108 protein-coding genes and 1 tRNA gene (2 of these 109 only partly in view) are annotated in these 114311 nt (G+C 64.5%); 49 read left to right on the top strand and 60 right to left on the bottom strand.

Annotated elements, in window-relative coordinates; translation table 11 throughout:
• From ABZO33_RS18410 to ABZO33_RS18365, 10 genes are all read left to right on the top strand, one after another.
• On the top strand, positions 1 to 435 hold the 3' portion of the coding sequence (locus ABZO33_RS18410) for an OprD family porin (protein ID WP_414537173.1). 948 nt of this gene lie to the left of the window's left edge; only the last 435 of its 1383 coding nucleotides appear in the window; its start codon lies beyond the left edge, outside the window; it ends in the stop codon at positions 433 to 435.
• A 72-nt stretch (positions 436 to 507) separates the two neighbouring features.
• Positions 508 to 2103, top strand: coding sequence for an ABC transporter substrate-binding protein (locus ABZO33_RS18405; protein ID WP_414537172.1), 1596 nt, complete (start codon positions 508 to 510; stop codon positions 2101 to 2103).
• Between the two features lie 76 nt (positions 2104 to 2179).
• A complete protein-coding gene (locus ABZO33_RS18400; protein ID WP_011532379.1) occupies positions 2180 to 3190 on the top strand; it encodes an ABC transporter permease subunit in 1011 nt (336 codons plus the stop codon).
• Positions 3191 to 3200: 10 nt separating this feature from the next.
• On the top strand, positions 3201 to 4127 hold the full coding sequence (locus ABZO33_RS18395) for an ABC transporter permease subunit (RefSeq protein ID WP_046854276.1): 927 nt from the start codon (positions 3201 to 3203) through the stop codon (positions 4125 to 4127).
• Between the two features lie 10 nt (positions 4128 to 4137).
• A complete protein-coding gene (locus ABZO33_RS18390; protein WP_414537171.1) occupies positions 4138 to 5106 on the top strand; it encodes an ABC transporter ATP-binding protein in 969 nt (322 codons plus the stop codon).
• Positions 5106 to 6074, top strand: coding sequence for a peptide ABC transporter ATP-binding protein (locus tag ABZO33_RS18385; RefSeq protein WP_414537170.1), 969 nt, complete (start codon positions 5106 to 5108; stop codon positions 6072 to 6074). The genes ABZO33_RS18390 and ABZO33_RS18385 overlap by 1 nt, the downstream gene beginning before the upstream one ends.
• A gap of 333 nt (positions 6075 to 6407) precedes the next feature.
• Positions 6408 to 7217: a helix-turn-helix domain-containing protein gene (locus ABZO33_RS18380; protein ID WP_414537169.1), complete on the top strand. Its 810-nt coding sequence runs from the start codon at positions 6408 to 6410 to the stop codon at positions 7215 to 7217.
• Positions 7218 to 7282: 65 nt separating this feature from the next.
• On the top strand, positions 7283 to 8689 hold the full coding sequence (locus tag ABZO33_RS18375) for an NAD(P)/FAD-dependent oxidoreductase (RefSeq protein WP_414537168.1): 1407 nt from the start codon (positions 7283 to 7285) through the stop codon (positions 8687 to 8689).
• A 33-nt stretch (positions 8690 to 8722) separates the two neighbouring features.
• Positions 8723 to 9064 (top strand): cupin domain-containing protein, encoded by a 342-nt coding sequence (locus ABZO33_RS18370; protein WP_102684919.1) that lies wholly within the window; start codon positions 8723 to 8725, stop codon positions 9062 to 9064.
• Positions 9065 to 9116: 52 nt separating this feature from the next.
• Positions 9117 to 10196, top strand: a complete 1080-nt coding sequence (locus ABZO33_RS18365) for a polyamine ABC transporter substrate-binding protein (protein ID WP_414537167.1) — start codon at positions 9117 to 9119, stop codon at positions 10194 to 10196.
• A gap of 118 nt (positions 10197 to 10314) precedes the next feature.
• On the opposite strand, the gene ABZO33_RS18360 is transcribed toward ABZO33_RS18365, so the two are convergent.
• A complete protein-coding gene (locus ABZO33_RS18360; RefSeq protein ID WP_414537166.1) occupies positions 10315 to 11898 on the bottom strand; it encodes a peptide chain release factor 3 in 1584 nt (527 codons plus the stop codon).
• Positions 11899 to 12126: 228 nt separating this feature from the next.
• A complete protein-coding gene (locus ABZO33_RS18355) occupies positions 12127 to 12438 on the bottom strand; it encodes a hypothetical protein (protein WP_414537165.1) in 312 nt (103 codons plus the stop codon).
• Between the two features lie 314 nt (positions 12439 to 12752).
• Between ABZO33_RS18355 and ABZO33_RS18350 the strand changes: the two genes are divergently transcribed.
• From ABZO33_RS18350 to ABZO33_RS18335, 4 genes are read left to right on the top strand one after another with little or no spacing between them, the layout of a single operon-like run.
• Positions 12753 to 13466, top strand: a complete 714-nt coding sequence (locus ABZO33_RS18350) for an ABC transporter permease (RefSeq protein ID WP_414537164.1) — start codon at positions 12753 to 12755, stop codon at positions 13464 to 13466.
• Positions 13467 to 13479: 13 nt separating this feature from the next.
• Positions 13480 to 14391, top strand: coding sequence for a glycine betaine ABC transporter substrate-binding protein (locus ABZO33_RS18345; protein ID WP_414537163.1), 912 nt, complete (start codon positions 13480 to 13482; stop codon positions 14389 to 14391).
• On the top strand, positions 14388 to 15041 hold the full coding sequence (locus ABZO33_RS18340; protein ID WP_263160170.1) for an ABC transporter permease: 654 nt from the start codon (positions 14388 to 14390) through the stop codon (positions 15039 to 15041). The genes ABZO33_RS18345 and ABZO33_RS18340 overlap by 4 nt, the downstream gene beginning before the upstream one ends.
• Positions 15038 to 16195 carry a betaine/proline/choline family ABC transporter ATP-binding protein gene (locus ABZO33_RS18335; RefSeq protein ID WP_414537162.1) on the top strand — a complete coding sequence of 386 codons (1158 nt, stop codon included), beginning with the start codon at positions 15038 to 15040 and terminating at the stop codon, positions 16193 to 16195. Before ABZO33_RS18340 ends, ABZO33_RS18335 begins: the two co-directional genes overlap by 4 nt.
• A gap of 72 nt (positions 16196 to 16267) precedes the next feature.
• On the opposite strand, the gene ABZO33_RS18330 is transcribed toward ABZO33_RS18335, so the two are convergent.
• The 3 genes from ABZO33_RS18330 to ABZO33_RS18320 form a co-directional block, all read right to left on the bottom strand.
• Entirely contained in the window at positions 16268 to 18685 is a 2418-nt protein-coding gene (locus ABZO33_RS18330) for a TonB-dependent siderophore receptor (protein WP_414537161.1), read from the bottom strand.
• A 108-nt stretch (positions 18686 to 18793) separates the two neighbouring features.
• A complete protein-coding gene (locus tag ABZO33_RS18325) occupies positions 18794 to 19756 on the bottom strand; it encodes a FecR family protein (RefSeq protein ID WP_414537160.1) in 963 nt (320 codons plus the stop codon).
• A 17-nt stretch (positions 19757 to 19773) separates the two neighbouring features.
• The gene (locus ABZO33_RS18320; RefSeq protein ID WP_414537159.1) at positions 19774 to 20262 is read right to left on the bottom strand and encodes a sigma-70 family RNA polymerase sigma factor; all 489 of its coding nucleotides are present in this window, start codon (positions 20260 to 20262) and stop codon (positions 19774 to 19776) included.
• 656 nt (positions 20263 to 20918) lie between these two features.
• Here ABZO33_RS18320 and ABZO33_RS18315 point away from each other — a divergent pair.
• A complete protein-coding gene (locus ABZO33_RS18315) occupies positions 20919 to 22082 on the top strand; it encodes a type III PLP-dependent enzyme (protein ID WP_414537158.1) in 1164 nt (387 codons plus the stop codon).
• 78 nt (positions 22083 to 22160) lie between these two features.
• Here the strand turns inward: ABZO33_RS18315 and ABZO33_RS18310 are convergent, their stop codons facing one another.
• Together ABZO33_RS18310 and ABZO33_RS18305 are read right to left on the bottom strand one after the other, a co-directional pair.
• Positions 22161 to 22910 (bottom strand): tetratricopeptide repeat protein, encoded by a 750-nt coding sequence (locus ABZO33_RS18310; protein WP_414537157.1) that lies wholly within the window; start codon positions 22908 to 22910, stop codon positions 22161 to 22163.
• 3 nt (positions 22911 to 22913) lie between these two features.
• Positions 22914 to 23594 (bottom strand): Fe2+-dependent dioxygenase, encoded by a 681-nt coding sequence (locus ABZO33_RS18305; protein ID WP_414537156.1) that lies wholly within the window; start codon positions 23592 to 23594, stop codon positions 22914 to 22916.
• 223 nt (positions 23595 to 23817) lie between these two features.
• Between ABZO33_RS18305 and ABZO33_RS18300 the strand changes: the two genes are divergently transcribed.
• Both ABZO33_RS18300 and ABZO33_RS18295 read left to right on the top strand, forming a co-directional pair.
• Positions 23818 to 26121, top strand: coding sequence for a TonB-dependent receptor (locus tag ABZO33_RS18300; protein WP_414537155.1), 2304 nt, complete (start codon positions 23818 to 23820; stop codon positions 26119 to 26121).
• Positions 26122 to 26223: 102 nt separating this feature from the next.
• Positions 26224 to 28779, top strand: a complete 2556-nt coding sequence (locus tag ABZO33_RS18295; RefSeq protein WP_414537154.1) for a PepSY domain-containing protein — start codon at positions 26224 to 26226, stop codon at positions 28777 to 28779.
• Positions 28780 to 28861: 82 nt separating this feature from the next.
• Here ABZO33_RS18295 and ABZO33_RS18290 read toward each other — a convergent pair whose 3' ends face one another.
• The 21 genes from ABZO33_RS18290 to trmJ all read right to left on the bottom strand — a co-directional run bounded on the left by ABZO33_RS18290 (position 28862) and on the right by trmJ (position 47560).
• The gene (locus ABZO33_RS18290) at positions 28862 to 29653 is read right to left on the bottom strand and encodes an amidohydrolase (RefSeq protein WP_046854260.1); all 792 of its coding nucleotides are present in this window, start codon (positions 29651 to 29653) and stop codon (positions 28862 to 28864) included.
• Positions 29641 to 30789: a pyridoxal phosphate-dependent aminotransferase gene (locus ABZO33_RS18285; RefSeq protein ID WP_414537153.1), complete on the bottom strand. Its 1149-nt coding sequence runs from the start codon at positions 30787 to 30789 to the stop codon at positions 29641 to 29643. Before ABZO33_RS18285 ends, ABZO33_RS18290 begins: the two co-directional genes overlap by 13 nt.
• Positions 30790 to 30989: 200 nt before the next feature.
• Positions 30990 to 32453, bottom strand: a complete 1464-nt coding sequence (der, locus tag ABZO33_RS18280) for a ribosome biogenesis GTPase Der (protein WP_046854258.1) — start codon at positions 32451 to 32453, stop codon at positions 30990 to 30992.
• 117 nt (positions 32454 to 32570) lie between these two features.
• Positions 32571 to 33740: an outer membrane protein assembly factor BamB gene (bamB, locus tag ABZO33_RS18275; RefSeq protein ID WP_414537152.1), complete on the bottom strand. Its 1170-nt coding sequence runs from the start codon at positions 33738 to 33740 to the stop codon at positions 32571 to 32573.
• Positions 33715 to 34356 carry a tetratricopeptide repeat protein gene (locus ABZO33_RS18270; RefSeq protein WP_414537151.1) on the bottom strand — a complete coding sequence of 214 codons (642 nt, stop codon included), beginning with the start codon at positions 34354 to 34356 and terminating at the stop codon, positions 33715 to 33717. Before ABZO33_RS18270 ends, bamB begins: the two co-directional genes overlap by 26 nt.
• A gap of 39 nt (positions 34357 to 34395) precedes the next feature.
• On the bottom strand, positions 34396 to 35682 hold the full coding sequence (gene hisS, locus ABZO33_RS18265) for a histidine--tRNA ligase (RefSeq protein WP_414537150.1): 1287 nt from the start codon (positions 35680 to 35682) through the stop codon (positions 34396 to 34398).
• A gap of 25 nt (positions 35683 to 35707) precedes the next feature.
• Positions 35708 to 36817: a flavodoxin-dependent (E)-4-hydroxy-3-methylbut-2-enyl-diphosphate synthase gene (gene ispG, locus ABZO33_RS18260; protein WP_023630055.1), complete on the bottom strand. Its 1110-nt coding sequence runs from the start codon at positions 36815 to 36817 to the stop codon at positions 35708 to 35710.
• 3 nt (positions 36818 to 36820) lie between these two features.
• Positions 36821 to 37861, bottom strand: a complete 1041-nt coding sequence (locus tag ABZO33_RS18255) for a RodZ domain-containing protein (protein WP_414537149.1) — start codon at positions 37859 to 37861, stop codon at positions 36821 to 36823.
• Positions 37858 to 38619: a type IV pilus biogenesis/stability protein PilW gene (gene pilW, locus ABZO33_RS18250; RefSeq protein WP_414537148.1), complete on the bottom strand. Its 762-nt coding sequence runs from the start codon at positions 38617 to 38619 to the stop codon at positions 37858 to 37860. The genes ABZO33_RS18255 and pilW overlap by 4 nt, the downstream gene beginning before the upstream one ends.
• Before the next feature lie 14 nt (positions 38620 to 38633).
• On the bottom strand, positions 38634 to 39776 hold the full coding sequence (gene rlmN, locus ABZO33_RS18245; protein WP_028689594.1) for a 23S rRNA (adenine(2503)-C(2))-methyltransferase RlmN: 1143 nt from the start codon (positions 39774 to 39776) through the stop codon (positions 38634 to 38636).
• Positions 39777 to 39804: 28 nt separating this feature from the next.
• Positions 39805 to 40230, bottom strand: coding sequence for a nucleoside-diphosphate kinase (gene ndk, locus ABZO33_RS18240; RefSeq protein WP_008092560.1), 426 nt, complete (start codon positions 40228 to 40230; stop codon positions 39805 to 39807).
• 89 nt (positions 40231 to 40319) lie between these two features.
• Positions 40320 to 40520 carry a Fe-S cluster assembly protein IscX gene (iscX, locus tag ABZO33_RS18235; RefSeq protein WP_023630071.1) on the bottom strand — a complete coding sequence of 67 codons (201 nt, stop codon included), beginning with the start codon at positions 40518 to 40520 and terminating at the stop codon, positions 40320 to 40322.
• Between the two features lie 10 nt (positions 40521 to 40530).
• Positions 40531 to 40872 (bottom strand): ISC system 2Fe-2S type ferredoxin, encoded by a 342-nt coding sequence (gene fdx / locus ABZO33_RS18230; protein ID WP_279806983.1) that lies wholly within the window; start codon positions 40870 to 40872, stop codon positions 40531 to 40533.
• A gap of 3 nt (positions 40873 to 40875) precedes the next feature.
• A complete protein-coding gene (gene hscA, locus ABZO33_RS18225) occupies positions 40876 to 42738 on the bottom strand; it encodes a Fe-S protein assembly chaperone HscA (RefSeq protein ID WP_414537147.1) in 1863 nt (620 codons plus the stop codon).
• A gap of 43 nt (positions 42739 to 42781) precedes the next feature.
• A complete protein-coding gene (gene hscB, locus ABZO33_RS18220) occupies positions 42782 to 43303 on the bottom strand; it encodes a co-chaperone HscB (protein WP_414537146.1) in 522 nt (173 codons plus the stop codon).
• A gap of 8 nt (positions 43304 to 43311) precedes the next feature.
• Positions 43312 to 43635 (bottom strand): iron-sulfur cluster assembly protein IscA, encoded by a 324-nt coding sequence (iscA, locus tag ABZO33_RS18215; RefSeq protein WP_023630636.1) that lies wholly within the window; start codon positions 43633 to 43635, stop codon positions 43312 to 43314.
• 25 nt (positions 43636 to 43660) lie between these two features.
• Positions 43661 to 44047 (bottom strand): Fe-S cluster assembly scaffold IscU, encoded by a 387-nt coding sequence (gene iscU, locus ABZO33_RS18210; protein ID WP_023630637.1) that lies wholly within the window; start codon positions 44045 to 44047, stop codon positions 43661 to 43663.
• 46 nt (positions 44048 to 44093) lie between these two features.
• Positions 44094 to 45308 carry an IscS subfamily cysteine desulfurase gene (locus ABZO33_RS18205; RefSeq protein WP_046854251.1) on the bottom strand — a complete coding sequence of 405 codons (1215 nt, stop codon included), beginning with the start codon at positions 45306 to 45308 and terminating at the stop codon, positions 44094 to 44096.
• A 44-nt stretch (positions 45309 to 45352) separates the two neighbouring features.
• Positions 45353 to 45844 carry a Fe-S cluster assembly transcriptional regulator IscR gene (gene iscR / locus ABZO33_RS18200; protein WP_023630639.1) on the bottom strand — a complete coding sequence of 164 codons (492 nt, stop codon included), beginning with the start codon at positions 45842 to 45844 and terminating at the stop codon, positions 45353 to 45355.
• 168 nt (positions 45845 to 46012) lie between these two features.
• On the bottom strand, positions 46013 to 46801 hold the full coding sequence (gene cysE, locus ABZO33_RS18195) for a serine O-acetyltransferase (RefSeq protein ID WP_046854250.1): 789 nt from the start codon (positions 46799 to 46801) through the stop codon (positions 46013 to 46015).
• 3 nt (positions 46802 to 46804) lie between these two features.
• Positions 46805 to 47560 carry a tRNA (cytosine(32)/uridine(32)-2'-O)-methyltransferase TrmJ gene (trmJ, locus tag ABZO33_RS18190; RefSeq protein ID WP_414537145.1) on the bottom strand — a complete coding sequence of 252 codons (756 nt, stop codon included), beginning with the start codon at positions 47558 to 47560 and terminating at the stop codon, positions 46805 to 46807.
• Between the two features lie 151 nt (positions 47561 to 47711).
• Between trmJ and suhB the strand changes: the two genes are divergently transcribed.
• Positions 47712 to 48530: an inositol-phosphate phosphatase gene (gene suhB / locus ABZO33_RS18185; RefSeq protein ID WP_038706773.1), complete on the top strand. Its 819-nt coding sequence runs from the start codon at positions 47712 to 47714 to the stop codon at positions 48528 to 48530.
• A gap of 65 nt (positions 48531 to 48595) precedes the next feature.
• On the opposite strand, the gene ABZO33_RS18180 is transcribed toward suhB, so the two are convergent.
• The 6 genes from ABZO33_RS18180 to queA form a co-directional block, all read right to left on the bottom strand.
• Positions 48596 to 49144, bottom strand: coding sequence for a glycine zipper 2TM domain-containing protein (locus tag ABZO33_RS18180; RefSeq protein ID WP_102682081.1), 549 nt, complete (start codon positions 49142 to 49144; stop codon positions 48596 to 48598).
• A 120-nt stretch (positions 49145 to 49264) separates the two neighbouring features.
• On the bottom strand, positions 49265 to 50173 hold the full coding sequence (gene secF, locus ABZO33_RS18175) for a protein translocase subunit SecF (protein ID WP_414537144.1): 909 nt from the start codon (positions 50171 to 50173) through the stop codon (positions 49265 to 49267).
• A gap of 10 nt (positions 50174 to 50183) precedes the next feature.
• Positions 50184 to 52046, bottom strand: coding sequence for a protein translocase subunit SecD (gene secD / locus ABZO33_RS18170; protein ID WP_414537143.1), 1863 nt, complete (start codon positions 52044 to 52046; stop codon positions 50184 to 50186).
• Between the two features lie 64 nt (positions 52047 to 52110).
• Positions 52111 to 52446, bottom strand: coding sequence for a preprotein translocase subunit YajC (gene yajC / locus ABZO33_RS18165; RefSeq protein WP_102682084.1), 336 nt, complete (start codon positions 52444 to 52446; stop codon positions 52111 to 52113).
• 42 nt (positions 52447 to 52488) lie between these two features.
• A complete protein-coding gene (gene tgt / locus ABZO33_RS18160) occupies positions 52489 to 53604 on the bottom strand; it encodes a tRNA guanosine(34) transglycosylase Tgt (RefSeq protein ID WP_023629281.1) in 1116 nt (371 codons plus the stop codon).
• 14 nt (positions 53605 to 53618) lie between these two features.
• Complete coding sequence (gene queA, locus ABZO33_RS18155) at positions 53619 to 54668, bottom strand: tRNA preQ1(34) S-adenosylmethionine ribosyltransferase-isomerase QueA (RefSeq protein ID WP_414537142.1); 1050 nt, start codon at positions 54666 to 54668, stop codon at positions 53619 to 53621.
• Positions 54669 to 54777: 109 nt separating this feature from the next.
• Between queA and ABZO33_RS18150 the strand changes: the two genes are divergently transcribed.
• From ABZO33_RS18150 to ABZO33_RS18140, 3 genes are all read left to right on the top strand, one after another.
• Positions 54778 to 54862, top strand: a tRNA-Leu gene (locus tag ABZO33_RS18150).
• A gap of 190 nt (positions 54863 to 55052) precedes the next feature.
• Positions 55053 to 55811: a hypothetical protein gene (locus tag ABZO33_RS18145; protein WP_414537141.1), complete on the top strand. Its 759-nt coding sequence runs from the start codon at positions 55053 to 55055 to the stop codon at positions 55809 to 55811.
• 256 nt (positions 55812 to 56067) lie between these two features.
• A complete protein-coding gene (locus ABZO33_RS18140; protein ID WP_414537140.1) occupies positions 56068 to 56547 on the top strand; it encodes a GNAT family N-acetyltransferase in 480 nt (159 codons plus the stop codon).
• A 14-nt stretch (positions 56548 to 56561) separates the two neighbouring features.
• On the opposite strand, the gene ABZO33_RS18135 is transcribed toward ABZO33_RS18140, so the two are convergent.
• Together ABZO33_RS18135 and ABZO33_RS18130 are read right to left on the bottom strand one after the other, a co-directional pair.
• Positions 56562 to 56858 carry an addiction module antidote protein gene (locus tag ABZO33_RS18135; protein ID WP_414537139.1) on the bottom strand — a complete coding sequence of 99 codons (297 nt, stop codon included), beginning with the start codon at positions 56856 to 56858 and terminating at the stop codon, positions 56562 to 56564.
• Positions 56855 to 57151: a type II toxin-antitoxin system RelE/ParE family toxin gene (locus ABZO33_RS18130; RefSeq protein WP_414537138.1), complete on the bottom strand. Its 297-nt coding sequence runs from the start codon at positions 57149 to 57151 to the stop codon at positions 56855 to 56857. Before ABZO33_RS18130 ends, ABZO33_RS18135 begins: the two co-directional genes overlap by 4 nt.
• Positions 57152 to 57384: 233 nt before the next feature.
• On the opposite strand from ABZO33_RS18130, the gene ABZO33_RS18125 reads away from it, so the two are divergent.
• Positions 57385 to 58275: a bestrophin family protein gene (locus ABZO33_RS18125; RefSeq protein ID WP_414537137.1), complete on the top strand. Its 891-nt coding sequence runs from the start codon at positions 57385 to 57387 to the stop codon at positions 58273 to 58275.
• A gap of 15 nt (positions 58276 to 58290) precedes the next feature.
• Here ABZO33_RS18125 and ABZO33_RS18120 read toward each other — a convergent pair whose 3' ends face one another.
• Positions 58291 to 59409, bottom strand: coding sequence for a polysaccharide deacetylase family protein (locus ABZO33_RS18120; RefSeq protein ID WP_414537136.1), 1119 nt, complete (start codon positions 59407 to 59409; stop codon positions 58291 to 58293).
• Positions 59410 to 59558: 149 nt separating this feature from the next.
• On the opposite strand from ABZO33_RS18120, the gene yaaA reads away from it, so the two are divergent.
• The 15 genes from yaaA (at position 59559) to ABZO33_RS18045 (ending at position 78842) form a co-directional block, all read left to right on the top strand.
• Complete coding sequence (gene yaaA, locus ABZO33_RS18115; RefSeq protein WP_414537135.1) at positions 59559 to 60338, top strand: peroxide stress protein YaaA; 780 nt, start codon at positions 59559 to 59561, stop codon at positions 60336 to 60338.
• 791 nt (positions 60339 to 61129) lie between these two features.
• A complete protein-coding gene (locus ABZO33_RS18110; RefSeq protein ID WP_414537134.1) occupies positions 61130 to 62446 on the top strand; it encodes a nucleotide sugar dehydrogenase in 1317 nt (438 codons plus the stop codon).
• Between the two features lie 71 nt (positions 62447 to 62517).
• Positions 62518 to 63999 carry a glycosyltransferase family 2 protein gene (locus tag ABZO33_RS18105; RefSeq protein WP_414537133.1) on the top strand — a complete coding sequence of 494 codons (1482 nt, stop codon included), beginning with the start codon at positions 62518 to 62520 and terminating at the stop codon, positions 63997 to 63999.
• Between the two features lie 34 nt (positions 64000 to 64033).
• The gene (locus ABZO33_RS18100) at positions 64034 to 65200 is read left to right on the top strand and encodes a PilZ domain-containing protein (RefSeq protein WP_414537132.1); all 1167 of its coding nucleotides are present in this window, start codon (positions 64034 to 64036) and stop codon (positions 65198 to 65200) included.
• Between the two features lie 12 nt (positions 65201 to 65212).
• On the top strand, positions 65213 to 66709 hold the full coding sequence (gene algK / locus ABZO33_RS18095) for an alginate biosynthesis TPR repeat lipoprotein AlgK (protein WP_414537131.1): 1497 nt from the start codon (positions 65213 to 65215) through the stop codon (positions 66707 to 66709).
• A complete protein-coding gene (locus ABZO33_RS18090; RefSeq protein ID WP_414537130.1) occupies positions 66706 to 68184 on the top strand; it encodes an alginate export family protein in 1479 nt (492 codons plus the stop codon). Before algK ends, ABZO33_RS18090 begins: the two co-directional genes overlap by 4 nt.
• Before the next feature lie 18 nt (positions 68185 to 68202).
• Positions 68203 to 69759 carry a mannuronan 5-epimerase AlgG gene (gene algG, locus ABZO33_RS18085; protein ID WP_414537129.1) on the top strand — a complete coding sequence of 519 codons (1557 nt, stop codon included), beginning with the start codon at positions 68203 to 68205 and terminating at the stop codon, positions 69757 to 69759.
• Between the two features lie 13 nt (positions 69760 to 69772).
• Positions 69773 to 71215 (top strand): alginate O-acetyltransferase, encoded by a 1443-nt coding sequence (locus tag ABZO33_RS18080; protein WP_414537128.1) that lies wholly within the window; start codon positions 69773 to 69775, stop codon positions 71213 to 71215.
• A 7-nt stretch (positions 71216 to 71222) separates the two neighbouring features.
• A complete protein-coding gene (locus tag ABZO33_RS18075; RefSeq protein ID WP_414537127.1) occupies positions 71223 to 72326 on the top strand; it encodes a mannuronate-specific alginate lyase in 1104 nt (367 codons plus the stop codon).
• 177 nt (positions 72327 to 72503) lie between these two features.
• Positions 72504 to 73961: an MBOAT family O-acyltransferase gene (locus tag ABZO33_RS18070; protein ID WP_414537126.1), complete on the top strand. Its 1458-nt coding sequence runs from the start codon at positions 72504 to 72506 to the stop codon at positions 73959 to 73961.
• Between the two features lie 10 nt (positions 73962 to 73971).
• Positions 73972 to 75132, top strand: coding sequence for an alginate O-acetyltransferase (locus tag ABZO33_RS18065; RefSeq protein WP_414537125.1), 1161 nt, complete (start codon positions 73972 to 73974; stop codon positions 75130 to 75132).
• 20 nt (positions 75133 to 75152) lie between these two features.
• Positions 75153 to 75800, top strand: a complete 648-nt coding sequence (locus tag ABZO33_RS18060; RefSeq protein WP_414537124.1) for an alginate O-acetyltransferase AlgF — start codon at positions 75153 to 75155, stop codon at positions 75798 to 75800.
• A gap of 35 nt (positions 75801 to 75835) precedes the next feature.
• The gene (locus tag ABZO33_RS18055; protein WP_046854228.1) at positions 75836 to 77290 is read left to right on the top strand and encodes a mannose-1-phosphate guanylyltransferase/mannose-6-phosphate isomerase; all 1455 of its coding nucleotides are present in this window, start codon (positions 75836 to 75838) and stop codon (positions 77288 to 77290) included.
• A 141-nt stretch (positions 77291 to 77431) separates the two neighbouring features.
• Complete coding sequence (locus ABZO33_RS18050) at positions 77432 to 77896, top strand: multidrug transporter (protein WP_102682166.1); 465 nt, start codon at positions 77432 to 77434, stop codon at positions 77894 to 77896.
• Positions 77897 to 78017: 121 nt separating this feature from the next.
• Entirely contained in the window at positions 78018 to 78842 is an 825-nt protein-coding gene (locus ABZO33_RS18045; RefSeq protein WP_414537123.1) for an SDR family oxidoreductase, read from the top strand.
• A gap of 43 nt (positions 78843 to 78885) precedes the next feature.
• Here the strand turns inward: ABZO33_RS18045 and ABZO33_RS18040 are convergent, their stop codons facing one another.
• The 4 genes from ABZO33_RS18040 to ABZO33_RS18025 all read right to left on the bottom strand — a co-directional run bounded on the left by ABZO33_RS18040 (position 78886) and on the right by ABZO33_RS18025 (position 83992).
• On the bottom strand, positions 78886 to 80313 hold the full coding sequence (locus ABZO33_RS18040) for an efflux transporter outer membrane subunit (protein WP_414537122.1): 1428 nt from the start codon (positions 80311 to 80313) through the stop codon (positions 78886 to 78888).
• The gene (locus ABZO33_RS18035; protein WP_414537121.1) at positions 80310 to 81371 is read right to left on the bottom strand and encodes an HlyD family secretion protein; all 1062 of its coding nucleotides are present in this window, start codon (positions 81369 to 81371) and stop codon (positions 80310 to 80312) included. The genes ABZO33_RS18040 and ABZO33_RS18035 overlap by 4 nt, the downstream gene beginning before the upstream one ends.
• A gap of 27 nt (positions 81372 to 81398) precedes the next feature.
• Entirely contained in the window at positions 81399 to 82940 is a 1542-nt protein-coding gene (locus tag ABZO33_RS18030; protein WP_414537120.1) for an MFS transporter, read from the bottom strand.
• Positions 82941 to 83086: 146 nt separating this feature from the next.
• Positions 83087 to 83992, bottom strand: coding sequence for a LysR family transcriptional regulator (locus tag ABZO33_RS18025; RefSeq protein ID WP_110735830.1), 906 nt, complete (start codon positions 83990 to 83992; stop codon positions 83087 to 83089).
• Positions 83993 to 84147: 155 nt separating this feature from the next.
• Here ABZO33_RS18025 and ABZO33_RS18020 point away from each other — a divergent pair, with 155 nt between their 5' ends.
• The 3 genes from ABZO33_RS18020 (at position 84148) to ABZO33_RS18010 (ending at position 85522) form a co-directional block, all read left to right on the top strand.
• Positions 84148 to 84594 carry a universal stress protein gene (locus tag ABZO33_RS18020; RefSeq protein WP_414537119.1) on the top strand — a complete coding sequence of 149 codons (447 nt, stop codon included), beginning with the start codon at positions 84148 to 84150 and terminating at the stop codon, positions 84592 to 84594.
• A gap of 107 nt (positions 84595 to 84701) precedes the next feature.
• Positions 84702 to 85028: a type II toxin-antitoxin system PrlF family antitoxin gene (locus tag ABZO33_RS18015; protein WP_102682108.1), complete on the top strand. Its 327-nt coding sequence runs from the start codon at positions 84702 to 84704 to the stop codon at positions 85026 to 85028.
• Positions 85025 to 85522, top strand: coding sequence for a type II toxin-antitoxin system YhaV family toxin (locus ABZO33_RS18010; protein WP_414537118.1), 498 nt, complete (start codon positions 85025 to 85027; stop codon positions 85520 to 85522). Before ABZO33_RS18015 ends, ABZO33_RS18010 begins: the two co-directional genes overlap by 4 nt.
• 44 nt (positions 85523 to 85566) lie before the next feature.
• Here ABZO33_RS18010 and ABZO33_RS18005 read toward each other — a convergent pair whose 3' ends face one another.
• From ABZO33_RS18005 to ABZO33_RS17990, 4 genes are read right to left on the bottom strand one after another with little or no spacing between them, the layout of a single operon-like run.
• The gene (locus tag ABZO33_RS18005; RefSeq protein ID WP_414537117.1) at positions 85567 to 86427 is read right to left on the bottom strand and encodes an efflux RND transporter periplasmic adaptor subunit; all 861 of its coding nucleotides are present in this window, start codon (positions 86425 to 86427) and stop codon (positions 85567 to 85569) included.
• A gap of 10 nt (positions 86428 to 86437) precedes the next feature.
• Positions 86438 to 86638: a DUF1656 domain-containing protein gene (locus ABZO33_RS18000; protein ID WP_008097766.1), complete on the bottom strand. Its 201-nt coding sequence runs from the start codon at positions 86636 to 86638 to the stop codon at positions 86438 to 86440.
• Positions 86639 to 86642: 4 nt separating this feature from the next.
• Entirely contained in the window at positions 86643 to 88820 is a 2178-nt protein-coding gene (locus tag ABZO33_RS17995; RefSeq protein WP_414537116.1) for an FUSC family protein, read from the bottom strand.
• Positions 88817 to 90343 (bottom strand): efflux transporter outer membrane subunit, encoded by a 1527-nt coding sequence (locus tag ABZO33_RS17990; protein WP_414537115.1) that lies wholly within the window; start codon positions 90341 to 90343, stop codon positions 88817 to 88819. The genes ABZO33_RS17995 and ABZO33_RS17990 overlap by 4 nt, the downstream gene beginning before the upstream one ends.
• Positions 90344 to 90523: 180 nt before the next feature.
• On the opposite strand from ABZO33_RS17990, the gene ABZO33_RS17985 reads away from it, so the two are divergent.
• Both ABZO33_RS17985 and ABZO33_RS17980 read left to right on the top strand, forming a co-directional pair.
• Positions 90524 to 91471, top strand: coding sequence for a LysR family transcriptional regulator (locus tag ABZO33_RS17985; protein WP_414537114.1), 948 nt, complete (start codon positions 90524 to 90526; stop codon positions 91469 to 91471).
• Positions 91472 to 91585: 114 nt separating this feature from the next.
• Positions 91586 to 92560: a 2-hydroxyacid dehydrogenase gene (locus tag ABZO33_RS17980; RefSeq protein ID WP_414537113.1), complete on the top strand. Its 975-nt coding sequence runs from the start codon at positions 91586 to 91588 to the stop codon at positions 92558 to 92560.
• Positions 92561 to 92608: 48 nt separating this feature from the next.
• Here ABZO33_RS17980 and ABZO33_RS17975 read toward each other — a convergent pair whose 3' ends face one another.
• From ABZO33_RS17975 to ABZO33_RS17960, 4 genes are all read right to left on the bottom strand, one after another.
• A complete protein-coding gene (locus ABZO33_RS17975; protein ID WP_414537112.1) occupies positions 92609 to 93547 on the bottom strand; it encodes a glycosyltransferase family 2 protein in 939 nt (312 codons plus the stop codon).
• Positions 93544 to 93912 (bottom strand): GtrA family protein, encoded by a 369-nt coding sequence (locus ABZO33_RS17970; RefSeq protein ID WP_414537111.1) that lies wholly within the window; start codon positions 93910 to 93912, stop codon positions 93544 to 93546. Before ABZO33_RS17970 ends, ABZO33_RS17975 begins: the two co-directional genes overlap by 4 nt.
• The gene (locus tag ABZO33_RS17965; protein WP_414537110.1) at positions 93909 to 95423 is read right to left on the bottom strand and encodes a glucosyltransferase domain-containing protein; all 1515 of its coding nucleotides are present in this window, start codon (positions 95421 to 95423) and stop codon (positions 93909 to 93911) included. Before ABZO33_RS17965 ends, ABZO33_RS17970 begins: the two co-directional genes overlap by 4 nt.
• Positions 95424 to 95509: 86 nt before the next feature.
• Positions 95510 to 96406: a DMT family transporter gene (locus ABZO33_RS17960; protein WP_414537109.1), complete on the bottom strand. Its 897-nt coding sequence runs from the start codon at positions 96404 to 96406 to the stop codon at positions 95510 to 95512.
• A gap of 227 nt (positions 96407 to 96633) precedes the next feature.
• On the opposite strand from ABZO33_RS17960, the gene ABZO33_RS17955 reads away from it, so the two are divergent.
• The gene (locus ABZO33_RS17955) at positions 96634 to 97509 is read left to right on the top strand and encodes a helix-turn-helix domain-containing protein (protein ID WP_414537108.1); all 876 of its coding nucleotides are present in this window, start codon (positions 96634 to 96636) and stop codon (positions 97507 to 97509) included.
• Between the two features lie 55 nt (positions 97510 to 97564).
• On the opposite strand, the gene ABZO33_RS17950 is transcribed toward ABZO33_RS17955, so the two are convergent.
• From ABZO33_RS17950 to ABZO33_RS17925, 6 genes are all read right to left on the bottom strand, one after another.
• Complete coding sequence (locus tag ABZO33_RS17950; RefSeq protein ID WP_414537107.1) at positions 97565 to 99967, bottom strand: TonB-dependent siderophore receptor; 2403 nt, start codon at positions 99965 to 99967, stop codon at positions 97565 to 97567.
• Positions 99968 to 100171: 204 nt separating this feature from the next.
• Entirely contained in the window at positions 100172 to 101143 is a 972-nt protein-coding gene (locus ABZO33_RS17945; protein ID WP_414537106.1) for a FecR family protein, read from the bottom strand.
• On the bottom strand, positions 101140 to 101691 hold the full coding sequence (locus tag ABZO33_RS17940; protein WP_414537105.1) for an RNA polymerase sigma factor: 552 nt from the start codon (positions 101689 to 101691) through the stop codon (positions 101140 to 101142). The genes ABZO33_RS17945 and ABZO33_RS17940 overlap by 4 nt, the downstream gene beginning before the upstream one ends.
• Before the next feature lie 4 nt (positions 101692 to 101695).
• Positions 101696 to 102022, bottom strand: a complete 327-nt coding sequence (locus ABZO33_RS17935) for a DUF3325 domain-containing protein (protein ID WP_414537104.1) — start codon at positions 102020 to 102022, stop codon at positions 101696 to 101698.
• On the bottom strand, positions 102022 to 103584 hold the full coding sequence (locus ABZO33_RS17930) for a PepSY-associated TM helix domain-containing protein (protein WP_414537103.1): 1563 nt from the start codon (positions 103582 to 103584) through the stop codon (positions 102022 to 102024). Before ABZO33_RS17930 ends, ABZO33_RS17935 begins: the two co-directional genes overlap by 1 nt.
• Complete coding sequence (locus tag ABZO33_RS17925) at positions 103581 to 103886, bottom strand: DUF3649 domain-containing protein (protein WP_094011745.1); 306 nt, start codon at positions 103884 to 103886, stop codon at positions 103581 to 103583. Before ABZO33_RS17925 ends, ABZO33_RS17930 begins: the two co-directional genes overlap by 4 nt.
• 178 nt (positions 103887 to 104064) lie before the next feature.
• Here ABZO33_RS17925 and ABZO33_RS17920 point away from each other — a divergent pair, with 178 nt between their 5' ends.
• The 3 genes from ABZO33_RS17920 to fecA all read left to right on the top strand — a co-directional run bounded on the left by ABZO33_RS17920 (position 104065) and on the right by fecA (position 107911).
• The gene (locus tag ABZO33_RS17920) at positions 104065 to 104559 is read left to right on the top strand and encodes a sigma-70 family RNA polymerase sigma factor (RefSeq protein WP_414537102.1); all 495 of its coding nucleotides are present in this window, start codon (positions 104065 to 104067) and stop codon (positions 104557 to 104559) included.
• Positions 104556 to 105482, top strand: coding sequence for a FecR domain-containing protein (locus ABZO33_RS17915; protein ID WP_414537101.1), 927 nt, complete (start codon positions 104556 to 104558; stop codon positions 105480 to 105482). The genes ABZO33_RS17920 and ABZO33_RS17915 overlap by 4 nt, the downstream gene beginning before the upstream one ends.
• A 119-nt stretch (positions 105483 to 105601) precedes the next feature.
• Positions 105602 to 107911: a TonB-dependent Fe(3+) dicitrate receptor FecA gene (gene fecA, locus ABZO33_RS17910; protein ID WP_414537100.1), complete on the top strand. Its 2310-nt coding sequence runs from the start codon at positions 105602 to 105604 to the stop codon at positions 107909 to 107911.
• Positions 107912 to 107969: 58 nt separating this feature from the next.
• Here fecA and ABZO33_RS17905 read toward each other — a convergent pair whose 3' ends face one another.
• Complete coding sequence (locus ABZO33_RS17905; protein WP_102682126.1) at positions 107970 to 108452, bottom strand: glutathione peroxidase; 483 nt, start codon at positions 108450 to 108452, stop codon at positions 107970 to 107972.
• A gap of 145 nt (positions 108453 to 108597) precedes the next feature.
• Entirely contained in the window at positions 108598 to 109083 is a 486-nt protein-coding gene (locus tag ABZO33_RS17900) for an FKBP-type peptidyl-prolyl cis-trans isomerase (protein WP_046854201.1), read from the bottom strand.
• Between ABZO33_RS17900 and ABZO33_RS17895 the strand changes: the two genes are divergently transcribed.
• The gene (locus ABZO33_RS17895; protein ID WP_094011780.1) at positions 109082 to 109384 is read left to right on the top strand and encodes a DUF3565 domain-containing protein; all 303 of its coding nucleotides are present in this window, start codon (positions 109082 to 109084) and stop codon (positions 109382 to 109384) included. The genes ABZO33_RS17900 and ABZO33_RS17895 overlap by 2 nt on opposite strands.
• Before the next feature lie 32 nt (positions 109385 to 109416).
• The gene (gene pta / locus ABZO33_RS17890) at positions 109417 to 111507 is read left to right on the top strand and encodes a phosphate acetyltransferase (RefSeq protein WP_414537099.1); all 2091 of its coding nucleotides are present in this window, start codon (positions 109417 to 109419) and stop codon (positions 111505 to 111507) included.
• 33 nt (positions 111508 to 111540) lie between these two features.
• Here the strand turns inward: pta and ABZO33_RS17885 are convergent, their stop codons facing one another.
• Together ABZO33_RS17885 and ABZO33_RS17880 are read right to left on the bottom strand one after the other, a co-directional pair.
• Positions 111541 to 112071 carry a cytochrome b/b6 domain-containing protein gene (locus ABZO33_RS17885; protein ID WP_414537098.1) on the bottom strand — a complete coding sequence of 177 codons (531 nt, stop codon included), beginning with the start codon at positions 112069 to 112071 and terminating at the stop codon, positions 111541 to 111543.
• A complete protein-coding gene (locus ABZO33_RS17880) occupies positions 112068 to 112337 on the bottom strand; it encodes a PepSY domain-containing protein (protein ID WP_414537097.1) in 270 nt (89 codons plus the stop codon). Before ABZO33_RS17880 ends, ABZO33_RS17885 begins: the two co-directional genes overlap by 4 nt.
• Positions 112338 to 112530: 193 nt before the next feature.
• Here ABZO33_RS17880 and ABZO33_RS17875 point away from each other — a divergent pair, with 193 nt between their 5' ends.
• Positions 112531 to 113709, top strand: coding sequence for an acetyl-CoA C-acetyltransferase (locus ABZO33_RS17875; RefSeq protein WP_414537096.1), 1179 nt, complete (start codon positions 112531 to 112533; stop codon positions 113707 to 113709).
• A gap of 47 nt (positions 113710 to 113756) precedes the next feature.
• Here the strand turns inward: ABZO33_RS17875 and ABZO33_RS17870 are convergent, their stop codons facing one another.
• On the bottom strand, positions 113757 to 114311 hold the 3' portion of the coding sequence (locus tag ABZO33_RS17870; RefSeq protein ID WP_414537095.1) for an SDR family oxidoreductase. Its footprint extends 153 nt past the window's final position; the window shows 555 of its 708 coding nt (coding positions 154-708); the start codon falls outside the window, past its right edge; its stop codon occupies positions 113757 to 113759.

Below are 114311 nucleotides of genomic sequence, written 5' to 3'. Positions count from 1 at the left end.
CACACCCTCACCGCCTCCTGGCAGCAGGTCAACGGCAACGAGTACTTCGACTACCTGCACGAAACCAACGGCATCTACCTGGCCAACTCCCTACTGTCGGACTTCAACGGCCCGAACGAGAAATCCCTGCAGATCAGCTATGTGCTGAACATGGCGCCCTATGGCGTGCCAGGCCTGAAGTTCAACGTCTACAACGCCCGCGGCTGGGATATCGACGGTACCCACTACAAGGGCACCGCCTATGACGTCCGCGGCCAGAACGGCGAGAACCACTACGAGTGGGGCATCGGCACCAGCTATGCAGTGCAGAGCGGCATGCTGAAGGACACCACCATCCGCGCCACCTATACCGCCCACCGTGCCAGCAAGGCACAGAGCGACGGCAGCCTGGACGAGTTCCGCGTGGTCACCACCATTCCGTTCAACATCCTCTGACCGTTGGCGCCACGGCCCGACTCCCCACGGGCCGTGGCGGCTACGCTGGAACTAGCATTGCAGGGAGGTTCCATGAAAAAGCTACCGCTACGCGCTGCCCTGGCAGCCGTCATCCTGGGCGCCGCATCGAATCTGGCGGCCAAACCGCTGGTGGTGTGCACCGAAGCCAGCCCGGAAGGCTTCGACATCGTCCAGTACACCACCGCCGTCACCGCCGACGCCACGGCCGAGGCCATCTTCAACCGCCTGGTCGACTTCAAGCCCGGCACCACCGAGATCCAGCCGGCCCTGGCCACCAGCTGGGACGTCAGCCCCGACGGCCTGGTCTACACCTTCCACCTGCGCGAAGGCGTCAAGTTCCACACTACCGACTACTTCAAGCCCACCCGCGACTTCAACGCCGATGACGTGCTGTGGAGCCTGAACCGCCAGCTGAAGAAAGACCACCCGTGGCACGACAAGACCAGCGTCGGCTACCCCTATTTCGAGAGCATGGCCTTCAAGGACCTGCTCAAGTCGGTCGAGAAGACCGACGATCACACCGTGGTGATCACCCTGACCCGCCCGGAAGCGCCGTTCCTGCGCGACCTGGCCATGGCCTTCACCTCGATCTACTCCGCCGAGTACGGCGACCAGCTGCTCAAGGCCGGCAAGACTGGCGAGCTCAACAGCAAGCCGGTCGGTACCGGCCCGTTCGTGTTCCAGCGCTACAACAAGGACGCCAACGTCCGCTACAAGGCCAACTCGGACTACTTCCGTGGCAAGCCTCCCGCCGACGCGCTGATCTTCGCCATCGCCACCGACAGCAACGTGCGCCTGCAGAAGCTGCGCGCCAACGAATGCCAGATCGCCCTGTACCCCAAGCCTGACGACGTGCCGGGGATCAAGACCGACCCGAAACTCAAGGTTGCCGAGATCGAGGCGCTGGTCACCGGCTACATCTCGATGAACACCCAGCACAAGTACCTGAGCGACGTGCGCGTGCGCAAGGCGATCGACATGGCCTTCGACCGCCAGACCCACGTCGACCAGCTGTTCGGCAAGGGCAACGCGCTGGTTGGCGTCAACCCGTACCCGCCGACCATGATCGGCTACAACACCGAGAACAAGAACCCGCCCCACGACCTCGACAAGGCCCGCGCCCTGCTCAAGGAAGCCGGCGTGCCGGAAGGCACGGTGATCACCCTGTTCACCCGCAATGGCGGCGGCCCGACCAACCCGAATCCGCGTCTGTCGGCCGAAATGCTGCAGTCGGACCTGGCCAAGATCGGCATCAAGCTCGACATCCGCGTGATGGAATGGGCCGAGATGCTGCGCCGCGCCAAGAAGGGCGAGGCCGACCTGGTGTCGGCGGGCTGGGCCGGCGACAACGGCGACCCGGACAACTTCCTCACGCCGATGCTTAGCTGTGACGCGGTGAAAAGCGGCGAGAACTATGCGCGCTGGTGCAACCAGAAATTCCAGGACCTGATCACCCGCGCCCGCGAAGTGATCGACAACGACGAACGCGCCAAGCTCTATAACGAGGCCTTGGCGGTGTACGATGAAGACCAGCCGTGGATCAGCATGGCCCACCCGAAAATGTTCACCGCCATGCGCGAGAACGTCGAAGGCTATGTGATCAACCCACTGACCAACAACAACTTCGCCACCACCCAGGTGAAGTAGAACAACAACAGCCGCCGGACCTTGTGCAAGAGGCCCCGGCGGCACGCCGTTTCCGGCTGATGAGGTACCCCTGACAATGTTGAGTTTTATTGCCCGACGCCTGGGCCTGCTGATTCCGACCTTCTTCGGTATCACCCTGCTGACCTTCGCGCTCATACGCCTGATCCCCGGCGACCCGGTCGAAGTGATGATGGGCGAGCGCCGTGTCGACCCCGAAATGCACGCCCAGGCCATGGAGCGCCTGGGCCTGAACAAACCGCTGCCGGCCCAGTACCTGGACTATGTCGGCAAGCTCGCCCAGGGCGACCTGGGCGAATCCCTGCGCACCCGTGAAAGCGTATGGAACGAGTTCCTCACCCTGTTCCCGGCCACCCTGGAGCTGGCCATGGCCGCCCTGCTGTTCGCCGGGGTCATCGGCCTGCTGGCCGGGGTGATCGCCGCGCTCAAGCGCGGCTCGCTGTTCGACCACGGGGTGATGGGCATCTCCCTGGCCGGCTACTCGATGCCGATCTTCTGGTGGGGCCTGATCCTGATCATGTTCTTCTCCGTGAGCCTGGGCTGGACGCCCGTCTCCGGGCGCATCGACCTGCTCTACGACATCGAGCCGAAAACCGGCTTCATGCTCATCGACACCCTGCTCAGCGACGAGGAAGGCGCGTTCAAGGACGCGGTGATGCACCTGATCCTGCCGGCCATCGTGCTGGGCACCATCCCGCTGGCGGTGATCGCCCGCATGACCCGTTCGTCGATGCTCGAGGTGCTGCGCGAGGACTACATCCGTACCGCCCGCGCCAAGGGCCTGTCGCCGTCGCGCGTGGTGTTCATCCACGGCCTGCGCAACGCGCTGATCCCGGTACTCACCGTGTTCGGCCTGCAGGTCGGCACGCTGCTGGCCGGCGCCGTGCTCACCGAAACCATCTTCTCCTGGCCGGGCATCGGCAAATGGCTGATCGAAGCCATCGGCGCCCGTGACTACCCCGTGGTCCAGAATGGCATCCTGTTGATCGCCTGCCTGGTGATCCTGGTCAACTTCGTCGTGGACATCCTCTACGGCCTGGTCAACCCACGCATCCGTCATCAGCGCTGAGGAGTTCGCCATGACCAGCCCGATTCCAAAATCCGTCACCCCGCCCAGCGTGGTCGACCAAAGCTTGCTCTATCCCTCGCCGTACAAAGAGTTCTGGCAGGCCTTCTCGCGCAACAAAGGCGCGGTGGCCGGCCTGGCCTTCATGTGCCTGGTGGTGTTCTGCGCCCTGTTCGCCCCCTGGGTGGCGCCGCACAACCCCAGCGAGCAATACCGCGACTTCCTGCTCACGCCGCCGGTATGGCTCGAAGGCGGCACCTGGCAGTTCATCCTCGGTACCGACGAACTGGGCCGCGACCTGCTCTCGCGGCTGATCCAGGGCGCGCGCCTGTCGCTGCTGATCGGCCTGTCGTCGGTGGTGATGTCGCTGATCCCGGGTATCCTGCTGGGCCTGCTGGCCGGCTTCTTCCCGCAGATCCTCGGCCCCTCGATCATGCGCCTGATGGACGTGATGCTGGCCCTGCCGTCGCTGCTGCTGGCCGTGGCCATCGTCGCCATCCTCGGCCCAGGCCTGATCAACACCGTGATCGCCATCGCCATCGTCTCGCTGCCCTCCTATGTGCGCCTGACCCGCGCCGCGGTAATGGGCGAGCTGAACCGCGACTATGTCACCGCCGCGCGCCTGGCCGGTGCCGGCCTGCCACGACTGATGTTCGTCACCGTGCTGCCCAACTGCATGGCGCCGCTGATCGTCCAGGCGACGCTGAGCTTCTCCTCGGCGATCCTCGACGCCGCCGCCCTGGGCTTCCTCGGCCTCGGCGTCCAGCCGCCAACCCCCGAGTGGGGCACCATGCTGGCCTCGGCCCGCGACTACATCGAACGCGCCTGGTGGGTGGTGAGCCTGCCCGGCCTGACCATTTTGCTCAGTGTGCTGGCAATCAACCTGATGGGCGACGGCCTGCGCGACGCGCTGGACCCGAAACTCAAGAACGCCGCCTGAGGAGATCGCCATGTCACTGTTGCAGATCAACAACCTGAACGTGCGCTTCGGCGACGCCAATGCCGTGCCCGTGGTGGACGGCCTCGACCTGAGCGTGGATGCCGGCGAGATCCTCGCCATCGTCGGCGAGTCGGGCTCGGGCAAGTCGGTGACCATGATGGCCCTGATGGGCCTGATCGACGCCCCGGGGCGCATCACCGCGGACGTGCTCGACTTCGCCGGCACCAACATGCTCAAGCTCAGCGCACGCCAGCGCCGCAAGGTGGTGGGCAAGGACATCGCCATGGTCTTCCAGGACCCGATGACCGCGCTCAACCCCAGCTACACCGTGGGCTACCAGATCGAGGAAGTGCTGCGCCAGCACCTCGGCCTGAAAGGCAAGGCGGCGCGCCAGCGCGCCCTGGAGCTGCTGAAGAAAGTCGAGATCCCGGCCGCCGAAAGCCGCCTCGACGCCTACCCCCACCAGCTGTCCGGCGGCATGAGCCAGCGCGTGGCCATCGCCATGGCCATCGCCGGCGAGCCGAAACTGCTGATCGCCGACGAGCCGACCACCGCACTGGACGTGACCATCCAGGCGCAGATCATGGAGCTGCTGGTCAACCTGCAGAAAGAGCGCAACATGGCGCTCATCCTGATCACCCACGACCTGGCCGTGGTCGCCGAAACCGCCAAGCGCGTGTGCGTGATGTACGCAGGGCAAGCGGTCGAAGTCGGTCAGGTGCCGGAACTGTTCGACATCCCCGCCCACCCGTACAGCGAAGCGCTGCTGGCGGCCATCCCCGAGCACAGCATCGGCGCCGAGCGCCTGGCCACCCTGCCCGGCATCGTCCCCGGCCGCTATGACCGCCCGCAAGGCTGCCTGCTGTCGCCGCGCTGCCCCTATGTGCAGGAAAACTGCCGCCGGCAGCGCCCGGCCCTCGATCCCCAGGCCCACAGCCTGGTGCGTTGCTTCTATCCGCTGAACCAGGAGGTGGCGTGATGGCCGTCGTACTTTCCGCTCGTGAGCTGACCCGCCACTACGAAGTCTCCCGCGGCCTGTTCAAGGGCCATGCGCTGGTCCGCGCGCTCAATGGCGTGTCGTTCGAACTGGAGGCCGGCAAGACCCTGGCCGTGGTCGGTGAATCCGGCTGTGGCAAGTCGACCCTGGCCCGCGCCCTGACCTTGATCGAGGAGCCCTCGTCCGGCTCGCTGCAGATCGCCGGTCACGAGGTCAAGGGCGCCGGCAAGGAGCAGCGCAAGCAACTGCGCCGCGACGTGCAGATGGTGTTCCAGAGCCCCTATGCCTCGCTCAACCCACGGCAGAAGATCGGCGACCAGCTAGCCGAACCGCTGCTGATCAACACCTCGCTGAGCAAGGCCGAACGCCGCGAGAAAGTGCAGAAGATGATGGAGCAGGTGGGCCTGCGCCCCGAGCACTACCAGCGCTATCCGCACATGTTCTCCGGCGGCCAGCGCCAGCGCATCGCCCTGGCCCGGGCGATGATGCTGCAACCCAAGGTGCTGGTGGCCGACGAGCCGACTTCGGCACTGGACGTGTCGATCCAGGCCCAGGTGCTGAACCTGTTCATGGACCTGCAGAAGGAATTCAACACCGCCTACGTGTTCATCTCCCACAACCTGGCGGTGGTGCGCCATGTAGCGGACCAGGTGCTGGTGATGTACCTCGGCCGGCCAGCGGAGATGGGGCCCAAGCAGGACATCTACGACAAGCCGCTGCACCCGTATACCCAGGCGCTGCTGTCGGCCACCCCGGCGATCCACCCGGACCCGCTGAAGCCGAAGATCCGCATTGCCGGTGAACTGCCCAACCCGTTGAATCCGCCGGATGGCTGTGCCTTCCACAAGCGTTGCCCGTACGCCACCGAGCGCTGCGCCAAGGAAGTACCGGCGTTGCGCCAGGTGAGCACGCGGCAGGTGGCCTGCCACTATGCCGAGCAATTCCTCTAGTTCGGTGTAGCCTTCATCGCGGGGCAGCCCGCTCCCACGTGGCCAATACGGTTTACGTGGGAGCGGGCTCGCCCCGCGATTGCTTCAATGCATGAAGAACCAGATCAGGATGATCACCGGAATCGGCACTCCAATCATCCACAGCAATATCGAGCGCATGGCCGTTCTCCTCGTTCAGTGTTGAACAAAAGAGGTGCAGCCTCCATGCCAGCTGTATCAAAAAATTACATCCATACGAATCAAGCCCTTAGCCGGTAACTGCTCGGGAAAACCGTGCAAAATGCCGGATCCGCGGCCTTGCGCCTGGGTTTTCTGCAATGCACTATCGAGCCCATGACCGCCACTCCCCTCCCCGACGGCCCTGGGCAAACCCCGCTCACCGCCGCCACCGTCATGCGCTACCACCTGTGCTGGAAGCATCGCGACCTGGACGGGGTGATGGCCCTGTACCACCCGGATATCCAGTACCACGACTTCTTCCAGAACCGCGTGCTCGGTTTCGGCCAACTGCGCGACTACGTGCGCGCCAGCCTGCCCCATGAGGCCGGCGAGGATATCGTCCACAGCGACCGTATCCGCGTCGATGGCTGCACTGCGTTCATCCAGTACCAGGTTACGGTGCAGGGTGGCGACGGGCTGGTGGCGTTCCAGTCCAGCGAGGCGATCACCGTGCTCGACGGGCTGATCTGGCGGGTCAACGAGTACGCCACGCTAGTGCGCGGCGATGCCAAGGGCAGCTCCGCCGGTGGTCCGCGCCCGGCCACCAGCCGGCTCGGCCTGTCCCCCCGCCAGCTGTCGACCATGGCCCAGGACCTGGAACATTACTTCCAGGCCCAACGCCCCTACCTCGACCCGGAACTCGACCTGCAGCAGGTCGCCGACGAAAGCGGCTACAGCCGCAACCAGATTTCCTACCTGCTCAACCAGGTGCTTGGCCAGAGCTTCTACCGCTACGTCAACCAGGCCCGCCTGCAGCACCTGATAAGCCGGTTGGACAATAGCTGCGCTGCGGCGCCCGTTGATGAACTGGCGTTCAACGCTGGCTTCAATTCGCTGTCAGCCTTCTACAAGTGCTTTCGCGAGCACACCGGCCTGTCGCCCAAGGCCTACCTCAAGCAAATTTCCCTGCGTGCACGCACGTAAGACAGCCCTCCCCGCGCTTCACTAGGATCGTCCACAGACCTTGACCGGATGTGGAGCCCGACCCGATGCAACCCCTGCGCACGATCAGCCTGTGGATGGACCAGCTCGACGAGCCGCTGTGCGCGCGCCCGGCCCTGCGCCAGGACCTGGACCTCGACGTGTGCATCATCGGCGCCGGCTACACCGGCCTGTGGACCGCCTACTACCTCAAGCGCCAGGCGCCGCAGCTGAACATCGCGGTGATCGAGGCCAATATCGCCGGCTTCGGCGCCTCCGGGCGCAACGGCGGCTGGCTGATGGGCAACCTGCTGGGCGAGGATCGCCTGCTCGCCACGCTCTCGCCGCAACAGCGTCGCGATAGCATCGACCTGCTGCACGGCATCCCCGACGAAGTCCACGAGGTGCTCCTGCGCGAAGGCATCGCCTGCGACTACCGCAAGGGCGGGGTGCTCTACTGCGCCGCCCGCTACCCGGAACAGGAACGCAGCCTGCGCGCCTGGCTCGATGACCTCTATCGTCAGGGCATGAATGAAGACGACTACCGCTGGCTGCGCCCGGAACAGCTGGATGCCCAACTGAAGGTAAGCAACCCCTACGGCGCCCTCTACAGCCCGCACGTCGCCACGATTCAACCGGCCAGGCTGGTACGTGGCCTGGCTCGGACGGTCGAGGCCATGGGTGTGCCGATCTACGAGAACACCCCGGCTATCGACTGGCAGACCGGCGAAGTACGCACGCCGCTGGCACGCATCCGCAGCCATTGGGTGGTGCCGGCCGTGGAAGGCTACGCCGCCAGCCTGCCACCGCTCGGGCGGCACCAGTTGCCGGTACAGAGCCTGCTGGTGGCCACCGAGCCGCTGCCGGAATCGACCTGGGAACAGATCGGCCTGAGCCAGGGCCAGGCCTTCAGCGAAAACAGCCGCCAGGTCACCTACGGCCAACGCAGCGCCGACAACCGCCTGGTATTCGGCGCCCGCGGTGGTTACCGCTTCGGTGGACGCTTGCGCGAGGACTTCACCCTCACCGACAACGAGGTCGAACTACGCCGCTACCTGTTCGGCGAACTGTTCCCACAGCTCAAGCATGTACGCATCACTCACTCCTGGGGCGGCAATCTCGGCATGGCCCGGCGTTTCCGCCCGCACATGCTCTGCGACCGCCAGCGCGGCATCGCCCTGGCCGGCGGTTATGGCGGCGAAGGTGTCGGCGCCACCAACCTCGGTGGACGCACCCTGGCCGCGCTGATACTCGGCCAGCACAACGAACTGACCGCGCAGCCCTGGGTGCACGACAACCGCCCGCTGTCGAGCCTGGCCAGCTGGCCACCCGAACCATGCCGCTGGCTGGGCTACAACGCGATCATCCAGAGTTTCGTCCACGAGGACCGGACCCTCGCCAACCCCGCCAGCGCGCCCTGGCGGCGACGCCTGGCCAGTGGGCTGGCCGATTTCATGGAAGGCTTCATGCACTGACTTCCCTTCACCTCCACACAGGATCCACCGGTCATGAGCATCACCCAGTTCAAGCACACCGACAGCGTCATCCTGGACAGCAGCACCCCGGTCGCCGTGCCCCTCGGCGAACCGGTTGCGGTCACTTCGGTCACCTGCGTCGAACGCAGCGACGGCGTCGAGACCGGTATCTGGGAATGCACCCCGGGGCGCTGGCGGCGGCAGATCGTGCAGCAGGAGTTCTGCCACTTCATCAAAGGCCGCTGCACCTTCACCCCCGACGGTGGCGAGCCCCTGGTCATAGAAGCCGGAGACGCCCTGATGCTACCGGCCAACAGCCTCGGCACCTGGGATATCCAGGAGACCGTGCGCAAGACCTATGTACTGATTTTCTGATCCGCTGATCGCCTGCCTTCGATAACAACAGACAAAGCAAGGTAACCCCGACATGCGCACGCTCCTTCTCGCTCCCCTGATGCTGGCCGCCAGCGTGGCCAGTGCCGCCGACTCGGTGAAGATCTACAACTGGTCGAGCTACATCGCCCCGGACACCCTGAAGCACTTCCAGCAAACCACCGGCATCAATCCCACCTACGACGTGTTCGACAGCAACGAAACCCTCGACGGCAAGCTGATGACCGGCAACTCCGGCTACGATGTGGTGTTCCCCTCCAACCACTTCATGGCCCGGCAGATCCAGGGCAAGGCCCTGAAAAAACTGGACAAGTCGCAACTGCCCAACTGGAAGAACCTCAACCCGGTGCTGCTCAAGGCCCTGGAGGTCAACGACCCGGGCAACCAGTACGGCTTCCCCTACCTGTGGGGCAGCACCGGCATCGGCTACAACATCGACAAGGTCAAGGCGGTGCTCGGCGACCATGCGCCCATCGATTCGTGGGATCTGTTCTTCAAGCCCGAATACCTCGCCAAGCTCAAGAGTTGCGGCGTGGCGGTGCTGGACAACGGCCCCGAGCTGCTGCCGATCGCCCTGCACTACCTGGGCCTGCCGCACCACAGCCAGGACCCGGCGGACTACGACAAGGCCAAGGCGTTGCTGATGCAGGTGCGCCCGTATATCAGCTACTTCCACTCCTCGAAGTACACCGGCGACCTGGCCAATGGCGACGTGTGCCTGGTGGTGGGTTTCTCGGGCGACGTGCTACAGGCGAAGAACCGTGCCGAGGAGGCGAAGAACGGGGTAAAGGTGGGCTATTCGATCCCGAAGGAAGGCGCGCCGATGTGGTTCGACATGGTGGCCATGCCGGCCGATGCACCTGACGAGAAGGCCGGGTATGCGTACATGAACTATCTGTTGCAGCCGGAGGTGATGGCCAACATCAGCAACTTCGTGCAGTACGCCAACGGCAACCAGCAAGCTGACGCGCTGGTGGATCCGGCGCTGAAGGACAACACGATGATCTACCCGAGCGCGGATGTGATGGGCAAGCTGTATGCCCTGGAGGCAATGCCGGCGAAGATCGACCGCATCAGGACGCGGATCTGGACCAGCATTAAAGCTGGGAATTAGAAACACTTGTGAGAGCGGGCTTGCCCCGCGATAGAGCCAATCCAGGCAGAGGCTAGCCGTGATTGGACACTATCGCGGGGCAAGCCCGCTCCCACAGAGTCAGGCTTGGGCCTTCGAATCAGTGGTGCTCGCGGGTCGCGCGGAATTTCACATCCGGCCAGCGCTCTTCCATCAGCGCCAGGTTGACCCGGGTCGGGGCCAGGTAGGTCAGGTGACCACCGCCGTCGATGGCCAGGTTCTCCACGGCCTTGTTCTGGAATTCCTCGAGCTTCTTCTTGTCGTCGCAGCTGATCCAGCGCGCCGACCAGACGGTGATCGGCTCATAGGCGCACTCGACCTTGTACTCTTCCTTCAGGCGGCTGGCGACCACGTCGAACTGCAGCACACCGACGGCGCCGAGGATGATGTCGTTGCTGCGCTCGGGGAAGAACACCTGGGTCGCGCCCTCTTCGGCCAGCTGCTGCAGGCCCTGGCGCAGCTGCTTGGACTTGAGCGGGTCCTTCAGGCGCACGCGGCGGAACAGCTCCGGGGCGAAGTGCGGAATACCGGTGAAGCCCAGCGCCTCGCCTTCAGTGAAGGTGTCGCCGATCTGGATGGTGCCGTGGTTGTGCAGGCCGATGATATCGCCGGCGTAGGCCTCTTCCAGCTGCTCGCGCTCGGAGGAGAAGAAGGTCAGGGCATCGCCGATGCGCACGTCCTTGCCGGTGCGCACGTGGCGCATCTTCATGCCCTTCTCGTACTTGCCCGAGCAGATGCGCATGAAGGCGATACGGTCACGGTGTTTCGGGTCCATGTTCGCCTGGATCTTGAACACGAAGCCGCTGAACTTCTCTTCCACCGGCTCCACGGTGCGCTCGTGGGCGACACGGGCCAGCGGGCGCGGCGCCCAGTCGACAACCGCGTCGAGCACATGGTCGACACCGAAGTTGCCCAATGCGGTACCGAAGAACACCGGGGTCATTTGGCCATTGATGAACGCGTCCTGATCGAACTCGTGGCAGGCACCCTGTACCAGCTCGAGTTGCTCGAGGAAGCGATCGTATTCGTCACCCAGGTGGGCGCGGGCTTCATCGGAGTCGAGCTTCTCGATGATCTTCACCTCGGTACGCTCATGGCCGTGGCCCGGGGTGTAGACGATGATGTAGTCACCTTGCAGGTGGTACACACCCTTGAAGTCACGGTAGCAACCGATCGGCCAGGTGATCGGCGCGGCCTTGATCTTCAGCACCGCCTCGATTTCGTCGAGCAGTTCGATCGGGTCGCGGATGTCACGGTCGAGTTTGTTGATGAAGCTGACGATTGGCGTGTCGCGCAGGCGGCACACTTCCATCAGGGCGATGGTACGCGGCTCGACGCCTTTACCGCCGTCGAGCACCATCAGCGCCGAGTCCACCGCGGTCAGGGTGCGGTAGGTGTCTTCCGAGAAGTCCTCGTGGCCGGGGGTGTCGAGCAGGTTGATCATGTGCTCGCGGTAGGGGAACTGCATCACCGAGGTGGTGATGGAGATGCCGCGCTGCTTCTCCATTTCCATCCAGTCGGAGGTGGCGTGGCGGTCGGACTTGCGCGACTTCACGGTACCGGCGACGGCAATGGCCTTGCCCATCAGCAGGAGCTTCTCGGTGATGGTGGTCTTACCGGCGTCGGGATGGGAAATGATTGCGAAAGTGCGGCGCTTCGCGACTTCGGCGGCCTGGTTGGTCATGGGAAATCGCCTGACTGGGGATTTAAAAAGGGGCGATATCATACCTGAAGTCGGGGCGCGGGCCAAAACCGAAGATACGAAAGGCGCCCCCAGACGGGCACTCGTGGGAGCGGGCTTGCCCCGCGATCACCGGCCAGGCCGGTGCCAGCCAACGCGCGCCTGCATCGCGGGGCAAGCCCACGACGAAGAACGCTCACCAACCTTACCGACACCGACGGGTCCACACACTCACTCGAACCCCGTCAGCAGCACGCGTCGCCCTTCTGGCAAACAGGCCACAACGTCAAGTGTTCCACCGAGCGACTCGATCTGCCTGCGCAGCGCACCAATCGTCATGTCCGGATGCCGCTCAAAGGCTGTCTCGGCCTGATTGTCTCCCATCAATTGCCTACGAAGTGTTTCCTCGACCGCTCCACTGTCATGCGCTGGCGCGTCTGCTTCAGGCTGAGGCAATGAATCGCCATTGATAATCTCGGATTTCGTCATAAGCTTCGCTCCAGTGGATGAATTTCCAAGCGAAATAATGATCGTCTCGGTCATCGCCTCGATAGCAGGTACTTCAACGCCTCCACGTAATATCCGCGCTTTTTTTTCGCGTGAAAATTCCTACCACCCAGTGATTAACACTGGCCAAATGCCGCCCCAGATGGGAACCTTTACGCCCACGGAGACGTCCACTCCCCTGCAAGCCGCTTCGCTTCAGGGCTGGTTTTACCTGCTTCACGAGCCCGACGGGGTTCGGCTCATGGCCTGATGCCACGCATCGGGCTGCTACTCGCGACCACGCTGCCCGCCGCCAGGAATGGCCGGCCGCACGGGGGTGTGATCGCCGACTATAAAAAAGGAGTCCGCCTGTGGCTGCACGCTACGGAAAAGGGCTGTTGGGATGGGCCGCCGTGCTCGTCATCCTGGCCCTGCTGGTCCACTGGATCGGCATCGACACGATCGCCCGCTACCGCGACGATCTTGGGTTCTACCTGCAAGCGCACCTGGTCCTGGTGCTGGCTTCGATGGCGGCGGCGCTGGCCGTGGGCATCCCCGCCGGCATTGCCTTGAGTCGACCGCACAGGGTCGACAAGGCCGAGCGCTTCATGCAGCTGTTCAACGTTGGCAATACCATTCCTCCCCTGGCCGTTCTGGCCATTGCCCTGAGTATCCTGGGCATCGGCGCAGGTCCTGCGATCTTCGCGCTGTTCCTCGCCTCCCTCCTGCCCATCGTGCGCAACACCTACGAGGGCCTGAAAAACGTCCCCGCCTCGCTCAAGGAAGCCGCCACCGGTATCGGCATGACTCCGCGCCAGCAGTTGTGGCAGGTAGAGCTGCCCAACGCCGTGCCGATCATCGTCGGCGGTGTGCGCGTGGCCCTGGCCTTGAACGTCGGCACCGCGCCCCTGGCGTTCCTGATCGGCGCCAACAGCCTGGGCAGCCTGATCTTCCCCGGCATCGCCCTGAACAACCAGCCGCAGCTGCTGCTCGGCGCCGCCTGCACGGCGTTGCTGGCCCTGGCGCTCGATGCGTTGGTGAGTTTCTCCAGCAAGCGCTGGCTGGAACGTGGCCTGGCCCAATAACAAGAGGCAAAGCATGAAGAAAACAATCGCCTTGTTCCTGGGCGCGGCCCTGCTTTGCGCAGGCGTTTCCCAGGCAGCGGAAAAACCACAGATCCGCATCGGCGCCCGGGTGTTCACCGAACAGACCGTGCTCGCCGAGATCACTGCCCAGTACCTGCGCGCCAACGGCTTCGATGTGCGGGTGACCAGCGGCCTGGGCAGCAATATCGCTCGCCAGGCCCAGGAAACCGGCCAGCTCGACCTGATGTGGGAATACACCGGCGTATCGCTGGTGTCGTACAACCATATCGACGAGCGTATGCCCGACGCCGCAGCCACCTATGCGCGAGTGAAAGAACTCGACGCGAAGAAGGGCCTGGTCTGGCTGACGCCGTCGAAGTTCAGCAATACCTACGCCCTGGGCCTGCCAAAGGCCGTCGCCGAGGCCTACCCGCAGATCAATTCGATCAGCGACCTCAACCAGGTGCTGCGTGACGAACCCGACCGCAGCCACCTGGTGGCGCTGGACACCGAGTTCGCCAACCGTCCGGATGGCCTGGTCGGCCTGCGCGAGCTGTACGAACTGCCGCTGGACCGGCGCAACATCCGCCAGATGGACGGTGGCCTGGTGTACACCGCCATGCGCAACAACCAGGTGTTCGCCGGCCTGGTCTACACCACCGACGGGCGCCTGAGCGCGTTCGACCTCAAGCTGCTGGAAGACGACAAGCACTACTTCCCCGACTACACCGCCGCCCCGGTACTGCGCCAGGCCGTGCTCGACGCCCACCCTCGCCTGGCCACCCTGCTCAAGCCGCTGGCCGAGCAGCTGGACGACGAGACCATGCGCCAGCTCAATGCCAAGGTCGATGTCGAGCACCAGAGCCCGACGGTGGTGGCCGCCGCGTTCCTGCGTGAGCACCCACTCAGCGAGGTACAACCATGAGCCTGCTCGACACCTTCGCCCACCTCGACTGGGCACAGGTCCTGCAACTAACCTGGCAGCACATCATGCTGGTCGGCATCGCGGTAAGCCTGGCGATCCTCGTCGGTGTGCCACTGGGCATCCTGATGACCCGCTTCCCGGTGTTCGCCGGCCCCCTGCAGGCCAGCGCCACGGTGCTGCTGACCATCCCCTCCATCGCCCTGTTCGGCCTGCTGCTGCCGTTCTACTCGAAATTCGGCCAGGGCCTGGGGCCGCTGCCGGCGATCACTGCGGTGTTTCTTTATTCACTGCTGCCGATCCTGCGCAACACCTACCTGGCCCTGACCAACGTCGAACCCGGTATCCGTGAAGCCGCACGCGGCATCGGCATGACCTTCGGCCAGCGCCTGCGCATGGTCGAGCTGCCCATCGCGGTGCCGGTGATCCTCGCCGGGGTGCGCACCGCCGTGGTGATGAACATCGGCGTGATGACCATCGCCGCGACCATCGGCGCCGGCGGCCTGGGCGTACTCATTCTTACCTCCATCAGCCGCAGCGACATGTCGATGCTGCTGGTCGGCGCGGTACTGGTCAGCCTGCTGGCGATCATCGCCGACCTGCTCCTGCAAGCCCTGCAACGTGCCCTGACTCCAGAAGGACTGCGCTCATGATCGAACTGAAGAACCTCAGCAAGACCTTCAACGTCAACGGCAAGGACGTCAAAGCCGTCGACTCGGTAAGCCTCACTGTCAACGAAGGCGAGATCTGCGTATTCCTCGGCCCCTCGGGCTGCGGCAAGAGCACCACGCTGAAGATGATCAACCGCCTGATCACGCCTACCTCCGGCCAGGTGTTCATCAACGGCGAGGACACCACCGGCCTGGACGAAGTGACGCTACGCCGGCACATCGGCTACGTGATCCAGCAGATCGGCCTGTTCCCCAACATGACCATCGAGGAGAACATCACCGTGGTGCCGCGCCTGCTCGGCTGGGACAAGCAACGCTGCCACGACCGCGCCCGCGAGCTGATGCACATGATCAAGCTTGAGCCCAAGCAGTACCTGCAGCGCTACCCTCGCGAACTGTCCGGTGGCCAGCAGCAGCGCATCGGCGTGATCCGCGCCCTGGCCGCCGAGGCCCCGGTGCTGCTGATGGACGAACCGTTCGGCGCGGTCGACCCGATCAACCGCGAGATGATCCAGAACGAGTTCTTCGAGATGCAGCGGGCGTTGAACAAGACGGTGATCATGGTCAGCCACGACATCGACGAGGCCATCAAGCTGGGCGACAAGATCGCCATCTTCCGCGCCGGCAAGCTTTTGCAGCTGGATCACCCGGACACCTTGCTCGCCCATCCGGTGGATGATTTCGTCAGCAACTTCGTCGGCCAGGACAGCACCCTGAAACGCCTGCTGCTGGTGCGCGCCGAGGATGCGGCGGACAACGCGCCAGCGTTGAGCCCGGAAACGCCGGTGAGCGAGGCGCTGGAACTGCTGGATGAGCACGATCGCCGTTATGCAGTTGTGACAGATGCCGCGAACAAGGCGCTGGGCTATGTGCGCCGGCGCGACATGCACCGCCAGCAGGGGACGTGCGGGGATTTCCTGCGGCCGTTCAATGCCACGGCGGCACATGACGAGCACCTGCGCATCCTGCTGTCGCGGATGTACGAGTTCAATCGGGCGTGGTTGCCGGTGCTGGATGCCGAACAGGTGTTCCTGGGGGAGGTGACGCAGGAGTCGATTGCGGCATACCTGAGTTCTGGGCGCTCGCGCGGGGCGAAGACCTCGATCGTGTCGCCGGCGGAGGCAGTGGTTTCCTGAGCCGGCCTCATCGCGGATAAATCCGCTCCTACAGGTAGGAGCGGATTTATCCGCGATAAAGGCGACGCGCTATCAGAACCCTACACTGGCCTGCACATAGAACGTGCGCGGCTCACCCACATAGATCCCTGAGTTGTTGTCGCTGGAGCGGGTGAAATACTGCTTGTCGAAGAGGTTCTTCACCCCCGCCGCCAGCTTCAGGTTCGACAGCTGCGGCCCGAACGCATAGCCACCCCGGGCATGCCAGGTAACGTAGCCCGGAATATCGCCATACTGCCCGTCGGCGCTCGGCTCGGTGATGTAGTTGCCATTGAAGCTGCCATCGGCGTTCATCCCGGTACCCGGCGCGCGCTGCTTCGACTGGGCGTAGGCATCCAGGTTCCAGGTCCAGCGGTTGACCTCGTAGCGCACGCCGGCGGTGGCCACCTGGCGCGAATAGAACGGCAGGTCACGGCCCTTGAAACCAGGGATCTCACCCTCGTAGGTGGCACGGGTATAGGTGTAGCCGGCATTCACCGACAGCCCCTGCAGGCGTGGGTCCAGCCCGGCCAGGTCGTAGCGCGCCGAGGCCTCGATACCCTGGTGCTTGGTCGCCCCCAGGTTGGTCCAGCCGACATCGTTGCTGATGTACTGCAGCTCATCGTCGAAGTCGATGTAGAAGGCCGTCAGCTCACCGGCCCAGTTGCCGTTGTCATAGCGCGTGCCAATTTCGTAGGTCTTGGCCTTCTCCGGCTCCAGGCCGTTGGCGGTGCTGTCGCCGACGCCGCCCTGGCCGAGCTGGAAGTACTGCAGGCTGCCGAACGAGGTCTCGTAGTTGGCGAACAGCTTCCAGGCATCGGACATGTGGTACATCACGCTCAGCGCCGGCAGCGGTTCGTTGCTGGTGATGCTGCGGTTCTTCTCCGGCACCGGACGGTAGTTGGCGTCCATCACCGGTCGGTCGCGCCAGTCGGTGTTGATGTGCTCGAAGCGGATACCCGGGGTGATGGTCCAGTTGCCGACGTCGATCTTGTCGTCGATGTAGTAGGCACTGGCCTCGGTGCCACCGCTGCGGTCCTGGAACACATGGCCGTCAGAGGTCGGGGTCACGGTCGGCACGTTGTCGACCAGCGCCAGGCGGGTGGACTGCTCGCGCATCGCTTCCTTCAGGTAGCGATAACCGACGCTGACTTCCTGGGTGGTCGGGCCGACGAAGAAGATCCGCGACAGGCGTGGCTCGATGGCGAAGGTGTGGTAGTTGCGCGGGTACGACGACAGGGTCTTCTGGTCGCGGGCGGCGATGGCGCTGCCACGGAAGCTGTCGGTGTAATACGTCAGCACCTCGAACTGGGTGGCGTCGTCGATCTGCCGTTGCCACTTGAACGACACGTCCTTGCGCCGGCCGCTGAAGTAGTCGTAGTCGCGCACCGACTGGTAGGGGTTGTGATCGTACTGGGCCTGGGTCAGGCCGCCGGGCATGTCGGCACGGCCGTCGTAGTAGTGGAAATTGAGCCAGAACTCGTCGACATCGGTCGGTGCCCAGTGGGTCTTGAGCATCACGTCATCGATATCGTTGTCGTTGTTGCTTTCGCGATAGCCATCGCCATTCACGCCGGTATACAGCAACGCCACGCCCATGCCGTTGTCGGCGGTGCCGCCGACGAAGGCCGACTCGGTGTGCTTCCAGCCGCCATCGCGCGAAGTCTCGAGGGTGGTGGACAGCTCGCCGCTGGCCTTCTCCGGGATCGCCCGGGTGACGAAGTTGATCACCCCACCGACGTTCTGCGGGCCATAGCGCACCGAGCCTGCACCGCGGACCACGTCGATGCTGTCGAGGTTGCCCGAGGAAATCGGCGCCATCGACAGCTGTGGCTGACCGTAGGGGGCGAAGGCCGCCGGGATGCCATCGATCAGCACGGTCGAACGCGGCGACAGGCGCGACGTCAGGCCACGCACGCCAACGTTCAGCGACAGGTCGCTGCCACCGGTGCCGTTGGAATCCTGCACCTGCACGCCCGGGATACCGCGCAGGGCGTCACGCACGTTCATCGTGCCCTTCTCCACCATCGCTTCGCGGCGCACCACGGTACGCGCGCCCGGGTGGTTCTGCACCACGCTCTGGTCGGCGTCGCCCAGCCAGTCCCCGACCACCTTGATATCGGTGGGCGCCAGCTCCAGGCTGCCGGTGGTCAGGGTGCCGGCAGCCGCTACCGGCTTGACCACCACGGTGTCCGCAGACTGTTCGAAGGTCAGCCCGCTGCCTTGCAGCAGTTGCTGCAGGGCCTGCTCCGGCGCCAGGTTGCCGGACACCGCCGGGGCCTGCTTGCCGTCCACCAGCTCAGGGCTGAAGAACAGTTGCAGGTTGGTCTGCTGGCCCAACTGCTTGAGCGCGCCCGCCAATGGCTGGGCCTGGATCTGGATACTGTCGGCGTAGCTGTTGCCGGCGGCGGCGCTGACCGCCAGGGCCAGCGCCAGGCGGCGCAGCTGGAGAAGGGGATTATTGTTGTTCACGTCTTCGATGGGTCCTGAGAGTCGGGATAAACGCCAACCGCATGCAAATGGAAATGCTTGGCAGTTGCAGCTGGCGGGGAAGACGAACGAACGGAAAAAAACCTGAATCTATTTCAGAACAATTTCGCTGGAGCCGTCCGGACGGGTCTTCACCTGCACCGGCAGGATGCTCGGCAAGGCCCGCAACAGGGCGTCCGGGTCGTCGGTGCTGAAGGTACTCGACAGGCGCAGCGCGGCGGCCTTGCCGGGCGCCACATGCAGTGGCCGGGCACGGTAGCGCGAGACTTCCGCCACGACGTCGATCAGCGGCGCGTCGTCGAACACCAGCTTGCCGTGGCGCCAGGCGGTCACGGCGTTGGCATCGATGGCATAGGGCGCGGCGACCTTGCCCTGGGCGTCGATGTGCGAGCCCTGCCCCGCACCGAGCAGCGCCAGCGACTCGGCCGCGCCCTGTACCTTCACCGAACCCTGCTCCACCGCCACGCGGGTGCTGTTCGGATCCTGGCGTACATCAAAACGGGTGCCGGTGACGGTGACATCGCCCTGGGCAGTGCTCACCACGAAGGGGCGGTCACTGTCGTGGGCGACGATGAACATCGCCTCGCCCGCGCCCAGGCGCACATGGCGCTGCCCCGGGGAAAACATCACCTGCACCTGGGTGGCACTGTTGAGCTCCAGCCGTGACCCGTCCGGCAACTCGACCTGACGCCGTTCGCCCAGGGCCGTGCTCAACGTGTCCTGATGGTTGAGCTGCTGATACTGCCAACCTGTCCAGCCCAGCCCCAGCGCGGCCACCGCCACGCCGGCCGCCAATGCCTGGCGCAGCAGGCGGCGGCGCGGCAACTGGCGTACCGGCTCGGGCTGGCACAGCGCCTCGAGGCGTTGCCGAGGGATGAAATCGGCGGCGCGCCACAGCTGTACCAGGCGCTCGTACTCCTGCCGATGCGCGGGATGCTGTGCCAGCCACGCCTGCAATGCCGCCTGCGCGGCGTCATCGTGCGGCGCGTCCTGGGTGCGGGCAAACCACGCGGCCGCCTGCTCGCCCACGGGGTCGGGCACGTGCTGTTTCATCGAAGGGGTCTCCTGACTCATCTGGCCGACACATCCAGGTGCTCACGCAGATGTCGGAGCGTGCGGATCATATACTTTTCGACCATGTTCTTGGTCAAACCCATGCGCTCGGCGATCTCGGCCTGGGTCAGGCCCTCGAGCTTCTGCCAGATGAACACCCTGCGGCAGTTGAGCGGCAGCTCGGCCAGCGCCCGCTCGACACTGTCGGCCAGTTCCAGGGCGTGCACATACGCTTCCGGATCGTCCCCTGCGGCCATGTCCCCCGCGAAGGCCTCAAGCTCCAGGGCCTGGCGACGGTCCTCGCGGCGGAAGCCGTCGACGGCGATGTTGCGGGCGGTCTGGTGCAGGTAGGCGCGTGGCTGTTCGACCTGCTCGCGCGGGTTTTCCAGCACCCGTACAAAGGCATCGTGGGTGAGGTCCTCGGCCTGCTGGCGACTGCGCAACTTGCGCGTCCAGGTGCCGATCAGCTCATGGTAGTGGTCGAGGAAGCCTTTGTGTCCGGACACGTTCGGGGTCGTCAGGGAGGCAGATGAGGTCGCGAATAGTAATGCTTCTCATCAATGGCGGCAATCGACCCGCCCCTGAGCCGACCAAGGGTGTTTCCGGCGTCGGTAACAAAAAAATTTATGGCGATTCGAAAAAAAATGACGGGCGTCGCACCGTGGCCATAAATATGAACACTCTGCGCAAAACCGCCGTTCACTGCACTGCCCCGACAGACGGTCTTCTGCCAATTCTTCGGCTCTTTCGCGGCGAAAGCCAGCCAACATGCAAAGAACCCAGCTGCCAGCTGTTCGCGACCAGATCGCCACCTATTCCACAATTTTTTACGCTTGTGGTCTTTTCCGGAACATCCATGCCACGCATCGGTCGGTTATTGCGACGGTGGGGCGTCGATACACGACGAACACCCCGGCCCTGCCTGTTGATCTTGCGGTTTTCACGCCCTAAAGTGCGCGCCGAACGTCCATGCTGGAAACGATCCATCCGGCTCAAGTACTGACGACGAGACAGCAAGGTCACCCGCCGCCCTTCCCTGGCACGGTTGACCTTTTTGCTTTCGGCGACATGCCTTGGGAAGTAGGCGAACCAAAGTGGGGATACGGAGGACGTTCAGTTTGCTGCCACTTATCTTTTCAGTTTGCCCATGGAGCCCCTGAGCATGTCGATCCAGGTCGAAGACTACTTTGCGCGTGACACCTTCCAGAAAATGAAGGCGTTCGCCGACAAGCAGGAAACCCCGTTCGTACTCATCGATACCCAGATGATCAGCCAGGCCTATGACGACCTGCGTGCTGGTTTCGAGTTCGCCAAGGTCTACTACGCGGTCAAGGCCAACCCGGCGGTCGAGATCATCGACCTGCTCAAGGAAAAGGGCTCGAGCTTCGACATCGCCTCGATCTACGAGCTGGACAAGGTCATGGACCGCGGTGTCAGCGCCGATCGCATCAGCTACGGCAACACCATCAAGAAGTCCAAGGACATCCGCTACTTCTACGAGAAAGGCGTGCGCCTGTTCGCCACCGACTCGGAAGCCGACCTGCGCAACATCGCCAAGGCCGCGCCGGGCTCGAAAGTCTATGTGCGTATTCTCACCGAAGGCTCCACCACCGCCGACTGGCCACTGTCGCGCAAGTTCGGCTGCCAGACCGACATGGCCATGGACCTGTTGATCCTCGCCCGCGACCTGGGCCTGGTGCCCTACGGCATCTCCTTCCACGTAGGCTCCCAGCAGCGCGACATCAGCGTATGGGACGCGGCCATCGCCAAGGTCAAGGTGATCTTCGAGCGCCTCAAGGAAGAAGACGGCATCGAGCTGAAGCTGATCAACATGGGCGGCGGCTTCCCGGCCAACTACATCACCCGCACCAACAGCCTCGAGACCTACGCCGAGGAAATCATCCGCTTCCTCAAGGAAGACTTCGGCGACGACCTGCCGGAAATCATCCTCGAGCCCGGCCGCTCGCTGATCGCCAACGCCGGCATCCTGGTCAGTGAAGTGGTGCTGGTGGCGCGCAAGTCGCGCACTGCCGTCGAGCGCTGGATCTACACCGACGTGGGCAAGTTCTCCGGCCTGATCGAAACCATGGACGAGGCGATCAAGTTCCCGATCTGGACCGAGAAGAAAGGCGAGACCGAAGAAGTAGTGATCGCCGGCCCGACCTGCGACAGCGCCGACATCATGTACGAGAACTACAAATACGGCCTGCCGCTGAACCTGGCCATCGGCGACCGCCTGTACTGGCTGTCCACCGGCGCCTACACCACCAGCTACAGCGCGGTGGAGTTCAACGGCTTCCCGCCGCTGAAGGCTTACTACCTGTAATGCACAACGGGGCCGCAAGGCCCCGTTTTCATCTCGTGGGAGCGGGCTTGCCCCGCGATGAGGCCGGCACAGGCACCATCAGCCACCGTGCCGTTCGATCTCCTCGGCATAACCCGCCGCAAAGGCCATCAACGCCGGCCCAGCCCCCTGCAACGTCACCTGCGCGCTGCGCAGGAAATTCAGGTTGCCCTCGACCTTGGCCCGCTCCAGCCAAGGCCCCGCCTCGGCTATCTGCCCCCGCTCGACCAGCACCAGCGCCAGGCTGAACATCCCGCGGAAATCCCCCGCCTCGGCCGAACGCCGGTACCAGCGCATGGCCCGCACCGGACTCGCGGCGGTGGCAATGCCTTGCTCCAGATACCGCCCGTACAGGTTCATCGACTTGGCATGCCCCAGCTGCGCGGCTTTCTCGTAGCACATCAACGCCTGGGACTGGTTGGCCGGCACCCCACGACCAGTGGCCAGCAGATTGGCCAGGTTGTACATCCCCCAGTCCAGACCGTCGTCGGCCGCCCGGGCATAGTGAATGGCCGCCTGCGCGAGATCCACCTCGCCACCCCAACCATGCTCCAGGCAACGACCTAACATGTTGTGGGCCATGGCGCTGCCGCCTTGGGCAGCGATGGCGAACCAACGGCGAGCAACGTGGGCATCTTCTTCGATACCGCGTCCATCGAGCAGGATCTGGCCGAGCAACAGCTGCGCCTCGACCGCCCCCTGCCCCGCCGCCGCGAGGATCGCCTGCGCGGCCTGCCCAGGACTGTGCTCGAGCATCGCCTTCAGCCCGGCCACATCCACCACTTCCTCACGACGCAATTGATAAGACACGGCTCAGACCTCGGCCCAGCGGCGCAGCAGGTTGTGGTAGGTGCCGGTCAGTTGCAGCAACGAGGAGTGCTCCGGCACATCGGCGCCGAGCTGACGGATGGCGTTGTCCATCTCGAACAGCAAGGTGCGCTGGCTGTCCTCGCGCACCAGGCTCTGGGTCCAGAAGAACGCCGCATAGCGCGCCCCGCGGGTGACCGGGTTGACCTTGTGCAGGCTGGTGCCGGGGTACAGCACCAGGTCGCCGGCGGCCAGCTTGACCTCGCGCACGCCATAGGTGTCCTGGATCACCAGTTCACCGCCGTCGTAGCTGTCCGGGTCGCTGAGGAACAGGGTCGAGGACAGATCAGTGCGCACCCGCTCCGGGCTGCCCTTGGGCTGGCGCAGGGCGTTGTCGATGTGGAAGTCGAAATTGCCCCCTTCGCGATAGCAGTTGATCAGCGGCGGGAACACCTTGTGCGGCAGCGCCGCCGACATGAACAACGGGTTGCGCCACAGCCGCTCGATCAGCGCGTTGCCGATCTCCTTGGCCAGCGCATCGCCCTCGGGCAACTGCAGGTTGTGCTTGGCCTTGGCCGACTGGTAACCGGCGGTCACCTTGCCGTCGGCCCAGTCGGCCCGTTCCAGGGCGTCGCGAATACGCGTGATCTCGTCGGCGTCGAACAGGCCGGGAATGTGGAGCAGCATGGCGGCAGCACCTGGTACGGGTGAAAGGGCGTCAATGATATTGATTCCCTTTTAGCTACGACAAGCCCCCTGCGTCAACGCACGACGCATGAGGCCATAAAAACCGTAAGGCAAAATTGTAAAGAATGTAAATTCCCGTCGAATGGTAACGCTTCTCAATTGTTCCTTACATTCGCTTACATTAACATCCGCGGCCTTCATACCTTGGGGAAGGTTCATAACAATGCGCCACGTACCATCTGCTGTGAGTTCACCACGTCTGCTCGCCTCCGCCATCGGCATGGCGATCACCGCTACCTCGGCCTATGCCGCCGACCCGGCCGCCGGCAATGCCGTCACCCTCGACGCCACCAGCGTCAACGGCAAGGCCGAACAGGCGAGCACCGAGTACAAGGTCGAGAAGGCCTCATCGCAGAAGTACACCGCGCCGTTGGTGGACACCCCGCGCTCGGTCACCGTGATCCCGCAGCAGGTGATCAAGGACACCAACGCCCTGAACCTGCAGGACGCCCTGCGCACCGTGCCCGGCATCACCTTCGGTGCCGGCGAAGGCGGCAACCCGCAAGGCGATCGTCCGTTCATCCGTGGCTTCGACGCCCAGGGCGACACCTACCTGGACGGCGTGCGCGACACCGGCGCGCAGACCCGCGAAATCTTCGCCATCGAGTCTGTCGAAGTGGCCAAGGGGCCGAACTCGGCCATTGGTGGTCGCGGTGCGGCCGGCGGCACCATCAACCTGGTGAGCAAGCGCGCGCACCTGGGCAACTCGCTGGACGGCGCCTGGACCTGGGGCAGCGACCAGACCCAGCGTTACACCTTCGACGGCAACTACCAGTTCAGCGACAGCGTCGCCGGGCGTCTGAACCTGATGACCCACGAGAGCAACGTCGCCGGCCGCGACAAGGTCAACTACGACCGCTGGGGCATCGCTCCGTCGCTGGCGTTCGGCCTGGGCACGCCGACCCGCGTCAACCTCGACTACTACCACCTGGAAAGCGACGACCTGCCGGACTCGGGCATTCCCTATACCGTCCCGGCTGGCGGCACCGGCAACCGCACCTCGGCGCACCCGAGCAAACCCTATGCAGGCGGTGACAGCGACAACTTCTACGGCCTCACCGGCCGAGACTTCCGCAAATCGCGCGTGGACATCGCCACCTTCGCCATCGAACACGACCTGACCGACGCGCTGACCATCAAGAACACCCTGCGCCACGGCAACAGCATGCAGGACTACATCCTGACCCAGCCCGACGACAGCAAGGGCAACGTCAACAACGGCAGTGTCTGGCGCCGTGCCAACACCCGCGTCGGCAACACGTCCACCACCACCAACCAGACCGACCTGTTCGGCGAGTTCTATGTTGGCGGCATGAAGAACAGCTTCTCCACCGGTATCGAACTGAGCCGTGAAGAGAGCAACCGCGAAAGCTACGACGTCAACACCAATACCGGCGGTGCGACGTCCAGTACCTGCACCCCCGGCATGATCGGCCCCGGCAGCGGCTACAACTGCACCTCGCTGGGCAACCCGAACCCGGATGATCCGTGGAGTGGCTCCATCGCACGCAACTACGGCGGTACCAACACCAAGAGCAACACCCGCGCCCTCTACGTGTTCGACACCCTCGAGCTGACCCCGCAGTGGCTGCTGAACATGGGCCTGCGCTACGACCACTTCGACACCCAGTACCGCGGCTACAATGCCGACGGCAGCACCACGGTGAACAGCAAGGGCGTTGCCGCCAAGGGCAAGGACACCAGCGAGTTCATCACCGGCCAGCTGGGCCTGGTGTGGAAACCGGCCGACAACGGCAGCATCTATGTCTCCTACGCCACTTCGGCGACCCCGCCGGGCGCGCTGCTCAACGAAGGCCAGGAAGGCAACCCGCTGGGCAACACCACCGACCGCTCCGGCAACCTGCTGAGCAGCGACATGGAGCCGGAAGAGACCACCAACTACGAGATCGGCACCAAGTGGGACCTGCTCGACGAGCGCCTGGCCCTGACCGCCGCGCTGTTCCGCACCGAGAAAGAAAACGCACGGGTGCAGGTAGGCACCACCTCCTACGAGAACGTGGGTGAAACCCGCGTGCAGGGCATCGAGCTGTCGGCCAGCGGCAAGATCACCGAGAAATGGCAGGTGTTCGCCGGCTATACCTACATGCAGGCCCGCCAGATCGACGGTGGCGCCCTGGGCAAGGCCAGCGACGGCAACCAGCTGCCGAACACCCCGAACAACAGCGCCAGCCTGTGGACCACCTACCAGGTCACGCCGAAGTTCACCGTGGGCGGCGGCGCCTTCTACGTCGACGACGTGTACGGCAACGTGGCCAACACCACCATGGTCGACAGCTACGTACGCTACGACGCCATGGCCGCCTACAAGCTGACCAAGAACATCGACCTGCAGCTGAACGTGCAGAACCTCACCAACGAGGTCTACTACGACAAGGCGTTCTCCACCCACTTCGCCAACCAGGCGGCGGGGCGCACCGCGCTGCTGACCACCAGCGTCCACTTCTAAAGGCGCTTGCCCAAGCCCCGTTCATTGGTTTGAACGGGGCTTTTGCGTATCAAGGCATAATGCACGCCGCGCAGTTGCTGGCGGCAAGACAAGGTGATCGATGTGGTGAAGAAGACGCTGTTCCAATTGCACTGGTTCTTTGGCATCACTGCCGGCCTGGTGCTGGCGCTGATGGGCATCACCGGCGCGATCTGGTCGTTCCAGGAAGAACTGCTGCGCGCGTTCAACGCCGAGGTGCTCAAGGTCGAGGTACGCCAGGAAGGCGTGCTGCCGCCGGCCGAGCTGGTGCGTCGGGTCGAGGCCGCGCAAGGCGACCAGGTCTCCATGCTCTGGGTCGATACCCGCGACGGCAACGCGGCGCGGATCTTCTTCACCCCGGCACCCGGCGAGCGGCGCGGTGCGCTGCGCTACGCCGACCCGTACACCGGCGAGCTCAAGGGCGACGTCGCAGGCCTTGGCTTCTTCAACCTCATGCTCAACCTGCACCGGTTCCTGGCCATGGGCGACACCGGCCGGCAGATCACCGGCGCCTGCACCCTGATGCTGATCTTCTTCTGCCTCTCCGGGCTGTACCTGCGCTGGCCGCGCAAGGCCCTGAACTGGCGCACCTGGCTGACGCTGGACTGGGCGAAGAAAGGCCGCGCCTTCAACTGGGACCTGCACGCGGTGTTCGGCACCTGGTGCCTGCTGTTCTACCTGCTGTTCGCCCTGACCGGGCTGTTCTGGTCCTACGAGTGGTACCGCGAGGGCCTCAACCGGCTGCTGGCCGACCCGCCCGCAGCGGGCGAGCAGAAACGCGGCGAAGGCCGTGGCGGTCGTCATGGTCCGCCCAAAGTGGACAAGAACGCCCCGCCACGGGTGGTGGACTATGACGCCATCTGGGCCAACCTCAAGGCAGCCGCAGGCCCGGACCTGGCCACCTACAACCTGCGCCTGCCGCCGGCCGGCGGCCAGCCCGCGACGCTGTTCTACCTGCTGCGGGGCGCCGAGCACGAGCGGGCCTTCAACACCCTCACCCTCGATCCGGCCAGCGGCCAGGTCAAGCGCCACGAACGCTATGCCGACAAGTCGTTCAAGGCGCAACTGCTGCAAAGCGTCTATGCCCTGCACGTCGGCGAGTACTTCGGCCTGCCGGGGCGCATCATCGTCACCCTCGCCAGCCTGACCATGCCGCTGTTCTTCGTCACCGGCTGGCTGCTGTACCTCGACCGCCGCCGCAAGAAACGCCAGGTGCGCGCCGCCCGTGGCGCGGTGGGTGATCAGGGCAACGCCGGCGACAGCTGGCTGATCGGCTTCGCCAGCCAGAGCGGTTTCGCCGAACAGCTGGCCTGGCAGAGCGCCGGCCAGCTGCAAGCCGCCGGCCTGCCGGTGCAGGTCCGCCCGCTGGCCGAGCTGGGCGAAGCCCAACTACGCAGTGCCGACCGCGCACTGTTCGTGGTCAGCACCTTCGGTGACGGCGAAGCCCCGGACAGCGCACGCGGCTTCGAACGCAAGGTGCTCGGCCAACCTTGGGCACTGGAACACCTGGACTACGCCCTGCTGGCCCTGGGTGACCGCCAGTACCCGCACTTCTGCGGCTTCGCCCGCCGCCTCCAGGCCTGGCTCGGCGAACGCGGCGCCACCTGCGCCTTCAGCCCGGTGGAAGTGGACAATGCCGACCCCGCCGCGCTGCAACTGTGGCAACAGGAACTGACGCAACTGGCCGGCGCCCGCCCCGTCGCCGCCTGGCAGCCGCCGACCTTCGGCAACTGGTGCCTGCTGCGCCGTGAACTGCTCAACCCGGGTAGCCAGGGCGCGCCGGTGTATCTGCTGGGCCTGCAGGCGCAAATGCCCGCGACCTGGGAAGCCGGTGACCTGATCGAGATCCTGCCGCGCAACGGCCAGTCCCGTGTCGATGCCTTTCTGGCAGGCCTGGGCCTTGACCCACGCAGCCCGGTCCAGCTCGACGGCTTGCAGGAAAGCCTGGCGCAGGCCCTGGCCAGCCGCCAACTGCCGGCTGGCCGCGAACACCTGGTGGGCCTGCATGCACAGGCACTGGTCGACGCACTGATCCCGTTGGCCGCTCGCGAGTACTCGATTGCATCCATCGCCAGCGACGGCGTGCTGGAACTGATCGTGCGCCAGGAGCGCCACGCCGATGGCAGCCTGGGCCTGGGTTCCGGCTGGCTGACCGAGTATCTGCCACTCGATGGCAACGTCAGCGCACGCCTGCGTCGCAACAGCGGCTTCCATCTGCCCAGCGGATCGGTCCCTCTGGTGCTGATCGGCAACGGCACCGGCCTGGCCGGCCTGCGCAGCCTGCTCAAGGCGCGTATTGCGGCGGGTGAGCAGCGCAACTGGCTGCTGTTCGGTGAGCGTAACCGGGCGCACGATCTGCTGTGCGGTGAGGAACTGCAAGGCTGGGTGGCAAGCGGCGACCTGCAACGGCTGGACCTGGCTTTCTCCCGAGACCAGGCCGAGAAAATCTATGTGCAGGACGTGTTGTTGCAGCAGGCCGCCGAGTTCAAGCGCTGGGTCGATGACGGCGCTTGCGTGTATGTCTGCGGCAGCCTGCACGGCATGGCGGCCGGGGTGGATGCTGCGTTGCAGGGGATGCTGGGTGAAGCGGCAGTGCAGCAACTGATCGAGGATGGGCGCTATCGCCGGGATGTGTACTGAAGCCTGAAAGCATCGCGGGGCAAGTCGCATCGGCGCACCGCCGCTCCCACGAGTGGGAGCGGGCTTGCCCCGCGATTGGCCCTCAATGCAGTTCGAAGGTATCGGCATCCATGTTGGCCGGGAACCGCGCCCGATACGCCGCCAGCTCCGCCGCCCGCAGCACCACGGTGAACACCCCGTCCGCCTCCCCCGCGCTGAGCAGGCTCTCACCCTGGAAGTCCAGCACCTGGCTGTCGCCGGAGTAGGCGAAGCCCTTGCCATCGGTGCCAACCCGGTTCACCGCCGCCACGAAGCACAGGTTTTCGATACCCCGTGCCGGCAGCAGCCGGTTCCAGTGCAGGCGCCGCGCCGCCGGCCAGTTAGCGGTGTACAGCAGCAGGTCGGTGTCCTGGGCATCGCGGCTCCACACCGGGAAGCGCAGGTCGTAGCAGATCAGCGGGCGAATCCGCCAGCCCTTGAGCTCGAACTGCACCTGGCGCTCGCCCGGGGTGTAGTGTTTGTGCTCACCGGCCATGCGGAACAGGTGGCGCTTGTCGTAGTGCAGGATCTCGCCATCGGGCCGCGCCCACAGCAGCCGGTTGCGATGGCTGCCGTCGGCAGCCTGGATGATCACGCTGCCGGTGATCACGGCGTTGGCTTTCTTCGCCTGGGCCTTGAGCCATTTGTAGGTCGGGCCGTTTTCCGGCTCGGCCAGGCTTTCGGACTCCATCGAAAACCCGGTGGTGAACATTTCCGGCAGGACCACCAGGTCCACCTCGCCGGCCTGGGTGATCAGTTCCTCGAAGTGCGCGTAGTTGGCCTCGCGGTCGTGCCAGGCCAGGGTGGTCTGCACCAGGGCGATTTTCAGGTTCGGCAGTTGGCTCAGATCGCGCATAGTTTCTCCGCTGCCTGGCGCAGCGTCTCCTCGCGTTTGGCAAAGCACAGGCGTACCAGGCGTTGCTCGGGGATGGGTTGCTGGTAGAACACCGACACCGGGATGCTGGCCACGCCATGCTCGCGGGTCAGCCACAGGGCCATGTCGACATCGTTCAGGTCGGGGCGGATCTGCGAATAGTCCACCAGCTGGAAGTAAGTGCCCGGGGTTCGGGTAAAGGTGAAGCGCGAGGCCTGCAGCAAATCGCAGAACAGGTCGCGCTTGGCCTGGTAGAAGGCCGGCAGTTCGTCGATGTGCTCAGGGTGCTCGGCCATGAAGTCGGCCAGGGCGCACTGCAACGGCGTGACACCGCAGAAGTTGACGTACTGATGCACCTTGCGCAGCTCGGCGCTGAGCGCCGGTGGCGCGACCACGTAGCCGGTCTTCCAGCCGGTGACGTGGTAGGTCTTGCCGAACGAGCTGATGACGAAGGCTTTGCTGTACAGCTGTTCGTGGGCCAGCACGCTGGCGTGGCGCACGCCGTCGTAGATCAGGTGCTCGTAGACTTCGTCACTGATCAGGTAGATATCGCGGTTGCCTATCAACGCGGCCAGTTGGTCCAGGTCGTCACGGCTGATCAACGCGCCGCTGGGGTTGTGCGGCGAGTTGAGGATGACCATGCGCGTGCGTGGGCTCAGGGCATCGCTGAACTTCTGCCAGTCGATGCTGAAGCTGCCGTCGCGCAGCGGCACATGCACGCAACGCCCGCCAGCCAGCTCCACCGACGGCTCGTAGCTGTCGTAACTGGGGTCGAAGACGATTACCTCGTCGCCGGGGTGGATCACCGCCTGGATCGCGCAGAAGATCGCCTCGGTGGCGCCCGGGGTGATGGTCACCTCCTGATCGGCATCCACCGCCACGCCATACAGCCGGGCGATCTTGGCTGCAACCTGCTGGCGCAGGGCTGGCAGGCCGGTCATCGGCGAATACTGGTTATGCCCGGCGGCCACATGGCGACCAACGGCATCGAGCAGGGCCTGGGGGCCGTTGAAGTCAGGGAAGCCCTGGGACAGGTTGAGCGCACCGGTCTGCATGGCCAGTTGCGACATGGTGGTAAAGATGGTCGTGCCGACGTTCGGCAGTTTGCTGCGGATCATGGAGCCCTCTTTCCTGGGGTTTGTCCGGCACGGGAATGGATCCGAGCATAGCGGAACGAGCGGTCAGGAAAAAGGTTGAAACAATAGGGGGATTGCGGTGGATCAAAGGGCCCTATCGCCGGCACGCCGGCTCCCACAGGTATTGTCGCTTGCGCAGACGCTGTGGGAGCCGGCTTGCCGGCGATGAAGCCAGCACGGAATCAGCGCTTGTCGCGGCGCTTCTTCTCGGCCTTCTTGTGGTGCGACATCAGGCGGCGCTTCTTGTTGACCTGGCGATCGGTGAGGGTGTTCTTGTTGCCCTCGTACGGGTTCTCACCGCCCTTGTACTCGATGCGGATCGGCGTGCCGACCAGCTTGAGCACGCGGCGGTAGGTGTTCTCCAGGTAACGCGAGTAGGACTTGGGCACCTTCTCGGTCTGGTTGCCGTGGATCACGATCAGCGGCGGGTTGGCGCCACCGAGGTGGGCATAGCGCAGTTTGATGCGACGGCCGTTGACCAGCGGCGGTTGGTGCTCGCTGATGGCGTCTTCGAGGATCTGCGTCAGGCGGCTGGTCGGCCAGCGGGTGACCGCCGACTTGAACGCGGCCTGCACCGACTTGTACAGGTGGCCAACACCGGTACCGTGCAAGGCGGAGATGAAGTGGATGTCGCAGAAGTCGACGAAGAACAGCCGGCGCTCGAGCTCGGTCTTCACATAGTCGCGCTCGCCCGGCTCCATGCCGTCCCACTTGTTCAGTGCGATGACGATCGCCCGGCCGGCGTCGAGGGCGAAGCCCAGCAGGTTGAGGTCGTGGTCGACCACACCTTCGCGGGCGTCCATGACGAAGATCACCACGTTGGCGTCCTTGATCGCCTGCAGGGTCTTCACCACCGAGAACTTTTCGACTTCCTCGTGGATCTTGCCGCGCTTGCGCACACCGGCGGTGTCGATGAAGGTGTACTTCTCGCCATCACGCTCGAACGGGATGTAGATACTGTCGCGGGTAGTGCCCGGCTCGTCGTACACCACCACACGCTCTTCACCGAGCATGCGGTTGACCAGCGTCGACTTGCCCACGTTCGGGCGGCCGATGATGGCGATCTTGATGCCGTCCTTCTCGCTTGGGCCGGGAATGCGCACGGCCTCTTCGCCTTCGGCGACTTCCAGGTCGAGGGCTTCTTCTTCGGCGTCACGCGGAATGTGGCCGAGCACCGACTCCATCAGGGCGTTGATGCCGCGGCCCTGGGAACCGGCCACCGGGATGGCGTTGCCCATGCCCAGCGGCGAGAACTCGGCGCGGGCGATGTCGGGGTCGATGTTGTCGATCTTGTTGGCCACCAGGATGGCCGACTTGTTCCGCTTGCGCAGGTGGTCGGCGATCATCTGGTCGGCGGCGGTCATGCCGGCACGGGCATCGACCAGGAACAATACGTAGTCGGCTTCCTCGATGGCCATCAGCGACTGCTCGGCCATCTTCTCGTCCATGCCCACTTCGTCGCCGGTGATACCACCGGTGTCGATCAGGATGAACGAGCGACCCTGCCAGCTGGCATCACCATACTGGCGGTCACGGGTCAGGCCCGACAGGTCACCGACGATGGCATCGCGGGTCTTGGTCAGGCGGTTGAACATGGTGGATTTGCCGACATTGGGGCGGCCCACCAGGGCGATTACGGGAACCATGCGGCTCTCCACTCTTGAATTCTTGAAAATGCAAAGGCCGCTGCAAGGCAGCGGCCGGAGTTCGGGCGGCGTTTCCTACGCCGCAACCTGAGCCCGCGAACGGGCTCAAGCATAGCTTCAGCGGATGGTCAGTGCCTCGAGCTTGCCGCTGTTGCCGAAGACGTAGATGGTGTCGCCGACCACAAGTGGGCGGGCGCGCAGGCCATCGCTGTCGATACGCTCACGGCCGACGAAGCGGCCATCGACCTGGCTGAGCAGGTGCAGGTAACCCTCGAAGTCACCGACAGCCACATAGCTGGAGAACACTTCCGGTGCCGACAACTGACGGCGGGCCATGGAGTCGTTGCTCCACAGCGAGCTGGAAGAACGCTCGTCGACGCTCTGCACGGTGCCCGACGCTTCGCTGACATAGACGTTGCCGAAGCCCTGGGCGACACCCACGTAGCTGGAGGCATCGCGCTGCCACAGCACGCGGCCGCTGTCCAGGTCCAGGCCGGCGACGCGGCCCTGGTAGGTGCCGACGTACAGGGTGCCACCGGACAGCAGCAGGCCGCCGTCGATGTCCACCACGCGGTCCAGCTCGGAACGGCCCTGCGGAACGGCCACGCGGCTTTCCCACACCGGCACGCCGTTGCTGATGTCGACCGCCACCACCTTGCCGGTGGACAGGCCGGCCACGGCCAGGCGGTTGGTCACCACCGGCGCGCCGGTGCCACGCAGGGTCAGTACAGCGGGGCTGTTCTCGTAGATCCAGCGACGGTCACCAGTGGCGGCGTCGAAGCCGACCAGACGGTCGTCCTGGGTCTGCACCACCACCACGTCGCCATTGTTGGCGGGCGGTGCCAGCACTTCACTGGAGACGCGCGAGCGCCAGCGCTCCTCGCCAGTGCTGGAGTCCAGGGCGATGACCTCGCCCTTGAGGGTACCCAGCATGACCAGGCCGTAGCCCACGCCCACGGCGCCGGATACCGGCAGCTCAAGGTCTTTTTTCCACACCACGTCACCGGTGATGCGGTTCAGCGCGAAGACCTCGCCGTTGACGTCGGAGGCGTAGATGCGGTCGTTCTCGATAGCCGGCACCAGGGTGTTGTAGGTCTCACCCTGGCCGTCACCGATCGAACGGCTCCACTGCTTCTTCAGTACCACTTCCTCGGTGAACTTGGTCAGCTCGGCCGGGGGCAGTTCCTTCTTGCTGTTGCTGCTGCAACCCGCCGCCAGAACGGCGAGGGTGAGCACTGCTGCTTGTTTCCAACCCTTCACTTCAGGCGTCCCCTTTGGCCAGGTCATCCAGCTTCAGTTGCAGGCCACCGATCGCGGCGTCGTCGGACAGCGCGGCCTTGGCTTTTTCGTAGGCGCCGTGCGCGTCGTCGGCGCGGCCCAGCTGCACCAGCAGGTCGCCCTTGAGTTCTTCACGGCTGGCCAGGAAGGCCTTGTCGGTGTCGCCGTCGAGCAGCTTGAGGGCGTCCTCGGCCTTGTCCTGGGCCGCGAGCACACGGGCCAGGCGCTGGCGCGAAATCTCGCTCAGGGTGGCGTCGGCCGGCTTGTCCATCACGCTTTTGAGTTCGCTCGCCGCGTCGTCCAGCTTGCCGCTCTCGACCGCTACCTTGGCGACGAACAGGCTGCCGTACTGGGCATAGGCAGTGCCGCCGAACTCGCTCTTGAGCTTGCCGGACAGCTCGGCCACCTTGCCGGCGTCAGGCTTGCCATCTGGCGTCAGCGAGGTTTCCAGCAGGGCCTGGTACAGCGCCGAGGCACCTTGCGACTGGTTGGCCTGGTACTTGTGCCAGGTCTGCCAGCCCATCACCACCACGCCGGCCAGCAAGGCACCGGTCAGCAGCGGCTTGCCGTTGCGGTTCCACCAGTCCTTGACCCCTGCCAGATCATCATCATCGGTACTCGACACCCCAATACTCCTTTTCGCCTATTCGCTTGTTGAACCGCGTTACGCTTGCGCGATCGCGGTTTCCAGGTGCTCAGCCAGAGCATCCCAGGCAATATTCTGTTGCTCGCCCTGGCCACGCAGGGGCTTCACGCCAATCTCTTGCTTGGCCAGTTCGTCGTCGCCGAGGATCAGGGCGAACAGCGCGCCGCTCTTGTCGGCTTTCTTGAACTGGTTCTTGAAGTTGCCGCCACCGGCGTTGACCGCCAGGCGCAGGTTCGGCAGACGATCACGCAGTTGCTCGCTGATCTTCAGGCCAGCCAGCTCGGCCTGCTCACCAAAGGTGCACAGGTAGACGTCGATGGTACGGCTGATCGACTCAGGCACCTGGCCCAGGGTTTCGATCAGCAGCAGCAGACGCTCGATACCCATGGCAAAGCCAACGCCGGTGGTCGGTTTGCCACCCATCTGCTCGACCAGGCCATCGTAGCGGCCACCAGCGCAGACCGTGCCCTGGGCACCGAGCTTGTCGGTGACCCACTCGAACACGGTCTTGCTGTAATAGTCCAGGCCGCGTACCAGCTTGGTGTTGATCACGAACGGGATGCCAGCAGCATCAAGACGCGCCTTCACGCCCTCGAAGTGCACGCGGGACTCTTCGTCTAGGTACTCTTCGAGCTTCGGCGCGCCCACCAGGGCAGCCTGGGTGCCTGCGTTCTTGCTGTCGAGAATACGCAGCGGATTGCTCTTCAGGCGGCGCTGGCTGTCTTCGTCCAGCTGATCGATGCGCTGGGACAGGAATTCCACCAATGCATCGCGATAGCGCGCGCGGGCTTCGCTGGTGCCGAGGCTGTTGAGTTCCAGGGTCACTGCGTCCTGAATACCCAGCAACGCCCAGAGACGCCAGGTGAGCATGATCAGTTCGGCGTCGATATCCGGGCCGGCCAGGTTGAACACCTCGACACCGATCTGGTGGAACTGCCGGTAGCGCCCCAGCTGCGGGCGCTCGTGGCGGAACATCGGGCCCACGTACCAGAGTTTCTGCACCTGGCCATTACCGATGATGCCGTGCTCGAGCACTGCGCGCACGCAAGCGGCGGTGCCTTCCGGGCGCAAGGTCAGTGAGTCCTTGTTGTCCTGGAAGGTGTACATCTCTTTTTCGACGATATCGGTGACTTCACCAATGGAGCGTTTGAACAGCTCGGTGAACTCGACGATCGGCGTGCGGATCTGGCTGTAGCCGTAGCTGTCCAGCAAGCCGGCCACGGTGCCCTCGAAGTAGCGCCACAGCGGCGACTGGTCGGGCAGGATGTCGTTCATGCCACGGATGGCTTGCAGCGATTTGCTCACGAATAGTCCTTACGAATTCTGTGTCTCAGCCACGGGCGATCAGCGCCGCGTCGGCCTCGGCCTTCTCGGCCGCTTTCTGGCGGATGAGCTTTTCCAGCTCGTCGACCAGGTTGTCGTTGTTCAGCTTCTGCGATGGCTTGCCGTCGATATACACCAGGTTCGGCGTGCCGCCGGTCAGGCCCACGTGCGATTCCTTGGCTTCGCCCGGGCCGTTGACCACGCAACCGATCACCGCCACGTCCAGCGGCACCAGCAGGTCCTCCAGGCGCCCTTCCAGTTCGTTCATGGTCTTGACCACATCGAAGTTCTGCCGCGAGCAGCTCGGGCAGGCGATGAAGTTGATGCCACGGGAACGCAGGTGCAGCGATTTGAGGATGTCGTAGCCGACCTTCACTTCCTCGACCGGGTCGGCGGCCAGGGAAATGCGGATGGTGTCACCGATGCCTTCGGCCAGCAGCATACCTAGGCCGACGGCGGATTTCACCGTCCCCGAACGCAGGCCACCGGCTTCGGTGATGCCTAAGTGCAGCGGCTGGATGATCTGCCTGGCCAGCAGGCGGTAGGCTTCGACGGCCATGAACACGTCGGAGGCCTTGACGCTGACCTTGAAGTCCTGGAAATCCAGACGGTCGAGGTGCTCGACGTGACGCAGCGCCGATTCGACCAGCGCCGCCGGGGTCGGCTCGCCGTACTTCTTCTGCAGGTCCTTTTCCAGGGAGCCTGCGTTGACGCCGATGCGGATCGGGATACCGCGGTCGCGGGCGGCATCGACCACGGCGCGCACACGGTCTTCGCGGCCGATGTTGCCCGGGTTGATGCGCAGGCAGTCGACACCCAGCTCGGCCACGCGCAGGGCGATCTTGTAGTCGAAGTGGATGTCGGCGACCAGCGGCACGCTGACCAGTTTCTTGATTTTGCCGAACGCCTCGGCGGCGTCCATGTCCGGTACCGAGACCCGCACGATGTCCACGCCGGCATCGACCAGGCGCTGGATCTGCGCCACGGTGGCGGCGACATCGTTGGTGTCGGTGTTGGTCATGCTCTGCACCGCGATGGGCGCATCACCACCCACCGGCACATTGCCGACCCAGATCTTGCGGGATTCGCGACGTTTGATCGGAGATTCGCCGTGCATGACTTACTGTCCCAACTTCAGGCGAGCGGTTTCGCCACTGGTGAACGGGGCGACATCGACCGCCTGGCCGTTGTAGCTCACCTGGGCGCCACGGGCGAAGCCCAGGCGCACCGCGAACGGTGGCTTGCCGGTCAGTTCCAGGCTGTCGCCCTTGCGCTTGATGGCGCTGAACAGCACCTTGCCGTTGCCGTCGGAGACCTGGGTCCAGCAATCGGCGGTGAATTGGATATGAACCTTGGCGCTGCCGGCCGGAGCCGGTGCGGCTTCAGCGGGCGCAGCCGGTGCGACCGGTGTGGTGGCCGCGACGGGTGCGGCTGGCGCGGCGGCGACAGGCGCGGCCACGGCCGGAGCGGCTGGCGCGACAACCGGTGCCACAGGCGCGGCGGCAGTCGGCGCGGTGCTGCTGGCTGGCGTGGCAGGCGCAACGGAGGCGACTGGCGCCTGGGCCTCGGCGACCGTTGCCTGCTCGGCACTGCTCGGCTCCAGCGGCAGGGCCTGGCCTTCGGCCTGCTGGCCCGCGCTCACGGCCTGGTCTTCCGGCTCGTCCAGCGGGTGAATCTGCGTGGTGCCGTCGGCGCTCTCGACCTCGACGTGCTCCAGGGCGATCTTGGCCAGGTCCTTGCCACGCAGGCTGCTCTGGTCCTGCCACCAGAAGAAGCCGCCGCCGACCACCGCGACCAGCAGCAACAGACTGACCACGCGCAGGATGTTGTGCGACAGGCGCACCGGCTCTTCGATGCGGCCGAGGGCGTGCACTTCGCTACCCTGGGCGTGGGTGCCGGTGATCTGGTCGAAGGCCTCGACCAGGGGCGCCTGGTCCATGTCCATCAGCTTGGCGTAGGCGCGGATGTAGCCACGGGCGAAGGTATGCCCGGGCAGCTTGTCGAAGGCGCCGTTTTCCAGGTTGTTCAGCGAAGATACCGTGAGGTTGAGCTTGCGAGCGACCTCGGCCTGGCTCCATTCGCGTTTTTCGCGGGCCTGGCGCAAGACGTCACCGGGGTTCTGGCGAGTCGCTGCTGCTACTTCAGTGTGCGCGGCTTTCATCGTTGCTCCGACAGGTATTGCTGATATTCCGGCGTACCGGGATAAAGTCGTTGTAATTGCTGGCCCAAGCGGGCCGCGGTGCCCTGCTCGTCAAGGGCAAGTGCCAGGCGATGGCCCAGCAGCAGGCTGCGGGCATTCTGTTCGCTCAGCTGGCTGAATCGATCGTAATAATCCCGGGCCGGCACATAATGCCTGTTTTCGTAGGACAACTCAGCCATTTCGAGCAAAGCCTTCGGTTGCCGCTGATTGAGCCGAAGGGCCTTTTCCAGGTATTCGCGGGCCTGAGCGCCCTGCCCGCGCTTCAAGGCGGTGAGCCCGAGGTTCTCGTAGACGCGCGAACGCTCAGGATACAGGGTATCGGCGGCAGCCTGGAGGAACATTGCGTGGGCTTCGTCGAAACGGCCCTGAGCATATAGGAAACCGCCGTAGTTGTTACGGATTCGCGTGTCATCCGGGCGGATGGCCAGGGCTTTGTCGAAATGCTCGCCGGCCAGCGCGGGCTCATCCTCGGCCTGGAATACCAGGGCGAGCGCCGCGTGGGCATCGGCGTCGCGGGCGTCGAGGGCCAGGGCTTTGCCCAGAGGGGCCTTGGCGCGTTCGGTCAAACCTTGTTGCAAATACCCCAGGCCCAACTGCACATAGGCCTGCCCTGCCGCCTCGCGACCCTGGCGGTTAGCCAGGGGGTCACCCGCGCCGCCGGACACGCAGCCGGCCAGCAGCGAAAGCGTCAGGATCGACAGCGCGGTGCGCAGGCTCATGGGGCAGGTGCTCGTCAGGGGCGCGCAGCGCTGTCTTGCGGCTCGTCGGCGGCCAGCTGACGTACGGCGATGTAGCGCTCGCTGCGGCGGGTACGGTCGTTGACCTGGCCCACCAGCTGGCCACATGCGGCGTCGATGTCGTCACCGCGGGTGGTGCGCGTGGTCACGTTGAAGCCGCCGTGGTGCAGCAGGTCCTGGAAGCGGCGGATGGCATTGTTGCTCGGCCGCTCGTAGCCGGAGTGCGGGAACGGGTTGAACGGGATCAGGTTGATCTTGCACGGTACGTCGCGCAGCAGCTCGATCATCTGCGCAGCGTGCTCGGGCTGGTCGTTGACGTCCTTGAGCAGGGTGTACTCGATGGTCAGCACGCGCTTGCCGCCGAGGGTGGACATATAGCCCATGCACGACTCCAGCAGCATCTTCAGCGGGTACTTCTTGTTGATCGGCACCAGCTTGTTGCGCAGCTCATCGTTCGGCGCGTGCAGCGACAGGGCCAGGGACACGTCGATGTGCTTGGCCAGCTCGTCGATCATCGGTACCACGCCCGAGGTGGACAGGGTGACGCGACGCTTGGAAATGCCATAGCCCAGATCTTCCATCATGATCTTCATGGCGGCGATGACATTGTCGAAATTCAGCAAGGGCTCGCCCATGCCCATCATGACCACGTTGGTAATCGCGCGGTCGATCTTGGCCGGGACGGTCCCGAAGGATTTGTTCGCAAGCCACACCTGGCCGATCACTTCGGCGGCGGTGAGGTTGCTGTTGAAGCCTTGCTTGCCGGTGGAGCAGAAACTGCAGTCCAGGGCACAGCCGGCTTGCGACGACACGCACAGGGTGCCGCGATCGTCGGTGGGGATGTAGACGGTCTCGACGCAGCTGCCGGAGGCAACGCGGACCACCCACTTGCGGGTGCCGTCAGCGGAAATGTCTTCGCTGACCACTTCCGGGCCCCGAATCTCGGCAACGGCCTCGAGCTTTTCGCGCAAGACCTTGCCGACGTTCGTCATGGCGGCGAAATCATCGACGCCAAAGTGGTGAATCCATTTCATCACCTGACCGGCACGGAAGCGCTTCTCCCCGATTGAGTCGAAGAACTGTTCCATTTCCGCCAGGGTAAGCCCCAGCAGGTTGATCTTGTCAGTCGATGTCGTCATGGATTCACCCTCACTCGTAAGCTTTCGCTTAGCGAGTGGTTACCTCGGTAGCAGCGAAGAAGTAAGCGATTTCGCGAGCAGCAGCGGCTTCGGAGTCCGAACCGTGAACGGCGTTGGCGTCGATCGACTCGGCGAAGTCGGCGCGGATGGTGCCGGCAGCAGCTTCTTTAGGGTTGGTGGCGCCCATCAGCTCACGGTTCAGAGCGATGGCGTTCTCGCCTTCCAGAACCTGAACGACAACCGGACCGGAAGTCATGAAGGCAACCAGGTCACCGAAGAAGCCACGAGCGCTGTGCTCGGCGTAGAAGCCTTCAGCTTCGGCCTTGGACAGTTGCTTGATTTTCGAAGCGACGATTTTCAGGCCGGCTTCTTCGAAGCGAGTGGTGATCTTGCCGATGACGTTCTTGGCAACGGCGTCAGGCTTGATGATGGAGAAAGTACGTTGAACAGCCATGGAAAACTCCAGAATATTGAGTGTTGCGAAAAATTAAACCCGCGAATTATACGCGGGTTCCAGGGGATTGCCTAACCTGCAGCGTGCGTTCAGTCGGCTTCGTCGATCCAGGCCGCCTGGATGGCCTCGAGAACCTTCTCACCGCAACGCGACGGATCGTCATCGAATTCAGGCAGCGCCATGACCCAGGCGCGCAGATCGACGAAATTCACGTAATGAGGATCGACCTCAGGCTTGCTTTCCGCAAGCTGGATGGCGATCTCAAGTACATCAACCCATTTCAGACTCATGTACAGACCCTCAGTGCGGCGCTTCGGCGGCGTGGTTGAGCGAATACTTGGGGATCTCGATGGTGAGGTCTTCATCACCGACAACCACCTGGCAGCCCAGGCGCGACTGCGCCTCCAGGCCCCACGCCTTGTCCAGCATGTCTTCTTCGAGCTCGTCGGCTTCTTCAAGCGAGTCGAAGCCCTTGCGCACGATGCAGTGGCAAGTGGTGCAGGCCTTGACGCCGCCGCAGGCGCTTTCCATCTCGATGTGATGGTCGTGGGCCAGCTCCAGGATGTTGGTCCCGGACGGCACTTCCACGGTCAGGCCCTCGGGGCAGAACTTCTCATGCGGCAGGAATGTCACCAGCGGCATCGATTACTCCTCGATCTCATTCAGGTTGCGCCCGGCCAGTGCGGCTTTGACCGTCGAATCAAGGCGACGGGCGGCAAATGCATCGGTCACCTGCGACAGACGCTTGGTCTGTTGCTCGATGGCGGCGCCATCGGTGCCGGTCAGCAAATCACGTAGTTCCTGCATCTGGAATTCGATCGCGTCGCGCTCGTCACTGCTGAGCAGGCGCTCGCCATCGGCGTCCAGGGCGCCCTGTACCGCCTCGAGCAGGCGCTCGGCATCGACCTGGTGCTCGCGCAACTGGCGCGCGTGCTTGTCGGAGCCGGCATGCTCGAACGAATCCTTGAGCATGCGGGCGATCTCGCCGTCGGTCAGGCCGTACGACGGCTTGACCTGGATGCTCGATTCCACGCCCGAACCCAGTTCGCGGGCCGCGACGCTGAGCAGGCCGTCGGCGTCGACCTGGAAGGTCACGCGGATCTTCGCCGCACCGGCCACCATCGCCGGGATGCCACGCAACTCGAAGCGTGCCAGCGAGCGGCAATCGCTGATCAGCTCGCGCTCGCCCTGCAGCACGTGGATCATCATGGCCGACTGGCCATCTTTGTAGGTGGTGAATTCCTGGGCGCGGGCCACCGGAATGGTGGTGTTGCGCGGGATCACCTTCTCCATCAGCCCGCCCATGGTCTCGAGGCCCAGGGACAGCGGGATGACATCAAGCAGCAGCAGTTCGCCGCCTTCGCGGCGGTTGCCGGCCAGGGTGTCGGCCTGGATGGCGGCACCGATGGCCACCACCTGATCCGGGTCGATCGAGGTCAGGGGAGTGCGGCCGAACAGCGCGCCGACCGCCTCGCGCACGCGTGGCACCCGGGTCGAACCACCGACCATGACCACCGCGCCGACTTCTTCGAGCTCGACGCCGCTGTCACGCACGGCGCGGCGGCACGCCTTGAGGCTGCGGGCGACCAATGGCTCGATCATGGCGTCGAAAGCCGCCCGGCTCAGCTCGCCCTGCCAGGCGCCGTGGCTGACACCGACCACGTCGGCGTCGGTCAGGGCTTCCTTGGCCGCGCAGGCAGCCTGCAGCAGCTGACGCTGGGTGGCCGGGTCGAGGTCGGAGGACAGCCCGGCCTGCTCGATGATCCAGCCGGCGATGGCGTGGTCGAAATCATCGCCGCCCAGGGCAGTATCGCCACCGGTGGCCAGCACTTCGAAGACACCGCCGGTCAGGCGCAGGATGGAAATATCGAAGGTACCGCCGCCCAGGTCGTAGATCGCCACCAGGCCTTCGGCATTCTGGTCCAGGCCATAGGCCACAGCGGCCGCAGTGGGCTCGTTGAGCAGGCGCAGGACGTTGAGGCCGGCCAGTTTGGCGGCATCCTTGGTGGCCTGGCGCTGGGCATCGTCGAAGTATGCCGGCACGGTGATCACCGCACCCACCAGCTCGCCGCCGAGGGTTTGCTCAGCGCGATGACGCAATAGCTTGAGGATATCGGCCGACACTTCCACCGGGCTCTTCGGGCCCTGGACGGTGTCGATGAACGGCATGTGCGACTCGCCACCGACAAAGCGGTAAGGCAGTTGCTCGCCCAGCTGCTTGACGTCGGCCAGGCCGCGCCCCATCAGGCGCTTGACCGACAGGATGGTGTTCAGCGGGTCGCTGGAAGCGGCAGCGCGGGCAGCCTGGCCCACTTCGCTGCGGCCTTCGAGATAACGCACGGCCGAGGGCAGGATCACCTGGCCCTGGTCATCGGGCAGCGGCTCGCTGCGCCCGCTGCGCACGGCGGCGACGAGAGAGTTGGTGGTGCCCAGGTCGATACCCACCGCCAGGCGGCGCTGGTGCGGTTGAGGGCTCTGACCGGGTTCGGCGATCTGCAGTAGGGCCATGCTTATCTGAGTACCTTAGGCGTCATCACGGGCGACGCCGGGGTTAATCGTCGAGGCGCTCTTCGAGTTGGCGCACTTCTTGGGCGAGCTTGTCGAGGAACTGCATGCGGCGCATCAGGCGCTCGGCCTGCTCACGCTCTGCAGCCACATCCCAGCAGGCGGCGAAATCCTCGTTGAGCTTGTCCTGAGCGGCCTTGAGGCGCTTCTTGAACACTCCAACGCCGTCAAGGTCGGCTTCGTCCTGCAACTCTTCGAGCTCTTCGCGCCACTGCATCTGCTGCAGCAGGAAATCCGGGTCATGCACCGTGACTTCCTGAGGCACTTCGTGGCCACCGATGGCCAGCAGGTAACGGGCGCGACGCGGCGCGCTGCGCAGGGTCTGGTAGGCGTCGTTGAGTGCCGCGGACTTTTCCAGGGCGACACGCTGCTCACGCTCGGAAGCGTCGGCGAAGCGGTCGGGGTGGACCTCACGGGCCAACTCGCGATAGCGAACGGCCAGTTTGTCGAGGTCCAGGCGGAAAGCCGGTTGCAGGTCGAACAGGGCGAAATGGCAAAGAGTACCCACAGCCAGCCTCAAACGTTGAAGCTTTCGCCGCAGCCACACTCACCGCGCACGTTGGGGTTGTTGAACTTGAAACCTTCGTTCAACCCTTCCTTGACGAAGTCCAGCTCGGTGCCGTCGAGGTACACCAGGCTTTTCGGGTCGATGATGACCTTCACGCCGTGGTTCTCGAACACCTGGTCTTCGGCGGCGAGCTCGTCGACGAACTCCAGCACGTAGGCCAGGCCCGAGCAGCCGGTGGTGCGCACGCCCAGGCGAATGCCCTCACCCTTGCCGCGCCCGTCGAGGGAGCGGCGAATGTGGTTGGCGGCGGCTTCTGTCATGCTGATAGCCATCGGAACTCCTTACCTCGCAGTCGACTTAGACCAAGCCTTTCTTCTGCTTGTAATCGCGAACAGCGGCCTTGATGGCATCTTCGGCGAGCACGGAGCAGTGGATCTTGACCGGCGGCAATGCCAGCTCTTCAGCCAGCTGGGTGTTCTTGATGGTCTCGGCCTCGTCCAGGGTCTTGCCCTTCATCCACTCGGTGGCGAGGGAGCTGGAGGCGATGGCCGAACCGCAGCCGTAGGTCTTGAACTTGGCGTCTTCGATGACGCCCTGCTCGTTGACCTTGATCTGCAGGCGCATCACGTCACCGCAGGCCGGGGCGCCGACCATGCCGGTGCCGACATCCGGATCGTCGGCGTTCATCTTGCCGACGTTGCGCGGGTTTTCGTAGTGGTCGATGACCTTTTCACTGTATGCCATGGTGCAATTCCTTCCTCATCAGGGAGCCGCTCTTGCCGGCGACTGCTTAGTGGGCGGCCCACTCGATCTTGGAGATGTCGACGCCGTCTTTGTACATGTCCCAAAGCGGCGACAATTCGCGCAGCTTGTTCACGGCCTCGCAGACTTTCTGCGCGGCGTAGTCGACTTCTTCCTCGGTGGTGAAGCGGCCGAAGGAGAAGCGGATCGAGCTGTGCGCCAGCTCGTCGTTGCGGCCCAGGGCGCGCAGGACGTAGGACGGCTCGAGCGAAGCGGAGGTGCAGGCCGAACCGGACGAAACGGCGATGTCCTTCAGCGACATCAGCAGCGACTCGCCTTCGACGTAGTTGAAGCTCAGGTTCAGGTTGTGCGGCACGCGCTGAGTCTGGCTGCCGTTGACGTACAGCTCTTCGAGGTCCGAGACCTGCTTGAAGAAGCGGTCGCTCAGGGCCTTGATGCGCACGTTTTCAGCGGCCATTTCCTGCTTGGCAATGGCGAAGGCTTCGCCCATGCCGACGATCTGGTGGGTCGGCAGGGTGCCCGAACGCATGCCGCGCTCGTGGCCACCGCCGTGGATGATGGCTTCCAGGCGCACACGCGGCTTGCGGCTGACGTACAGTGCGCCGATGCCTTTGGGGCCGTAGACCTTGTGCGCGGAGAACGACATCAGGTCGACTTTCAGCTTTTGCAGGTCGATCTCGACCCGGCCGGCCGACTGTGCAGCGTCGACGTGGAACAGTACGCCGCGCGAACGGGTCAGTTCACCGATGGCGGCGATGTCGTTGATCGAGCCGACTTCGTTGTTCACGTGCATCAGCGAGACCAGGATGGTGTCGTCGCGCAGGACGGCTTCGACCATGGCCGGGGTGACGATGCCGTCTTCACCCGGCTCCAGGTAGGTGACCTCGAAACCTTCACGCTCGAGCTGGCGAGCGGTGTCCAGGACCGCCTTGTGCTCGATCTTGGAGGTAATGATGTGCTTGCCCTTGGTCTGATAGAAGTGCGCCACGCCTTTGAGGGCGAGGTTGTCGGACTCGGTGGCACCGCTGGTCCAGACGATCTCGCGCGGGTCGGCGTTGATCAGCTCGGCGACCTGGCGGCGGCCGTTCTCGACTGCTTCCTCGGCCTTCCAGCCGAACACGTGGGAGCGCGAGGCCGGGTTACCGAAGTTCCCGTCAACCAGCAGGCACTCGGCCATCTTCTGGGCGACACGGGGATCGACCGGCGTGGTCGCGGAGTAATCGAGGTAGATCGGCAACTTCATTGAGTATCTCCTATCAGGCGGTGGCGTCGCTCGTCGCTGCAGTTTCAGTCGACGGCGGACGTCTCAATCTTGTCCAGCTGGGCAGTTCGGCCTGCGACACGGCGCAGGTCCTGGCGCTGGGCGACTTCCTGCACCTCGCGGCGCATGACGAGGTCGGCCAGGCTGATGCCACTGAGGAATTCATGGATCTGCTGGCTCAGGTCACACCACAGGTGGTGAGTCAGGCAGGTATCACCGGCGTGGCAATCCCCCAGGCCCTGGCAACGGGTAGCATCGACCGATTCGTTGACCGCGTCGATGACCTGGGCCACCTGGATGGTTTCCATGCCTCGCGACAGCTGGTAGCCGCCGCCTGGGCCGCGAACGCTGGATACCAGGCTGCTGCGGCGCAGCTTGGCGAACAGCTGTTCCAGATAAGAGAGGGAAATGCCCTGGCGCTCGGAAATATCGGCCAAAGACACCGGCCCCTGCTGCGCGTGCAACGCCAGGTCAAGCATGGCGGTCACGGCGTATCGGCCTTTGGTAGTCAGTCGCATGGCGTATGGGTACCACGGGAGTTACAGGATGTGTGCGAGTATGCGATTCCCGAGCATTTAAGTCAACTATAAGACCTAGTGCTTTAGTCGGGTATGCATGTGGGAGGCGGCCGCGAGTGTAGCAGACAAGGGGCGCGAGCACACGCCCCTTGTATCGGGCCGGCGCAATCAATGCGACCGAGTGTCGCCCTGCTTCAGCTCGACGCAGGCTTCGGCGAAGTCGTCGTCGGGCAGCGCCGGCAGCTCCTTGGCGCAGTAGTCACTGCCCATCCGGGTCAGCGCGCCACACATGCCCTCCAGGCGCTCGTCGACGGCCTGCAGATGGTCGAGCATCTGGCCGATGGCGCGCGCCACCGGGTCGGGCATATCGCCACTGACGCCATAGGCGTCGAAGCCGATCTTCTCGGCCATGGCCTTGCGCTTGGCCTCGACGGCGTCATCTTCGGTCTTGACGATGATCCGCCCCGGGATGCCCACCGCCGTGGCGCCGGCCGGCACCGCCTTGGTGACCACGGCGTTGGAGCCGATCTTGGCCCCGGCACCGACGGTGAACGGGCCCAGCACCTTGGCCCCGGCGCCGACCACGACGCCGTTTTCCAGGGTCGGGTGACGCTTGCCCTTGTTCCAGCTGGTGCCACCAAGGGTGACCCCCTGGTAGAGGGTCACGTCGTCGCCGATCTCGGCGGTTTCGCCAATGACGATGCCCATGCCGTGGTCGATGAAGAAACGCCGGCCGATGGTCGCGCCCGGGTGGATTTCGATACCGGTCATCCAGCGACCGAAGTTCGACACCAGCCGCGCCAGCCATTTGAAATCGCGCTTCCACAGGGCATTGCCCAGGCGGTGCAGCCAGATGGCGTGCATGCCCGGGTAGCAAGTCAGCACCTCGAAGGCATTGCGCGCCGCCGGGTCACGATGGAAAACACTTTGAATATCTTCACGCAGACGCTCGAACATCGTTCAGTCCTTCCGTTTATGCGGCTCGCCCCGAACGACTTTCTGGGTCTCGGTGAGGATGCCGCGCAAAATGCTCATTTCCGTACGCTCGACCGAGCTGCGCCCATACAGCCGGCGCATGCGCGGCATCAGGTGCTTGGGCTTGGCTGGGTCGAGGAAGCCGATGTCCACCAGGGTCTTTTCCAGGTGGTCATAGAACAGCTCCATTTCGTCCATGGTCGCCAGCTCATTGGCGTCCGCCTTCTCGACCTTTGGCGCCGTGTCCTGCACCGCCAATGAGGCCATGCGCACCTCGTAGGCGAGCACCTGGACCGCGGCGGCCAGATTCAGCGAGCTGAAGTCGGGATTGGAGGGAATGTGCACGTGGAAGTGACATCGCTGCAGTTCTTCGTTGGTCAAGCCAGCGTGTTCGCGACCAAACACCAGGGCGATTTCCTCGCCGGCCAGGGCGTGCTCCACCGCCTTGGTGCCGCACTCACGGGGGCCGATCAGCGGCCAGGGAATGCTGCGCTCGCGGGCACTGGTGCCCATGACCAGGCTGCAGCTGACCAGCGCCTGCTCGAGGCTGTCGACCACCTGGGCGCCGGCCAGTACATCGTCGGCGCCCGAGGCGCGCGCCGAGGCATCGGCGGCCGGGAATTCTTTCGGCTGCACCAGCACCAGGCGCGACAAGCCCATGTTCTTCATGGCACGCGCAGCGCCGCCGATGTTGCCGGGGTGGCTGGTATTGACCAGGACAACACGAATATTTTGCAGCAAGGTGTCGTGCTCTCGGATGCAGAAAAAGGAGGGTTCGATCTTACAGAACCGACCAGCGTAACGCCATGAAAGCAAATGTGACACTTCTGTCGTCAAAGATTTCTGCTAGAATGGCCGGCTTTCCTCTTTAACATCTCCAGGTGACCTTCCCATGCAGCCTATGCTGAATATCGCCCTGCGCGCCGCTCGCAGCGCCAGTGAACTGATTTTCCGCTCCATCGAACGCCTGGACAGCATCAAAGTCGACGAAAAGCAGGCCAAGGACTACGTGTCCGAGGTTGATCGCGCCGCCGAGAAGGTCATCGTCGAGGCCCTGCGCAAGGCCTACCCGAACCACTCCATCCAGGGCGAAGAAACTGGCCTGCACGCCGGCACCGGCGAAGAAGGCAAGGACTACCTGTGGATCATCGATCCACTGGACGGCACCACCAACTTCCTGCGTGGCGTGCCGCACTTCGCTGTCAGCATCGCCTGCAAATACCGTGGCCGCCTTGAGCACGCCGTGATCGTCGACCCGGTTCGCCAGGAAGAATTCACCGCCAGCCGTGGCCGTGGCGCCCAGATCAACGGCCGTCGCCTGCGCGTCAGCTCGCGCACCAGCCTGGAAGGCGCCCTGCTGGGTACTGGCTTCCCGTTCCGTGACAACCAGATGGCCGACCTGGACAACTACCTGGGCATGTTCCGCGCCCTGACCGGCCAGACCGCCGGCATCCGCCGCGCCGGCTCCGCCAGCCTGGACCTGGCCTATGTCGCCGCCGGCCGCTTCGACGCCTTCTGGGAGTCGGGCCTGTCCGAGTGGGACATGGCTGCGGGCGTGCTGCTGATCCAGGAAGCGGGCGGCCTGGTCAGCGACTTCAACGGTGGCCACGAATTCCTCGAGAAAGGCCACATCGTCGCGGGCAACATCAAGTGCTTCAAGGCCGTGCTGACTGCCATCCAGCCGCACCTGCCGGAACACATGAAGCGCTAAGCGCCGATTGCGAGCACAAAAAAAGCACCTCTCGGGGTGCTTTTTTCGTTTTTAGGGAAGCAGCTTCACTGCCCCGGCTGATTCTGGCTCAGGATCAGCTTGCCGTTCTTGTCCAGCGGGATGGTCGAGCCCGGCTCGTGATCCATCTTCACCTTGCCCACCTGATCACCGATGGAATAGGTCACGTTGTAGCCCACGACCTTGTCGCTGATGTCATTGACCGTGTTGCACCGGGTTTGCGTGGTGGTGTAGGTGTCACGCTCCTGCATGCCTTCCTGCACCTTGTTGCCGGCATAGCCACCACCGACCGCACCGGCCACGGTGGCAATCTTCTTGCCGGTACCGCCGCCGATCTGGTTACCCAGCAAACCACCGGCGATGGCACCGACCACCGTACCGGCGATCTGGTGCTGGTCCTTGACCGGCGCCTGGCGCGTCACGGTGACATCCTTGCAGACCTCGCGCGGCGTCTTCACCTGCTGCTTGATCGGCTGCACGTCGGTGACCTGGGCGTACTCAGGCCCCTTGTTCACCAAGCTGTAGGTCGCCACAGCACCTCCGGCAGTCACACCGACAGCACCCAGAACCGCACCCACCAGCATTGATTTGTTCACGTGAACCTCCTGATCGTACTTACGGGCTCCGGCCCGCCTTCTCCCTGCCTTGGAGCAAAAAAAAAGGCGCGAGTTCAACACTCGCGCCTTTCTTTACGCCAGACGGCGTAGGACGAAGCCTTACGGGCGCTCGTCCACACCCTCGGTCTTGACCGGCGGGATCAAGTCTTCGCTGTTCAGGTTCAGCCAGATCAGCACCACGTTAGCGATGTAGATCGACGAGTAGGTACCCGCCATGACGCCGATGAACAGCGCCAGGGAGAAGCCGAACAGGTTGTCGCCGCCGAAGAACAGCAACGCGGCGATGGCCAGCAAGGTCGACACCGAAGTGGCGATGGTGCGCAGCAGGGTCTGGGTGGTCGAGACGTTGATGTTCTCGATCAGCGAGGCCTTGCGCATCACCCGGAAGTTCTCGCGCACCCGGTCGAACACGACGATGGTGTCGTTGAGCGAGTAGCCGATGATCGCCAGCACCGCCGCCAGCACCGTCAGGTCGAAGGTGATCTGGAAGAACGACAGGATACCCAGGGTGACCACCACGTCGTGGATCAGCGAGATGATCGCGCCCACGGCGAACTTCCACTGGAAGCGGAAGGCCAGGTAGATGAGGATGCCGCCCAGGGCCAGGAGCATGCCCATGCCGCCCTGGTCGCGCAGTTCTTCACCGACCTGCGGGCCGACGAACTCGACACGCTTGACCGTGGCCGGGTTGTCGCCACCGGCCTTCTGCAGCGCCGCGGCCACCTTGTTGCCCAGCTGTGGGTCATCGCCCGGCATGCGCACCAGCAGGTCGGTGGTGGCGCCGAAGCTCTGCACCACGGCTTCGTGGAAGCCGGAATCGACCAGCTCGGCACGCACGGCCTTCAGATCCGCCGGGCGCTCGTAGGTCAGCTCGATCAGCGTGCCACCGGTGAAGTCCAGGCCGAAGTTCAGGCCCTTCTGCCACCAGCTGAACAACGCCAGCACGGTGAGGAGCACGGTAATGGCGAACGCGACATTGCGCACGCCCATGAAGTTGATGGTTTTCATCGCAGCTCCCTCAAACCCACAGCTTCTTGATGTCACGCCCGCCGCAGGTCAGGTTGACCATGGCGCGGGTCACCATGACGGCGGTGAACATCGAGGTGAAAATCCCGAGGGACATGGTGACCGCGAAGCCTTTGACCGGGCCGGTACCCATGGCGAACAGGATGCCGCCGACCAGCAGGCTGGTCAGGTTGGCGTCGATGATCGCGGTGTACGCACGGTTGAAGCCTTCGTGGATGGCGCGTTGCACCGACATGCCGGCTTTGAGCTCCTCGCGGATACGCGAGAAGATCAGCACGTTGGCGTCCACCGCCATACCCATGGTCAGCACGATACCGGCGATACCCGGCAGGGTCAGCGTCGCACCCAGCAGCGACATCAGCGCCAGCAGCAGGACCATGTTGCCCGCCAGGGCAACGGTGGCGATCACGCCGAAGCCGCGGTAGATGGCGATGATGAACAGCGAGACGAACAGCATGCCCCACAGCGACGCGTCGATACCCTTGGTGATGTTGTCGGCACCCAGGCTTGGGCCAATGGTACGTTCTTCGGCGAAGTACATTGGCGCGGCCAGACCACCGGCACGCAGCAGCAGGGCCAGCTCGGACGACTCGCCCTGGCCGTTCAGGCCGGTGATGCGGAACTGGCTGCCCAGCGGCGACTGGATGGTCGCCAGGCTGATGATCTTCTTCTCTTCCTGGAAGGTCTGCACCGCGACTTCTTTCTCGACGCCGTCGACCACCTGCTTCTGGTAGCGGGTGACCGGCTTCTGCTCGATGAAGATCACCGCCATGCTGCGCCCGACGTTGGTGCGGGTAGCGCGGCTCATCAGCTCGCCACCATGGCCGTCGAGGCGAATGTTCACCTGCGGGCGGCCGTGCTCGTCGAAGCTGGCCTGGGCGTCGGTGACCTGGTCACCGGTGATGATCAGGCCGCGCTCGACCGGGGCGGAGCGGCCGCCTTCGCGGAACTCGAACACCTCGGTGGTAGCCTTGGACGCACCCGGCTCGGCGCCGAAGCGGAACTCCAGGTTGGCGGTCTTGCCGAGGATACGCTTGGCTTCGGCGGTGTCCTGCACACCCGGCAGTTCGACCACGATGCGGTTGGCGCCCTGGCGCTGGACCAGTGGCTCGGCCACGCCCAGCTCGTTCACACGGTTGCGAACGGTGGTCAGGTTCTGCTTGATCGAGTATTCGCGGATCTCGGCGACCTTGGCCTGAGTCAGTGCCAGGCGCAGCACGGCGAGCTCGTTGCGCTCGGTGGTGGTCAGGTCGAAATCACTGAAATTCTTGCGGATCAGGCTGCGCGCCTGTTCGCGGGTAGCATCGTCGGCGAAGCCCAGCATGATGCCGCCGTCCTGCTGGGGCAGGCTGCGGTAGCGGACGCGCTCTTTGCGCAGCAAGGTCTTGACCTCGCCTTCGTAGACTTTCATGCGAGCGGTCATGGCCTTGTCCATGTCCACTTCCAGCAGGAAGTGCACACCACCGGACAGGTCCAGGCCCAGCTTCATCGGGCTGGCACCCAGGTTGCGCAGCCACTGCGGGGTGGTCTGGGCCAGGTTCAGGGCCACGACGTAGTCGTCGCCGAGGGCCTTGCGCGCCACATCCTTGGCCGGCAGCTGTGCTTCCTGGTTGGTCAGGCGCACCAGCGCACTGCCCTTCTCGCCCAGGTTGCTGCCTTTGACGGCAATACCGGCATCGGTCAGCGCCTTGGTGACGCGATCGAGATCGGCCTGGCTGACATGCAGGGCGGAACTGGCGCCGCTGATCTGCACCGCCGGATCATCCGGATAGAGGTTGGGTGCGGAATAAATGAAGCCGACCGCCAGTACCACCACGATCAGCAGGTATTTCCACAGAGGGTATTTGTTCAGCATCACGCCGCCCGTTCAAGACGCGGGGCGCTTTGCGCGCCCCGACTGGAAAAATGAAACCGGTAACTCAGATAGCCTTGAGCGTACCTTTTGGCAGGGTCGCGGCAATGGCGCCCTTCTGGAACTTCAGCTCGACGGTGTCGGACACTTCCAGGACCACGAAGTCATCGGCAACCTTGACGATCTTGCCGGCGATACCGCCGTTGGTGACAACTTCGTCACCTTTTTGCAGGTTGCTCAGCAGGTTCTTCTGCTCTTTGGCACGCTTGGCCTGTGGGCGCCAGATCATCAGGTAGAAGATGACCAGGAAGCCGACCAGGAAGATCCACTCGAAGCCGGTACCGGCTGGGCCGGCGGCGGGGGCTGCTGCGTCCGCATAAGCGGCGGGGATAAAGAAGCTCATTGGGCTCTCCTAATGGAATTTTCTAATAATGATTGCGAACAGTCAGTCCAAAGGCGGAACGGGAAGCCCGCGCTTGGCGTAGAAGGCGTCGACAAAGGCGGCCAATTTACCCTGTTGAATAGCCTCGCGTAAACCGGCCATCAAGCGCTGGTAATGGCGCAAGTTGTGGATGGTATTCAGCATGCTGCTCAACATTTCGCCGCATTTATCCAGGTGATGCAGATAAGCGCGGGAGAAGTTGGTGCAGGTATAGCAATCGCAGGTCGGATCCAGCGGCGATTCATCGTGGCGATGGAACGCGTTGCGGATCTTGATCACCCCGGTATCGACGAACAGATGGCCGTTGCGCGCGTTGCGCGTAGGCATCACGCAGTCGAACATGTCGACGCCGCGGCGCACACCCTCTACAAGATCCTCCGGCTTGCCTACCCCCATAAGGTAACGAGGTTTGTCAGCCGGCATCTGCGCGGGCAGGTAGTCCAGCACCTTGATCATCTCGTGCTTGGGCTCGCCCACCGACAGGCCGCCGATGGCCAGGCCATCGAAGTCGATGTTGACCAGCGCTTCCAGCGAGCGCATGCGCAGGTCCTGGTACATGCCGCCCTGGACGATGCCGAACAGCGCCGCGGTATTGTCGCCGTGGGCGTTCTTCGAGCGCTGAGCCCAGCGCAGCGACAGCTCCATCGAGGTGCGCGCCACGTCGTGCTCGGCCGGGTACGGGGTGCATTCGTCGAAGATCATCACGATGTCCGAGCCCAGGTCGCGCTGGACCTGCATGGACTCTTCCGGCCCCATGAACACCTTGGAACCGTCCACTGGCGATGCGAAAGTCACGCCTTCCTCCTTGATCTTGCGCATGGCGCCCAGGCTGAACACCTGGAAACCACCGGAATCAGTGAGGATAGGGCCTTTCCATTGCATGAAATCGTGCAGGCCGTTGTGTTTCTTGATGACCTCGGTACCCGGGCGCAGCCACAGGTGGAAGGTGTTGCCGAGGATGATCTCGGCGCCGATGGCCTCGATGTCACGCGGCAGCATGCCCTTGACCGTGCCGTAGGTGCCCACTGGCATGAAGGCCGGGGTCTCGACCGTGCCACGGGGGAAGGTCAGCCGGCCGCGACGGGCCTTGCCGTCGGTGGCCAGCAGTTCGAACGACATTCGACAGGTGCGACTCATGCTTGATCCTCTGGGCCGCGTGGCGCCGGATTGCGGGTGATGAACATGGCATCACCGTAACTGAAGAAGCGGTAACCGTTCGCGACCGCCGCCGCATAGGCGGCCATGGTTTCGGGGTAACCGGCGAAGGCCGAGACCAGCATCAGCAGCGTGGACTCCGGCAGGTGGAAGTTGGTCACCAGGCAATCGACCACATGGAACGGCCGGCCCGGGAAGATGAAGATGTCGGTGTCGCCGCTGAACGCCTTGAGCTCGCCATCGCGCGCCGCGCTCTCCAGCGAACGCACGCTGGTGGTGCCCACGGCGACCACCCGCCCGCCACGGGCGCGGCAGGCCTGCACGGCATCGACCACATCCTGGCTCACTTCGAGCCACTCTTTATGCATGGTGTGGTCTTCGATCTTGTCGACCCGCACCGGCTGGAAGGTGCCCGCCCCTACGTGCAGGGTGACAAAGGCGCGCTCGACGCCCTTGGCGGCGATCTTTTCCAGCAGCGCCTCGTCGAAGTGCAGGCCGGCGGTGGGCGCGGCCACGGCGCCGGCGCGCTGTGCGTAGACGGTCTGGTAGCGCTCGCGGTCGGCGCCCTCGTCGGGGCGGTCGATGTACGGCGGCAGCGGCATGTGGCCGACGCGCTCGAGCAGCGGCAGCACCTCTTCGCTGAAGCGCAGCTCGAACAGCGTGTCGTGGCGCGCGACCATCTCGGCCTCGCCACCGCCGTCGATGAGGATCTGCGCGCCTTCTTTAGGCGCCTTGCTGGCGCGCACGTGGGCCAGCACGCGGTGGCTGTCGAGCACGCGCTCGACCAGCACTTCCAGCTTGCCGCCGGAGGCTTTCTGGCCGAACAGCCGCGCCGGGATCACCCGGGTGTTGTTGAACACCATCAGGTCGCCGGGGCGCAGGTAGTCGAGCAGGTCGGTGAACTGCTTGTGGGCCAGTTCGCCGCTGGGGCCATCGAGCACCAGCAGGCGGCTGCCATGACGCTCGGCCAGTGGATGGCGGGCAATCAGGGAATCGGGGAGTTCGAAGGAAAAATCGGTGACGCGCATGATGATGTTCGGGTTCGACAGGGCCGGGAAGTTTAGCCCAATGCGTGAAAATTGACCATGAAAGCCGATTGACCGCCTTGGGCGACCTCTCTATACTGCGGCGCCACAAGCCCTGATGGCGGAATTGGTAGACGCGGCGGATTCAAAATCCGTTTTCGAAAGGAGTGGGAGTTCGAGTCTCCCTCGGGGCACCAAGATCCAGAAAAAACCGACCTTATGGTCGGTTTTTTTGTGTCTGCTGATTGGGGTCTTCGACTTGCGCGGTCCCTCGCCTTTTTCATGCCCGTTCTCGGTCATGCGCTTTACCAAAACCGTTTCAGATGCGGATAATGGCAGTTTGAAATCAGCCAGCCGCTTTATCACCAGCCTCGAAACGGAGTTCGCATGATCCAGGCAGAACAGACCTTGCCTACCACACGTAGCAGCCGCATCACCTCTCTCGTGGCAAAAGTAATGACAGGGATGGGTGTACTGCTCGGCGGCATGTGGGCGGTCATCACTTATCTGGTGCCTGACCCCAGCGTCTTTGGCTTCGGCTTCATCAACTGGCGCAACATCGTTCTACTGGTGAGCGCCTTCACGCTGCTTAGCAGCCTGTCGATCTGCTGGCAGATGCGCAACCTGCCCAAAGTACTGCACGGAACACTGCTGACCTCTTTGATCGCTGCGGTTTCCTTCATCTTCTTCATTCTTGGCATGGAGTATGCAAAGCCTTCCTTCGAGTTCGCCAAGGTGCAATCGACCGTGGTCGAGAACGAAGGCAACAACCTGCTTGGCAAACGCCTGGAAGTGGTCGATGACGTACGGATCGAATTGATCGGCTGCGAAAACATTGGCCGCTTCCCCAACTGCACCTTCGAGCTGATCAACCAGGGCATGGACCGTGACTTCCGCTTCGATAGCGCATCGCGTTTGTTCGACGAAGCGGGAGCTCCGCTACGTGTCGGTGAAATGCGTGTAGGCCAGCAACGCAACAACCCCTGGAACGACTTCCCGTTGATTCGCACCGTGCCAACCCGCGTCACGCTGGTTTTCCAGGAAGCTGATCGCAAGATTGAACGCTCACCGTCGATCAAGCTCATCTTCCGCACCCGCTCCAATGAAGAGCAGGCACTCAAGTTCAATGAAGTTTCACTGAAGTGAATCAAACGCTTGCTTCCCAAGCGATCCGGAAAGAACTGACCTAACGGTCGGTTCCTTTCGCCTGCAATCGGTAACTCGACAGCACTTCACCTCCAGACGGTCGAGCAACGATGCACAGTCTCTCGCCAAACCTTTGCGATACTCCTGACTGCACAGAAAATCACACTTAGTGCAATTTTCCGTGCAGCCACAGCATTGACTTCACGTTACCGGCCGCACAGGGTAAGTGGCTTCTAGCCTCTTCGGAACATTCCCCGTGCCACTAAGCCATCGCCCCGTCCTGTCTGCCGACATCGCCACGCTCTGTAGCTTCCCTCAAAGCGCGGACGAACTCTTCTATATGTTCCCCAAAGCCACTCACCCGCTCACTCCCGCACAACTAAGCGAAGCCATCGCCCAGCGCAGCGGTTCGACGGTGGTCGAAATTGACGGGGTGATCGTTGGCTTCGCCAATTTCTACAAAGCCGAACACGGCGCCGTCTGCGCGCTGGGTAATGTGGTGGTGGCGCCTGCTGCGCGGGGTCAAGGGGTGGCACGTTACCTGGTGCAGTGCATGATCGACTTGGCTCGCCAAGAGTTCGCCGCACGAGAGGTCTGGGTGTCATGTTTCAATCACAACACCGCAGGGTTGCTGCTTTATCCACAATTGGGTTTTGTGCCATTCGGGATCGAGGAGCGGCGGGCGCCGGATGGATCCCGGGTGGCTCTGCTGCAGATGAAATTGCCATCAGCCTGACCGCCGCTCTCGACTCAACGTGGTAGGACGTGGGGTTGAGCCTGCAAGTCGATTCCCAATGCTCGAATAACCTTGAGTACCGTATCGAATCTCGGTTTGGCCCCAGGACCGAACGCCTTGTAAAGGCTCTCGCGACCCAGGCCCGTCTCCTTGGCGATCTGTGACATACCACGTGCCCTGGCAATATGACCCAACGCACGAAGAATTTCGTCAGTATCACCATCCGCGAGCACTTGGCTCAGGTACTCACTGATCGCAGCATCGCTGTCCAACAGATCAGCCATGTCAAAGGGTACGAGTTCTTCGTTCATTTCAGCTCCTTCGCCAGTGCCTTTGCCTTGAGGATGTCACCGGCCTGTGAAGACTTGTCTCCACCCACCAGAAGCAAAATCAACCTGCCCCGCCTTCTGGTGAAATAGACCCGGTATCCACCCGATACATCAATGCGCAGTTCACCGATACCGCCACCAACGGATTTGAAGTCGCCAGGATTACCCAGTGACAGCCGCTCAAGCCTGCGAGCGATAGCGATTCGCGCACGCAAATCGCGCAAATTGGCCAACCAGACGGCAAAGCTTTTCGTTTGTTCGACTTCGTAGCTCAACAGGCCCTCCGAACTGTATCCGAATAGATACGAACGATCAATACTGAAGGCAACCACGTGTCGGGCACCTTGCGTACCTCCACAATGCGGGAGTGTCACTAGATCCAATACAGGGGGACTTCCCAAGTCCGCGTCGTCCATGTCCCTAAAATTTTTTGCAACATCCCACTCGGGAACCTTGCTCCGCGATCCTGCGTCGGAACCTGCATCCCCCGTCTCGAGGTTCCCCCACCGTGAAAGCCCTCCTCGCCCGCAAGTACCGCCTGGTGGTCAAGACCTTCGGCTACATCGGCTGGTCGCTGTTCTGGCTGCTGATCTGGGACGTGCTGGTCACCATCGACTTCATGCTGTTCTTCAACAGCAAGTTCAGCCTGCCGCTGATCCCGCTGACCCTGCTGGGCTCGGCGCTGGTGGTGCTGGTGAGCTTTCGCAACAGCAGTGCCTACAACCGCTGGTGGGAGGCGCGCACCTTGTGGGGGGCGCTGGTGAACAGTTCACGCAGTTTCGCCCGGCAGGTGCTGACGCTGGTCGACGACGCGGCTGACGGACCGAACCCGGTGAAGGCGACCTTGCTGCGCCGGCATATCGCCTATGTGAACTGCCTGGCCGCCCACCTCAAGAACGAGAAATGCCCGGACGAGCTGATGGCGTTCATACCGCCTGCGGAATTCGAACGGCGCAATCGCTCCAACAACTTCGCCAACGACATCCTCAGTGGTTCGGCGGCACTGCTGGCCCAGGAATACCAGGCCGGGCGGCTGGACAGCATTCGCCTGGCGCGCCTGGAGTCGACGCTGGTGGACCTGTCCAACGCCCAGGGCGGGATGGAGCGGATCGCCAATACGCCGCTGCCCTACCCTTATGTGTACTTTCCTCGGCTGTTCATCACGCTGTTCTGCCTGATTGTGCCGGTGGGGCTGGTGGAGTCGCTGGGCTGGTTCACGCCGCTGGCCTCGACGGTAGTCGGCTTCATGCTGCTGGCGATCGAACGGATCGGCACGGACCTGCAGAGCCCATTCCGCATCAGCGAACATCAGATCCCGATGGACACGATCTGCGAGACCATCGAACGCAATCTGGAGTCGATGCAGCGCGAGGCACAGTGTACGGCCAGCGTGTCTTGAGCCGCCGGCCCCTGCCTACCCCCGCCGTGCATACTCCCGACACCCTTCCCAACCGATCCCGCTCTGGGCCGTGTGCTGCAACAACCACTCCAGCGCCGGCTGGGCCTTGGGCATGCCGTCACGGAACTGGATAACCCCCTTGCGCCACAACAGCATCAGCGTCAGCACCCGCTGGGCCGAGGCCTCGGCGCTCAGCGGCCCGTCATCCTGGGCATCGATGTCCCACAGTGAAACCCGCAACTGCTGGCTGTCCAGGAACGCTTCGCCATCGGCGCGGCGCTGGCCATAGGGCGGACGGAACAGCCCTACATACTGCTCGGCCAGGTCGGCCTGCACCCGCGCCTGGCTGCGCCGCAGCGAGTCCTGCCAATCCTGCCACTGGGCATGGGAGCGGTACTCCCAGCCCTGGATGCCCACGCACTGGCCGGCATACAACTCGCCCAACGGGCCGGCATCGCGCCGTTGCTGCAGGCGATTGCCGAGCACGAAGAAAATCCCGTCGAGCTTCTGCCGGCGCAGGTAGTCAGCCAGCGCATCGGTGCTACCGCCCTGGGGGGCGGGGCCGCTGACGAAGGTCAGCAGGAACATCCGGTCATTGAGTTCCTCGCCATTGCGTTCACGATCGGAGAGCTTGGCCACCTCGCTGGTGGTCTGCGGAAACAGCGCAGCCTTGCGCAGCTGCTCATCCAGGTAACGGGTATGGAACTGATGACTGGGCTCGACCCACTCGGTATAGAACGAGCCGACATTTTCGGCGAATACGGCGGCCTGTGTACGCAAATCGGACATGGATTCCACCGGGTAGCAGAATGAGGCATCCTGCTCGCAACTGCGCTGCGCCTGTTGATAACTGGTCCACAGACGCTGCCACAGGCGTGCCCGCACGGCTCGCACCACGCTCAGATTGATCTGGCGCAAGCCCAGCCGGGCCTTCAGCGCCGGCTCGTCGAGCATCTCGCTTTCGTGCAGCACCCGGGCAAACGACAGGATCTCCGCCCGTGACGCCACATCGAACAGCACCGGGCTGTTCAGTTGCTCGGGCCACAGGCCACGGTCGAAACTGACGAAGTTCGTCGGGGCGGCCTGCGCGCCCAGGCTCAGCAGCCCTGCGAACAGGGCAAACGCGATACGCACGATGTGCATTCTCCTTGAAGGCATGCCGCGCACTATAACGCGACGCCCGCCGCTTGCCTGTGGCGATGTTCGCTGACTATCGTCGCCATAGTTTGGCGTTGCGCCGGCAGCCCCGTAGAATTCGCCCGACGATTCCAGGAGCCGACCCGATGCTGACGGTGATTTCCCCCGCCAAGACCCTCGACTACGACACCCCGCCGGTAACCCAGCGCCACACCCTGCCCCAGTACCTGGACGATTCCCAGGAACTGATCGTGCAACTGCGCGAACTGGCGCCGGCGCAGATCGCCGAGCTGATGCACCTCTCCGACAAGCTCGCCGGCCTCAACGCCGCGCGTTTCGGCAGCTGGACCCCAGACTTCACCCCAGCCAACGCCAAGCAGGCGCTGCTGGCGTTCAAGGGTGACGTGTACACCGGGCTCGACGCCCAGAGCCTGGGCGAGGACGACTTCAGCTACGCCCAGGACCACCTGCGCATGCTCTCGGGCCTCTATGGCCTGCTGCGCCCGCTGGACCTGATGCAGCCTTATCGGCTGGAAATGGGCACCAAGCTGGCCAACGCCCGCGGCAAGGACCTGTATGCCTTCTGGGGCACGCGCATCAGCGAGTGGCTGAACCAGGCCCTGGCCGACCAGGGCGATGACGTGCTGCTGAACCTGGCCAGCAACGAGTACTTCAGCGCGGTGAAGAAGAGCGCGCTGAAGGCGCGGGTGATCGATGTCGACTTCAAGGACCTGAAGAACGGCCAGTACAAGATCATCAGTTTCTACGCCAAGAAGGCCCGCGGGATGATGAGCCGTTTCGTGATCCAGGAGCGGGTCAACGACCCGGAGCAGCTCAAGCGCTTCGATGCGCAGGGTTACTACTACAGTGCCGAGCAGTCCAAGCCGGACCACCTGGTATTCCTGCGCGATCACGCTGAGGGCTGATTTATCAGCGCTGCTTTGCAGCTCATCGCGGGGCAAGCCCGCGATGAGCCCATCAGCCCTGCAACGGGGCACGCTGCAAAACGCCATCAGCCAAATTTCCAGCGCCAATAAATCATCAGCTACATCCTTATCGCAAAATGCCATAAGACCGTTCGTAGTTTTTTGACGATTTTTGAAAAATATTTTCGCATGCTGGCATATAACCATCCCGCTCCGTTTTCGCCCTTTATATACGGGGACGAAACTGCGCCGTGCTATCAGATTGAAAGTATTTCCCTCTGAAAAAATATTTAGAAATCTTTCACCGTGGCGAAACCGCCCCAGGAACTTCTGCTACGCCCAATGGCTCATAGCACCCGTAACGAGTTTCAAGCGCTGAGCGTGAGAAATGACTTACAGATGACAAAGGGCCGCCATTCACGATCGGCCCCACAAACGTCAACGGCGGTACAGGAAGTGCCCGAAGCCATAGTCCATGCAGGAGACAAGCGCCCCTAAAATTCGTCCTAGTGGTTGATTTCAAAGGATTTATCCACTTGAAAAAACAAGCACAGTAATTCGCCAACAGCGAATTGCAATAAAGACGGCTGCATTTCAGGGCACGCCTTTTAAATACTGGCCTTTAACTGCCAACTTTGAGTGCATAACTTTTTGCGCTCCGGATTTATTCATGCCTGCGTTCGGTGAAGTGCCAATTCGCCATAGATCCGTGCGCCCGAATACTGCTGGTCAATCAACCCGGCCGGCTCTTCGCTGAAGGGCTGGCGTGATAAACACACGAGGTGAATGCGATGCGTATCAGCATCTTTGGTTTGGGTTATGTGGGTGCAGTCTGTGCAGGTTGCCTGTCGGCACGAGGCCATGAGGTGATCGGTGTGGACGTGTCCAGCACCAAGATCGACCTGATCAACCAGGGCAAGTCGCCCATCGTCGAACCGGGCCTGGAAGAGTTGCTGCAGCAAGGCATCGCCAACGGCCGCCTGCGCGGCACCACGGACTTTGCCGAAGCCATCCGCGCCAGCGACGTGTCGATGATCTGCGTCGGCACGCCAAGCAAGAAGAACGGCGACCTGGGCCTGGAGTACATCGAGTCGGTATGCCGCGAGATCGGCTACGTACTGCGCGACACCACCCGCCGCCACACCATCGTGGTACGCAGCACCGTGCTGCCGGGCACCGTCAAGAACGTGGTGATCCCGATCCTCGAAGACTGCTCGGGCAAGAAGGCCGGTGCCGATTTCGGCGTGGCGGTCAACCCCGAGTTCCTGCGCGAAAGCACGGCGATCAAGGACTACGACCACCCACCGATGACTGTCATCGGCGAACTGGACAGCGCCAGCGGCGACGTCCTGCAAGCGCTGTACGAAGAACTCGATGCGCCGGTGATCCGCAAGCCGATCGAAGTGGCCGAGATGATCAAGTACACCTGCAACGTCTGGCACGCGACCAAGGTCACCTTCGCCAACGAGATCGGCAACATCGCCAAGGCGGTCGGCGTCGATGGTCGCGACGTGATGGACGTAGTCTGCCAGGACAAGGTGCTCAACCTGTCGCAGTACTACATGCGCCCCGGCTTCGCCTTCGGTGGCTCGTGCCTGCCCAAGGACGTGCGTGCCCTCACCTATCGCGCCTCGAGCCTGGATGTGAAGGCGCCGCTGCTCGACTCGCTGATGCGCAGCAACGAATCCCAGGTGCAGAACGCCTTCGACATCATCGAGAGCCACGACAAGCGCAAGGTCGCCCTGCTCGGTCTTTCGTTCAAGGCCGGTACCGACGACCTGCGCGAAAGCCCGCTGGTGGAGCTGGCCGAGCGCCTGATCGGCAAGGGCTACCAGCTGGACATCTACGACCAGAACGTCGAATACGCCCGGGTGCACGGCGCCAACAAGGAATACATCGAATCGAAGATTCCGCATGTGTCCTCCTTGCTCAACGCCAACTTCGAGCAGGTGGTGAACGACGCCGACATCATCGTGCTCGGCAACCGTGACGAGAAATTCCGTGCCCTGGCCCAACAGGCGCCGGCCGGCAAGCAAGTGATCGACCTGGTCGGCTTCATGAGCAAGCCGACCTGCACCACCAGCCGCACCGAAGGCATCTGCTGGTAAACCCGGTCGGGCGGCGCGTCCCTCCCCAGCGCGCCGCCCCTCCCACCCCGAATTCTCGACGGATGCCGAACATGCAAAGGTTCCAGACAGTGCTGTTGCAGTGCGCCGGCTGGCTGCTCTACATGAGCCTGCTCATGCTGATCGCCCTGGCCCTGCCCAGCGATATCTTCGATTCGCAGTCGAAGCACTTCATCTTCCTGGTCGGCGCTGTCGGCATCTGGCGCTACTCCATGGGCGCCACCCATTTCATCCGCGGCATGATCTTCCTGTACCTGGTCTACCCGTACCTGCGCCGCAAGGTGCAGAAGCTCGGCAAGGCCGCCGACCCGTCGCATGTGTACCTGATGGTCACCAGCTTCCGCATCGATGCGCTGACCACCGCCCAGGTCTACAGCTCGGTGATCCGCGAGGCGATCGAGTGTGGCTTCCCCACCACGGTGGTCTGCTCGCTGGTGGAGAAGTCCGACGAGCTGCTGGTCAAGAGCCTGTGGGCCAAGTACAACCCGCCCGCGCACGTCGACCTGGACATCGTGCGCATTGCCGGCACCGGCAAGCGCGACGGCCTGGCCTATGGCTTCCGCGCCATCTCGCGGATGCTCCCGGACGAGAACGCCGTGGTGGCGGTGATCGACGGCGACACCGTGCTGGCCGAAGGCGTGGTGCGCAAGACCGTGCCGTGGTTCAAGCTCTACCCCAACGTCGGCGGCCTGACCACCAACGAGTTCTGCGAAGTGCGCGGCGGCTACATCATGAGCGAGTGGCACAAGCTGCGTTTCGCCCAGCGCCACATCAACATGTGCTCGATGGCCCTGAGCAAGCGCGTGCTGACCATGACCGGGCGCATGTCGATGTTCCGCGCAAGCGTAGTGACCAACCCCGAGTTCATCGCCGACGTCGAGAGCGACTCGCTGATGCACTGGCGCCTGGGCCGCTTCAAGTTCCTCACCGGCGACGACAAGTCCAGCTGGTTCAGCCTGATGCGCCTGGGCTACGACACCTTCTACGTGCCTGACGCGGCGATCAATACGGTCGAGCACCCGCCGGAGAAGAGCTTCATCAAGGCCAGCCGCAAGCTGATGTACCGCTGGTACGGCAACAACCTGCGGCAGAACTCCCGTGCCCTGGGCCTGGGCCTCAAGCGCCTGGGGCTGTTCACCAGCATCGTCCTGCTCGACCAGCGCGTGTCGATGTGGACCAGCCTGCTGGGCCTGACCGTGGCGGTGATCGCCAGCTTCAAGTTCGGCCTGCAGTTCCTGTTGGTGTACCTGCTGTGGATCGGCATCACCCGCCTGATCCTCACCATCATGCTGCTGTGCTCGGGCCACAACGTCGGCCCGGCCTACCCGCTGATTCTCTATTACAACCAGATCGTCGGCGCGGTGATGAAGATCTACGTGTTCTTCCGCCTCGACAAGCAGTCCTGGACCCGCCAGCCCACTGCCCTCAAGCGCGACCTCGCAAGTTTTCAACAATGGTTCAACACCTGGTCCTCGCGGACCATGACCTTCTCGGCCGCGAGCATCTTCGTCGCCGTGCTGTTCATGGTCGTGTGAGCCCCCGGATCGGATAACAGGAACGAATATCGCCATGAATACCGCCGTGAACGTCAACGTCGTGCATGAATCCGAAGCGCAGCGCCAGCACGCCCGGGTACGCATTCCCGCCAAGCTGCGCTACCTGGACGGCAACCGCGAGCCGCACGAGGTGAAGGTTGACGACCTGTCCGCCGGGGGCCTGTCCTTCCATGCGCCGAAGCCCCTGGCCGAAGGCGAAGTGCTGCGCGGTCGCCTGCAGTTCGTGGTCGACAACCTCGGCCTGTCGATGGACGTCGAGCTGCTGGTACGCACCAGCAGCCGCGACACCGGCCGCACCGGCACCGAGTTCCAGAACCTGGAGCCGCGCGACATCGCCACCCTGCGCCATATCATCACCAGCCACCTGTCCGGCGAGCTGATCAGCGTCGGCGACGTGCTCAGCACCCTGCAGCGCGACAACTTCACCAAGGCGCGCAAGCAGAAGGACGGAGGCTCGGGCCTGTCCGCCTTCGGCCGCCTGCGCGCGGTCACCGTCACCGCCGGGGTGTTCGTGGTCGGCCTGGTGGCGTTCGGCTTCGTCGCCAAGTCGCTGTATGGCCTGTACTTCGTCAGCCATGCCGAAGCCGGCGTGGTCGCGGTGCCCACCACCAACGTCACCATGCCCCGTGACGGCAGCGTGCAGAGCCTGGTGGAAAACGGCGCGAGCGTGGCCAAAGGCGCGCCACTGGCGACCTTCAACACCAGCATGCTCGACCTGCTCAAAGGCCACCTGGACGACTCGCAACTGGAGCCGGCCAAGGTCGAGGAACTGTTCGGCAAGCAACTCTCCGGCACCCTCACCAGCCCGTGCGACTGCGTGGTCTCGCGCCAGCTGGTGGATGACGGCCAGTACGCCAGCAAGGGCCAGCCGGTATTCGCGCTGATCCCGCGTACCAGCGTCCCGACCATCGAGGCGCGCTTCAGCTACCGCCAGTTCGACGAAGTGAAGCCGGGCACCCGGGTCAACTTCCAGATCGCCGGCGAGGATGAAGTGCGCAGCGGCCGGATCACCGGCAGCTCGAGCCTGGACACCGACAACCTGGCCTCCGACATCCGCGTGCAAATCAAGCCCGACGGTGGCCTGCCGGCTGAGCTCGCCGGCCGCCCGGCCTCGGTCAACAGCGACCGTGGCCCGTCGCTGAACTGGCTGATCGACAAGGCCGTGGCCCGCGGGCTGTAAGAGGACTTCGTCATGAACCGCATGCGAACAAGAAATCACGTGGGAGCGAGCTTGCCTCGCGATGGTGCCGGCACTGCCACCTCCAATCGCGGGTCTAGCCCGCTCCCACGGGCGGTATCCTTGCTGGCCCTGGCCATCACCCTGGCTGGCTGCGCCGGCCTGCCCGACCAGCGCCTGGCCAACGAAGCGCTCAAGCGCGGCGACACCGCCACCGCCGAGCGTAACTACAAGGCCCTCGCCGACCTTGGCTACAGCGACGCCCAGGTCGGCCTGGCGGACATCCAGGTCGGTACCCGCGACCCGGCCAAGCTCAAGCAAGCCGAAGCCACCTACCGCGCCGCCGCCGCCACCTCGCCCCGTGCCCAGGCGCGCCTCGGCCGCCTGCTGGTGGCCAAGCCCGACAGCACCCAGGCCGAGCGCGAAGAGGCCGAGACCCTGCTCAAGCTCGCGGCGCAACAAGGTGAGACGAACACCCTGATCCCGCTGGCGATGCTCTACCTGCAGTACCCGCAGAGCTTCCCCAAGGTCAACGCCCAGCAGCAGATCGACCAGTGGCGCGCCGCCGGCAACCCCGAGGCCGGCCTGGCCCAGGTGCTGCTGTACCGCACCCAGGGCAGCTACGACCAGCACCTGGACGATGTGGAGAAGATCTGCAAGGCCGCGCTTTCCACTACCGACATCTGCTACGTGGAACTGGCCACCGTCTACCAGAAACGCGCCCAGCCCGAGCAGCAGGCCGCCCTGCTGGAGCAGCTCAAGGCCGCCCATGCCCGCGGCACCGTGCCGGCCACCCGGGTCGACAGCGTCGCCCGCGTGCTGGCCGACCGCAGCCTGGGCCAGACCGACGAGAAGACCGCCAAGGACCTGCTCGAGCAGGCCGCACCGGCCAATCCGGCATCCTGGGTGAGCCTGGCGCAGTTGCTTTACGACTTCCCCGAACTGGGCGACACCGACCAGCTGATGGCCTATATCGACAAGGGCCGCGACGCCGAACAGCCCCGTGCCGAACTGCTGCTGGGCCGCCTGTACTACGAGGGCAAGACCGTGCCGGCCGACGCGGCCAAGGCGCAGGAGCACCTGCAGGCCGCCGCCGACGCCGGAGAAGTCAGCGCCGATTACTACCTCGGCCAGCTCTACCGCCGTGGCTACCTGGGCCAGGTCGAGCCGCAAAAGGCCGTCGACCACCTGCTCGCCGCTGCCCGCGGTGGCCAGAACAGCGCCGACTACGCCCTGGCCCAGCTGTTCAGCGAAGGCCACGGCATCCGCCCGGCCCCGACCAATGCCTGGGTGTTCGCGCAACTCTCCCAGGTCAACCCGACCCCACAGTCGAGCGAACTGCTGCAACAGCTCGACCAGCAGCTCACGCCCGACCAGCGCAACCAGGCCCAGCAACTGCTGGCGCAGGAAAAGCAGGCGCGCGGCAGCATGGCCCAGGGCGCCAACAGCACCCTGGCCATCGAAGCGCTGCAGGACGAGAAAGACGAAGTAGACGCCGAGGATTCGCTATGACGCTCAACCCCTTCGTGAAAGCCGGCATCGGCCTGAGTTTCGCCCTGCTGTGGTCGATGCCGACCCTGGCCGCCGAGACCGCACAGAAGAACTTCGGCCTCGACGTGAAGATCACCGGTCAGTCCGAGGACGACCGCGACCTCGGTACCCGTTCCGGCGGCGACGTCAACGGCCTGGGCCTGGACCTGCGCCCCTGGGTGTACGGCGAGCGCGGCCACTGGAGCGCCTTCGCCATGGGCCAGGCGGTAGCCGCCACCGACATCATCGAAACCGACACCCTGCGCCAGAACGACGACGGCACCACCAGCGACAATGGCGACGACAGCCGCAAGCCGGACAAGAGCTACCTGGCCATGCGCGAGTTCTGGATCGGCTACAGCGGCCTGACCCCCTACCCCGGCGAGCAACTGCGCTTCGGCCGCCAGCGCCTGCGCAGCGACGACGGCATGTGGCGTGACACCAACATCGAGGCGCTGAACTGGACCTTCGACACCACCCTGCTCAAGGCCGACCTTGGGGTTGCCCAGCGTTTCAGCGAATACCGCACCGACCTCACCGAACTGGCCCCGGAGGACAAGGACCGCACCCATGTCTACGGCAATGTCGCCACGCAATGGACACCCGGCCACTGGGTTGGCCTGCGTGCCCACCACAGCCATGACGGCGGCAGCCTGAAGAGCCCCGGCGAAACCGTCGACGCCCTCGACAAGACCCGCACCGGCGACCTTAGCTGGCTGGGCCTGGAAGCCAACAGCGACGCCTACAACTGGCGCAACGACCACACCGTCAACTACTGGGGCAGCGTCACCTGGCTGACTGGCGACCGCGACACCCTCAGCAGCCAGGCGGTGGGTAACGACCAGGTCGCCACCGGCAAGCAGAGCGGCGACGTCAACGCCTGGGCCACCGACCTTGGCATCCGCCTGCGCCTGGACCCGCAATGGCAGGTCGGCGCGGCCTACGCCCGAGGCAGCGGCGGTGGAGGCAGCGATGGCTCGAACAATTTCGAGCAGACCGGCCTTGAGAGCAACCGCTCCAACTTCACCGGCACCCGCTCGCGCGTACACCGCTTCGGTGAAGCGTTCCGTGGCGAGCTGGGCAACCTGCAGGCGGCCACCCTGTTCGCCTCCTGGCAGCTGCGCGACGACTACGACGCCAGCTTCATCTACCACAAGTTCTGGCGCGTCGACGGCAAGCAGAACATCGGCTCCAGCGGCATCAACGCGGTGGTCGACGACGGCGGCATCAGCCGCCCGCTGGTACAGGGTGAGAAAGACCTGGGCCAGGAGATGGACGTGGTCGTGACCAAGTACTTCAAGCAGGGCCTGCTGCCGGCCTCGATCAGCCAGTCGATCGACGAACCTTCGGCCCTGGTGCGTTTGCGCGCCGGTGTATTCAAGCCGGGCGATGCCTACGGCAAAGAGGCCGACTCCTACATGCACCGCGCCTTCGTCGACGTGATCTGGCGCTACTGAGGCCGGGAGAGAAAACCCATGAACCTGCACCCGAACCTTCGCCACAGCCTGCTCGCCAGCGCCCTGCTGCTGGCCGGTGGCCTGGCCCAGGCCGCCGAGCCCGAAATGGCCAAAGGGCTGCAACAGGCCAAGACCTATACCGTCTCCAGCGCGCCGATCGAGCCGCTGAAGATGGACCCGCCCAAGCTGCCCGACCTGTCCGGCTACACCGCCGCCGCCGTGCAGAAGAAGATCGACCGCACGCACAAGGGCAAGGTCAGCGTGCGCCGCATGCTCCAGGAGGACACCCTCAAGGAGTTCATCGGCGGCGACAACAAGGGCGCCGAATGGGTCCGCCGCCAGCACGGCATCCCCCAGGCGATCTTCGTCGATGACGGCCACGTCGATCTGGTGGAACTGAGCAAGAAAGTCCCCAGCCAGTACCTGCGTGAAACCGCACCGGGCGTGTACCTGGCGCGCCTGCCGATCGTGGTCGGGCGCAAGGGCGTGCTGGAGATCGACGGCAAGGTCAAGGAACTGCGCCTGTCCGAGGAAGGCGGTTCGTTCATCGTCAACGACGGCAAGCTGTTCGTCAGCGACACCCAGGTCACCGGATGGCGCGAGCAGGCCAACGGCCCGGCGACCTTCCGCAAGCCCGACGAATTCCGCCCATTCCTGCTCAGCTGGGGCGGCACCGAGACCTACATCGTCAACAGCAAGATGGCCAGCTTCGGCTACGCCAAATCCAAGTCCTACGGCGTGAGCATCTCGCAGTACACACCGAACATGGCCAAGCAGATGGGCCGCCCGGAACCCACCGGCTGGATCATCGGCTCCGAGTTCAGCGACATGTGGTACGGCTTCTATTGCTACGAGACCAGCGACTTCGTGGTCAAGGACAGCACCTACCGCGACAACATCGTCTACGGCATCGACCCCCACGACCGCTCACACCGCCTGATCATCGCCGGCAACACCGTGTACGGCACCAAGAAGAAGCACGGGATCATCGTCTCGCGCGAGGTCAACGACAGCTGGATCATCAACAACAAGAGCTACGACAACAAGCTCTCCGGCGTGGTGATCGACCGCAATAGCGTCAACAACCTGATCGCCTACAACGAGATCTACCGCAACCACACCGACGGCATCACCCTGTACGAGAGCGGCGACAACCTGATCTGGGGCAACAAGCTGATCAACAACCGTCGCCACGGCATCCGCGTGCGCAACAGCGTGAACATCCGCCTGTACGAGAACGTCGCCATGGCCAACGGCCTGGTGGGCGTATACGGCCACATCAAGGACCTGTCCGACACCGACCGCGACATCGCCCTCGACCCGTTCGATACCAAGGTGTCGCTGATCGTGGTCGGCGGCGAGCTGGCGGCCAACGGTTCAGGCCCGCTGTCGATCGACTCGCCACTGTCGGTAGAGCTGTACAAGGTGTCGATGCTGATGCCGCGCAAGGCCAATGGCATCAGCTTCAACGGCGTGCTCGGCGAGCGCCAGGACGAAATCCTCGACCTGCTGGTGCGCCAGCAGAAGGCCGTGCTGATCGACCCGGTCGAACGCCAGACCGAAATGATCGACTAAGGAAGCCCAGACCATGACTCCACACCTGATGAAACTGCTGGGCCTGTCCGCCGCCCTCCTGGCCATCAGCCAGGGCGTGCGCGCCGAAGACGTCAAGGCACCGACCTTCAACGCCGAGCCGTGCTGCCAGCTGTGCCCCGAGGCCCACGACGCCAGCCGCTACACCACGCGCTACCAGCAGAACTTCACCACCCTGGTGCAAGCCCAGGGCGACTGGCTGTTCCGCACCCGTGAAGACCTGCGCACCGAGTTCGACACCACCCCGGGCGGCTACAAGCGCCTGCAGCAGGTGCACGACGCGTTCAAGAAGCGTGGCGTCGAACTGGTGGTGGTGTACCAGCCGACCCGTGGCCTGGTGAACCGCAACATGCTCAAGCCTGAAGAGAAGGCTGCCTTCGACTACCAGAAGGCGCTGCGCAACTACCAGGCCATGCTCCAGCGCTTCAGCAAAATGGGCTACAACGTGCCCGACCTGTCGCCGCTGACCAACGAGCAACTGGCCGCCGCCGACCAGGGCAAGGACTTCTACTTCCGCGGCGACCAGCACTGGACGCCCTACGGCGCCGAGCGCGCGGCGAAGATCGTCGCCGACACCGTGCACAAGATGCCGGCCTTCGAAGGCATTCCGCGCAAGGAATTCGAGACCCAAAAGTCCGGACGCATGGGCAAGACCGGCACCCTGCACAACGTCGCCGGCCAGCTGTGCGGCACCAGCTATGCGGTGCAGTACATGGACCAGTTCGCCACCGAGCCGAAGGGCGCCGCCGGCGGCGATGACCTGTTCGGCGATTCGGGCAACGCGCAGATCACCCTGGTGGGCACCAGCCACAGCGGCAAGAACTACAACTTCTCGGGCTTCCTCGAGCAGTACATCGGCGCCGATGTGCTCAACGTCGCCTTCCCCGGCGGCGGCCTGGAAGGCTCGATGATCCAGTACCTGGGCAGCGAGGAATTCCAGAACAACCCGCCGAAGATCCTGGTGTGGGAGTTCTCGCCGCTGTACCGCCTCGACCAGGAAACCATCTGGCGGCAGATCCTTGGCCTGCTCGACGACGGCTGCGACGACCGTCCGGCACAGATGAGCGCCAGCGCCACCCTCAAGCCCGGCAAGAACGAGCTGATGGTCAATGGCAAGAACGGCGTGATCAAGGACCTGGTCAACCGCAACCACCAGCTCGACATCAAGTTCGAGGACACCTCGGTGAAAGTGTTGCAGGCCACCCTGTGGTACCTCAACGGCCGCCACGAGGACATCAAGATCGAGAAGCCCGAGACCTCCGACACCGACGGGCGCTTCGTCTTCCAGATGCGCGAGGACGAAGACTGGGCAGGCCAGAACCTGCTCGCCCTGGAGGTACAAGGGCCTGAAAGCGGTACGCAGAAAGTCGAAGCCAAACTCTGCAAACGCAACAACTTCGCCAGCCCCGCGCAGCACACCGCGCAAGCTGGCCAGTGAGGCGACCATGACCACCATCAGCAGCAAGACCGCACCCGCCCTGCTCGCCCTCGCCCTGTTCGGCGGCGCGGCGCAGGCCGCGCTGGTGCCGCCCCAGGGTTACTACGAGGGCATCGAAAAGCTCAAGACCGGCGACGGCAATTTCCGCTGCGAAGCCGCGCCCAAGCCCTATACCGGCGCGCTGCAGTTCCGCAGCAAGTACGAAGGTTCGGACAAGGCCCGGGCGACGCTCAATGTCGCCTCGGAAAAAGCCTTCCGCAAATCCACCGAAGACATCACCACCCTCGAGAAAGGCGTCAGCAAGATGGTCGGCCAGTACATGCGCGATGGCCGCCCGGCGCAACTGGACTGCGCCCTGACCTGGCTCGACACCTGGGCACGCGCCGATGCGCTGATGTCCACCGATTACAACCACACCGGCAAGTCCATGCGCAAATGGGCCCTGGGCAGCATGAGCGGCTCGTGGCTGCGCCTGAAGTTCTCCAACTCGCAGCCACTGGCGGCGCACCGCGCCGAAGCCGAGCAGATCGAGAAATGGTTCGTGCGCCTGGCCCGGCAGACCGTGCGCGACTGGAGCGACCTGCCGCTGGACAAGATCAACAACCACAGCTACTGGGCGGCCTGGTCGGTGATGGCCACCGCCGTGGCCACTGACCAGCAGGAGCTGTTCGACTGGGCGGTGAAGGAATACAAGGTCGGCGTCAACCAGGTCGACGAGCAGGGCTTCTTGCCCAACGAGGTCAAGCGCAAGCAACGCGCCCTGGCCTACCACAACTATGCCCTGCCGCCGCTGGCGATGATCGCCAGCTTCGCCCAGGCCAACGGCGTGGACCTGCGCAAGGAAAACAACTTCGCCTTGCAACGGCTTGGCGAAGGCGTGCTGGCCGGAGCCCGCGACCCTGTTCATTTCAACACCCGCGCCGGCGTGAAGCAGGACCTCAAGGACCTGAAGATCGACAGCAAGTACGCCTGGCTCGAGCCGTGGTGCGCGCTGTACCAGTGCGTCGGCGACACCCTCGAGCGCAAGCATGACATGCAGCCGTTCAACAGCTTCCGGCTGGGTGGCGATGTGACCCGGGTCTATGACCCGGGCGCGGAACAGAAAAAGTAAGTCTGCGTGGGAGCGGGCTTGCCCCGCGATGAGTCCCGAATGGGCAATGGTGTTGGCCCTGCTGACGCCATCGCGGGGCAAGCCCGCTCCCACAGAGGTATAGGTTTCCCCTGCATTTTCGTGGGGGGTTTGGGGGGCGCTGTGCCCCAGGTGCTGTGCATAACTAGGAGAACCGGGATGGTCTTCTCGTCCAACGTGTTCCTGTTCCTGTTCCTGCCGGTTTTCCTCGGCTTGTACTACGTGAGCGGGAACCGCTATCGCAACCTGCTGCTGCTGGTTGCCAGCTACATCTTCTACGCCTGGTGGCGGGTGGACTTCCTCGCCCTGTTCGCCGGGGTCACCCTGTGGAACTACTGGATCGGCCTGAAGGTCGGCGCCGCCGGCGTGCGCACCAAGCCCGCACAGCGCTGGCTGCTGCTTGGCGTGGGCGTCGACCTGTGCATCCTCGGCTACTTCAAGTACGCCAACTTCGGCGTCGACAGCCTCAACGCGATCATGACCTCGATGGGGCTGGAGCCGTTCATCCTCACCCATGTGCTGCTGCCGATCGGCATCTCGTTCTACATCTTCGAGTCGATCAGCTACATCATCGACGTGTACCGCGGCGACACCCCGGCCACGCGCAACCTGATCGACTTCGCAGCGTTCGTGGCGATCTTCCCGCACCTGATCGCCGGCCCCGTGCTGCGCTTCAAGGACCTGGTCGACCAGTTCAACAACCGCACCCACACCCTGGACAAGTTCTCCGAAGGCTGCACCCGCTTCATGCAGGGCTTCATCAAGAAGGTATTCATCGCCGACACCCTCGCGGTGGTCGCCGACCACTGCTTCGCCCTGCAGAACCCCACCACCGGTGATGCCTGGCTCGGCGCCCTGGCCTACACCGCACAGCTGTACTTCGACTTCTCCGGCTACAGCGACATGGCCATCGGCCTGGGCCTGATGATGGGCTTCCGCTTCATGGAGAACTTCAAGCAGCCGTACATCAGCCAGTCGATCACCGAGTTCTGGCGGCGCTGGCACATCAGCCTGTCGACCTGGCTGCGCGACTACCTGTACATCACCCTGGGCGGCAACCGCAAAGGCACCTTCAACACCTACCGCAACCTGTTCCTGACCATGCTGCTGGGCGGGCTGTGGCACGGCGCCAACTTCACCTACATCATCTGGGGCGCCTGGCATGGCCTGTGGCTGGCCATCGAACGCGCGCTGGGTCTGGACACCAACCCGCAGCGCTTCAACCCGGTGAAATGGGCCCTCACCTTCCTCCTGGTGGTGGTCGGCTGGGTGATCTTCCGCGCCGAGAACCTGCATGTGGCGGCACGCATGTACGGCGCCATGTTCAGCTTCGGCGACTGGCAGCTGTCGGAAATCAACAGCGCCCAACTCACCGGCCTGCAGGTGGCCACGCTGGTCGTCGCCTACCTGAGCCTGGCGTTCTTCGGCCTGCGCGACTTCTACCGCAACGCCAAGCCAACGCCGAAGGCCACGCCGGTGCAAATCAACGCCGACGGCTCGGTGGGCCTGGACTGGACGCGGATCATGACCCGCGCCCTGGTCCTGCTGCTGTTCGTCGCCTCGGTGCTCAAGCTCTCGGCGCAGAGCTACTCACCGTTCCTGTACTTCCAGTTCTGAGGCCTGAATCATGAACCGGACACTTCGCATCACCTATTCGCTGTCGTTCATGGGCCTGCTGGTCGGGCTGGGCGCATGGTCGGTCGGCGGGCTGGAAAGTTTCAACCGCACCGGGCAGATGACCCTGCTCGACGGCAAGCTGGCCAAGGCCGCCGAAACCCACTACGACGAGCAGTTCCCGATCAAGCGCGTCGGCACCAACCTGTGGGCCGCGCTGGACTTCAAGCTGTTCAACGAAGGCCGCCCCGGCGTGGTGCTGGGCCGCGACCAGTGGCTGTTCACCGACGAGGAATTCAACCCCAGCGCCGGCGCGCAGCAACAGATGCAGGACAACCTGGCACTGGTGCGTGGGGTGCGTGACACCCTGCAACGCCAGGGCGTGCAACTGGTGCTGGCGATCGTCCCGGCCAAGGCCCGGCTCTATTCCGAATACATCGGCAAGGAGACGCCGGCCAGCCTGCACGACGAGCTGTTCAACCAGTTCCACGCCCAGGCGCGCCAGGCCAATGTGTTCGCCCCCGACCTGCTGGCGCCGCTGGAGCAGGCCAAGGCCCGCGGCCAGGTGTTCCTGCGTACCGACACCCACTGGACGCCGATGGGCGCCGAAGTGGTCGCGCAATCGCTGGCCGAAGCCGTCGATCGCCAGCAGCTGCTCACCGGCGAGCCACAGGCGTACATCACCGAGGCCGGCGCCAGTGCGCCGTACAAGGGCGACCTGACCAACTTCCTGCCGCTGGATCCGCTGTTCAGCAACCTGCTGCCCACCCCCGACACCCTGCAACAACGCAAGACCCACCCGGTGCAAGCCGAAGGCGACAGCGGCGATGGCGCGCTGTTCGACGACAGCCGCATCCCGGTGGCGCTGGTGGGCACCAGCTACAGCGCCAACCCGCACTGGAACTTCCTCGGCGCCTTGCAGCAGGCGCTGCGCAGCGACGTCGCCAACTACGCCGAAGACGGCCACGGCCCGCTGCTGCCGATGCTCAAGTACCTGCAAAGCGACGCATTCAAGAACGCCCCGCCACAGGTCGTGGTGTGGGAATTCCCCGAACGGTATCTGCCCATGAAAAACGACCTCAGCGCCTTCGATCCGCAGTGGATCGCACAGCTGAAGAACTCCCGCCAATCCGAAGAAAACCTGGCCCTGTCGTCCAACCGGACGGACCACTGAAGATAGAGAGGAACACGCACATGACCACCAAGACTTCCATTGCCAAAGCCCTCACCCTCGCCGCCGGCCTGTCCCTGGCCTCGATGCAGGCCTTCGCCGGCGCCGATGCCGCCCTCTATGGCCCGAGCGCGCCGAAGGGCTCGACTTTCGTGCGCCTGTACAACGCCGCCAGCAGCCCCACCGCCGCCAGCGTCGGCAACACCCAGATCAAGCAGGTCGGCGCCCAGGCCAGCAGCGACTTCAGCTTCCTGCCCGGCGGTGACTACACCGCCCAGGTCGGCGGCAAGAGCGTGCCGGTCAAGCTGGCCGCCGACAAGTACTACACCCTGGTCAACAACAGCGGCGGCAACCCGCAACTGATCGAGGAGCCACCGTTCAAGAACAAGCAGAAGGCCCTGGTGCGGGTGCAGAACCTCAGCGACCAGCAACTGACCCTGAAGACCGCCGACGGCAAGACCGAAGTGGTCAAGCCGGTGGCCGCCAAGGGCCGTGGCGAACGTGAAATCAATCCGGTCAAGGTCAACCTTGCCCTGTATGCAGGCAACAAGAAAGTCGGCGACGTCAAGCCCGTCGCCCTGGAGCGCGGCGAAGCGGCCGTGCTGTATGTCACCGGTTCCGGCAACAGCCTGTCGCCGGTGTGGGTAACTCGCCCCGTGGCTAGCAACTGATCCCCCTGCCTCTAAACGACTATTGGAGAAACATGATGATCCCGGTAATTCTTTCTGGTGGTAGCGGTTCGCGTCTGTGGCCTCTGTCGCGCAAGCAGTTCCCCAAGCAGTTCCTCGCCCTGACCGGCGAACACACCCTGTTCCAGCAGACCATCGAACGCCTGGTGTTCGATGGCATGGACACCCCCATCGTGGTCTGCAACAAGGACCACAAGTTCATCGTCCAGGAGCAGCTGGGCGCGCTGAAGCTGGAAACCCAGGCCATCCTCATGGAGCCGTTCGGCCGCAACACCGCGCCGGCGGTGGCGATGACCGCGATGAAACTGGTCAACGAAGGCCGTGACGAACTGATGCTGGTGCTCCCGGCCGACCACGTGATCGAGGACCAGAAGGCCCTGCAGCGCGCCCTGGCCCTGGCCACCGTGGCCGCCGAGCGCGGCGAGATGGTGCTGTTCGGGGTGCCGGCGACCAAGCCAGAGACTGGCTATGGCTACATCCGTTCCAGCCAGGATTCACTGCTGCCCGAAGGCGTGGCACGGGTCGCGCAGTTCGTCGAGAAACCCGACGAGAAACGCGCCAACGAGTTCGTCCGCGCCGGCGGCTACTTCTGGAACAGCGGCATGTTCCTGTTCCGCGCCAGCCGCTTCCTCGAGGAGCTGAAAAAGCATGATCCGGACATCTACGACACCTGCCTGCTGGCCCTGGAGCGCAGCGACGAGGACGCCGATGTGCTGAGCATCGACGAAGCCACCTTCGCCTGCTGCCCGGACAACTCCATCGACTACGCAGTGATGGAGAAGACCCAGCGCGCCTGCGTGGTGCCGCTGTCGGCCGGCTGGAGCGACGTGGGCTGCTGGTCGTCGCTGTGGGACGTGCACGAGAAGGACGACAACGGCAACGTCACCAAGGGCGACGTGGTGGTGCAGGACAGCCACAACTGCATGATCCACGGCAACGGCAAGCTGGTCTCGGTGATCGGCCTTGAGAACATCGTGGTGGTCGAGACCAAGGACGCCATGATGATCGCCCACAAGGACAAGGTCCAAGGCGTCAAGCAGCTGGTCAACACCCTCGACGCGCAAGGCCGGACCGAGACCCAGAACCACCTGGAGGTCTACCGCCCGTGGGGCTCGTACGACTCGGTGGACATGGGCGGGCGCTTCCAGGTCAAGCACATCACCGTCAAGCCGGGCGCCAGCCTGTCGCTGCAGATGCACCACCACCGCGCCGAGCACTGGATCGTGGTGTCCGGCACCGCCGAGGTGACCTGCGACGAGAACGTGTTCCTGCTCACCGAGAACCAGTCCACCTACATCCCCATCGCCTCGGTGCACCGCCTGCGCAACCCGGGCAAGATCCCGCTGGAGATCATCGAGGTGCAGTCCGGCAGCTATCTGGGCGAGGATGACATCGAGCGCTTCGAGGATGTGTACGGGCGAACTTCCACGCCGGTGGAGCGTGGGGTTTCGGTGAAGACCATCGCGCAATAAGCCTGGGGCCCTTCGCGGGGCAAGCCCGCTCCCACGCCGGAAAACTGCGTGGGAGCGGGCTTGCCCCGCGATTGCGTTTTTGAGGCCTGCCCAATTTGCGGCTAGGATGGTCGAACCCCCGTCACCAAGGCCCGCCCCACCATGATCATCGGCGCCCTGCTCATCCTCACCTGGCTGGTCCTGCTGCTGCGCTATCCGGCCAAGGCCCTGCCGATTTCCCTGGCTGCCGTGTGCGGCCTGGGCCTGGTGGCGCTAGGTGTGGTCTGGCAGGACACACGCGAGGCCTCGCAGTTAGCCCGCTTGGACATTCGCCTGACCTACGCCCCCGACCAGTGTCCCGCCGACCGCGCCCTACAGGTACGCATGAAGAACGGCAACAAGGCGCCGCTGACCGAGCTGCGTTGGCGCGTGGCCGCCTATGCCCCCGGCGATACCGTGAACCTTGCCGAGAATACCTATGCAGCACCCCGCTATCGCGGTCCCGGCGAATTGCAGCCCGGCGTCGAATGGAGTGATTGCCTGCCGGTGCCGCCACTGCGCTCGGGCTACCGGCCACAAACGCTGGAATTTCGTGCCGAGCACCTGCAAGGTACATTCGCCAATTGAGTCCGTCCCATCGCGGGGCAAGCCCGCTCCCACGCCTGAGTTTGCAACGTGGGAGCGGGCTTGCCCCGCGATGAGGCCGGTAGCCATGACACCCATGTCCAACTGAACACAGGCCCGCCCCATGCCCACCGTCCTGATCACCGGTTGTTCCAGCGGCATCGGCCGCGCCCTGGCCGACGCCTTCCGCGATGCCGGCCATGAAGTCTGGGCCACCGCCCGCAAACCCGACGACGTCGACACCCTGCTCGCCGCCGGCTTCGCCGCGCGGCAACTGGATGTGAATGATGGCGAGGCACTGACCCGCCTGGCCGACGAGCTGGAAGACCGCCACGGCGGCCTCGATATCCTCATCAACAACGCCGGCTACGGCGCCATGGGCCCGCTGCTCGACGGCGGAGTCGAGGCCATGCGCCAACAGTTCGAGACCAATGTCTTCGCCCTGGTCGGCGTGACCCGCGCGCTGTTCCCGCTGCTGCGCCGCTCGCGTGGGCTGGTGGTGAACATCGGCAGCGTCTCGGGCGTGCTGGTCACCCCGTTCGCCGGCGCGTACTGCGCGTCGAAGGCCGCCGTGCACGGGCTGACCGATGCCTTGCGCCTGGAGCTGGCGCCGTTCGGGATCCGGGTGATGGAAGTGCAGCCGGGGGCGATCGCCTCGCAGTTCGCCAGCAATGCCCAGCAACAGGCCGAGCAGGTACTGGCGAGCGATTCGCCGTGGTGGCCGTTGCGCGAACAGGTACAGGCCCGGGCGCGAGCGTCGCAGGACCGGCCGACTTCGGCGGCGGTATTTGCCCAGCGCCTGCTGGCCGCCACGCGCAAGTCGCCGGTGCCGGCGCTGGTGCGTATCGGCAATGGCAGCACGGCGTTGCCGTTGATGGCGCGAGTGCTGCCGCAGAGGCTGCTGGATTGGGTGTTGCGCAAGCGTTTCGGGCTGTTGCGACCGCTCTGACGACTCAAGGCATCGTGGGAGCGGGCTTGCCCCGCGATGCGTTTCAAACCTGATCGAACGCCTGCCAGCCGCCGCCCAGCGCCTTGTATAACCCGACCAGCGCCTGCGACACCGCCGCCGAGCTGTCGATCCACTGCTCTTCGCTGGCCAGCAGCGCCGACTGCACCGTCAGCACGTTGAGAAAGTCCACCGCCCCTTCCACGTACTGGCGTTGCGCAGTCTCCAGGGCGATGCGGTTCTGCCGCACCGCCTCGGCCAGGTGATCACGACGCAACTGGCTGGCGTTGTACAGCCGCAGCACATCGTCGATCTCATGCCAGGCACCGAGCACCACCTTGCGGTAGTTCAGCGCCGCCTCCTGCTGCTGGGCCTCGCGCAGTTGCAGCTGGCCCTTGAGCCGCCCGCCCTCGAAGATCGGCAACGACAATTGCGGCCCAAAAGCGAACCTGCGCGAGTCCCAGGCACCGAAATCGGACAACTGCATGGCCTGGAAACCGACACTCCCGGACAGGCGGATGCTCGGATAGAAATCGGCCTTGGCCACGCCAATGCTGGCGGTGGCCGCATGCAACCGGGCCTCGGCCTGGCGGATATCCGGGCGGCGCTCGGCCAGCTCCGACGGCACGCCGATGGCGAAGCGCTGCTGCGGCGCGGGCAGTTCGCCACCTTGCAGCAGCTCACGCTGCAGGCTGCGTGGTGGTTCGGCAGCGAGCAAGCTGAGGGCGTTGATCAGGTCATCGCGGCGGGCCTCCAGGGTCGGCAGGCGCGCTTCGATCGACGCCACCTGGGCGCTGGCCTGGGCGACGTCGAGCCGGGTGGCGACACCTTCGGCCTGGCGGCCTTCGGACAGCTTCAGGCTGTGCCGGGCAACCTTGAGGTTGTCCTGGGTGATGTCCAGGGTGTGCTGCACGGCACGCAGCTGGATGTAGTTGCCGGCGGTTTCCGACAACAGCGCCAGCAGCACGCCACGGCGGTCGTTCTCGGCAACCGCCACTGTCGCGTCGGCGGCCTCGACCTGGCGGCGCACACGCCCCCACAGGTCCAGTTCCCAACCGGCGACCAGGTCGCCCTGCCACAGGTTGTACGCCGATTTGCCGGCCTTGCCGGAGGGGTCGTTCAACCCCTCGGCGCTGTTGCGCGCACGGCTGTAGCCGGCATTTACGTCCACCGCCGGCGCTTCGTCCGCCGCGACGGTGCTGCGTAGGGCGCGGCTTTGCAGCAAACGCGCGCTGGCCATCTGCAGGTCGAGGTTGCGCTCGGTGACCTTCTGGATCAGCGCGCTCAGGCGCGGATCATGGAAGCTGTCCCACCAGCGCAGTTCCAGCGGTTCGGCCACCGGCTGGCTGGCCGCGGCAGCGCCTTGCAGCTCGGCCCAGTCCCTGGGCGCCTCACTGTCCGGGCGCCGGAAGTCCGGGCCGAGGGTGCAGCCGGCCAGCAGCATGGCCAGCAGCAAAGGGCTCAGGCGTCTCATCGCGCAGTCACCTCTTTGCCGGCCAGCGTGTCGCCGTGGGTATCGATGGTCGCTTCCACCGACATGCCCACACGCAGGCGCGCCAACAGCGGCTGGCCGTCATCGAAGACGATCTTCACCGGAATGCGCTGTACCACCTTGGTGAAGTTGCCGGTGGCGTTGTCCGGTTTGACGGCGGCGAAGGTCACGCCGGTGGCCGGGGCGATACTCTCGACACGACCGTGGAGTTGTTCGCCGGAGAAGGTATCGACGCTGATACTCACCGCTTGCCCCGGCTGCACATGGGTCAGCTGGGTTTCCTGGAAATTGCCGACAATGTAGGCGCGCTCCAGCGGCACCACCGACAGCAGCCGCGCCCCCGGGTTGACGTAGGCGCCGATGCGCAGGGCGCGCTCGCCGACCATGCCGTCGACCGGCGCGGTGATGCGGGTGTAGGACAGATCCAGCCGGGCCTTTTCCAGCCCGGCTTCGGCACGCTTGAGCTGGCCATCGGCGCTGGCCACCTGGGCGCTGAGGATGTCTACCTGCTTGCGCGTGGCCAGCAACGCCGCCTGGCTGTTGGCCAACCGCGCACGGGCCTGGTCGACACCACTGCGCGCCTGCTGGGCGTTCTGCACGGTGCCGGCACCCTGCTCGGCCAGGCGGCTGTAGCGGGTCACCTCGTGATCGGCGAATGCAGCTTCGGCCTGGGCCGCCTTCACCGCCGCCTCGGCCTGGGCGATCAACGAGGCCTGGCGCTCCAGGGTGGCGCGGGCATCCAGGCTCTGCGCCCTGGCCACCAACAGTTGGGCCTGGGCCGCATCGAGGGCGGCCTGGTAGTCACGCGGATCGATGGTCGCCAGCAACTGGCCGGCACTCACCTGCTGGTTGTCCTCCACCAGCACCTCCTTGATGAAGCCCGCCACCTTCGGCGCGACCACGGTGTAGTCGGCGGTCACATAGGCATCGTTGGTGCTCTGGCGATGGTCGCTGCCGAACATCCAGGGGCCGACCAGGGCGGCGAGCACGGCCACGGCGAGTGCCGAGCCGATGAAGAGCGTCTTGCGGTTGTTGGTCATCTTTCTATCTCGAATTCAGCCCCGGCTTCAGGCCACCGCACGCGGCGGGAAGATCCGGGTAGGCACGAAGGGGATCAGGCAGATCATGGCGACGGCGATACCCGCCATCACCAGGTACAGGTCGGCCGAGGTCAGCACCAGGGCCTGTTCATGGATGCGCTTGGCCAGGCCAGCGGCGTTGTCGTCGATCAGCGGCGCGTTGCCCAGGCTGTCGACCAGGTGGTTGGAATGAAAATGCCGGCGCAGGGTGCCAAGGGCGTCAAGCAGGCCGGCGGCGATGACTGCCGACAGACCCTTGACCGTGTTGAACCAGGCCGAGGCGAACGGGCCTTCCTGCGGGGTCATGCCATTGGTGGAAAGCATCAGCAAGGGCAGCACCGCCATCGGCTGGCCGAACACCTGCAGCAGGTAGAAGGGGTAGAAGTCGCCGCGAATCCACTGCGAGGTCAGCAGGCTGCTACCCACGCACGACGCCGCCAGCATTGCCAGGCCCACGGCCAATACCCAACGGCAATCCACCGCGCGGATATTGCACAGCGCCGCCGTCAGCGGCAGGGCGAGCAGCTGCGGCATGGCCACCAGCATCATCAGCGGGCTGGTCTGCGCCGGGCGGTAGCCCTGGATCTGCGCCAGGTACGCCGAAGGAATGCTGCCGACCCCGGACAACACCACCAATACACCGGCCAGGGTCACCAGGGCGAAGCTCAGGTTGCGCCGCGAGAGCATGCGCAACTGGAAGAACGGCAATGGCTCGGACCATTCGTTGAACATGAACAGCACCAGCAGCAACACGCCACCACCGAGCAGCCAGCAGATCAGCGGCGAGTCGAACCAGCCCCAGCGGTCGCCCAACGACAGGCCAAGGACGATGCAACTGATCGCCGGCAGGCCAAGCAGCACCCCACGCCAGTCCAGTTGCTTGAAGCGCTCCAGGCGCAGTGGGTCCTGGGGCAGGCCCCAGCCGACACAGGCGATTGCCAGCAGCGACGGCAGGATGATCTGCCAAAACGCCCATTGCCAACCGACGTACTCGGTCCACAACCCGGCCAGCGGCGTGCCGAGGTTCGGCCCGAAGGTTGCGGTCAGGGCGTAGCAGGCCAGGCCGTAGACCTTGATACCCGGCGGCAGGAAGCGCAGCGCCACGCTCATCAGCATCGGCGGCAAGGCGCCCGAGGCGAAGCCCTGCAGCACCCGCAGCAACATCAGGCTGTGCAGGTTGGGAGCGAAGGGTTGGATCAGGCCGAGCACGGCAAACAGGCCGACGGCGGTCATGGTGAAGCGGCGCAACGAGAAGGTGGTGGCCAGCCACGGCGCGAAGGCCATGGCCGAGACCGAGGCGGCGCTGTACGCCGCCAGCAGCCAGGCGCCTTCGTCGGCACCGATGCCCATGGCGCCACGGATGTCGCTCAGGGAAATCTTGGTCACCGCCTCGTTGAGCCCGGCGCACAGCACCGCCAGCAACACGCCGAACAGCCCGACCACCACCCGCAGGCCGAACGCCGTCTGCGCGGGGGCGGCCGGCGCAGGGGCGGCGGCCAGCGCGGCGGAAGGCGCGGTCAGGGAACTCATGGATAGACATCTCCAGCAACATTTTAAGGGCTGGGTGAAGTCTAAGAAGGTCGAATGCTGACGAAAACTGACTTGTTGGCAGCTTTATGTTGCGCCAGACGCAATCCAGGTTGATTTGCCGGCCATGGAACGCAAAACGTTGCCCATCAAGGATCGATACTGCCGCAAGCCTTCAGCGTCTGCCGCAACCAGCGGTGCGCCGGGTCATTGTCGAAACGCGGATGCCAGGCCTGCATCACGTTGACCTTCTCCAGCGGTACCGGGATCTCGAACGAACGCAACGGCAGCTTCAAGCGCTGCACACTATTGAGGATGTTGGCCGGTATCGGCAGGATCAGGTCCGAATCCGGCAGCGAGAACATCGCCGAATGGAAGCTGGTGGTGATCAGCGCCACTCGCCGCTCCACCTTGCAGTTGGCCAGCGACACGTCGATCGGCCCATTGGCGCGGCCCCGCCGGGACACGCTGATCTGCGGATAGGCGGCAAAACGCTCGGGGGTGATCGCGGCATCGAAGATCGGGTGATCCTCACGGGCCAGGCCGACGAAGTAGGTGTTGAACAGGCTCTGCACCTTGATCTCCGGCCCCAGCTCGATGGCCGAGCTGATAATCAGGTCGATCTGCCCGTTGCGCAGCACCGCATCGTCATCACCACTGCCCTCGGGCACGAAACGCAGCACCGTGCGCGGCGCCTGGTCCAGCATCATGCGCAGCAACTGCGCGCCATACAGGGCAATGAACAGGTCGTTGGTGCGGATGTTGAAGGCGCGGTCGAGGTTGGCCAGGTCGACGGCATCGCGGCTGCGAAACACCAGGCCGGCCTGCTCCACCAAGCCATGCACCTGTTCGCGCAAGGCCAACGCTCGCGGGGTCGGCACCAGGCCACGGCCGGCACGCACCAGGATCGGATCGCCCATGGCCTCGCGGATTCGCCCGAGGGTCCGGCTCATTGCCGCCGGGCTCAGGTTCATGCGCTGGGCGGCACCGACCACGCTGCCTTCGTCGAGCAGCACATCGAGGGCGACGAGCAGGTTCATGTCCGGGAGTTGCATGGCCGTTTTCCGTGACAGCTGTGGGAAACGCGATGGTAACAGGTTGGTCGATTGCGTCTGACGCAATGGCGCCGTGCGCGAGGGACCATTTATCCGTAGAGGTTAATGAATCGACAATGGTGTGGCACTGCCATCCATTCTCCAAAGGATTGCCCATGCCCCACCCGGTTCTGATCGCCATCGACGCCTCCCCGGCAGCCGCCAGCCTGCTTACCCTCGCCCAGCGCTACTGCCGCCCCGGCGAGCACACCCTGCATGTGCTGCTGGCCATCGACTCGACCTTCGCCGTGCACGACCAGCGCACGGCCTACACCGAAGATGAGTTGGAGGAATACCCCGCCGCCTGCGACGAACAGCAACAGGCCGAGCACGCCGTGAACAGCGCCGTGGTAACGCTGCGCGAAGCCGGGTTCGACAGCCTGGGCTGCATGGTCGCCGGCCAGCCGGTGGAGGCTATCGTCGCCAAAGCCCGGGAGCTGGAGTGCGAACTGGTCATTATCGGCCACCGCCACCTGTCACGGCTAGGCAGGCTGCTCGATCCGTCTATCAGCGCCAAGGTGATCGACCGGGTGAAGGTGCCCGTGCTGGTCGGGGCGGCTTGAGCCAGAAAACCGTTGATCAGCCAGTACACACGAGGTAATGCAACTGCATTGACCAGGTAATGCACTCGCATTACCGTGGCCGATATTACCCTCGCGGACTGACGACCATGGCTACTACCTTCGAAGCGGAATCGACCCTGACCGAGCGCTACCAGACAACGGTCCCCGAAACCGTTCGCCGCGCATTGGGCCTGAAAAAGCGTGACAAGATTCACTACTCGATCCGCCCTGACGGAGCAGTGATACTGACCCGCGCAGAGACAGCCGAGGAAGACCCTGCGGTGGGGCAGTTCCTGGAATTCCTGGAACGGGATATCGCCACGAACCCGCAACGTTTGAAGGTTGTCGATGCAGAGTTTGTCGCTCGCCTGAAGGCACTGGTTGGCGATGAAGAACTCGATCTGGATCAACCTCTTTCGGCGGATGATGAATGACAGATGCTGACCTCCCCCCCGTTTCTTCAACTGGCTGGACGGTGTTCGCACACCCCATGTTCCTCGATAAGCTGGACCAGTTGAAAAACGAACTGGAGGTCCTGAAGCGCAAGGCCCCCGATAGCTACACCAGGAAGAATGCCTGGAAACGGCTGACTGCAATTATTCGCCTGGCTTTCGATGGCATCGCGCAGGATCCAACCAAAACCGAGTATCGCCAGGGAAACACCCTGGGAGATGCCCACCGGCACTGGTTCCGGGCGAAGTTCTTCCAGCAATATCGTTTGTTTTTCCGTTATCACGCGTCGAGCAAGATAATCGTCCTGGTTTGGGTAAACGATGACGACTGCAAACGCGCTTACGAAAGCAGTGACGACGCCTATAAAGTGTTCCGTCGCATGCTTGGCACCGGATACCCACCTGACGACTGGAATCAGCTGTTGCAGGAAGCGACTACGGCAACAGCCCGATTCAACGCCACCCTCAAGCGCTGACACCTGCCTGCCAATACATCGATGGCGTCAGCGCGAGAACTGGATCAGCCCTCGCTCGGCTTGACCACCACCGTACAGGTCGTCCCCGCCGCCAGCAGGAACCCGTCCGGCACTTCATCGATATGGATCCGCACCGGCACCCGCTGCGCCAGGCGCACCCAGTTGAAGGTCGGGTTCACATCGGCGATCAGCTCGCGGCTCTGCGGATTGTCGCGGTCGTAGATGCCCCGGGCGATGCTCTGCACATGCCCTTTGAGGCGCTCGCCGCTCATCATCTGCAGTTCGGCGACATCCCCTACCTTGACGTGGGGCAGCTTGGTTTCCTCGAAGAAGCCGTACACCCAGAACGACTGCTCATCCACCACCGCCATCACCGCCTCGCCGGTGCGCGCGTAATCGCCCTTGTGGATGTTCAGGTTGGTCACATAGCCATCGACCGTGGCGACGATCTGCGTGCGCTTGAGGTTCAGCTCGGCGGCGGCCAGCTGGGCCTGGGCATGCTGATAGTCGGCCAGGGCGGAGTTGGCGATATTGCTGGCGTCGTCGCGGTTCTCTTTGGAGATCACCAGGTTGTCCATGTCGGCGCGGCGCCTGGCGTTGACCTTGCGCATTTCCCAGGTAGCCTTGCGCGAGGCAACCAGCGCCTTGGCCTGCTCCACCGCCAACTGGTAGTGCTCCGGGTCGATGCGGATCAGCACATCGCCCTTCTTTACCCGCTGGTTATCCAGCACCGGCACATCCACCACATAGCCCGGCACATCGGCGGCAACGTTGATGATATCGGCGCGCACCCGGCCGTCGCGGGTCCACGGCGTGGTCATGTAGTGCAGCCACAACTGGCGGCCGATCACCACGGCAGCGGTCAGCACCAGCAGGGTGGCGATCAGGCTGAAGAACTTTTTCATTGCAGGATTCTCACCAGTAGAGCGACAGCGCCAGGGCGCCGAACAGGCAGACGAACAGGCTCAGGCGCAACAGCGCCGGGTGCCAGAAGAAGCGGTAGCCGTCATGGCTGGCAATGAACCGGTCCAGGCCCCAGGCCAGGCCCAGGGCGAACAGGAACATCAAGGTCATGGTGGGCATATACACGCCATGGAAGGCGATCTCGCGGGGCATGATTTCACGGAGCACGGTGTAGTCCTTTCGCCGGTGCCAGCGGCGACTGTGGGTCGAGCAGGGAGGAACGGATAAAGTGCAGGTAGCTCTGCGCGCGGCGCAGCACCGAGGTGTCGAAGTGCCGGGCGAAGGGTTCGTCGGTGGCCTGCACGCGGCTGATGGCGTGGTCCACCGCTACCAAGGCGCGTTCGTGGTTGCTGGCGCTGGGTTGCAGGAACAACCGCGCCAGGGCCCGGCCCATCACGCGGATGGCCTGGCGCCAGGGCTGCGACTCGGCGTAAGCAGGGTGGATCGGTGCTCGATCCTGTTCCTTGCGCAGCTCAATGATGGCGTGGCCAATCTCCAGCACGGTGAACATCCAGCCCATCAGTTGGCTTTGTACCTGCGGCTTGCCGGCGGCCAGGCCGTAGGCCTGGTGCAGCAGGTCGCGGGTACGGCTTTCGAACGCCGAGCCCAGCCCGCGCAGGCGCCCGCCGATGGCGAACAGCACCTGCTCGCGCAACTCCTGCTCCAGCCGGCTCCACAGCCAGCGGCTGTTGGGCGGCAGGATGATCGCCCCGGCCGCGGCGCAGACGAACATGCCGATGACCATGCCGATGTAGTCATTGATGAAGGTGTACGGGTCATAGACTGTCAGGTTGTTCGGCACCGAACCGATGGCGAAGAACACCAGCAGGCCCAGGCCGTAACCGGCATAGGCCGGGCGCGAGGCGAGGAACGCACCGAGCACGAACACCGGCGCCAGGACCATGCACAGCAGCGGGAAACCGTCGATCCAGGGGAACACGAAGAAGGTTTCGAAGAAGCCGACGAAGGCGCCGACCGCCGTGCCGCAGGCCATCTGGAACGCCATGCGCTTGGGGTTCGGCGAAGCCGCCGACAGGCCCACGGTGACCGTGGCGATCAGGGTCATCATGGCGCCACTGGGCCAGTCGCTGAGCAGCCAATAGCTGCCCAGCAGCAACAGCACCGCCGAGGCGCGCACGCCAGCGGCCAGCGATACCAGCCAGCTGGTCTGAGCAACGTAGGGTTCGTCCCATTGTTCGCGTTCGTGCTTGTGCACGGCCAGCGAGGCGTGGGTCTCGGCGTAGCTGTACATCTCGTCGACGAAGCGATAGAGCAATTCGAAGGCGGTGTGGAAATCGAGCAGGTCGGACTCGCTCGGGCTGGTCTGCAGGTACTCGGCGCGCAGACCACGCACCTGGGCCTGCAGGCCTTCCTTGTAGGTGCCCAGCTCCAGGGCCAGGCGCAAGGCGTCGGCGTCGGTCAGGGCCCGGCCGACATAGGGCTGCAGCAGCTCAGCCAGGGTTTGCAGGCCGGGTTCGATGGCGCTGACGATCTGCAACGGGCCACGGGCGCGCAGGCGCTCGAGCAGGCGGTGCAGGGCATTGAAACGCGTGGTGATGGCCATGAACTCGCTGTTCATCCGCACCAGCCGGCCGGAGCGTCGGCGCATGTGCGGGTCTTCGAAAGCGGTGACGTTGCGCAGGCTCTCCAGGCCCACCGCCTCGGCGACGAAGCGCACGTTGCTGGTCTCGAAGCGGTCGCGCTGGCTGTCGCCGCGCAGGGCCTCGACCACCACCCCGGCGAACACGCCGAAGCGCTGGTACAGAGCGTTGCGCATGGCGGCACTGGCCGACTGCGGCAGGATCGCGGCACTGACGAAGGTCGAAACGAGAATCCCCAGGGCAATCTCCAGCACCCGCCATACCGCCGCCATGAACGCCTGGTCGGGGTGCTGCAGCACCGGCAGGCCGATCATCGCCGCCGTGTAGCCGGCCAGCACGAAACCATAGGCACGGAAGGTCCGATAGCGCATGGCACCCGCCGAGCACAGGCCGACCCACAAGGCCAGGCTGGGCAGGAACAACTCGGTGTTCTGCGGGAAGATCGCGATCAGCGCGACCATCATCGCCGAGCCGGCCAGGGTGCCGAGCACCCGGTAGAAACTCTTGGCGAACACATGGCCGCTCTGCGGCTGCATGACGATGAACACGGTGATCATCGCCGTGCGCGGCTGCGGCAGCTCCAGGCGCATGGCCAGCCACAGGGTGATGAAGGCGGCCGCCAGGACTTTGAAGATGTAGACCCAGGTGACGCCGTCGGTCCGCGCCCAGGCAAAGAACCCCCGGCGCCACTCCAGGCTCTGCAGCCAGCGCAAGGGCAAGCTCGATGTGCTCATTCGGCGTGGTCCGGCGTGTCGAAGATGGCCAGGGTGGCGGGTGTTTTCGGTGCGGCCTGGCGCTGTTGATCGGGCACATCCTTGCCCGCCTCCAGGCCGCCGCCCAGGGCAGTGACCAGTTCGGCATGGGCCACCAGGCGCGCGGCCTGTACCTGCTGCTGCACCTGCTGCTGGCGGAACAGCAGGGTCTGGGCATTGAGCACGTTGAGGTAATCGGTGAGCCCGCGCTGGAAGGCGACGGTGGCGATGTCGTAGGTCTTCTGCGCGGCGGCGACGGATTCGGCGGCGAAATGCGCCTGCTCCTTCATCGACTCGCGGCGGATCAGTTGGTCGGAGATGTTCTGCAACGCGCCGATCACCGTCTGGTTGTAGCGCGCCACGGCCACGTCATAGCCCGCCGAGGCCACGCCCAGTTGCGAGCGCAGGCGGCCACCATCGAAGATCGGCAGGCTGATGGCAGGCCCGACGTTGTAGTTGAACTTGCGCCCGGTGAGAAACTCCAGCGGGCCGCCCCCGGTGGCCACGAAGCCGAGGCCGCCGACCAGGTCGACATTGGGGAAGAACCCGGCATGGGCCACGTCGATACCACGGGCCTGGGCCGCCACCTGCCAGCGGCTGGCAACCACGTCGGGACGCTGGCCGACCAGTTCGGCGGGCAGGTTCGAGGGCAGTTTCAGCGGCGCGCCGAGGGTCAGGGTCGGGCGTTGCAGCTTCGCGCCCTCCCCCGGCCCCTTGCCGGCCAGGGCCGCCAGCTGGTTGCGAGTCAGGGCGATCTCTTCGTTGAGGCTGTCGATCTGGCGGTGGGTTTCCGGCAGCGGCGCCTCGGCCTGGCTGACTTCGAAATGGGTACCAATGCCAGCGTCGAGGCGACGCTTGGCCAGGGCGACGATCTGCTCCTGCTGCGCAAGCTCCGCCCGCACGATATCGCGCCGGGCGTAATGCAGGCTGAGCTGGATGTAGGCGCGCACCACGTTGTTCTCCAGCTCCAGCTGGGCCTGGCGCGCCTCGGCGGCGCTCATGTGCGTCTGGTCCACGGCCTGCTCGCTGGCATTGCGCTCGCGACCCCACAGGTCCAGGGCGTAGCTCAAACCGATGGCGGCGTTGTTGTCCCAGGTGTTGGCGCCGGACAGCGCGCCAGGGCCGTAGAACTGATCCTCCGGCCAGTTGTGGCGCTTGAGGGTGGCGTTGCCGTTGGCCTGCAGCTTTTCCGCCGACTCGACCACACCCGCCATGGCCTTGGCTTCGCGCACCCGTGCGGCGGCCATGGCCATGCTCGGGCTGCCGGCCAATGCCAGTGCGACCCAGTCGTTCAGCTGCGCGTCGCCATAGGCGCGCCACCATTGCTGGGCCGGCCAGTGGGCGTCGCGCGCAGCCTCGCGGATGGCGTCGTCGGTGGTCAGTTGGTTGGCTTGGAGGGTCTTGCTCTGCGGGGCGATGCCCCAGGTTCCGATACAGCCGCTCAAGGTGAGACAAAGGGCACAGGCACTGAGCGCGCTAAGCGCTCTGATGTTGCGACGCGGCACAGCTGCGATTTCCCGAGGAAGAGGTGGAGGGGCCGGGCAATTCTAGGGGCGGGTTTCATTGGCGATAAGCGTATATTCCTGCGAATCTTTGTTACCAAAACAGCGATAATCCGGCTTTAGTCGGACGCGAAACAGCGTTACTTCATGTCACAATTTTGTCCTCTAAACCGAGAGTGACCCATGGACACCCTGCAAAACATGCGTGCTTTCAGTTGCGTGGCCCAGCTCGGCAGCTTCACCGCTGCCGCGGCGCAACTGGATACGACCACCGCGAACGTGTCGCGGGCGGTCTCCAACCTGGAAGCCCATCTGCAAACCCGCCTGCTCAACCGCACCACCCGGCGCATCGCGCTGACCGAGGCCGGCAAGCGCTACCTGATGCGCTGCGAACAGATTCTTACCTACGTGGAAGAAGCCGAGGCCGAGGCCAGCGATGCCCATGCCCGCCCCGCCGGGCAGCTGAAGGTGCATTCGATGACCGGGGTCGGCCAGCACTTCGTGGTCGACGCCATCGCCCGCTACCGCGAATCGCACCCGGACGTGACCTTCGACCTGACCATGGCCAACCGCGTGCCCGACCTGCTCGACGAGGGCTACGATGTGTCCATCGTGCTGGCCAGCGAACTGCCGGACTCGGGGTTCGTCTCCCAGCGCCTGGGCATCACCTACAGCATCGTCTGCGCCGCGCCCGACTACGTGGCGTGCCACGGTTTCGCGCACAAGCCCGCCGACCTACTCAAGCATGCCTGCCTGCGCATGGTCAGCCCGGTGATCCCGCTGGAGAAATGGCTGTTCGACGGCCCCGAGGGGCAGGAGGTGGTCAACATCACCACCTCGCCGTTCCAGGTGAACTCCGCCGATGCGATGAAGACCGCGATCCGCAGCGGCATGGGCGTGGGCGTGCTGCCGATCTACACCGCCATCGATGGCCTGCGCGACGGCAGCCTGGTGCGGATCCTGCCGCAGTACCGCCTGCAGGAACTGAACCTGTATGCGATCTACCCGTCGCGCCAGTACCTGGATGCGAAGATCAAGACCTGGGTCGAGTACCTGCGCAACTCGCTGCCGGAAATCCTCGCCGCCCACGAGGCCGACCTGAAAACCCACGAGCTGCTGATCGCTAATTGACAGCAGCGGTAAGCGACCAGCTGCAAGCCACAAGAAAAGGCAGATCGGTGCACATCCTGCTTTTTCTTGTGGCTTGTAGCTTGTAGCTTGTAGCTTTTTCCCAGGAGCAGCCCGATGAAAAAGACCGTCCTGGCCTTCAGCCGCATTACCCCGGCCATGGCCGAGCGCCTGCAACACGACTTCAACGTGATCGTGCCCAACCCCAAGCTGGGTGACATCGCCGCCCAGTTCAACGAAGCGCTGCCCGAGGCACACGGCCTGATCGGCGTCGGCCGCAAGCTGGGCCGGGCGCAGCTCGAAGGCGCGGGCAAGCTGGAGGTGGTGTCCAGCGTCTCGGTCGGCTACGACAACTACGACCTGGACTACTTCAACGAACGCGGCATCGCCCTGACCAACACCCCCGACGTGCTCACCGAAAGCACCGCCGACCTGGGCTTCGCCCTGATCATGGGTTGCGCCCGGCGCACCGCGGAGCTGGACGCCTGGACCAAGGCCGGCCACTGGCAGGCCACCGTGGGCCCGGCGCAGTTCGGCTGCGATGTGCACGGCAAGACACTGGGCATCGTCGGCATGGGCAACATCGGCGCGGCCATCGCCCGGCGTGGCCGCTTCGGTTTCAACATGCAGGTGCTGTACACCGGCAACAGCCGCAAGGCCGCGCTGGAGCAAGAGCTGGGCGCGCAGTTCCGCAGCCTGGACGAGCTGTTGGCAGAAGCCGATTTCGTCTGCCTGGTGGTACCGCTGTCCGAGGCCACCCGCAAGCTGATCGGCGCCCGCGAGCTGAAGCTGATGAAACCCAGCGCATTCCTGGTCAACATCGCCCGTGGCCCGGTGGTCGACGAAGCGGCACTGATCGAGGCACTGCAGGAAGGGACCATTCGCGGCGCCGGCCTGGACGTATACGAAAAGGAGCCGTTGGCCGATTCGCCGCTGTTCAAGCTACCTAACGCCCTGACCCTGCCGCACATCGGCTCGGCCACTGCCGAGACCCGCGAGGCCATGGCCAACCGGGCCATCGACAATCTGCGCTCGGCATTGCTGGGCGAGCGACCACGGGATCTGGTCAATCCGCAGGTGTGGAAAAGCTGAAGGCCCACTCACGAGGTTTGTGGGAGCGGGCTTGCCCCGCGATAGGGCCTACTGGGGTTGGCTTCGCCGCCCCAGTACCTTGCGTACCACATAGCGGGGCCGGTGCTTGGTTTCCTGGTAGATCCGCCCGATGTACTCGCCCAGGATGCCAATCCCGATCAACTGCACCCCGCCAAGGAACAGAATCGCCGTCATCAGTGACGGATACCCCGGCAAGTCGTTGCCGAGGAGCAGCTTGTCCAGCACCAGAAATGCCGCGTACAGCAGGGCGAACAACGACACACCGCCACCGATGTAGGTCCACAGCCGCAGCGGCACCGTGCTGAACGAGGTAATGCCGTCCAGTGCCAGGTTCCACAGGCGCCAGAAGCCAAACTTGCTATTGCCCGCCGCCCGCTCCTGGCGGTCGTACTCGATGATCTCTGTGCGAAACCCCACCCACGACAGCACGCCCTTCATGAACAACTGCTGCTCCGGCATCTGCCGGATGGCAGCGACCACCTTGCGGTCGAGCAGGCGGAAATCGCCGACGTTCTCCTCGATGGGCAGCGAGGCGATGGCGTTGTGCAGGCGGTAATAGAGCCCTGCGGTCCAACGCTTGAAGCGCGTATCGGCGACCCGGCTGCGACGCTTGGCCAGGACCACGTCAGCTCCGGCCTGCCAGCGCTCGATCATCTGCGCCACCACTTCGATCGGGTCTTGCAGGTCGACATCTATCGGTACCACTGCATCGCCCTCGGCATGCTCGAGACCCGCGAACAGCGCTGACTCCTTGCCGAAGTTACGGGAGAAATTGATCGCCGTGACCCATTCGTCCCTGGCCGCCAGATCGGCGCAAATGGCCTCCGTATCGTCGGTGCTGCCGTCATTGACGAAAACGATTTCCACAGTCGTCTCCCGCAACGAAGGCTCACTGCGCACGGTGTGATAGAAGCGCTCCAAGGTCTCTTGCTCGTTGTACAGCGGCACCACCAAGGTAATGTTCATGGGTCCCTCCGTCTGAACACCACGGTGTGTGAATAGGCGTAGCCCACTGTCAGACTGGCGAACGAAAAAATGACCAGCGTCAGCCAAGGTGACAGATTGATACGATCAGAAACCGTACCGATGACCAGGCTCAGGCAGCCCATTCCAGATAGAAACAGCAAATAGCGTCGTCCTTGCGGACGAACCGCAAAGGTGTATTGGGCATTGACGTGATAGGAAAGGCTTGCTGCCACCACGAAGGCAAGCAGATTGCCCTGTGCCTGGCTCATGCCAAGAACGACATGTGACACAAGGAACACCAACCAATGCACAGCGGTATTGCCGATACCCACCAAACCATACCGTACAAAGCGCCCCGGGCTCATGGTGCAACTTCCTCGAATCCGGCAGGCGCCTTCATCAGCACATAAGCATCATTGCCTACCTGATGAATGTCGTAGAACTGGCTACGTACTAACGCCAACGGGCTGATAGCCATCACCTGCCGACGACTCAGGGGTGGTTTGTCGAAGAACAGCCGAAAATCATCGATTCCTACCAGAGGCAGCATCTCGGGCAAGACGAGATAACTATTCGGGAAAAGAGCGCTCACTGCCGGCATCGCTCGCAGCGTTCCTTCCGCGCCGGGAATCCAGGGTTTTTTTAACCAGAAATCAATGAGATAAACATGTTTGAAAGGAGCCAGGTCGGCGTACGGGGCGAGGTCTCGTACCAATCCTTGCGAAACCGATTGATGCAATGCCTTTTGCAGCACCATGACCCGCCCGTACGCGAAGGAAAACGAGAGCATGAACACCAAAGGGACCGCCAGCACCAGCAGTTGCATGCGAGGCGCCCTCGCCAAGGCACCGTGCACGAATAGCAGCAACATGACGATCACGGATCCCAGCCCCATCATCACCCGTACCTCGCCTTGAAAACGCTCAAGGAAAAGTACCAACCCCGGGATCAACGCCAAGGCGACTACTATCATCCCCAGTAGAATCATCCATAGGCCCACGCACTCCACGCGGGATGATGCACGCTGTTGAACACGCCTCAGCACAATGACGAGCTGCCAGGTGGCCACGCCAACCAACGCGATCGCAAGCCCTTGCAGGGCGGGGGTCATAAGTAGACCGACGGTTTCAGTCACCGTCCCCAGCCGCTGCAATACCTGGCCAAGCCATCGCTCATCGAACGGCAGCAAGCCACTGGTATAGAACCCTTCGATCATCCATGCACAGGTCGCGTAATACAGCAAACAACCCACCACCAATTGACTGAAACGTAGCCACATCAGTTGCCATATCTGGCGTACACCTGAACCGTCGATGATCCTGCGCACCACCTCTATGCAACACAGCCCAGCAAACAGGTTGATGCTTACTTGATAAAACCCGGCTGCAACGAGAACCAGCAATGTCCCCCCGCACCAAGCGCGCCATCGCTGAACGCCGAGCGCAATAGCTCCTACGCTGGCCGCCATCGACAGCGCCATGGCCGCGCCATCGTATTGATAGGAAAGGTTCTGCAGAAAAAACGGTTGGAGCCACAACGGCAACACCACGAACAAGGAACTGAACGTAGGCGTGGTGAACCAGTAGCGAATCAAATGGGCCAGGGCATATCCACTGATCACAACAGCCATCAGCAGAGGAAGCGGATAGATATTGACCGCACCAGAAGCAAAGCCAAGCCCTGAGTACAACAAGGATGTCAGTGGACGCCCCAAGGCAACCCAACCACTGCTCGCGAGATGCTGGCGGGAAAAGTCATCCAGAAAGGGATGGTCCGCCATCAGCAATGGCAGGATATGCAACATCATGGCTGCCGAGCACAGCAACCAGACCTGGGAGTGCGTGAGCGCTCTGTTCCATGACAACGGTGCCGACATCCCTATTCCCCAGGCCAAGAATCCCGGAGAGTCTAGTCAGCACCAGAGAACCTGCGCACCTGTCATTTTCGACAGGTGCTCCCTGCTCAACGAGCCAATACAATGTTCGGTTTGACTCGCGGCTTGCGAAACACCAGCACATTCCCCGCCATCACCGCCACCAGCCCCAGCAACGCCGGCGCTGTCCACTGATAGCCCTCGGCGAACGCCGACACATTCAACGCCACCAACGGGAACAGCACGGTGCAATAGGCGGCCCGCTCCGGCCCCATGCGCCCGACCAGGGTGAGGTAGGCGGTGAAGCCGATCACCGAGCCCGGAATCACCAGGTACAACAGCGACCCGATATAGCGCGTGTTCCACTCCATCTCGAACGGGATGCCGCTGACCAGGCAGTACACCGTCAGCATCGACGCGCCATAAACCATGCCCCAGGCATTGGTGGTCATGGGTTTGAGCCCGGCCTTCTGCTGCACGCTGGAAAGCATGTTGCCTGCGGAGAAACACAGCGTGCCAAGCAGCGCCAAGCCCAGGCCATAAAGGGTTTCGCGGCTGGCGGCATGATGGGAAAGCTCCGGCCAGAACAGCAGCCCCAAGCCCAGCAGCCCCATGGCCCCGCCGCCAAGCACGTTGGTGGCGATCTTCTGGCCGAAGAAGATCCGCGCATTGAGCGCATTCCACAGGGTGGCGGTGGAAAACACCACAGCGATCAGGCCGCTGGCGACCCACTGGCTGGCGGTGAGGAAGCACATGAAGTTGACGCAGAACAGGCACAGGCCCTGGGCCAGGCACACCAGATGGCCACGCCGGTTCATCGGCTGCAGGCGGCGGGTGAGCAACAGCAAGACGAACAGGATCAACCCGGCCAGCGCAAAGCGGTAGACGATCGACACCGGGATGGCGACGGTGCCCAGCTGCCATTTCAGGGCAATCCAGGTGGTGCCCCAGATCAGGACGGTGAGCAGGTAGAGCGACAGGTTCATGGCGGCTTCCTCGAACAGGCTTTCGGCCATCGCGGGGCAAGCCCGCTCCCACGTTTGGCCACCCTGGCGGGCTGGCGTGGGAGCGGGCTTGCCCCGCGATGGCCGTTACAGGCAAACAGTGTCTTCCCGAGCTTCACTCCTGCGCTTGCATAAACTTGCGCTTTTCCTCTTCCGCCAGCTGCCTTCCCGCCCGCGCCGCAGTAGGATGGCCCTCAGAGGAATCGCCCATGCCCGCACTCGACCACCTGCAAGTCTTCAACGCCATGCATGCCTCGCCCCACGCCCGGCTGGAGCTGAGCGCGCACCTGGGCGACGGGCTGGCGGCGGCGTTGTGGAGCAACCGCGACGACGCCCGTGACTACCAGGCGCCCAGCCACCACACATTGTCGTGCTACATCGCCGACGGCACCGGTACCTTCCGCCGCCAGCGCCCGGCCGACAAGGGCGCGCCGGGCAAGCTGTGCATCATGCCGGCCGGCCACGAGTCCAACTGGGTGGTCAACGGCACGATCCGCCTGGCCCACCTGTACATCAGCGAGCAGCAGTTCGCCCTTGGCTGCACCCGCCTGCTGGACCGCGAACCGCGTGAAATGCAGCTGCGCGAGGCAACCTTCCTCGACGACCCGCAACAGGCCGCGCGCTTTCGCCAGCTGATCGGCCTGGACTGGGCCGAGCCCGGCGAGCGCCTGCTGGCCAGCAGCCTGGCCCACGACATCATCGACCACGCCGTGCTCAATCAGGCCGGCCTGCGCCAGGGCCTCAAACTCAAGGGCGGCTTGGCGCCGCACCAGCGTCGGCAGCTGGTGGACTATATCGAGGCCCACCTCGACCAGGCGCTGACGCTGGGCGACCTGGCGCTGCGCTGCAACCTGTCCGAGTACCACTTTGCACGGATGTTCCGGGCAAGCTTTGGTTTGCCGCCGCATCAGTACCTGCTGGCCCGGCGGCTGCAAAGGGCGTGTCGCTTGCTGCGCATGGGCACCTTGCCCCTGGGCGAGGTGGCGCTGTTGTGCGGGTTTGCCAGTGCCAGCCACTTCAGCAACCGGTTTCGCCAGGCGTTGGGGGCGACGCCGGGGGAGTACCGGGCGGCGTTCTGCGCCTGACTGCCGGGCGCTATCGCGGGGCCAGCCCGCACACGCCGCCCATCATCGGTTGGCGTCAGAACTCGAAGGTGCTCGACAGGCTCACCTGCCGCGCATCCCCCACCGCGACGAAGTACCGGTTCACCGCCGAGCTGTAATACACCTTGTCGAACAGGTTCTTCACGTTCAACTGCAGGCGCACCTTGTGCTCGTCCAGCTTGGTTTCGTAGCTGGCGAAGGCATCGGCCACAGTGTAGGCCGGCAGGTCGAAGTCATTGGTCGCGTTCCCCGCACGCTCACCCACGTAGCGCGCACCCGCCCCCAGGCGCAGGCGATCGCCGCCGAACAGGCTGCCATAGTCATACACCGCCGACAGTGAACCACTGTGTCGGGCAACGTTCTGCAGGCGATTGCCCTTGAGCTGCGGGTCCTTGGTGACCTCTGCGTCAGTGAAGGCATAGGCGCCGATCAGGCTCCAGCGCTCGCTGAGCTGGCCGGTCAGGTCCAGCTCGACACCCCGTGAGCGGACTTCCCCTGCGTTGCTGTAGAGAATGGTCCCCGGTTGGGTGTCGCCATCGGCCACCAGCACATTGCGCTTGGTGATGTCGAACAGCGCCAGGGTACCGGTCACCGCGCCCGGCACGTCAAGCTTGGCCCCCAGCTCCCAGGATTTGCCCTCCTCCGGCGCGACCCCAGAGTCCAAGGTCAGGGTGCGGCCACCGCCGATGCTCAGCGGGGCGATGGTCGAGTTGGGCTTGAACGACTCGCTGTAGCTGCCATACAACGACAGCTGGTCGTCGACCTTGTACACCACGCCCGCATGGGGCACCCAGGTCTGGTCGCTGGTGTCGGTGTTGACGGTGAACGGTCGGCCGCGGCCGGCGTACTGGTCGTACTGCTGGAAGCGCCCGCCAGCTACCAGGATCCAGTGCTCGTCCAGGTGCCAGGCGTCCTGCAGGAACAGCGAATCGGTGCGCAGCTTGTCGGTCTGGTCGCTGTCGGTGGCGCGCACGCTGGTGCCTTCCACTTCGCGGCCATAGACCGGGTTCAGGTAACTGAAGGTCGAGCGGCTGTTCTGGCGGATCAGGTCGGCGCGGTAGACCTTGCGGTCCTCATGATCGACACCCACCACCAGGTCGTGGCGCATGCCCGCCAGTTCGACGCTGCCGTTGAGGCTGAGGGTGGCGAACTGATCGCGGCTCAGGGCGCCCTGGGTGCCGTCGATGCTGCGCGACAGCGTGCCCTTGCTTTCATCCACGCCGGTCACGCGGACCTGGCTGGCGTCGTAGGTCTCGCGATTGAAGCTGTAGCCGAAGTGCACCTTCCAATCGTCGGCCAGGCGATGATCGACCTCCAGGCGGTACAGGTCGGAGCGGCCCTCCATGTCGTTGAATGGCTCGTCCAGGCGTCGGGTGGCGGGAATGTTCAACGGGTGGCCGTCGCTGCCGAAGGCGGTGCCGCGGTCGAACGGGTAGAGAAACTCACGGTGCTCATAAGCCAGCACCACCTGGGTGTCCTCGCCGTACCAGGCCAGCGACGGCGCCACCAGCGACTCACGGTGCACGCCGTAGTTGCGCCAGTAGTCCTCATCCTCGTGATCGACGATCAGGCGGTAGGCCAGCTTGCTGTCGCCCAACGCCCCGGTGCTGTCCAGGCCGCCACCACTGCCGTTCTTGCCGCTGCCGTAGGTCGAACCGCGCAGGGTCAGGGCGTTGTATTGCGTCAGTTGCGGGCGCTTGCTGACCACGTTGATCACCCCGCCCGGGTCCTGGATGCCGTACAGCAGCGAGGCCGGGCCCTTGAGCACCTCGACCCGCTCGGTGCTGGCGTTGAGGGCGCGGCCCTGCACGATCGGCATGCCGTCGCGCATGATCGAGCCGTCGCGGTTGTCGCCAAAGCCGCGCTTCATCACGGTGTCGGCCGTGCCGCCGAAATTGTTGCCCTGGGTGATGCCGCTGACGTTGTACAGGGCATCGTCCAGATTGCGCGGCGCCTGGTCGCGGATCACCTGGGCCGGGACCACGTTGACGGCCTGGGGGATATCCAGCGTCGCGCCCTGGCCGCGCATGATCGAGGCGCTGGCCGGCGGCTGGTAGCTGTAGTCGTCCAGCTGCGAGTTGATGGTGGTGGCCTGCAGGTTCAGTGCGCCGGAGGTGTCGACCGGCTCCAGAGTCAGGGTGCGGGCATCGAGGCGGCGCCAGGCCAGCCCCGAGTTGCCGAGCAGTTGCTGCAGTGCCTGGTCGGCGTCGAAGCTGCCGTTCAGCGCCGGGGCCTGCACGTCCGGCAGGGCCAGGGTGTAGACCACGCTCTGCCCGGTGGCGCGGCTGAAGGCGTTGAGGGCCTGGGCCAGCGGCTGGCTTGGCTGGGCAAAGCTGTAAACCTGGCTCTGCTGCGCGGCCATGGCCTGGGGTACGATGACCATCGCGGGCAAGGAGCAGAGGCCGAACCAGAGCGAGACGCAACGCGGGGTGAACTTCATGGACGCGGACCTGTGGACGAGATGAACGTATGCGAATGAATCGCACTTCCACTCACTACACGGATGCCGGCGTGGGGTACCTCATCACTTGATGGAAATATTTTGCTGTTCCGACGCTATCGCGGGGCAAGCCCGCTCCCACGCAATGGCTTATGGGAACGGACTCGTGGGAGCGGGCTTGCCCCGCGATGGCGTCGGCTCAGGTCACCGCAATACGGTCAACCGCCCCAGCACCGTCTGCCGCGAAAAACCCATCACCTTGCCCAGCGAATCCAGCGCGGCCAGCGGCTCTCCCACCGGGAAACTGCCACTGACCCTGCGCTGCGCCAGCTCACCGTCGAGCAGCAGGATCCGCCCCGGGTAGTAACGCCCCAGGTCCTCGAGCACCTGCGCCAACGGCACTTGGTAGTAGTTCAGCCAGCCCTGGCGCCAGGCCAGGCGATTGTCGCTGTCCACCGCCTCGACGCCACCGGCCACGCCGCCGGCATAGGCCAATTGCTGGTTGGCCGTCAGCTCGCGGGCCGTCTGCCCTTCGGCCGCCATCACCGCCACCCGCCCGCTGCGCACCGTGACCTGCGCGCCGTCACCCTGCCCGCGCACCTCGAACTGGGTCCCCAGCACCCGCACTTCACCGCCTTGGGCATCCACCAGGAATGGCTCGCCGGTATGGGTCACCTCGAAGAATGCGGCGCCGCGCAGCAATCGCACGCGCCGCTGCCCATGGGCGAAGTCCACCGCGACCGCGGTCCCGGCATCCAGGGTCAGTTGCGAATGATCGGCCAGGGTCACCTGCCGTACCTGCGCCCCGCTGGTGTAGTCGGCACGCAGGTCCTGCAGCCAGAACAGCGGCTGCCAGCCCGCCGCGAACCCCAGCGCCAGTACCAGGCTCGCCGCCACCGCCAGGCCGCGCCAAGGCCGCTTGCGCTCAGGTCCGCGCATGACATCCAGGTACGCTTGCAGGCCTTGTTGCTCCTCGGCAGCCAGCCGCGCCGCCGGCGCCTCGCTCAGGCGCCACAGCGCCTGGGCCTCGGCATAGGCCTGGCGATGGGCCGGGCTCTCCAGCAACCAGCACTTGAACGCCGCGCCCTCGGCCTGCGCCGGCTGCTGCTGAATGCGCCCCAGCCAGCGCAGGGCAGCCTGGGACTGGGTGGCAGTGATCGGCTGTTCAACACTCATCGACGGGCGCTCCCTGGCCGGCGCAGTGGGGACGCGGGTTCGGCGACACTCGCCTTGCACGCTTCGAGGGCGCGCATCATATGCTTTTCCACCGCGCTCTGGGACAACTGCATGGCCTTGGCGATCTCACCGTAGGTGCAGCCATGGATGCGGCTGAGCAGGAAGATCTGCCGGGTGCGCTCGGGCAGCGCCCGCAGGGCTGCCTCGATGCGTTGCAGGTCGTGGTCGACCTCCAGGGCCTGCTCGGGTGCCTGGGCGCAATGCGATTCATCGGGGTCGTGCAAGCCCTCGGCGGCGCGGTCGCGGCTGCCTTCGCTGCGCAGGTAGTCGATGGCCAGGTTGCTGGCGCTGCGCAGCAGATAGGTGTCGAGCGCCTCGACCTTTACCTCGGGGCGCCGCCAGAAGCGCAGGAACAGGTCCTGCACCAGGTCCGACGCCGTGGCGCGGCAGCCCACGCGGCGGCTGACCAGCGCCTCCATGCGCGCACGCTGGGCGAGGAAAACCTGGAGAAAGCGCGCCCGCCCGCCGCCGGCCTCGGAGTCGCTCAAGGGCCTAGACCGCCAGCACGGCCAGCAGCGGCCCGAGCACCAGGCTGGCGAGCGCCGCCCCTAGCAACAAGCGTGGCTGGTAAGCCAGGCCGAACACCCACAGGGTCACGCCGGCCATCAGCACAGCGATCCACTCCACCAGGCCCAGGGCCCAGCCGCGTCCATTCACGGCGAGGATCAACGACAGCAGCAGCAACGCCCAGCCCGTGATTTTCAAGGCTCGTAGCTGCCGCCCCGTGGGCTTGCGCCCGAGCAGGTCGCTGAAGTGTTTTTCCATGGCCAGGCACAGCCCGGCGAACCCGGCGAAGCCCATCAGCGCAACCCCCAGCATCAGCTCGCCTCCGCGGTTTTGGCGGCGCGTGGCGCACGCTTGGCGACCGGCTTGGGCGCACGCAGCATCTTGCCGGCAGCCCAGGCCAGGAACAGGCCGGTGGCCAGCGCCGTCAGGTCGAAGCCGGCCATCGCCCAGTCACCGGCGGCGATCGAATGGTCCAGGCCGTTGGCGGTGGTCAGCGCGTTGAGCACCGGCAGCAAGGCGAACGCCAGCGCCCCAAGGGTCAGTTGCTCGCCCCAGGCACGGCGCCCGCTGCGTAGCATGGCGTGGAGCAATGACGCGCCCCAGGCCAGGAAGAAGGCGTTGATTTCCCAGTCGGCCCGGCCCTCCAGCGTTGCCGGCAGCAGCCGATTGGCCCAGAAGAACGCCGCCACGCCCAGCAACAGGCCGCTCATGCTGGCGATGTTCAGCACTTCGACCAGGCGCAACTCGCCGGGCATGCGCGTGCTCTTGGCATGCTTGAGCTGGCGCTTGCCCAGCCACATCACCAAGCCCGTGCCGATCACCGCCGTGCCGGCCACGCCAAAGACGAAGTACAGCCAGCGCAGCCAGGGCCCGGCGAAGTTGCCCATGTGCAGGCCGACGAAGGTGAACGAGGTGGCCATCGCCGCGCTTTCCGGCGCGCCACGTCGCAACAGCTCGCCACTGACGCCATCGAAGGTCCAGATGGCGCTGCGCTGGTAGGCGACACTGTCGGCCGAGGCGCGGGTGAAGGTGACCCGAGCGTTGCGGTCACCGGGATTGTGCACCTGGATGTAGCCCATGCGCGCCCCCGGCGCCTGTTCCTGGACCTTGGCATACAGCTCGGTCAACGGCGCCAGCGGCGCGGCCTGGGCCACCGCCTCGGGGACCTCGTCGCGGCCGAACACATCGTTGAAGTAGCCGCGGCTGTCGCCGTAGCTGGCCAGGATACTGGCCGGCATGACCATGTACATGAAGATCACCAGGCTGCTGTAGCTGATCATCAGGTGGAACGGCAGCACCAGCACACCGATGGCGTTGTGGCCGTCGAGCCAGGAGCGTTGGCCCTTGCCCGGGCGGAAGGTGAAGAACTCCTTGAAGATCTTCTTGTGGGTGATGATCCCGGTGACCAGCCCCAGCAACATGATGAAGGCGCAGAAGGTCGACAGCCAGCGGCCCCAGGGGTGAGGCATCTGCAGTTGGAAGTGGAAGCGGTAGAAGAACTCGCCGCCCCGGCTGTCGCGGGCCTCGACCGCCTCGCCGGTGCGCGCGTCGAGGTCCTTGTCGGTGAAACCACGGCGCCCACCGCCGTTCGGGTCGCGCCAGCTGACGCTCAGCGCCGCCTCGCGTTCGCTGGGCAGGCGGATGAACCAGGTGCTGGCGTGCCCGGCGTTGGTTTCGAGGTAACGCTGGGCCAGGCCGAGACTGTTCACCGGGTCGAGCGGATGGCTCTGCACCTCGGGCTGGGTCCAGTGGCTGATCTCGTCCTTGAAGTACGACAGCGTCCCGGTGAGGAAGATGGCGAACAGCAGCCAGCCGAAGATCAGGCCGGTCCAGGTGTGCAGCCAGGCCATGGCCTGGCGGAAGCCTTCTTTCATGGCAGGTTCATCCAGTAGGCCAGCGCGTTGATCAGCCCCAGCACCAGGCTTGGCAGCAGCATGCCCAACCAGGCGCGCCAGGCGCTGCGGCAAGCGAAGCACCAGATGAAGGCGATCAGGTAAAAGACGAATGACAGCATCATCCCGGTCATCGTCGCGTCGGCCTGGGTCATCGGCGCAAGCAGGGTGATGCAGACACTGGCCATCGACGCCAGCAGGTAGCCACCCAGCAGCGCGGCAAGGCTGCGTGAGGTCACGGCCAGGCGGTAGCTCAGGGGAAGGCCGGCGGCTTTGCTCTTCATGGCGAGGGTCCGGGGATTGGGGCTGCAATACTAATGATTTCAATTCTCATAAGCAAAGCATGGCGGCGCGAGCGGTCGCATGCCTTGCGTCGGCAGCGATTGCCGAACACCAGCGGCATGAATACAATGCGAACAATTCTTACTTCCAGTTGCGCTTTCCGGCGCCGGAGTCGCATCGGTGCCCAGCGCCCTCTCTTCCACCGTCGAAGGCCTCTACATTGCCCACCACAGCTGGCTGACCGGTTGGCTGCGACGCCGCCTGGGCTGCCCGCAGAGCGCCGCCGACCTGGCACAGGACACCTACGTGCGCTTGCTCCAGGCCCGTGAAGCGCCGCAACTGGTCGAACCCCGCGCCTTCCTCACCACCGTGGCCAAGCGCGTGCTGTGCAACCATTTCCGCCGCCAGGAGCTCGAGCGCGCCTACCTCGAGGCCTTGGCCCAGGTGCCCGAACAGGTGGCACCCAGCGAGGAAGACAAAGCGCTCATCTTCGATACCCTGCTGGAACTCGACCGCCTGCTGGACGGCCTGCCGGTGCTGGTCAAGCGCGCCTTCCTGCTGGCCCAGGTCGATGGCCTGGGCCAGGGTGAGATCGCCCGCGAGCTGGGCATTTCTCTGGCGACGGTCAAGCGCTACCTGCACAAGGCAGCCTTGCGCTGCTACTTCGCCCTGTGAACGCTGGCTTTTCCTCGCAGATCGCCGAACAGGCGGTGCACTGGCTGATCGAGTCGCAGAGTGATGGCTTCGACCAGCACCAGGCTCTGGAGCACTGGCTCCAGGCAGACAGCGAGCATCTGCGCGCCTGGGCGCATATCCAGCAGGTAAACCAGCGCCTGCGCGGCGTGACCGCGCCAGTGGTCCACGCCACCCTGCAGGCCCCCCCCTCGCCCGCCCGACGCCGCGCCCTCAAGGTCTTGCTGCTGGCCGGCGTGGCCAGCGCCGCCGGGCTGGGCCTGCAGCAGCACAATCCGCTGCCCGGGTTGATGGCCGACTACCGCAGCCCGGTCGGCCAGCGCCGCCGTCTGACCCTCGATGACGGCAGCCAGTTGCACCTGAACACCCGCAGCGCCGCCGATGTGCGTTTCGACGGCCAGCAGCGCCTGGTGCGGTTGCAGGAAGGCGAGTTGCTGCTGGAAGTACGCAATGACCCTCGCCCGTTGCGCTTGCACACGGCCCAGGGCGAGCTGCGCCTGGACAGTGGCCGCTTCGATGTGCGCCAGTTCGACGGATTCAGCCTGGTCTCGGTGTTCAGCGGCAGCGCCAGCGTGGCCGGCACACCGCTGCTGGCCGGCCATCAGGCGCGTTTTGCAGCGAACGGCTGGCAGGCAATCGCGCCGCTCGACCCCAACCGCGCGGCCTGGGTAGACGGCATGCTGGTGGTGTCGCAGATGCGCCTGGGCGATTTTCTCGCCGAGCTTGGGCGTTATCGGCTCGGCCAGCTGGGTTGCAGCGAAAGCGTCGCCGACCTGCGGATTTCCGGGTCGTATCCACTGGCAGACAGTGAACGGATCCTGGAAATGCTGGAGGTGACACTACCGGTGAAGGTGCGGCGGTTCACCCGGTACTGGGTGTCGCTCGAAGCCGCGTCAACTGGTTGAGAGGCAGGCTCACTCCGACGAAGACCGGTTCCTTCCCAAGTTTTTCAAATCAGTTGAGCCATTTCCCGAACCTCGCGTGACAGAGAAGACAGAACCCCTTGTCACAGGACCTCCGTCACATGCCCCTGCGCCTCAGCCCCCTCGCCTACGCCCTGATCCTCGCCGCCCCGTTCGCCCTGGCCGGCGAGCCCCGCGACTACCATATCGCGCCCGGCACACTGGAACAGGCCCTGAACCAGTTCGGTCGCGAAAGCGGTGCGCTGATCTCGTTCAGCCCCGGCCTCACCCAAGGTCTGAACAGCCCCGGCCTGGAAGGCCAGTACGAGGTCGGCCAGGGCCTGGACGCCCTGCTGCGCGGCAGTGGCCTGCAGGCGCGCCAGGAGGTCGACAACGCCTACAGCCTGCAACCGCTGCCGGCCACGGGCGGCACTGCACCCGTCGAACTGGGCGCCTCGACCGTGGTCGGCGATTGGCTGGCCGAGGCCCGCCAGGACAACGTCTTCGAGCACCCCGGTGCCCGCGACGTGGTGCGTCGCGATGAATTCGAACGCAGCGGCGCCAGCAGTGCCCGCGAAGTGCTCAACCGCATCCCCGGCGTCAACGCCCCGGAAAACAACGGCACCGGCAGCCACGACCTGGCGCTGAACTTCGGCATCCGCGGCCTCAATCCGCGCCTGGCCTCGCGCTCCACCGTGCTGATGGACGGCATCCCGGTGCCCTTCGCCCCCTACGGCCAGCCGCAGCTGTCGCTGGCGCCGATCAGCCTGGGCAACATGGACGCCGTGGACGTGGTGCGCGGTGGCGGCGCGGTGCGTTACGGGCCGCAGAACGTCGGCGGCATCGTCAACTTCGTCACCCGCGCCATCCCCGAAGAAGCCACCTTCAAGGCGGCGATGCAGAACCAGCTCAGCCCGTCATCCAGCCAGGATGGCCTGAAGAACAGCGCCAACCTGCTGATCGGCGGCACCAACGCCAACGGCCTGGGCGGCGCCCTGCTCTACTCCGGCACCCGTGGCAGTGACTGGCGCGAGCACAGCGACACGCAGATCGACGACCTGATGCTCAAGGGCAAGCTGCAACTGGACGACGCCAACAGCCTGCACGCCATGGCCCAGTACTACGAGGGCGAGGCCGAGATGCCCGGCGGCCTCAGCACTGCCGACTTCGACGCCGACCCGTACCAGTCGACCCGCCTGAAGGACAAGTTCTGGGGCCGTCGCACCCTGTTCAACTTCGGTTACGACTACAAGCAGGACGACCGCCAGTTCAGCGTCAACAGCTTCTTCACCAAGACCCTGCGCAGCGGCTACCTGGACCAGGGCAGCTTCGTCTCGCTGTCGCCGCGCGAGTACTGGGTGCGCGGCATCGAAACGCGTTTCTCGCAGGGCCTGGCCCTGGGCGACAGCTGGCACGAACTGGGCGTCGGCTACCGCTACGTCAATGAAGCCGGCCACGAACTGCGTTACCGCGAGCCGGTCAACGGCGCCCTGCCGACCACCGCCAGCCGCAACGACCGCGACACCCGTGGCAGCACCGAAGCCCACGCGATCTACCTCGACGACCGCATCGACATTGGCCGCTGGACCATCACCCCGGGCATCCGCTACGAGATGATCGACTCGCGGCAGAGCAACAAGCTCAACGGCCAGCAGTACCAGGGCAGCTACAACACCGCCTTGCCCGCGCTGAACGTGATGTACCACCTCACCGACAACTGGAACCTGTACGCCAACACCGAAGGCTCGTTCGGCAGCGTGCAGTACAGCCAGATGCCCAACCGGGTCAGCAGTGGCGAGGTGAAACCGGAGAAGGCGCGCACCTGGGAAGTCGGCACCCGCTACGACAATGGCGACCTGCAGGCGGAGATCGGCGCGTTCCTGATCAATTTCGACAACCAGTACGAAAGCAACCAGACCAACGATTCGGTGATCGCTCGCGGCGAGACCCGCCACCAGGGCATCGAGACCAGCGTGCGCTACGCCCTCGACGGCCTGAGCCCGGCCCTGGCCGGTTTCGACGTGCACGCCGGCTACGCCTTCGTCGACGCCACAATTCGTGAAGACGGCCCGAACAAGGGCAACCAGGTGCCGTTCTCGTCGCGCCACAAGGGCACGCTGGGCATCGGCTATACCGAAGGCCCGTGGCAGCTGAACCTGGACAGCAGCTTCCAGAGCAGCCAGTACGCCGACAACGCCAACACCGGCAGCGAGAGTGCCGACGGCAGCACCGGGCGCATCCCCGGCTACATGCTGGTCAACACCCGCGCCGGCTATGACTTCGGCCCTGCGCTGTCGAACCTGAAGGTGGCGGTGGGGGTGAAGAACCTGTTCAACCGCGAGTACTACACCCGCTCGTTCGACGACAACAACAAGGGCAAGTACGTGGGTGAGCCGCGGACGCTATACGTGCAGACGTCGGTAGAGTTCTAGATCCCCCGGGGTTGCGTTGCTGCCCAGCGCCAGCGGGCCGGCGCTGGGCAGCCCGTGATCAGGCCAGCGCTTTCTCGATGGCCTGCACCACGGTCGGATCGTCTGGCGCGGTACGCGGGGCGAAACGCGCCAGCACCCGGCCATCCTTGCCGACCAGGAACTTCTCGAAGTTCCAGGTGATGTCGCCGGGGAACTCGGCGCCCTCGCCCGCCAGCAGGCGATACAGCGAATGACGTTGCGCGCCGTTGACCTCGAGCTTGGCCCCCAGCGGGAAGCTCACGCCGTAGTTGAGGCTGCAGAAGTCCTGGATTTCCTTGTCGCTGCCAGGCTCCTGGCCTGCAAACTGGTTGCACGGCAGGCCGAGCACGTTGAAACCCTGGCCCTTGTACTGCTGGTGCAGCTTTTCCAGCGAAGCGTATTGCGGCGTCAGGCCGCACTTGGAGGCGACATTGACCACCAGCACCACCTGGCCCTTGAACGGTGCAAGGGGCAGGTCCTCGCCGTTCAGCGCCTTCAACGTCAGGTCGTGAAATGCACTCATGATGAAATCCCCTCTCAGGTTCCGATTGCCGCTGGGGCGAATCCCGCCCACTAAAAAGGCGCGCGGCCAAACCGTCCACCCTCCCGAGGAGGGCAAGTCCGGCTTGCCCGAGCGCCTGGCGACTCTCTGAGCTTAGCGCAGAAAATCAGTGGTGATGGCCACCTTCACCGTGGATGTGACGGTGAGCGATTTCTTCTTCGCTGGCGTCACGCACGTCGACAACCTTGACCTTGAAGTTCAGGCGCTGGCCAGCCAGCGGGTGGTTGCCGTCGACGGTCACGTCGTCGCCGTCGATGTCGCGGATGGTGACGATCTGCATCTGGCCGTCCGGCGCCGAGGCGTGGAACTGCATGCCGACTTCCAGTTGGTCGACGCCTTCGAACATCTTGCTGCTCAGGGTGCTGACCAGCTCGGCGGAGTATTCGCCGTAGGCTTCTTCGGGTTCGATGGCAACGGTCAGTTCCTCACCGGCCTGCTTGCCTTCCAGGGCTTTTTCCAGGCCCGGGATGATGTTGCCGGCACCGTGCAGGTAGACCAGCGGCGCACCACCGGCGGAGCTGTCGATGACCTCACCTGCGTCGTTGGTGAGGGTATAGTCGATGGAGACAGCCTTGTTGGCGGCGATCAGCATGGGGCAAGACCTTTTGCAAAAGAATATAGAACGCACAAGTGTAACCAACGCATCGGCCGATTGCGAACCCGGCGCGGACCAACAGCAGCCCATCAGTCGGATCACCGGCTTCCACCTCGACGAAGAGCGGCACTGGGTGGTCGAGCTGTCCTGCGGCCACACCCAGCATCTGCGCCACCAGCCGCCGTGGCAGGCCCGGCCCTGGGTGCTCGACGCCGACGAACGCGCCCGGCGCATCGGCCAGGTATTCCCCTGCGGCTGGTGCGCTCAGGGTGCCGTTAGCGCTACCCTTGGCCGCTGAACTCCTTGCACCGCTTATTCCGAGAAGCACGCATGCAGACATTTTTCATCGCACCGACCGACTTCGGTGTCGGCCTGACCTCCATCAGCCTGGGCCTGGTGCGCACCCTGGAGCGCGCCGGGCTCAAGGTCGGTTTCTTCAAGCCGATCGCCCAGCCGCACCCCGGCGACACCGGCCCGGAGCGCTCCAGCGAACTGGTCGCCCGCACCCATGGCATCAAGCCGCCGACGCCCCTGAGCCTGGGCCATGTCGAGCGCATGCTCGGTGACGGCCAGCTCGACGAACTGCTCGAACAGATCATCCGCCTGTACCAGCAGGCCTGCGTCGGCAAGGACGTGGTGGTGGTCGAGGGCATGGTGCCGACCCGCCACGCCAGCTATGCCGCCCGGGTCAACCTGCACCTGGCCAAGAGCCTGGACGCCGAGGTGATCCTGGTGTCGGCGCCGGAGAACGAGGTGCTCAGCGAGCTGTCCGGCCGCGTCGAGCTGCAGGCCCAGCTGTTCGGCGGCCCGCGCGACCCGAAGGTGCTCGGCGTGGTCCTGAACAAGGTACGCACCGACGAAAGCATGGCCGATTTCGCCACGCGCCTGCGCGAGCATTCGCCGCTGCTGCGCGGCGGCGACTTCCGCCTGCTTGGCTGCATCCCCTACCAGGCCGAGCTCAACGCCCCGCGCACCCGCGACGTGGCCGAGCTGCTCGGCGCCCAGGTGCTCAACCCCGGCGACTATGACCAGCGGCGCATGAGCAAGATCATCATCTGCGCCCGCACCGTGGCCAACACCGTGCCGCTGCTGACCTCCGGCACCCTGGTGGTGACGCCCGGCGACCGCGACGACATCATCCTCGCCGTGTGCATGGCCGCGATCAACGGCGTGCCCCTGGCCGGCCTGTTGCTGACCAGCGACAGCAAGCCCGACCCGCGCATCCTCGAGCTGTGCCGCGGCGCCCTGCAGGCCGGCCTGCCAATCCTGTCAGTGAGCACCGGCTCCTACGACACCGCCAACCAGCTCAACTCGCTGAACCGCGAGATCCCGGTGGACGACCGCGAGCGCGCCGAGTTCATCACCGACTTCGTCGCCAGCCACCTGGACGCCGCCTGGCTGCACCAGCGCTGCGGCACGCCACGCGAGCTGCGCCTGTCGCCAGCGGTGTTCCGCTACCAGTTGATCCAGCGCGCCCAGCAGGCCAACAAGCGCATCGTCCTGCCCGAGGGCGCCGAACCCTTGCTGGTGCAGGCGGCGGCCTTGTGCCAGGCCCGTGGCATCGCCCGTTGCGTGCTGCTGGCCAAGCCCGAGGAGGTGCAGGCCGTGGCCCGCGCCCAGGGCATCAGCCTGCCGCCGGACCTGGAGGTGCTCGACCCCGAGGTGATCCGTGGCCGCTATGTCGAACCCATGGTGAATCTGCGCAAGAGCAAGAACCTCAACGCGCCGATGGCCGAGCAGCAACTGGAAGACCCGGTGGTGATCGGCACCATGATGCTGGCACTCGGTGAAGTCGACGGCCTGGTCTCGGGCCTGGTGCATTCCACCGCCAACACCATCCGCCCGGCCTTGCAGCTGATCAAGACCGCGCCGGGCAGCAGCCTGGTGTCCTCGGTGTTCTTCATGCTGTTCCCCGACCAGGTGCTGGTCTATGGCGACTGCGTGATGAACCCGCACCCCAGCGCCGCCGAGCTGGCCGAAATCGCCCGGCAGAGCGCCGAGTCGGCCGAGTCGTTCGGCATCGCGCCACGGGTGGCGATGCTCAGCTACTCCAGCGACTCGGCAGCCAGCGACGAAGAAGTGGAGAAGGTCCGCGAGGCCACGCGCCTGGCGCAGCAGGCCGAGCACGACCTGCTGATCGACGGCCCGTTGCAGTACGACGCCGCCGCCAACCCCGAGATCGCCCGACAGCTGGCGCCGTCGAGCCCGGTGGCCGGGCGGGCCACGGTGTTCGTGTTCCCCGACCTGAACACCGGCAACACCACGCACAAGGCGGTGCAGCGCAGCGCCGACTGCGTCAGCCTCGGGCCGATGCTGCAAGGGCTGCGCAAGCCGGTCAACGACCTGCCGCGCGGGGCGCAGGTGGACGACATCGTACACACCATCGCCTTGACCGCGATCCAGGCCAGCACCGTGCGCTGAACGGCAAAGGGCCGCCATGCGGCCCCACGCCCATCAATCCTCCGGCGAGCGCCGCCGCCCGGTCACCATCGACCACGGCAGGTTCTCGCGCAGGCGCACGCTCTCTACCAGCGCCGCCAGCAGGTGTACGCAGACCAGCGCCAGCAAGCCATCGGCCAGCAGGCTGTGCAGCGTCTCCAGCCACTCGGCGCCCCAGAAGGCGTCCACCTCGAGCATCATCCAGCCGCTCACCCCCAGGCTGGCGATGCCGAGCATCATCAACACCATCACCAGCGCGCCGATCGGCGTGTGCCCCATGCGGTGGTAACGCTCGCCGCGCCACAACGCCCGGGCATGCGCCCGCAACCGCGACGGGGTGGGCCAGAAGTCGGCCCAGCGCGCGCTGCGCGGCCCGACAAAGCCCCACACCAGCCGCACCAACAGACAGCCGCAGGCGTAGTAGCCCAGCCACTGGTGCCAGTCGTCACCGGCCTCGTTGAAGCAGTAGTTGGCGAAGAACACCAGCGCCAGCGACCAGTGACTCACGCGCAGCCACGGATCCCATAGCCGCACGCTTGTCGTCACTTGTGGATCTCGGTCTTGACCGCCTTGCCCGTCACCGGGTCGTGGTAGATCTCGACCTTGCGGCCGTCCTTGTCGAAGCCGTAGATCTCGTAACAATTGCCTTTGGTAACCTGGAACTTGTTGATTTTGTAACCCTGCTCCTTGAGCTGGGCCTGGAACTTGTCGGCATCCTGCCAGGTGCTGCGGTCGGCGCTGGTGCATTCGGTCTTGGCGAACGCACCGGCACTGGCCAGCAGCAGAGTGAGGGCGAGCACTGAATGGCGCATGGTCGGCAACTCCGTTCAGGTTGACTGGAAACCGCACTGTGACCGGCCAAGCTTAGTTCTGCGCGAATGAAGGCACCGCGCCGCCACGATCATTCATTTGAATTTCGGATCAATGGCAAAGAAAAACAAACTTCTCAAATAAGCCCCGGGCGCGGATGCTGTGACGATCACGCTCGTATCCTGGAGAACAACAATGAACGAAGTCGTCATCGTCGCCGCCACCCGCACTGCCATCGGCAGCTTCCAGGGGGCCCTGGCCAACGTGTCCGCCGTGGAACTGGGCGCTGCGGTGATCCGCCAGCTGCTGGCCCAGACCCAGCTGGACCCGGCGCAGGTCGACGAAGTGATCCTCGGCCAGGTGCTCACCGCCGGTGCCGGGCAGAACCCCGCCCGCCAGGCCGCGGTCAAGGCCGGCCTGCCTTACGAAGTACCCGCCCTGACCCTGAACAAGGTCTGCGGCTCGGGCCTCAAGGCCCTGCACCTGGCCGCCCAGGCCATCCGCTGCGGCGATGCCGAGGTGGTGATCGCCGGTGGCCAGGAAAGCATGAGCCTGGCGCCCTATGTGATGCCCTCGGCACGCACCGGCCAGCGCATGGGCCACGGCCAGCTGGTCGACAGCATGATCAGCGACGGCCTGTGGGACGCCTTCAACGATTACCACATGGGCATCACCGCCGAAAACCTGGTGGACAAGTACGCCCTGACCCGTGAACAACAGGACGCCTTCGCCGCCGAGTCCCAGCGCAAGGCCCTGGCTGCCATCGAGGCGGGCCGCTTCAAGGCCGAGATCACCCCGATCCACATCCCGCAGAAAAAAGGCGAGCCGCTGGTGTTCGACACCGACGAGCAGCCACGCCCCGGCACCAGCGCCGAGTCCCTGGGCAAACTGCGCGCCGCGTTCAAGAAGGACGGCAGCGTCACCGCCGGCAACGCCTCCAGCCTCAACGACGGCGCCGCCGCGGTGCTGCTGATGAGCGCCGCCAAGGCCAAGGCCCTGGGCCTGCCGGTACTGGCCAAGGTAGCCGCCTACGCCAGCGCGGGCGTGGACCCGGCGATCATGGGCATCGGCCCGGTGTCGGCAACCCAGCGCTGCCTGGACAAGGCCGGCTGGCAGCTGGGCGAGCTGGACCTGATCGAGGCCAACGAAGCCTTTGCCGCCCAGGCATTGGCCGTGGGCAAGCAGCTGGAATGGGATGCGGCGAAGGTCAACGTCAATGGCGGCGCCATCGCCCTGGGCCACCCGATCGGCGCGTCGGGCTGCCGGGTGCTGGTGACCCTGCTGCACGAGATGATCAAGCGCGATGCCAAGAAAGGCCTGGCGACCCTGTGCATCGGCGGCGGCCAGGGCGTGGCGCTGGCGATCGAGCGTTGATCTGAAGGCCTGTCGCGGGGCGTGCCCCGCGACAGGCCCGGTCTTTTTCAGAAGCGCTCGTCGCGCAGCGCCGGCAAGGTGATGTCGCGCACATAGCTGGCCGACGACAGGCTCAGCATCATCCGGCACACCTGCACCACGTCGTGCAGTGGAATCAGCGTCCCCTCGCCGCGCTGCTCGGCCTCGGCCAGCGGCACATCCAGGCCATCCTCGGTGTTCAGGTAGCCCAGGTTCAGGCAACTCACCCCCAGGCCCTGTTCGCGGAAACCTTCGCGCAGGCTTTCGGCGATGCCGCGCAAGCCGAACTTGCTGGCACCGAAGGTCACCTCCGGGCGACCACTGCCCGGCAGGCCGGAGGTGGAGCCGGTGAGGATGATCCGTGGTCGGGCACTCTGCAGCAGCAGCGGCAGCAGGCGCTTGATCAGCAGCAGCGGCGCGGTGATGTTGGTGCCTACCATGCGCTCGATCTGCGCCTCGTCATCATCGAGGAAGCTGTAGCCTTCCTCGAAGGCCCGCGCTTCCCAGATACCGACGTTGTACACCAGTACGTCCAGCCCACCGTCGGCCACCGCCTCATGGATGATCGCCGCAGCCTGACGCGG

This window comes from Pseudomonas sp. CAM1A, from assembly GCF_047501685.1.
Taxonomy (GTDB): Bacteria; Pseudomonadota; Gammaproteobacteria; order Pseudomonadales; family Pseudomonadaceae; genus Aquipseudomonas.
Note: the sequence above shows the minus strand (reverse complement) of the source record. Positions and strands in the feature narration are given on the sequence as shown.

Bases quoted from the DNA above. Each gene is read 5' to 3' on its own strand.
- ABZO33_RS18070 (WP_414537126.1), top strand. From the start codon at position 72,504: ATGGTCTTCTCGTCCAACGTGTTCCTGTTCCTGTTCCTGCCGGTTTTC.
- ABZO33_RS17960 (WP_414537109.1), bottom strand. From the start codon at position 96,406: ATGAACCTGTCGCTCTACCTGCTCACCGTCCTGATCTGGGGCACCACC.
- ABZO33_RS17995 (WP_414537116.1), bottom strand. From the start codon at position 88,820: ATGAGCACATCGAGCTTGCCCTTGCGCTGGCTGCAGAGCCTGGAGTGG.
- ABZO33_RS17985 (WP_414537114.1), top strand. From the start codon at position 90,524: ATGGACACCCTGCAAAACATGCGTGCTTTCAGTTGCGTGGCCCAGCTC.
- ABZO33_RS17980 (WP_414537113.1), top strand. From the start codon at position 91,586: ATGAAAAAGACCGTCCTGGCCTTCAGCCGCATTACCCCGGCCATGGCC.
- ABZO33_RS18060 (WP_414537124.1), top strand. From the start codon at position 75,153: ATGACCACCAAGACTTCCATTGCCAAAGCCCTCACCCTCGCCGCCGGC.
- ABZO33_RS18055 (WP_046854228.1), top strand. From the start codon at position 75,836: ATGATCCCGGTAATTCTTTCTGGTGGTAGCGGTTCGCGTCTGTGGCCT.
- ABZO33_RS17955 (WP_414537108.1), top strand. From the start codon at position 96,634: ATGCCCGCACTCGACCACCTGCAAGTCTTCAACGCCATGCATGCCTCG.
- iscX (WP_023630071.1), bottom strand. From the start codon at position 40,520: ATGAGTCTGAAATGGGTTGATGTACTTGAGATCGCCATCCAGCTTGCG.
- fecA (WP_414537100.1), top strand. From the start codon at position 105,602: ATGCCCCTGCGCCTCAGCCCCCTCGCCTACGCCCTGATCCTCGCCGCC.
- ABZO33_RS17875 (WP_414537096.1), top strand. From the start codon at position 112,531: ATGAACGAAGTCGTCATCGTCGCCGCCACCCGCACTGCCATCGGCAGC.
- ABZO33_RS18020 (WP_414537119.1), top strand. From the start codon at position 84,148: ATGCCCCACCCGGTTCTGATCGCCATCGACGCCTCCCCGGCAGCCGCC.
- ABZO33_RS18045 (WP_414537123.1), top strand. From the start codon at position 78,018: ATGCCCACCGTCCTGATCACCGGTTGTTCCAGCGGCATCGGCCGCGCC.
- ABZO33_RS18000 (WP_008097766.1), bottom strand. From the start codon at position 86,638: ATGCCCCGCGAGATCGCCTTCCATGGCGTGTATATGCCCACCATGACC.
- ABZO33_RS18135 (WP_414537139.1), bottom strand. From the start codon at position 56,858: ATGAACGAAGAACTCGTACCCTTTGACATGGCTGATCTGTTGGACAGC.
- ABZO33_RS18365 (WP_414537167.1), top strand. From the start codon at position 9,117: ATGCGCACGCTCCTTCTCGCTCCCCTGATGCTGGCCGCCAGCGTGGCC.
- ABZO33_RS18395 (WP_046854276.1), top strand. From the start codon at position 3,201: ATGACCAGCCCGATTCCAAAATCCGTCACCCCGCCCAGCGTGGTCGAC.
- ABZO33_RS18390 (WP_414537171.1), top strand. From the start codon at position 4,138: ATGTCACTGTTGCAGATCAACAACCTGAACGTGCGCTTCGGCGACGCC.
- ABZO33_RS18105 (WP_414537133.1), top strand. From the start codon at position 62,518: ATGCAAAGGTTCCAGACAGTGCTGTTGCAGTGCGCCGGCTGGCTGCTC.
- ABZO33_RS18010 (WP_414537118.1), top strand. From the start codon at position 85,025: ATGACAGATGCTGACCTCCCCCCCGTTTCTTCAACTGGCTGGACGGTG.
- ABZO33_RS18030 (WP_414537120.1), bottom strand. From the start codon at position 82,940: ATGAGTTCCCTGACCGCGCCTTCCGCCGCGCTGGCCGCCGCCCCTGCG.
- ABZO33_RS18325 (WP_414537160.1), bottom strand. From the start codon at position 19,756: ATGAAACAGCACGTGCCCGACCCCGTGGGCGAGCAGGCGGCCGCGTGG.
- ABZO33_RS18360 (WP_414537166.1), bottom strand. From the start codon at position 11,898: ATGACCAACCAGGCCGCCGAAGTCGCGAAGCGCCGCACTTTCGCAATC.
- ABZO33_RS18005 (WP_414537117.1), bottom strand. From the start codon at position 86,427: ATGAAAAAGTTCTTCAGCCTGATCGCCACCCTGCTGGTGCTGACCGCT.
- ispG (WP_023630055.1), bottom strand. From the start codon at position 36,817: ATGCACGGCGAATCTCCGATCAAACGTCGCGAATCCCGCAAGATCTGG.
- ABZO33_RS18345 (WP_414537163.1), top strand. From the start codon at position 13,480: ATGAAGAAAACAATCGCCTTGTTCCTGGGCGCGGCCCTGCTTTGCGCA.
- ABZO33_RS18385 (WP_414537170.1), top strand. From the start codon at position 5,106: ATGGCCGTCGTACTTTCCGCTCGTGAGCTGACCCGCCACTACGAAGTC.
- yajC (WP_102682084.1), bottom strand. From the start codon at position 52,446: ATGAGCTTCTTTATCCCCGCCGCTTATGCGGACGCAGCAGCCCCCGCC.
- rlmN (WP_028689594.1), bottom strand. From the start codon at position 39,776: ATGACGACATCGACTGACAAGATCAACCTGCTGGGGCTTACCCTGGCG.
- ABZO33_RS18050 (WP_102682166.1), top strand. From the start codon at position 77,432: ATGATCATCGGCGCCCTGCTCATCCTCACCTGGCTGGTCCTGCTGCTG.
- ABZO33_RS18285 (WP_414537153.1), bottom strand. From the start codon at position 30,789: ATGATCCGCAGCAAACTGCCGAACGTCGGCACGACCATCTTTACCACC.
- der (WP_046854258.1), bottom strand. From the start codon at position 32,453: ATGGTTCCCGTAATCGCCCTGGTGGGCCGCCCCAATGTCGGCAAATCC.
- ABZO33_RS18040 (WP_414537122.1), bottom strand. From the start codon at position 80,313: ATGAGACGCCTGAGCCCTTTGCTGCTGGCCATGCTGCTGGCCGGCTGC.
- ABZO33_RS18370 (WP_102684919.1), top strand. From the start codon at position 8,723: ATGAGCATCACCCAGTTCAAGCACACCGACAGCGTCATCCTGGACAGC.
- ABZO33_RS17975 (WP_414537112.1), bottom strand. From the start codon at position 93,547: ATGAACATTACCTTGGTGGTGCCGCTGTACAACGAGCAAGAGACCTTG.
- iscR (WP_023630639.1), bottom strand. From the start codon at position 45,844: ATGCGACTGACTACCAAAGGCCGATACGCCGTGACCGCCATGCTTGAC.
- ABZO33_RS18340 (WP_263160170.1), top strand. From the start codon at position 14,388: ATGAGCCTGCTCGACACCTTCGCCCACCTCGACTGGGCACAGGTCCTG.
- ABZO33_RS18205 (WP_046854251.1), bottom strand. From the start codon at position 45,308: ATGAAGTTGCCGATCTACCTCGATTACTCCGCGACCACGCCGGTCGAT.
- ABZO33_RS18305 (WP_414537156.1), bottom strand. From the start codon at position 23,594: ATGCTGCTCCACATTCCCGGCCTGTTCGACGCCGACGAGATCACGCGT.
- ABZO33_RS18015 (WP_102682108.1), top strand. From the start codon at position 84,702: ATGGCTACTACCTTCGAAGCGGAATCGACCCTGACCGAGCGCTACCAG.
- ABZO33_RS17935 (WP_414537104.1), bottom strand. From the start codon at position 102,022: ATGCTGGGGGTTGCGCTGATGGGCTTCGCCGGGTTCGCCGGGCTGTGC.
- algK (WP_414537131.1), top strand. From the start codon at position 65,213: ATGAACCGCATGCGAACAAGAAATCACGTGGGAGCGAGCTTGCCTCGC.
- ABZO33_RS18065 (WP_414537125.1), top strand. From the start codon at position 73,972: ATGAACCGGACACTTCGCATCACCTATTCGCTGTCGTTCATGGGCCTG.
- hscA (WP_414537147.1), bottom strand. From the start codon at position 42,738: ATGGCCCTACTGCAGATCGCCGAACCCGGTCAGAGCCCTCAACCGCAC.
- iscU (WP_023630637.1), bottom strand. From the start codon at position 44,047: ATGGCATACAGTGAAAAGGTCATCGACCACTACGAAAACCCGCGCAAC.
- ABZO33_RS18315 (WP_414537158.1), top strand. From the start codon at position 20,919: ATGTCGATCCAGGTCGAAGACTACTTTGCGCGTGACACCTTCCAGAAA.
- ABZO33_RS18290 (WP_046854260.1), bottom strand. From the start codon at position 29,653: ATGCGCGATCTGAGCCAACTGCCGAACCTGAAAATCGCCCTGGTGCAG.
- queA (WP_414537142.1), bottom strand. From the start codon at position 54,668: ATGCGCGTCACCGATTTTTCCTTCGAACTCCCCGATTCCCTGATTGCC.
- suhB (WP_038706773.1), top strand. From the start codon at position 47,712: ATGCAGCCTATGCTGAATATCGCCCTGCGCGCCGCTCGCAGCGCCAGT.
- algG (WP_414537129.1), top strand. From the start codon at position 68,203: ATGAACCTGCACCCGAACCTTCGCCACAGCCTGCTCGCCAGCGCCCTG.
- ABZO33_RS18100 (WP_414537132.1), top strand. From the start codon at position 64,034: ATGAATACCGCCGTGAACGTCAACGTCGTGCATGAATCCGAAGCGCAG.
- pta (WP_414537099.1), top strand. From the start codon at position 109,417: ATGCAGACATTTTTCATCGCACCGACCGACTTCGGTGTCGGCCTGACC.
- ABZO33_RS18400 (WP_011532379.1), top strand. From the start codon at position 2,180: ATGTTGAGTTTTATTGCCCGACGCCTGGGCCTGCTGATTCCGACCTTC.
- ABZO33_RS18355 (WP_414537165.1), bottom strand. From the start codon at position 12,438: ATGACCGAGACGATCATTATTTCGCTTGGAAATTCATCCACTGGAGCG.
- ABZO33_RS17970 (WP_414537111.1), bottom strand. From the start codon at position 93,912: ATGAGCCCGGGGCGCTTTGTACGGTATGGTTTGGTGGGTATCGGCAAT.
- secD (WP_414537143.1), bottom strand. From the start codon at position 52,046: ATGCTGAACAAATACCCTCTGTGGAAATACCTGCTGATCGTGGTGGTA.
- ABZO33_RS17905 (WP_102682126.1), bottom strand. From the start codon at position 108,452: ATGAGTGCATTTCACGACCTGACGTTGAAGGCGCTGAACGGCGAGGAC.
- ABZO33_RS17965 (WP_414537110.1), bottom strand. From the start codon at position 95,423: ATGTCGGCACCGTTGTCATGGAACAGAGCGCTCACGCACTCCCAGGTC.
- ABZO33_RS18035 (WP_414537121.1), bottom strand. From the start codon at position 81,371: ATGACCAACAACCGCAAGACGCTCTTCATCGGCTCGGCACTCGCCGTG.
- ABZO33_RS18145 (WP_414537141.1), top strand. From the start codon at position 55,053: ATGATCCAGGCAGAACAGACCTTGCCTACCACACGTAGCAGCCGCATC.
- cysE (WP_046854250.1), bottom strand. From the start codon at position 46,801: ATGTTCGAGCGTCTGCGTGAAGATATTCAAAGTGTTTTCCATCGTGAC.
- tgt (WP_023629281.1), bottom strand. From the start codon at position 53,604: ATGTCGTTCGAACTGCTGGCCACCGACGGCAAGGCCCGTCGCGGCCGG.
- ABZO33_RS18080 (WP_414537128.1), top strand. From the start codon at position 69,773: ATGACTCCACACCTGATGAAACTGCTGGGCCTGTCCGCCGCCCTCCTG.
- ABZO33_RS18375 (WP_414537168.1), top strand. From the start codon at position 7,283: ATGCAACCCCTGCGCACGATCAGCCTGTGGATGGACCAGCTCGACGAG.
- ABZO33_RS18090 (WP_414537130.1), top strand. From the start codon at position 66,706: ATGACGCTCAACCCCTTCGTGAAAGCCGGCATCGGCCTGAGTTTCGCC.
- fdx (WP_279806983.1), bottom strand. From the start codon at position 40,872: ATGCCGCTGGTGACATTCCTGCCGCATGAGAAGTTCTGCCCCGAGGGC.
- ABZO33_RS17895 (WP_094011780.1), top strand. From the start codon at position 109,082: ATGGGGCAAGACCTTTTGCAAAAGAATATAGAACGCACAAGTGTAACC.
- secF (WP_414537144.1), bottom strand. From the start codon at position 50,173: ATGAAAACCATCAACTTCATGGGCGTGCGCAATGTCGCGTTCGCCATT.
- ABZO33_RS18075 (WP_414537127.1), top strand. From the start codon at position 71,223: ATGACCACCATCAGCAGCAAGACCGCACCCGCCCTGCTCGCCCTCGCC.
- ABZO33_RS17945 (WP_414537106.1), bottom strand. From the start codon at position 101,143: ATGAGTGTTGAACAGCCGATCACTGCCACCCAGTCCCAGGCTGCCCTG.
- ABZO33_RS17950 (WP_414537107.1), bottom strand. From the start codon at position 99,967: ATGAAGTTCACCCCGCGTTGCGTCTCGCTCTGGTTCGGCCTCTGCTCC.
- ABZO33_RS17925 (WP_094011745.1), bottom strand. From the start codon at position 103,886: ATGAAGAGCAAAGCCGCCGGCCTTCCCCTGAGCTACCGCCTGGCCGTG.
- ABZO33_RS17900 (WP_046854201.1), bottom strand. From the start codon at position 109,083: ATGCTGATCGCCGCCAACAAGGCTGTCTCCATCGACTATACCCTCACC.
- ABZO33_RS18405 (WP_414537172.1), top strand. From the start codon at position 508: ATGAAAAAGCTACCGCTACGCGCTGCCCTGGCAGCCGTCATCCTGGGC.
- pilW (WP_414537148.1), bottom strand. From the start codon at position 38,619: ATGAGCCTGCGCACCGCGCTGTCGATCCTGACGCTTTCGCTGCTGGCC.
- iscA (WP_023630636.1), bottom strand. From the start codon at position 43,635: ATGGCTATCAGCATGACAGAAGCCGCCGCCAACCACATTCGCCGCTCC.
- yaaA (WP_414537135.1), top strand. From the start codon at position 59,559: ATGCTGACGGTGATTTCCCCCGCCAAGACCCTCGACTACGACACCCCG.
- ABZO33_RS18380 (WP_414537169.1), top strand. From the start codon at position 6,408: ATGACCGCCACTCCCCTCCCCGACGGCCCTGGGCAAACCCCGCTCACC.
- ABZO33_RS17930 (WP_414537103.1), bottom strand. From the start codon at position 103,584: ATGAAAGAAGGCTTCCGCCAGGCCATGGCCTGGCTGCACACCTGGACC.
- ndk (WP_008092560.1), bottom strand. From the start codon at position 40,230: ATGGCTGTTCAACGTACTTTCTCCATCATCAAGCCTGACGCCGTTGCC.
- ABZO33_RS18025 (WP_110735830.1), bottom strand. From the start codon at position 83,992: ATGCAACTCCCGGACATGAACCTGCTCGTCGCCCTCGATGTGCTGCTC.
- ABZO33_RS18255 (WP_414537149.1), bottom strand. From the start codon at position 37,861: ATGAAAGCCGCGCACACTGAAGTAGCAGCAGCGACTCGCCAGAACCCC.
- bamB (WP_414537152.1), bottom strand. From the start codon at position 33,740: ATGACCTGGCCAAAGGGGACGCCTGAAGTGAAGGGTTGGAAACAAGCA.
- ABZO33_RS17880 (WP_414537097.1), bottom strand. From the start codon at position 112,337: ATGCGCCATTCAGTGCTCGCCCTCACTCTGCTGCTGGCCAGTGCCGGT.
- ABZO33_RS18335 (WP_414537162.1), top strand. From the start codon at position 15,038: ATGATCGAACTGAAGAACCTCAGCAAGACCTTCAACGTCAACGGCAAG.
- ABZO33_RS18110 (WP_414537134.1), top strand. From the start codon at position 61,130: ATGCGTATCAGCATCTTTGGTTTGGGTTATGTGGGTGCAGTCTGTGCA.
- ABZO33_RS18300 (WP_414537155.1), top strand. From the start codon at position 23,818: ATGCGCCACGTACCATCTGCTGTGAGTTCACCACGTCTGCTCGCCTCC.